Annotated in this window: 106 protein-coding genes, 1 tRNA gene and 1 pseudogene (2 of these 108 cut by a window edge); 28 read left to right on the forward strand and 80 right to left on the reverse strand. The window is 59.6% G+C overall.

From position 1 onward, the window contains the following. Window positions 1-154, reverse strand: partial view of a TIGR03758 family integrating conjugative element protein gene (locus ACQKPS_RS17500; protein ID WP_427605088.1) — the 5' portion only. It extends 80 nt beyond the left edge of the window; only the first 154 of its 234 coding nucleotides appear in the window; the start codon lies at window positions 152-154; the stop codon falls past the left edge of the window. Between the two features lie 2 nt (window positions 155-156). Continuing rightward, window positions 157-474 carry an RAQPRD family integrative conjugative element protein gene (locus tag ACQKPS_RS17505; RefSeq protein ID WP_028690570.1) on the reverse strand — a complete coding sequence of 106 codons (318 nt, stop codon included), beginning with the start codon at window positions 472-474 and terminating at the stop codon, window positions 157-159. A 696-nt stretch (window positions 475-1,170) separates the two neighbouring features. Between ACQKPS_RS17505 and ACQKPS_RS17510 the strand changes: the two genes are divergently transcribed. Next, window positions 1,171-2,097, forward strand: coding sequence for an Abi family protein (locus tag ACQKPS_RS17510; RefSeq protein ID WP_427605090.1), 927 nt, complete (start codon window positions 1,171-1,173; stop codon window positions 2,095-2,097). Between the two features lie 63 nt (window positions 2,098-2,160). Here the strand turns inward: ACQKPS_RS17510 and ACQKPS_RS17515 are convergent, their stop codons facing one another. From ACQKPS_RS17515 to ACQKPS_RS17565, 11 genes are all read right to left on the reverse strand, one after another. Continuing rightward, window positions 2,161-2,466, reverse strand: coding sequence for a hypothetical protein (locus tag ACQKPS_RS17515; protein ID WP_427605092.1), 306 nt, complete (start codon window positions 2,464-2,466; stop codon window positions 2,161-2,163). A gap of 18 nt (window positions 2,467-2,484) precedes the next feature. After that, on the reverse strand, window positions 2,485-3,954 hold the full coding sequence (locus tag ACQKPS_RS17520) for a UvrD-helicase domain-containing protein (RefSeq protein WP_427605093.1): 1,470 nt from the start codon (window positions 3,952-3,954) through the stop codon (window positions 2,485-2,487). Between the two features lie 11 nt (window positions 3,955-3,965). Beyond that, the gene (locus tag ACQKPS_RS17525; protein ID WP_427605095.1) at window positions 3,966-4,715 is read right to left on the reverse strand and encodes a TIGR03747 family integrating conjugative element membrane protein; all 750 of its coding nucleotides are present in this window, start codon (window positions 4,713-4,715) and stop codon (window positions 3,966-3,968) included. A gap of 10 nt (window positions 4,716-4,725) precedes the next feature. Then, window positions 4,726-6,942, reverse strand: coding sequence for a type IV conjugative transfer system coupling protein TraD (traD, locus tag ACQKPS_RS17530; protein WP_427605097.1), 2,217 nt, complete (start codon window positions 6,940-6,942; stop codon window positions 4,726-4,728). Between the two features lies 1 nt (window position 6,943). Further along, window positions 6,944-7,192 (reverse strand): hypothetical protein, encoded by a 249-nt coding sequence (locus tag ACQKPS_RS17535; RefSeq protein ID WP_182337266.1) that lies wholly within the window; start codon window positions 7,190-7,192, stop codon window positions 6,944-6,946. An 8-nt stretch (window positions 7,193-7,200) separates the two neighbouring features. Then, window positions 7,201-7,731, reverse strand: a complete 531-nt coding sequence (locus ACQKPS_RS17540) for an integrating conjugative element protein (RefSeq protein WP_427605099.1) — start codon at window positions 7,729-7,731, stop codon at window positions 7,201-7,203. Further along, on the reverse strand, window positions 7,728-8,288 hold the full coding sequence (locus tag ACQKPS_RS17545; protein WP_427605101.1) for a lytic transglycosylase domain-containing protein: 561 nt from the start codon (window positions 8,286-8,288) through the stop codon (window positions 7,728-7,730). Before ACQKPS_RS17545 ends, ACQKPS_RS17540 begins: the two co-directional genes overlap by 4 nt. Next, window positions 8,273-9,028, reverse strand: a complete 756-nt coding sequence (locus ACQKPS_RS17550; protein ID WP_427605103.1) for a TIGR03759 family integrating conjugative element protein — start codon at window positions 9,026-9,028, stop codon at window positions 8,273-8,275. Before ACQKPS_RS17550 ends, ACQKPS_RS17545 begins: the two co-directional genes overlap by 16 nt. A 10-nt stretch (window positions 9,029-9,038) precedes the next feature. Continuing rightward, window positions 9,039-9,737 (reverse strand): methyl-accepting chemotaxis protein, encoded by a 699-nt coding sequence (locus ACQKPS_RS17555; protein WP_427605105.1) that lies wholly within the window; start codon window positions 9,735-9,737, stop codon window positions 9,039-9,041. Between the two features lie 534 nt (window positions 9,738-10,271). Next, entirely contained in the window at window positions 10,272-11,546 is a 1,275-nt protein-coding gene (locus ACQKPS_RS17560) for a Y-family DNA polymerase (RefSeq protein ID WP_427605107.1), read from the reverse strand. Further along, window positions 11,536-11,964, reverse strand: coding sequence for a LexA family protein (locus ACQKPS_RS17565; RefSeq protein WP_427605109.1), 429 nt, complete (start codon window positions 11,962-11,964; stop codon window positions 11,536-11,538). The genes ACQKPS_RS17560 and ACQKPS_RS17565 overlap by 11 nt, the downstream gene beginning before the upstream one ends. Window positions 11,965-12,066: 102 nt before the next feature. Here ACQKPS_RS17565 and ACQKPS_RS17570 point away from each other — a divergent pair, with 102 nt between their 5' ends. Continuing rightward, window positions 12,067-12,786: an SOS response-associated peptidase family protein gene (locus ACQKPS_RS17570; RefSeq protein ID WP_427605312.1), complete on the forward strand. Its 720-nt coding sequence runs from the start codon at window positions 12,067-12,069 to the stop codon at window positions 12,784-12,786. A 179-nt stretch (window positions 12,787-12,965) separates the two neighbouring features. Beyond that, window positions 12,966-15,059, forward strand: coding sequence for an acyltransferase family protein (locus tag ACQKPS_RS17575; protein ID WP_427605111.1), 2,094 nt, complete (start codon window positions 12,966-12,968; stop codon window positions 15,057-15,059). A gap of 44 nt (window positions 15,060-15,103) precedes the next feature. Here ACQKPS_RS17575 and ACQKPS_RS17580 read toward each other — a convergent pair whose 3' ends face one another. The 10 genes from ACQKPS_RS17580 to ACQKPS_RS17625 form a co-directional block, all read right to left on the reverse strand. Next, entirely contained in the window at window positions 15,104-17,353 is a 2,250-nt protein-coding gene (locus tag ACQKPS_RS17580; RefSeq protein ID WP_427605113.1) for an SNF2-related protein, read from the reverse strand. Window positions 17,354-17,450: 97 nt separating this feature from the next. Next, window positions 17,451-18,890: a DUF6094 domain-containing protein gene (locus tag ACQKPS_RS17585; protein ID WP_427605115.1), complete on the reverse strand. Its 1,440-nt coding sequence runs from the start codon at window positions 18,888-18,890 to the stop codon at window positions 17,451-17,453. Between the two features lie 28 nt (window positions 18,891-18,918). Continuing rightward, window positions 18,919-19,521, reverse strand: a complete 603-nt coding sequence (locus tag ACQKPS_RS17590; RefSeq protein ID WP_427605117.1) for a hypothetical protein — start codon at window positions 19,519-19,521, stop codon at window positions 18,919-18,921. A 64-nt stretch (window positions 19,522-19,585) separates the two neighbouring features. Continuing rightward, window positions 19,586-19,840, reverse strand: a complete 255-nt coding sequence (locus ACQKPS_RS17595) for a hypothetical protein (RefSeq protein WP_427605119.1) — start codon at window positions 19,838-19,840, stop codon at window positions 19,586-19,588. A 93-nt stretch (window positions 19,841-19,933) separates the two neighbouring features. Continuing rightward, a complete protein-coding gene (locus tag ACQKPS_RS17600) occupies window positions 19,934-20,539 on the reverse strand; it encodes a DUF3275 family protein (RefSeq protein WP_427605121.1) in 606 nt (201 codons plus the stop codon). Window positions 20,540-20,601: 62 nt separating this feature from the next. Then, complete coding sequence (locus tag ACQKPS_RS17605) at window positions 20,602-21,012, reverse strand: hypothetical protein (RefSeq protein WP_225789596.1); 411 nt, start codon at window positions 21,010-21,012, stop codon at window positions 20,602-20,604. A gap of 69 nt (window positions 21,013-21,081) precedes the next feature. After that, window positions 21,082-21,402, reverse strand: coding sequence for a hypothetical protein (locus ACQKPS_RS17610; protein ID WP_427605123.1), 321 nt, complete (start codon window positions 21,400-21,402; stop codon window positions 21,082-21,084). Window positions 21,403-21,808: 406 nt separating this feature from the next. Continuing rightward, window positions 21,809-22,351: an STY4534 family ICE replication protein gene (locus ACQKPS_RS17615; protein WP_427605125.1), complete on the reverse strand. Its 543-nt coding sequence runs from the start codon at window positions 22,349-22,351 to the stop codon at window positions 21,809-21,811. Between the two features lie 697 nt (window positions 22,352-23,048). Next, a complete protein-coding gene (locus tag ACQKPS_RS17620) occupies window positions 23,049-23,399 on the reverse strand; it encodes a hypothetical protein (RefSeq protein ID WP_427605127.1) in 351 nt (116 codons plus the stop codon). 292 nt (window positions 23,400-23,691) lie between these two features. Beyond that, window positions 23,692-24,075 (reverse strand): hypothetical protein, encoded by a 384-nt coding sequence (locus tag ACQKPS_RS17625; RefSeq protein ID WP_427605129.1) that lies wholly within the window; start codon window positions 24,073-24,075, stop codon window positions 23,692-23,694. A gap of 257 nt (window positions 24,076-24,332) precedes the next feature. Between ACQKPS_RS17625 and ACQKPS_RS17630 the strand changes: the two genes are divergently transcribed. Next, the gene (locus tag ACQKPS_RS17630; protein WP_427605131.1) at window positions 24,333-24,776 is read left to right on the forward strand and encodes a hypothetical protein; all 444 of its coding nucleotides are present in this window, start codon (window positions 24,333-24,335) and stop codon (window positions 24,774-24,776) included. Between the two features lie 608 nt (window positions 24,777-25,384). Here the strand turns inward: ACQKPS_RS17630 and pilM are convergent. The 10 genes from pilM to ACQKPS_RS17680 form a co-directional block, all read right to left on the reverse strand. Beyond that, window positions 25,385-25,825 carry a type IV pilus biogenesis protein PilM gene (pilM, locus tag ACQKPS_RS17635; protein WP_427605133.1) on the reverse strand — a complete coding sequence of 147 codons (441 nt, stop codon included), beginning with the start codon at window positions 25,823-25,825 and terminating at the stop codon, window positions 25,385-25,387. An 87-nt stretch (window positions 25,826-25,912) separates the two neighbouring features. After that, window positions 25,913-27,178 (reverse strand): shufflon system plasmid conjugative transfer pilus tip adhesin PilV, encoded by a 1,266-nt coding sequence (pilV, locus tag ACQKPS_RS17640; RefSeq protein WP_427605135.1) that lies wholly within the window; start codon window positions 27,176-27,178, stop codon window positions 25,913-25,915. Continuing rightward, window positions 27,168-28,112, reverse strand: coding sequence for an ATPase, T2SS/T4P/T4SS family (locus ACQKPS_RS17645; RefSeq protein WP_427605137.1), 945 nt, complete (start codon window positions 28,110-28,112; stop codon window positions 27,168-27,170). Before ACQKPS_RS17645 ends, pilV begins: the two co-directional genes overlap by 11 nt. A gap of 11 nt (window positions 28,113-28,123) precedes the next feature. Then, window positions 28,124-28,639, reverse strand: a complete 516-nt coding sequence (locus ACQKPS_RS17650; protein WP_427605139.1) for a type 4 pilus major pilin — start codon at window positions 28,637-28,639, stop codon at window positions 28,124-28,126. A gap of 22 nt (window positions 28,640-28,661) precedes the next feature. Then, on the reverse strand, window positions 28,662-29,828 hold the full coding sequence (locus ACQKPS_RS17655) for a type II secretion system F family protein (RefSeq protein ID WP_427605141.1): 1,167 nt from the start codon (window positions 29,826-29,828) through the stop codon (window positions 28,662-28,664). Further along, window positions 29,821-31,359, reverse strand: a complete 1,539-nt coding sequence (locus ACQKPS_RS17660; protein ID WP_427605143.1) for a GspE/PulE family protein — start codon at window positions 31,357-31,359, stop codon at window positions 29,821-29,823. The genes ACQKPS_RS17655 and ACQKPS_RS17660 overlap by 8 nt, the downstream gene beginning before the upstream one ends. Window positions 31,360-31,370: 11 nt before the next feature. Then, window positions 31,371-31,889 (reverse strand): type IV pilus biogenesis protein PilP, encoded by a 519-nt coding sequence (pilP, locus tag ACQKPS_RS17665; RefSeq protein WP_427605145.1) that lies wholly within the window; start codon window positions 31,887-31,889, stop codon window positions 31,371-31,373. Then, window positions 31,879-33,204 carry a type 4b pilus protein PilO2 gene (gene pilO2, locus ACQKPS_RS17670; protein WP_427605147.1) on the reverse strand — a complete coding sequence of 442 codons (1,326 nt, stop codon included), beginning with the start codon at window positions 33,202-33,204 and terminating at the stop codon, window positions 31,879-31,881. Before pilO2 ends, pilP begins: the two co-directional genes overlap by 11 nt. Before the next feature lie 12 nt (window positions 33,205-33,216). After that, window positions 33,217-34,932, reverse strand: coding sequence for a PilN family type IVB pilus formation outer membrane protein (locus ACQKPS_RS17675; RefSeq protein WP_427605149.1), 1,716 nt, complete (start codon window positions 34,930-34,932; stop codon window positions 33,217-33,219). After that, complete coding sequence (locus ACQKPS_RS17680; protein ID WP_427605151.1) at window positions 34,929-36,062, reverse strand: TcpQ domain-containing protein; 1,134 nt, start codon at window positions 36,060-36,062, stop codon at window positions 34,929-34,931. The genes ACQKPS_RS17675 and ACQKPS_RS17680 overlap by 4 nt, the downstream gene beginning before the upstream one ends. 665 nt (window positions 36,063-36,727) lie before the next feature. Here ACQKPS_RS17680 and ACQKPS_RS17685 point away from each other — a divergent pair. Beyond that, window positions 36,728-37,636: an MBL fold metallo-hydrolase gene (locus ACQKPS_RS17685; RefSeq protein ID WP_427605153.1), complete on the forward strand. Its 909-nt coding sequence runs from the start codon at window positions 36,728-36,730 to the stop codon at window positions 37,634-37,636. Here the strand turns inward: ACQKPS_RS17685 and ACQKPS_RS17690 are convergent. The 3 genes from ACQKPS_RS17690 to ACQKPS_RS17700 all read right to left on the reverse strand — a co-directional run bounded on the left by ACQKPS_RS17690 (window position 37,633) and on the right by ACQKPS_RS17700 (window position 41,382). Beyond that, the gene (locus tag ACQKPS_RS17690) at window positions 37,633-38,526 is read right to left on the reverse strand and encodes a LysR substrate-binding domain-containing protein (protein ID WP_427605155.1); all 894 of its coding nucleotides are present in this window, start codon (window positions 38,524-38,526) and stop codon (window positions 37,633-37,635) included. The two genes, ACQKPS_RS17685 and ACQKPS_RS17690, sit on opposite strands and share 4 nt — an antisense overlap. A 629-nt stretch (window positions 38,527-39,155) precedes the next feature. Next, window positions 39,156-40,250 carry a polyamine ABC transporter substrate-binding protein gene (locus ACQKPS_RS17695; protein ID WP_427605157.1) on the reverse strand — a complete coding sequence of 365 codons (1,095 nt, stop codon included), beginning with the start codon at window positions 40,248-40,250 and terminating at the stop codon, window positions 39,156-39,158. Window positions 40,251-40,566: 316 nt separating this feature from the next. Beyond that, window positions 40,567-41,382 (reverse strand): carbon-nitrogen hydrolase family protein, encoded by an 816-nt coding sequence (locus ACQKPS_RS17700; RefSeq protein ID WP_427605159.1) that lies wholly within the window; start codon window positions 41,380-41,382, stop codon window positions 40,567-40,569. Between the two features lie 119 nt (window positions 41,383-41,501). Here ACQKPS_RS17700 and ACQKPS_RS17705 point away from each other — a divergent pair, with 119 nt between their 5' ends. After that, window positions 41,502-42,314 carry a LuxR C-terminal-related transcriptional regulator gene (locus tag ACQKPS_RS17705; protein ID WP_427605161.1) on the forward strand — a complete coding sequence of 271 codons (813 nt, stop codon included), beginning with the start codon at window positions 41,502-41,504 and terminating at the stop codon, window positions 42,312-42,314. A gap of 217 nt (window positions 42,315-42,531) precedes the next feature. Further along, entirely contained in the window at window positions 42,532-43,854 is a 1,323-nt protein-coding gene (locus tag ACQKPS_RS17710) for an APC family permease (RefSeq protein WP_427605163.1), read from the forward strand. A gap of 81 nt (window positions 43,855-43,935) precedes the next feature. Here ACQKPS_RS17710 and ACQKPS_RS17715 read toward each other — a convergent pair whose 3' ends face one another. The 7 genes from ACQKPS_RS17715 to ACQKPS_RS17745 all read right to left on the reverse strand — a co-directional run bounded on the left by ACQKPS_RS17715 (window position 43,936) and on the right by ACQKPS_RS17745 (window position 51,024). Then, window positions 43,936-45,903, reverse strand: a complete 1,968-nt coding sequence (locus ACQKPS_RS17715) for a DEAD/DEAH box helicase (RefSeq protein WP_427605165.1) — start codon at window positions 45,901-45,903, stop codon at window positions 43,936-43,938. Between the two features lie 98 nt (window positions 45,904-46,001). After that, a complete protein-coding gene (locus tag ACQKPS_RS17720) occupies window positions 46,002-47,912 on the reverse strand; it encodes a DNA topoisomerase (RefSeq protein ID WP_427605167.1) in 1,911 nt (636 codons plus the stop codon). Window positions 47,913-48,032: 120 nt separating this feature from the next. Continuing rightward, on the reverse strand, window positions 48,033-48,230 hold the full coding sequence (locus ACQKPS_RS17725; protein ID WP_023660706.1) for a CrpP family ICE-associated protein: 198 nt from the start codon (window positions 48,228-48,230) through the stop codon (window positions 48,033-48,035). A gap of 414 nt (window positions 48,231-48,644) precedes the next feature. Continuing rightward, window positions 48,645-49,031, reverse strand: coding sequence for a hypothetical protein (locus ACQKPS_RS17730; RefSeq protein WP_427605170.1), 387 nt, complete (start codon window positions 49,029-49,031; stop codon window positions 48,645-48,647). Between the two features lie 198 nt (window positions 49,032-49,229). Continuing rightward, window positions 49,230-49,742, reverse strand: coding sequence for a single-stranded DNA-binding protein (locus tag ACQKPS_RS17735; protein ID WP_427605171.1), 513 nt, complete (start codon window positions 49,740-49,742; stop codon window positions 49,230-49,232). A 14-nt stretch (window positions 49,743-49,756) separates the two neighbouring features. Beyond that, window positions 49,757-50,272, reverse strand: a complete 516-nt coding sequence (locus tag ACQKPS_RS17740) for a DUF3158 family protein (RefSeq protein WP_427605173.1) — start codon at window positions 50,270-50,272, stop codon at window positions 49,757-49,759. 26 nt (window positions 50,273-50,298) lie between these two features. Continuing rightward, a complete protein-coding gene (locus tag ACQKPS_RS17745) occupies window positions 50,299-51,024 on the reverse strand; it encodes a PFL_4669 family integrating conjugative element protein (RefSeq protein ID WP_427605175.1) in 726 nt (241 codons plus the stop codon). A gap of 776 nt (window positions 51,025-51,800) precedes the next feature. Here ACQKPS_RS17745 and ACQKPS_RS17750 point away from each other — a divergent pair. Beyond that, window positions 51,801-55,424: a hypothetical protein gene (locus tag ACQKPS_RS17750; RefSeq protein WP_427605177.1), complete on the forward strand. Its 3,624-nt coding sequence runs from the start codon at window positions 51,801-51,803 to the stop codon at window positions 55,422-55,424. Between the two features lie 390 nt (window positions 55,425-55,814). Here ACQKPS_RS17750 and ACQKPS_RS17755 read toward each other — a convergent pair whose 3' ends face one another. From ACQKPS_RS17755 to ACQKPS_RS17820, 14 genes are all read right to left on the reverse strand, one after another. Beyond that, window positions 55,815-56,012 carry a zinc-binding dehydrogenase gene (locus ACQKPS_RS17755; RefSeq protein ID WP_427605179.1) on the reverse strand — a complete coding sequence of 66 codons (198 nt, stop codon included), beginning with the start codon at window positions 56,010-56,012 and terminating at the stop codon, window positions 55,815-55,817. Between the two features lie 47 nt (window positions 56,013-56,059). After that, a complete protein-coding gene (locus ACQKPS_RS17760; RefSeq protein WP_427605181.1) occupies window positions 56,060-56,782 on the reverse strand; it encodes a prepilin peptidase in 723 nt (240 codons plus the stop codon). Then, window positions 56,775-58,076: an STY4528 family pathogenicity island replication protein gene (locus ACQKPS_RS17765; RefSeq protein WP_427605183.1), complete on the reverse strand. Its 1,302-nt coding sequence runs from the start codon at window positions 58,074-58,076 to the stop codon at window positions 56,775-56,777. Before ACQKPS_RS17765 ends, ACQKPS_RS17760 begins: the two co-directional genes overlap by 8 nt. Continuing rightward, a complete protein-coding gene (locus tag ACQKPS_RS17770) occupies window positions 58,073-58,768 on the reverse strand; it encodes a DUF2857 domain-containing protein (protein ID WP_182336770.1) in 696 nt (231 codons plus the stop codon). The genes ACQKPS_RS17765 and ACQKPS_RS17770 overlap by 4 nt, the downstream gene beginning before the upstream one ends. A 32-nt stretch (window positions 58,769-58,800) precedes the next feature. Next, window positions 58,801-60,507: a ParB family protein gene (locus ACQKPS_RS17775; protein WP_427605185.1), complete on the reverse strand. Its 1,707-nt coding sequence runs from the start codon at window positions 60,505-60,507 to the stop codon at window positions 58,801-58,803. 1 nt (window position 60,508) lies between these two features. Then, complete coding sequence (locus ACQKPS_RS17780) at window positions 60,509-60,853, reverse strand: Arc family DNA-binding protein (protein ID WP_225790862.1); 345 nt, start codon at window positions 60,851-60,853, stop codon at window positions 60,509-60,511. Between the two features lie 10 nt (window positions 60,854-60,863). Continuing rightward, complete coding sequence (yejK, locus tag ACQKPS_RS17785) at window positions 60,864-61,868, reverse strand: nucleoid-associated protein YejK (protein WP_427605187.1); 1,005 nt, start codon at window positions 61,866-61,868, stop codon at window positions 60,864-60,866. Further along, window positions 61,868-62,101, reverse strand: coding sequence for a hypothetical protein (locus ACQKPS_RS17790; RefSeq protein ID WP_427605190.1), 234 nt, complete (start codon window positions 62,099-62,101; stop codon window positions 61,868-61,870). Before ACQKPS_RS17790 ends, yejK begins: the two co-directional genes overlap by 1 nt. Next, window positions 62,094-62,621, reverse strand: coding sequence for a hypothetical protein (locus ACQKPS_RS17795; RefSeq protein ID WP_427605192.1), 528 nt, complete (start codon window positions 62,619-62,621; stop codon window positions 62,094-62,096). Before ACQKPS_RS17795 ends, ACQKPS_RS17790 begins: the two co-directional genes overlap by 8 nt. A 174-nt stretch (window positions 62,622-62,795) precedes the next feature. Next, the gene (dnaB, locus tag ACQKPS_RS17800; protein WP_177010823.1) at window positions 62,796-64,142 is read right to left on the reverse strand and encodes a replicative DNA helicase; all 1,347 of its coding nucleotides are present in this window, start codon (window positions 64,140-64,142) and stop codon (window positions 62,796-62,798) included. After that, entirely contained in the window at window positions 64,139-64,837 is a 699-nt protein-coding gene (locus ACQKPS_RS17805) for a DUF2786 domain-containing protein (RefSeq protein WP_427605313.1), read from the reverse strand. Before ACQKPS_RS17805 ends, dnaB begins: the two co-directional genes overlap by 4 nt. A 5-nt stretch (window positions 64,838-64,842) precedes the next feature. Beyond that, the gene (locus ACQKPS_RS17810) at window positions 64,843-65,595 is read right to left on the reverse strand and encodes a hypothetical protein (protein WP_427605195.1); all 753 of its coding nucleotides are present in this window, start codon (window positions 65,593-65,595) and stop codon (window positions 64,843-64,845) included. Beyond that, complete coding sequence (locus tag ACQKPS_RS17815; RefSeq protein ID WP_177010821.1) at window positions 65,588-66,475, reverse strand: ParA family protein; 888 nt, start codon at window positions 66,473-66,475, stop codon at window positions 65,588-65,590. The genes ACQKPS_RS17810 and ACQKPS_RS17815 overlap by 8 nt, the downstream gene beginning before the upstream one ends. 257 nt (window positions 66,476-66,732) lie before the next feature. After that, complete coding sequence (locus ACQKPS_RS17820; RefSeq protein ID WP_099815429.1) at window positions 66,733-66,921, reverse strand: bacteriocin; 189 nt, start codon at window positions 66,919-66,921, stop codon at window positions 66,733-66,735. 260 nt (window positions 66,922-67,181) lie between these two features. Here ACQKPS_RS17820 and ACQKPS_RS17825 point away from each other — a divergent pair, with 260 nt between their 5' ends. The 3 genes from ACQKPS_RS17825 to ACQKPS_RS17835 are packed head-to-tail and all read left to right on the forward strand — an operon-like array spanning window position 67,182 to window position 71,892. Further along, entirely contained in the window at window positions 67,182-68,438 is a 1,257-nt protein-coding gene (locus tag ACQKPS_RS17825) for an HlyD family secretion protein (protein ID WP_427605198.1), read from the forward strand. Beyond that, window positions 68,435-70,537, forward strand: a complete 2,103-nt coding sequence (locus tag ACQKPS_RS17830; RefSeq protein ID WP_427605200.1) for a peptidase domain-containing ABC transporter — start codon at window positions 68,435-68,437, stop codon at window positions 70,535-70,537. The genes ACQKPS_RS17825 and ACQKPS_RS17830 overlap by 4 nt, the downstream gene beginning before the upstream one ends. Then, entirely contained in the window at window positions 70,534-71,892 is a 1,359-nt protein-coding gene (locus tag ACQKPS_RS17835; RefSeq protein ID WP_427605202.1) for a TolC family protein, read from the forward strand. Before ACQKPS_RS17830 ends, ACQKPS_RS17835 begins: the two co-directional genes overlap by 4 nt. Before the next feature lie 9 nt (window positions 71,893-71,901). On the opposite strand, the gene ACQKPS_RS17840 is transcribed toward ACQKPS_RS17835, so the two are convergent. The 4 genes and pseudogenes from ACQKPS_RS17840 to ACQKPS_RS17855 form a co-directional block, all read right to left on the reverse strand. Beyond that, window positions 71,902-72,861 (reverse strand): cation diffusion facilitator family transporter, encoded by a 960-nt coding sequence (locus tag ACQKPS_RS17840; RefSeq protein ID WP_254483730.1) that lies wholly within the window; start codon window positions 72,859-72,861, stop codon window positions 71,902-71,904. Window positions 72,862-72,989: 128 nt separating this feature from the next. Beyond that, window positions 72,990-73,745: a methyl-accepting chemotaxis protein gene (locus ACQKPS_RS17845; RefSeq protein WP_427605314.1), complete on the reverse strand. Its 756-nt coding sequence runs from the start codon at window positions 73,743-73,745 to the stop codon at window positions 72,990-72,992. Between the two features lie 102 nt (window positions 73,746-73,847). Beyond that, window positions 73,848-75,056, reverse strand: a pseudogene (locus tag ACQKPS_RS17850) (HAMP domain-containing protein); the annotation flags it as partial. Window positions 75,057-75,122: 66 nt separating this feature from the next. Further along, complete coding sequence (locus tag ACQKPS_RS17855) at window positions 75,123-76,475, reverse strand: APC family permease (protein ID WP_254483734.1); 1,353 nt, start codon at window positions 76,473-76,475, stop codon at window positions 75,123-75,125. 466 nt (window positions 76,476-76,941) lie between these two features. On the opposite strand from ACQKPS_RS17855, the gene ACQKPS_RS17860 reads away from it, so the two are divergent. Together ACQKPS_RS17860 and nadA are read left to right on the forward strand one after the other, a co-directional pair. Continuing rightward, window positions 76,942-78,450 carry a YdgA family protein gene (locus ACQKPS_RS17860; RefSeq protein WP_427605204.1) on the forward strand — a complete coding sequence of 503 codons (1,509 nt, stop codon included), beginning with the start codon at window positions 76,942-76,944 and terminating at the stop codon, window positions 78,448-78,450. 295 nt (window positions 78,451-78,745) lie between these two features. Beyond that, on the forward strand, window positions 78,746-79,804 hold the full coding sequence (gene nadA, locus ACQKPS_RS17865; RefSeq protein WP_254483738.1) for a quinolinate synthase NadA: 1,059 nt from the start codon (window positions 78,746-78,748) through the stop codon (window positions 79,802-79,804). A 91-nt stretch (window positions 79,805-79,895) separates the two neighbouring features. Here nadA and ACQKPS_RS17870 read toward each other — a convergent pair whose 3' ends face one another. Beyond that, window positions 79,896-81,332, reverse strand: coding sequence for a M48 family metalloprotease (locus ACQKPS_RS17870; protein WP_254483740.1), 1,437 nt, complete (start codon window positions 81,330-81,332; stop codon window positions 79,896-79,898). Window positions 81,333-81,449: 117 nt separating this feature from the next. Between ACQKPS_RS17870 and ACQKPS_RS17875 the strand changes: the two genes are divergently transcribed. Together ACQKPS_RS17875 and ACQKPS_RS17880 are read left to right on the forward strand one after the other, a co-directional pair. Continuing rightward, window positions 81,450-81,689 carry a sulfurtransferase TusA family protein gene (locus ACQKPS_RS17875; protein WP_283723922.1) on the forward strand — a complete coding sequence of 80 codons (240 nt, stop codon included), beginning with the start codon at window positions 81,450-81,452 and terminating at the stop codon, window positions 81,687-81,689. Window positions 81,690-81,708: 19 nt separating this feature from the next. Next, the gene (locus tag ACQKPS_RS17880) at window positions 81,709-82,779 is read left to right on the forward strand and encodes an AI-2E family transporter (protein WP_176507819.1); all 1,071 of its coding nucleotides are present in this window, start codon (window positions 81,709-81,711) and stop codon (window positions 82,777-82,779) included. Between the two features lie 35 nt (window positions 82,780-82,814). Here ACQKPS_RS17880 and ACQKPS_RS17885 read toward each other — a convergent pair whose 3' ends face one another. Next, window positions 82,815-83,288: a peroxiredoxin gene (locus tag ACQKPS_RS17885; protein ID WP_254483743.1), complete on the reverse strand. Its 474-nt coding sequence runs from the start codon at window positions 83,286-83,288 to the stop codon at window positions 82,815-82,817. A gap of 11 nt (window positions 83,289-83,299) precedes the next feature. Beyond that, on the reverse strand, window positions 83,300-83,860 hold the full coding sequence (locus ACQKPS_RS17890; protein WP_013973793.1) for a glycine cleavage system protein R: 561 nt from the start codon (window positions 83,858-83,860) through the stop codon (window positions 83,300-83,302). 260 nt (window positions 83,861-84,120) lie between these two features. Between ACQKPS_RS17890 and dapA the strand changes: the two genes are divergently transcribed. The 5 genes from dapA to ACQKPS_RS17915 all read left to right on the forward strand — a co-directional run bounded on the left by dapA (window position 84,121) and on the right by ACQKPS_RS17915 (window position 87,822). Beyond that, the gene (gene dapA, locus ACQKPS_RS17895) at window positions 84,121-85,008 is read left to right on the forward strand and encodes a 4-hydroxy-tetrahydrodipicolinate synthase (protein WP_254483745.1); all 888 of its coding nucleotides are present in this window, start codon (window positions 84,121-84,123) and stop codon (window positions 85,006-85,008) included. A 15-nt stretch (window positions 85,009-85,023) separates the two neighbouring features. Then, entirely contained in the window at window positions 85,024-86,142 is a 1,119-nt protein-coding gene (gene bamC, locus ACQKPS_RS17900) for an outer membrane protein assembly factor BamC (RefSeq protein WP_283723925.1), read from the forward strand. Continuing rightward, window positions 86,143-86,901: an MBL fold metallo-hydrolase gene (locus tag ACQKPS_RS17905; RefSeq protein WP_283723926.1), complete on the forward strand. Its 759-nt coding sequence runs from the start codon at window positions 86,143-86,145 to the stop codon at window positions 86,899-86,901. A 29-nt stretch (window positions 86,902-86,930) separates the two neighbouring features. Continuing rightward, on the forward strand, window positions 86,931-87,641 hold the full coding sequence (gene purC, locus ACQKPS_RS17910; RefSeq protein WP_427605209.1) for a phosphoribosylaminoimidazolesuccinocarboxamide synthase: 711 nt from the start codon (window positions 86,931-86,933) through the stop codon (window positions 87,639-87,641). 91 nt (window positions 87,642-87,732) lie between these two features. After that, window positions 87,733-87,822: transfer RNA gene (locus ACQKPS_RS17915), tRNA-Ser, on the forward strand. 71 nt (window positions 87,823-87,893) lie between these two features. On the opposite strand, the gene ACQKPS_RS17920 is transcribed toward ACQKPS_RS17915, so the two are convergent. Further along, a complete protein-coding gene (locus ACQKPS_RS17920; RefSeq protein ID WP_427605211.1) occupies window positions 87,894-89,645 on the reverse strand; it encodes a hypothetical protein in 1,752 nt (583 codons plus the stop codon). A 541-nt stretch (window positions 89,646-90,186) separates the two neighbouring features. On the opposite strand from ACQKPS_RS17920, the gene ACQKPS_RS17925 reads away from it, so the two are divergent. Continuing rightward, a complete protein-coding gene (locus ACQKPS_RS17925; protein WP_060510236.1) occupies window positions 90,187-90,378 on the forward strand; it encodes a DUF4223 family protein in 192 nt (63 codons plus the stop codon). 338 nt (window positions 90,379-90,716) lie between these two features. After that, window positions 90,717-92,354, forward strand: coding sequence for a malate dehydrogenase (quinone) (gene mqo, locus ACQKPS_RS17930; RefSeq protein WP_254483841.1), 1,638 nt, complete (start codon window positions 90,717-90,719; stop codon window positions 92,352-92,354). A 52-nt stretch (window positions 92,355-92,406) separates the two neighbouring features. Here the strand turns inward: mqo and ACQKPS_RS17935 are convergent, their stop codons facing one another. Genes ACQKPS_RS17935 through ACQKPS_RS17955 form a run of 5 tightly spaced genes read right to left on the reverse strand, consistent with a single transcriptional unit; the run spans window position 92,407 to window position 95,086 of the window. Further along, complete coding sequence (locus tag ACQKPS_RS17935) at window positions 92,407-92,850, reverse strand: hypothetical protein (RefSeq protein WP_283723639.1); 444 nt, start codon at window positions 92,848-92,850, stop codon at window positions 92,407-92,409. A 26-nt stretch (window positions 92,851-92,876) separates the two neighbouring features. Further along, complete coding sequence (locus tag ACQKPS_RS17940; RefSeq protein WP_254483848.1) at window positions 92,877-93,197, reverse strand: AzlD domain-containing protein; 321 nt, start codon at window positions 93,195-93,197, stop codon at window positions 92,877-92,879. Beyond that, a complete protein-coding gene (locus ACQKPS_RS17945; protein ID WP_283723640.1) occupies window positions 93,176-93,877 on the reverse strand; it encodes an AzlC family ABC transporter permease in 702 nt (233 codons plus the stop codon). Before ACQKPS_RS17945 ends, ACQKPS_RS17940 begins: the two co-directional genes overlap by 22 nt. Continuing rightward, window positions 93,874-94,356: a GNAT family N-acetyltransferase gene (locus ACQKPS_RS17950; RefSeq protein ID WP_254483856.1), complete on the reverse strand. Its 483-nt coding sequence runs from the start codon at window positions 94,354-94,356 to the stop codon at window positions 93,874-93,876. Before ACQKPS_RS17950 ends, ACQKPS_RS17945 begins: the two co-directional genes overlap by 4 nt. Beyond that, on the reverse strand, window positions 94,340-95,086 hold the full coding sequence (locus ACQKPS_RS17955; protein ID WP_254483858.1) for a 2OG-Fe dioxygenase family protein: 747 nt from the start codon (window positions 95,084-95,086) through the stop codon (window positions 94,340-94,342). The genes ACQKPS_RS17950 and ACQKPS_RS17955 overlap by 17 nt, the downstream gene beginning before the upstream one ends. A gap of 203 nt (window positions 95,087-95,289) precedes the next feature. Here ACQKPS_RS17955 and ACQKPS_RS17960 point away from each other — a divergent pair, with 203 nt between their 5' ends. Continuing rightward, window positions 95,290-96,159: a LysR family transcriptional regulator gene (locus ACQKPS_RS17960; RefSeq protein WP_254483860.1), complete on the forward strand. Its 870-nt coding sequence runs from the start codon at window positions 95,290-95,292 to the stop codon at window positions 96,157-96,159. 33 nt (window positions 96,160-96,192) lie between these two features. Here ACQKPS_RS17960 and ACQKPS_RS17965 read toward each other — a convergent pair whose 3' ends face one another. Then, window positions 96,193-96,528: an ArsR/SmtB family transcription factor gene (locus ACQKPS_RS17965; protein WP_254483862.1), complete on the reverse strand. Its 336-nt coding sequence runs from the start codon at window positions 96,526-96,528 to the stop codon at window positions 96,193-96,195. 49 nt (window positions 96,529-96,577) lie between these two features. Between ACQKPS_RS17965 and xenA the strand changes: the two genes are divergently transcribed. Continuing rightward, window positions 96,578-97,669 carry a xenobiotic reductase XenA gene (gene xenA / locus ACQKPS_RS17970; protein WP_054883364.1) on the forward strand — a complete coding sequence of 364 codons (1,092 nt, stop codon included), beginning with the start codon at window positions 96,578-96,580 and terminating at the stop codon, window positions 97,667-97,669. Window positions 97,670-97,760: 91 nt separating this feature from the next. Here xenA and ACQKPS_RS17975 read toward each other — a convergent pair whose 3' ends face one another. From ACQKPS_RS17975 to ACQKPS_RS17995, 5 genes are all read right to left on the reverse strand, one after another. Then, window positions 97,761-99,008, reverse strand: a complete 1,248-nt coding sequence (locus ACQKPS_RS17975; protein ID WP_427605217.1) for an NAD(P)/FAD-dependent oxidoreductase — start codon at window positions 99,006-99,008, stop codon at window positions 97,761-97,763. Window positions 99,009-99,010: 2 nt separating this feature from the next. After that, window positions 99,011-100,588, reverse strand: a complete 1,578-nt coding sequence (locus ACQKPS_RS17980) for an aldehyde dehydrogenase (NADP(+)) (RefSeq protein ID WP_427605218.1) — start codon at window positions 100,586-100,588, stop codon at window positions 99,011-99,013. A 146-nt stretch (window positions 100,589-100,734) separates the two neighbouring features. Beyond that, window positions 100,735-101,682, reverse strand: coding sequence for a dihydrodipicolinate synthase family protein (locus ACQKPS_RS17985; RefSeq protein ID WP_313201464.1), 948 nt, complete (start codon window positions 101,680-101,682; stop codon window positions 100,735-100,737). Window positions 101,683-101,723: 41 nt separating this feature from the next. Then, window positions 101,724-102,650 (reverse strand): 4-hydroxyproline epimerase, encoded by a 927-nt coding sequence (locus tag ACQKPS_RS17990; RefSeq protein ID WP_427605220.1) that lies wholly within the window; start codon window positions 102,648-102,650, stop codon window positions 101,724-101,726. Window positions 102,651-102,673: 23 nt separating this feature from the next. Continuing rightward, window positions 102,674-104,284, reverse strand: coding sequence for an APC family permease (locus ACQKPS_RS17995; RefSeq protein ID WP_427605222.1), 1,611 nt, complete (start codon window positions 104,282-104,284; stop codon window positions 102,674-102,676). 379 nt (window positions 104,285-104,663) lie between these two features. Here ACQKPS_RS17995 and ACQKPS_RS18000 point away from each other — a divergent pair, with 379 nt between their 5' ends. Beyond that, window positions 104,664-105,446 carry a helix-turn-helix domain-containing protein gene (locus ACQKPS_RS18000; protein ID WP_427605224.1) on the forward strand — a complete coding sequence of 261 codons (783 nt, stop codon included), beginning with the start codon at window positions 104,664-104,666 and terminating at the stop codon, window positions 105,444-105,446. On the opposite strand, the gene ACQKPS_RS18005 is transcribed toward ACQKPS_RS18000, so the two are convergent. Continuing rightward, window positions 105,434-106,321, reverse strand: a complete 888-nt coding sequence (locus ACQKPS_RS18005; protein WP_283723646.1) for a LysR family transcriptional regulator — start codon at window positions 106,319-106,321, stop codon at window positions 105,434-105,436. The genes ACQKPS_RS18000 and ACQKPS_RS18005 overlap by 13 nt on opposite strands. A 140-nt stretch (window positions 106,322-106,461) precedes the next feature. On the opposite strand from ACQKPS_RS18005, the gene moaB reads away from it, so the two are divergent. After that, window positions 106,462-107,001: a molybdenum cofactor biosynthesis protein B gene (gene moaB, locus ACQKPS_RS18010; RefSeq protein ID WP_254483883.1), complete on the forward strand. Its 540-nt coding sequence runs from the start codon at window positions 106,462-106,464 to the stop codon at window positions 106,999-107,001. Here moaB and ACQKPS_RS18015 read toward each other — a convergent pair. Both ACQKPS_RS18015 and moaA read right to left on the reverse strand, forming a co-directional pair. Beyond that, the gene (locus ACQKPS_RS18015; protein ID WP_254483885.1) at window positions 106,998-107,897 is read right to left on the reverse strand and encodes a bestrophin family protein; all 900 of its coding nucleotides are present in this window, start codon (window positions 107,895-107,897) and stop codon (window positions 106,998-107,000) included. The genes moaB and ACQKPS_RS18015 overlap by 4 nt on opposite strands. Window positions 107,898-107,917: 20 nt before the next feature. After that, window positions 107,918-108,922: a GTP 3',8-cyclase MoaA gene (gene moaA, locus ACQKPS_RS18020; protein ID WP_283723648.1), complete on the reverse strand. Its 1,005-nt coding sequence runs from the start codon at window positions 108,920-108,922 to the stop codon at window positions 107,918-107,920. A gap of 267 nt (window positions 108,923-109,189) precedes the next feature. On the opposite strand from moaA, the gene ACQKPS_RS18025 reads away from it, so the two are divergent. Further along, on the forward strand, window positions 109,190-111,520 hold the full coding sequence (locus ACQKPS_RS18025; RefSeq protein ID WP_254483889.1) for an FdhF/YdeP family oxidoreductase: 2,331 nt from the start codon (window positions 109,190-109,192) through the stop codon (window positions 111,518-111,520). Window positions 111,521-111,619: 99 nt separating this feature from the next. Here the strand turns inward: ACQKPS_RS18025 and ACQKPS_RS18030 are convergent, their stop codons facing one another. After that, window positions 111,620-112,081 carry an Lrp/AsnC family transcriptional regulator gene (locus ACQKPS_RS18030; protein WP_254483891.1) on the reverse strand — a complete coding sequence of 154 codons (462 nt, stop codon included), beginning with the start codon at window positions 112,079-112,081 and terminating at the stop codon, window positions 111,620-111,622. A gap of 126 nt (window positions 112,082-112,207) precedes the next feature. Between ACQKPS_RS18030 and ACQKPS_RS18035 the strand changes: the two genes are divergently transcribed. Further along, window positions 112,208-112,236, forward strand: partial view of a trans-sulfuration enzyme family protein gene (locus ACQKPS_RS18035; protein ID WP_254483892.1) — the 5' portion only. The gene runs 1,156 nt beyond the window's last position; the window shows 29 of its 1,185 coding nt (coding positions 1-29); it begins with the start codon at window positions 112,208-112,210; its stop codon lies off the right edge, out of view.

The raw sequence follows: 112,236 nt of genomic DNA on the forward strand, positions 1-112,236 counted from the left end.
TGTTTTGGGTTGCCCAGCCCCGGTAGATGCTGTACAGCGCCCAGGCACCCCAGAGGGTCGATAGCGCGATCACGATGCCTACGAACAGCACGGTGCTGGCCTGGGGAGTGATGCCGCTGGCAGCGTTGAAGGCTGCGACTTGAGTGCCGCTCATGCTCATGGCATCCGCCCGCCGGTTAGGGTGTATTTTCCCGCCAGCTCTGCCGGATCTCGCGGCTGTGCGCGACTTGGAGTCAGATATTCTTGCAGGCCCTGGCGAACGCGCTGGATATCGCCGGCCAGACGTTCATAGTCGAAGTAGTACCGCTGGCCAGGTTCGCTGGCGATCGTGGCGCTGCGGCGCGCTGAGTCCTCCAGAGCGTTCAGCTGGCGGATCATCACCTCGATGTTGGCCTGTTCTGATGCACCGGCCGCCTGAGCGCTGGGTATTAGTGAAAAGCCGCCGCTGACGCTGATCAGCGCGCCAAGCAGGATTCGGCGAGGAGATTCAAGGAGGAGGGATGGCTTGTTCACGGCTGGGCTCTGGGGCGACTGACTGTGGGTGTCAGAATGCCGAGACCAAATGGGGTGGCGCCTCAAGAAATACTTATCTGGCTGTCTTAGAATTTTTTGCAGTAGGTAAAGCCTTGCGCGCTTGAGGAGATCAGAGTGCCGCACCGTGAACCACAATCACTGAAATTCCGTCAGTGGATAGCGGATTACCCGGCGTCAATTTCCTGGATGAGGTGTGCTACGACAATGCAATCCAGGCAGCGGAGCAGCTGCATGCTAATGGGGTGTTGACCTCAGCGGAGCTGGTCGAAATGATCAAGCGAGCCAATGTGTTGCTGCTCCGTCTTCACGATTAAGGCAGGTATCGTCCTGGGGTGCTTGAGTAAGCTGCATCTGGACGGGGTGTGATTACGAAACCACTGAAAAATTTGGCCACGAATCCGACTGCTTTTTTGTTCACCGTTTCTGCGTCGGTTCCGACGGGACTTTTCGTCAACCGATTTTGGTTGACGGCGAATGATACGATCGGCATGATGATCTCAATCGCGCCCGATCCTCTGGTGCTGGCTTAGTCCGGCATTACGTTCGGGCCTTCTTATTTCTGGGAAATGGATTTTGCTGGCTCCGAAACCTTTTCGAACCTATCCAGACCTCGTGGCTCTCATCCAGCAGCGCAGGATGCACGTCCCCGATCCGGTTCGAGCCGAGCGCAAGCTGGCTCAGCTGGGCTACTACCGCCTAAGCGGCTACTGGTATCCCGCACGTGAGTTCGATATTGATCCGGTGACCACCCAGGCGAAGACTTGTCCGATCACTAGCAAGCCGCTTCGCCAGGATGTGTTTGCAGCAGGTACCTCTTTCGATGATGTCGTAAGCCTATACAGGTTCGATAAGGACCTTCGACTTCTGATGCTAGATGCGATCGAGCGGTTAGAAGTCAACCTGAAAACGGTTATAGCCCACGTTGTCGGTTACCACGACCCGATGGCGTATACAGACGTCAGCTATATCGGCCCTAAGTACGCTAGAAACTTTACCGATTCGCGCGGAAATCTTCGAAATAGTTGGAGCGAGTGGGGCATGAACCAACAGAAGCTATTGGATAGGAGTACCGAGGACTCCATTCAATGGCACCGCCGCACAGGTAGACCTATTCCTTTCTGGGTTGCTGTGGAGGCGTGGGATTTTGGTGCGCTGTCTCGCTATTTCGAGATGCTCAAGGGCACCTACCAGAATCAAATCCTTTCAAGGTTCGGTTTGACTGATGCCAAGATTTTCGCCCGCTGGTTGCAAGCGATCAACTTGCTGCGAAATCGTTGTGCTCATCACACCCGTATCTGGAACCAGGTTGCGGCTAACCCATTGTCTGCTTTGACTGGAGACCCTTACTTCGCTGCCTTGAATTTGGACGGTAATGCGCTGGCCAGGCTTTACGGCTTGGTATCCATTGTTTGGTTCTTGCTCAAACAAATCGCGCCTAAATCGGACTGGATCATAAAGGTTGCGGATCTGGTTGACAGCAAACCAGGGTTACCAGGATGCACGTTCGGTTCGCTTGGTCTTCCAGCTGAAACTGGTTTTCCCCGTGCCGCTTTTGGAATTTAACGCTCTGGTTGCTTAGCGGCACGGTGGCTGCGGTTCCATGGACGCGTAGTTTCAAGAGTTGGTTCAAGCTATCTCGCGCTTGAGGAAGAGTAGGTACCCGATCGGCATGGGAAAACCATAGGACCAGGCCTGGGCATTTTGATTGCCCACCTTGATCTCCCCTCGGCACACTGGCTGCGTGCTGACGAGTTCCCAGCCATCGGCTCCGAGCTCGAGCATCTTCGTCTGCAGCGGCTCGTCTTCGGACAGGAGAGACACAACATCGGGTTCCAACGTCTGCTCCGTGCTCTTGAAGATCCATGCGCCGCTAGTCGTGTTCTTGAACGGGATAGCGACAAACTCAGCGCGGTGTTCGAATTTCTTGCTCATGGTTCCTCCTTTACTTAATCAGCCGCGCGCTTGACGTGCCCCGGGGGCGAGCGCGTCGACGTAGCGTTCCATAATGGACAGCACCAGACTGTTGATCGCCAGGATCTTCATGGCTCGGGTGACGGCCACATACAGAAGGTTCAGCTCATCATCTCGTCGACCTGGATCGATATCCGGTGAGAGCGGGTCTGACGTGAAGTCGTCGAAGAGCCCGACAAAATCCCACTCCAGGCCTTTCGACTTGTGGGCAGAGGTCAACGTAATAGTTGCGTCAAGCTCCTTATCCACCGTGCATGAGCGTAGAGCCAAGATTCGCTGGGGCAGATCCGGATACATGTTGATGATCTTGATCGAGCGGATCATCTCGCTGTCCTGGCTCACTTCGGCGATTTCTACGAACTGGGCATAGTCCCGGTAGTCACGGAGCAGTTTTTTGTTCTGGACCAGGTCGCGCTGCTGTCGACTGAAATAGAACAGGTCCTCGAGGTCGCGCACTGAGTAGCTGTCGATGCCGCCAACCCAATAGATCTTGGGTTTCTCGGTGACCAGGCACAGAGCGTTTTCAATCACCCCAATGACGGTTCGATGAATGTACGTCCTGTGCGGCAGTCCAGTCGGCAGCGCTTTCTTCACCAATGTCTTCTCGCCCAATCCCTGCAGCTTCCTGGTTTCGCCTTTGTAGGACAGGATGATATTGGCGACATGGGCGACTGCCGGCCCAAACCTGAAGCTCTGGGTCAGGTAGTGCTTCTCAGCCCCGGCCATCCAGCTGGCGTTGAGAGCATCTTCCGCGCCTCGAAAGCGATAGATCTGCTGATGACGATCACCCACTGCCACCTTGCGAATGCTCTGTATGCGCACAATGTCTGCGATCACAGGGTTTACGTCCTGTCCCTCATCGAGCAGAACACAGTCGAAGCGCTGGCTCAGATCGGGTTTGCTCAGCTGGTACAGCTTCAGGTAACCGTCATGCGTGATCTGCACCGCTGTGTCCTGCAGGTCAGTCATTCGCTTCCAGATGCCCATCGCTGTTACGAGCGCTTGCTTCAGGTAGCGCTCCTGGGCGGAGGTAAGCATCTGCCGGTCACGGAACCGCGGAAAGTGGCAGCGTTCGATTAGATCGTCGGCGCTGGCCATGTAGTTGTTGAGGGTGGTCAGCACGTCTCTGACCAACTCCCAGTCCTGCGTATCGATCGCACGGGCGATGTCGGTCAGCCGCAAGTTGTTGGTCTGTTTATGGCTGAACTGTGTGCCATAGACGGCGTAGGCCAGGCCGTGTGCGGTTTTGTTCACCACGTTGCGCGGGAAGCGTCCCCGCGCGGCGATCTCCACCGACTTGTTGTAGCAGAGATACAGAATCCGCAGTCGGGAGTGGTGTTGAGCGTATCCCACCAGTGTGGTGGTCTTTCCACTGCCGGCGCCGGCCTGGATGAGGAGTTTCGGAGCCTCCGACTGGATGATCGGCGACTGTTCGTGGGTCCATTGCATCGTGCTGTTCCTCACAAATACTTCTTGAAGCTCGCGGCCGTGATGCTCACAGACACACCGAGCAGGGCGGCGCAGGGGAGCAGCACCAGCATGGGACTGATGCTGATCGGGAGTGCCAAGTAGAAGGTCCAGGGGAAAATAGCCAACGGTATGATCGTTGCGCGGGCCTTGTGATAGAGGTAGCTGGATTCGCGACCTGCGCCGAATTTGCGCAAATCTCGGCGCACCAGGCCGTCGACCAGACCCGTCAGTGCCGCCATGGCGAACAGCGGTATGGTCATCAGCAGCACGACCAAGCGGACGCAAAACACCAGAACGGTGAAGAGAGCCGCCAGGACATAGTTCTGGACCGTTGTGACGCTTTGCGCGGCCCAGTAGCGCATGTCCAATTCGTTGCGAGGCCCGGCGTGGGCGATCGACTCCATCCCCTGGACCCAACTGAGCATCCCGGTCTTCACGATCAACCAGTCATAAGCTCCGGTGACCAGCCATGTCGCAGTGCGCCCCGGCTCTTGGACGATGGCACTGTGGACCAGGCCTTTGGATAACCAGCTGACCTCGCTCACCAGCATTTGCTGACCGTGTCGCCATCCGGCTTCTGGCCAGAAGAAGTACAGGCATACCCAGTCGACCAAGATGGCGACGAGCAGCGAGCCGAACATCACTCCGAGAAAGTTGAACGGGAACCAGAAGATCTTGCTGAACAGCGATTCCTGTCGCTCCTGCTGCTGTTCGGCCTTCTTTGAAACGTCGTCTGCCATGGCCTACACCTCAAGCTGCGTCATCGGTGGCCACCTGACGGAAATCTTCAACCAGGTCTTCGGGCAACGCAGATTTCAGCTCCTGATAGCCCGGGGCTTCCCACCAGTCGCTTGAGGACGCCGCCGAACGTCGCATGCCTGCGGCCAGGTCTTGCAGATTGCCGGGCATGACCTCGTCGGGGTCGTTCGCGGGAAGCGGCATGCGGACCTTCCAGAGGTTCCCACCCTCAATGAGCGCGAAGGCCTGCCCCTTGGGAAGCCCGACCACGTGGGCGGGCTCAATCATCGGCACGCTCGCCAGCTGCACTTGGTCATGTGAGCTCGAGGTAAATGCTGTTTTCCCGTTGACCGAGTCGTTCGCACTGCTCGCCGGGGTGCTGTTGTAAATCTGCACCTTGGGCAGCTGGTTGGTCAGCAGCTCGGCGGTTGCGGTTTCACGGACGCGCAGCATGAACAAGTTGTTGAAGTTACCGATCACTTGGCCGGCCTTGGCTTTCGAGCCAATCTTCGCCTCGATGTCGCTCATGGTCTGGGTGTAGGCGGTGACCTGCATGCCCGCGCCGCCGGCTTTGTTCACCATGGGGATGAACTCGTCCCCGATCAGTTCGTTGAACTCGTCAGCGTGGAGGTTGATGCGAACCTTGCCACCGGCCATATGGCCCGGCAGACCATCATCGATGCCATGCTTGTAAATGTGGCCGGCGACGGAGACCAGGTCGCTGAACATCGAGTTGCCCACCGCCGCAGCGACCTCAGTGTCGGACAGCGCATCGAGGCCGATGTATACGACCGCGCGTTTCCGAATCACTTGCATCCAGTCGAAAATCGGTCGCTGGTCAGCGAGATCCAGGTAGTCGGGCGCGAGTAGCTCAGCGATACGACCAGTGGTGAGTTTTTCCAGGAGCGGCAGCAGGGATGCGACAATCTTGTCGAAGTAGGTCTTGTCGTAGCGCACGGCACTGCGCAGGCCATCCATGACGGAGTCGTTGATGCGTTTCTGGGTCAAGTACATGTCGATCGCCACGACGCGCAGCGGACGGTCCTTCATGGCGAATGACAGGTTCTTCCGATCGATCTTGCCTTCAACTTCAACGATGGTTTGCCATGCCTTCGGATCATGTTCTGCGAAGTACTTCTGGGCGTATTCGATGAATAGCTCGTCGATGTTGATGACGTGCCGGCGGATCTGTTCGTAGTCAGGGCGGCGGCCGAGGGCGACCAACGACTGCGCGATGATGTTGACGAATCGCCAGGCGAACTCCCGGAACGCAGCAGAGTTGCCTTCGCCGGAGAGCTGGCCAGCGATACGGGTGGCGACCTCGCTGATCCGACCAAAGCGGCCGATGGCGTTGTAGCGCGCGGAAATGTCCGGCCAGCCCAGGTGGAACACATAAAACTCGTCGAGGCGTCCGGCGCGCTTGCATTCGATGTACATGCGTTTGAGCAGATCCGCATCACCTTTCGGGTCGAAGACGATCACAACCTCGTGGTCGGCCTGTGCCTCTGCACGCCGGCGCCGGCTCCAGCGATGGGAAGTTTGGCTCCGGCGCCCCATACGGACTCGCGGCCCGCGTCGATGCGTTCGGCGTATGTCCTGCGTGATGAAGACCTCAGCCAGCCGAGTCTTGCCTACCCGTGTGGTTCCCAGCACCAATGTGTGGCCCACGCGCTCACCGAGAGGCAGGCTAACGTTCTGCTCATCAGGCTCGATTCCATGCAGTCTGGGCAGGCCACCCACGGGGGGGAGGGGTCTGGCGGGATTCCAGTTGGAGTCCCAGCCAGTGACCTTGGTGATTAGCTTCAGCGGAAAGGGCGCGAACTCCAGCCGTTCTTCCAGCCAGCGCGCACGCATATAAAGGTTCGTCGGCTCGACGTAGGCCGCGAACTGGGGAAGGTAGGTGTCGGCCAGGCGTTGCGTGTGCTTCTGTGTCCACCGGAATCCACGACCGATGAACAGGCGCTCGTTGCTGATCGGCATTTCAGCGCTGGTCATGGTGTAGTGGGGAAGCCGCCGTAGATTCGCCTGGTAGCGTAGGACCCTCCGCGCCTGCAGGAGCCGAATGGTACCCAGGTAGAAAAAGCCCAAGGCGGCGACAATCCCGAATAGCGGTGTCAGGGCGAATGCCCAGGGTGCGCCAATGCAGAGTGCAGCCGCTACATAGCAGACGGCAGTTGTGAATAGTTCTACCGGGGGGCGGAGCAGAGATTCAAGGGTGTATGTCGCCATCTCACGTCCTCGATGGGTAGGTCAGGGCCTCGGCTTCAGCGCGCGCTGCCTCGACCTGGTCCGGAGTCAGCCGTTCGGCCAGGCGCTGGGCGAATGCGTGTTCGTTGAACTCGGAGATCCCGGTTAAGCGCGCACCGTAGAGCTCGCTCACGTGGCGGACCTGCTCGATCATTTGCTCCCGGCCAGGTCGGTGCAGGGGATGGCTGATGATCAGCGTAAACACCGGCGATACAGGTCGTGTTGGACGCATACCAGGTCTCATTGCTGAAGGGTTGTGGCTGTGATCAGCACTGGGTAGTGCTGCAGCCCCAAGCGACTAGCAATATCGCTGGCAGGTACGGGCATCACTTGCAACCCGGGAGCCCAGCGGCGGATCTCTTGCAGTCGTGCTGCGTTGCCGACATTCACGGCGAGGCCCACGGCCTGCAGGTCTTGTAGTGCCGGCAGTTTTTGCTTGAGCCAGGCCTGCGACATTGGATCGTCCCCGACGATGAACATCGGCTGCAGACCAGCTGCATTGATGACCCGTCCCTGTACTGGACCCGGGCTCATTTCTGGAGTCGACACCGGGAAAGCCCCTCCTGCCCGGACGCCAGTCTCAACTGGGGGAGCGTGCGCAGGCGCGGGCTCAATGTCCTGGTAGTAGGGCAAAGCGGAAGCTCCGCCGCGATCCTCCACTACTGTCAGGCCCGCTTGCTGTTCAGCATTGGTGGGTAGGGCCAGGCTGCTCACTATCGCGATGGCCAGTGTTTGCAAGACGTGTGACCGCCAGGCGTGGGGATATGTCATGGGGTCCGTACCTCGAAATTGATGCCGGTGACCCGGCTGAGATGTTTCGCGAAGTAGCCACGGTATTTTGCTGCCGGTGCGCCTCCGGCCGGGCGGTGATATCGCCCAGCAGCATCGATCCAGGTTCCTCCTTTGGCCTTTTGCTCAGCCAGGATCTGGGCGGTAACTGCCAAGTTCTTGTAGGGGTCCAGGCCTTCGCAGGGGAAGCTGTAGCGATGCCCGTTCGAGCGAATATTGGTTTGGCCCAGTCCCACATCGACTCGCGCGGGGCCAGCCGTTGCAATTGCGATCATCAACGCTCGGCAAGCTTCTGCGCGGGTAGCGAAGCGATAGCCAGTACCCGCGACATTTAACGTCCACGGCCAGGGCACAAGCTGACCTCGAAGTCGGGTGCCGCTTTCCTGCAGCGCCACTGAATAGAGCACGACCGGTGGAACCCCGTGCCTGATGGCGATCGCCTTGTAAGCTGGTGGCGGATCTTCCACGCCCCACGCATTGCCGGCGAGCAGCAGCACCAGCAGAAGGCAGGGCTGCCACCAACTCATTGTCGGCGCCATGATCCATTCACCTGCGTCACGGCCGCTGGCAGCGAGCCGCCGAGGCCGAGGCGAACCCAGCGGCCTTGGTCATGATTGAGTGTGATCAGTCGGCTTTTAACGCTGGACGGGTCAACACCCGCGAGAATTGCCCAGCGGCGGATCCGCTCATCGTCGTTCTGGCTGCCGACGAAGTAGAGGTCAAACGGCGTCTGGGACGCCTGCAGGCGTTTGACCTGGTCGATGCAGGGCAGGCAGTCGTCTTTGACGAAAAGTGCCATTCGTCCGTTGCCTTCCAGAGCTGGGCCGCTCGACCCGGCCCGGGCCGAAGCGGAGGCCGAAATCTCAATAGCATTGATGCCTGGGAACAGACGCCGGTACGCCTCATCGTAGGCTCGCTGATAGGCGAGCTCCCTGTCGACTCGCTGACGCTCTGCCTGAACCTGGAGCTCGGCAAACCGGCGCCGCTCGCTATCCGATCGGGCTTCGATCCCGAGTGCAGTGAGCGGGTCAAGCCCCGGCGAATACACCCCCCGAGGCCCTTGCATCACCTCTTGATATCGCTCGTATTCTTTGGACGTCAGGCCCCATTCCTGCGCTGCTTTATCACGAAGCTTGTCGTGCGACAGGGTGCTTTCGCTGGTGAGCTGTTGAACGCTGGGGGCGGCTCCTCCTGCAGTGGAAGGAAGCGGCGCGGCTTCAATGCCCGCAGTAGTAAATGCGCAGACGCAGGCGAAGGCTCGAACGATCGGTAGATTCATGATGCTTTTCTCATGGCTGGATGCTCAGGGTTCGGGTTGTGCCGCCGGCGTCGAAGGTTGCAGTTCGTTCATCTACAGCCTTGAGTCGCCAGGTGCTGCCACTGACCACTTCGCCTGGCCGAAGCAAGTAGATCTGGCTCAGTCGCGTGCTACCCGTGGGTGCAACAGACAGAAATCGCTCCCCGCCTCGGTATTCGAGACCGATCATCTGAAATGGCGGAGGCTCTTGCGGGACGAGCGTGGCTTTAACCAGTGTGGGCTTCGCTTTCGGTTTGGAAGGGGAGGCCTTAGGAGCTGGTGAAGTTGCCTGGGCCTGAGGTCTGCTCATTTTCTGCAGTTTGCCGTCAAGCGACTCAAGGTCAGCTTTCAGTACCAGGAGATCGCCCGCAGTTGCGGATGAGCGAGTGGCTTCAGCTGCAGCTTCGTGGGCCTGCTTCGCGGTGGCTTGCACAGCATCGATCCGGCTCGAGAGTGCTTGCTGGCTGACTCGGAAGTCTTCCATCGTGACCAGGGGTTTGCCGGAAACAGTGTCGAGTCGATCATCGATAGCGCTCACCCTGTTCTGCAGTGCATCGATGGAGACTTTTTCCGCTGCCCCACTCACGGTTCGAGACAGAGTCGACAGCTGGTACTGCTGGAACGCAGTGACGGCGCCCAGGATGAGCAGGCCCGTCGCAAGGGGCAGATGTTTTCGGATCGGCAGTTTCATGGGTGTCCTCTCGAAGCCGAGTACACCCTCGCGCAAGCGTGATTCTGTTTCAGCAGAAAATGCTTAGCCCAGCCGCATGGAATTTTTCTGTGGCTGAGGGGCCAGACTGACTAACATCCTTTTCGAACCAAGCTTCCTCACCCACCAAAAGGGCGGTAGAAGTGGGCGGGGATTTCATGCTGCGCTACCCAGCTAGTCGGTTTGCCGTTAACGAAAGGAGCTAGCCGGATCAGGTCCTCGCCGGGAAAGGGGAGGTTAGCAAAGGACGAGATGCATCAGTCGGATCTCTACTCCCATCGTCGTAGGGAAAAAACGATGGGCACAAAAAAGCCCCGGTTTAATCCGAGGCCTTTACTCCCGATGCCGTAACGCTTTGGGAGGAGCAGTTGAGGCGAAACCACGAACCGGCTGTTACGAGCCGCAACATGGAATCCCCCGCGCATCGATGCGAAAAGTAACCCTTCAGTCAGTTCATTGCAACCAATATATGGATCAATTTTAAAGCCTACTCCTCCCGGATGTGTCTTGCCGAGCTCAACATTTGACGGTCCAGAGTTGATCAATTCGAGTCGTATAGGATTGGCTCATCATTTCCCGCCTCATTCCCCAGTCTGGTGCCAATGGCACACTGGCGGCCCGCATTGTCCCTCTGCCCCAGCGCTCGTTGATGTTGTCCATAACCAGCATCAGGCGGTCGCATGCCGCCGACTGCTTGAGGGCGAACAAATCTTCCGAAAATTCACCAGGCTGTCGCAGGTCCACCAGCAGCACCTCTGCCTTGCTGTACCGGAAGCCAGGCCTGAAAATCTTCGCAACCGCATCAGTAGCCAGTCTAGTCATCAACAGCGTGTCGCAGGTTGGATACGGTAGTTCTACCAACGCCCCCTGAGCATGATGAGCCTCGTCCGGATTGAACATCCCGGTGCGGATGCTTACCCGCATCCGCTTGCAAACTGAATTTTGAGCCCGCAGTTTCTCAGCAGCTCGGCCGACGTAGGTTGCAACGGCCTGCTTGATCGGCGTCAGTTCGGTCAGTCGCTTGCCAAACATCCGGCTGCAGCAGATCTCCTGCTTCGGAGGTTCGGCCTCGTCCATCTCAAGACACGGTGTTCCTGCAAGCTCCCGAGCCGTCTTCTCGATCACTACGCTGAACTTCTGACGAAGTGTCCGAGCATCAGCTTTGGCTAGATCCATGGCGGTACGGATGCCCATCGCCTCAAGGTGAGCAGTCATTCGCCGGCCAACGCCCCACACCTCCTTCACTTCAGTGTTGCGCAGTACCCAATCGCGCTTGAAGGGGTCAGTGATGTCGACCACACCGCCCGTCTGTGCTTGCAGTCGTTTGGCCGTATGGTTGGCCAGCTTGGCGAGCGTCTTGGTGCTTGCGATACCCACCCCGACCGGGATGCCCGTGCACTGATAAATCTTCGAACGCATCATTCGTCCGAATTGAGTTAGGTTTTGCTGAATGCCGGACAGATCAGCGAAGCACTCGTCGATGCTGTAGACCTCTGTCGCTGGCACCATCGACTCAATCAGTGACATGACGCGCTCGCTCATGTCGCCGTACAGGGCATAGTTGCTGCTGAAGGCTATGATTCCGTGTCGGCGGAGCCTGTCCTTCACTTGGAAATAGGGTTCCCCCATTTTTACGAATGGCTTCGCGTCGTACGACCTGGCAATGACACAGCCGTCGTTGTTGCTCAACACTACAATCGGGGTTTTGGCCAAGTCGGGCCGGAACACACGCTCACAGCTCGCATAGAACGAATTGCAGTCGATCAGCGCAAACACCTGGTCACTGCGCATGGTCACGAACGCTGTAACGCACAACGCCCCAGATCAATAGTTCGTCACCCTCCATGATGTATCGAGGCGGATACGCTGGATTCTCCGACTTCAGGATCACCACGCCGTCGCGACGGTGGAGGCGCTTACAAACTGGCTCGCTGTTGACCGCGGCAATAACGATATCGCCGTGCTCGGCCTCCCGCCCACGATCTACGATCACAATGTCACCCGAGTAGATCCCTGCACCTTGCATGCTATCGCCCTCGACTTTCACCAGATACACATGCGGCGCGCGGAGGTCGAACAACTCATCGAGGGAAATATGGCCTTCAAGGTGGTCTGCGGCAGGCGATGGGAAACCGGCTGGGACATGAAACGAATACAGTGGGAATGGCTCGATGCCGCCGGTAGGCGTACCTAAAAAAATGATGGTCATGATGGAAGGTCCGAAGCATGCTGTATATATATACAGTAGATCTGGCATTGGCCGCTCGGTCAATCCTGGGCAATGAAATTCTGACAGGCGAGAGGGGTGATTATGTGCGGGCGATACTCGATCTATGAGTCGATGGATCACTATCTGCGACAGCTATCACTGGACCTAGTGGTCATCAACGGCTACAACCAGGAGCCTATCAATCGCTTCAACGTGGCGCCGTCGACACGCGTCGAGGTCATACGCCGAGTTGACCAAGGGCTGAGCGTGGATCGGGTCAAATGGGGTTGGTCTCCATTTTGGGCACAGGGGAAGCGCCAGGACCCGATAAATGCGCGGGCAGAAACGGTGATGACAGGTAAGTTCTTCAAGGCTCTTTGGCCGAACGGCAGAGCCCTGTCGCCGGCCAATGGATGGTTCGAGTGGATTCCCGATCCAGACGATCCGAAGCGCAAGCAGCCGTACTACATCCAAGCGGTGGACGGTGCGCCTTTGTTTTTCGCGGCATTGGCGGAAGTTCACCCAGGCCTTACTCAAAATGAGCGGGACGGTTTCGTGATCATTACAGCCGCTGCAGACCAGGGCCTGGTGGACATTCACGACAGAAAGCCACTGGTGTTATCCCCTGAGGTTGCCCGGGAATGGATCGACCCTAAAACATCAGCTGAGCGTCTGGCGGCAATTGTGGAAACTGGTTGCCGGCCTGCAGGCGATTTCCGATGGTATCCGGTCGGAAAGCAGGTGGGCAACGTACGGAACCAAGGACCTGAGCTGATTGAGCCGATCAGGAAGCCTCCTCAGCAAGCCGATCTTGACTTATGAGTTGGCCGCCAGCCCCGCCCAAGCGTCAAGACTTAATGTAATTCCTGCAAGATTTCATAAGCGCTTGTGCGCGAGCCATTATGTGGCCATCATTGGAGGTCAGAGCTTTTGTAGTTGCTTAAGCGAGCCGCGCCATCGAACGGTGGGTGTTGGCTTAATGAAAATAAGGATTTACCAACGTGTCGCACGATGTAAGTTACTTGCTAAGGGGAAATGGGGGCGTCAGTGATTCCCTTGATATCGAGTCAACCAAACCTCGCACAGATGAGAAGCTCCGAAGTTCGGTAGACTACCGGGCCGATATCGATGGGCTTCGAGCAGTCGCCGTATTACTGGTCATGATTTATCATGCAGGCCTTAGCTTCCTTCCGGGTGGATTTATTGGGGTCGATATTTTCTTCGTGATCTCGGGATATTTGACTTCGCTCATCATTCTGAAAGCGCTGGATGCTGGGAGGTTTAGTCTAGCCGTATTTTATTCGCGAAGAATTTGGAGGCTACAGCCAGCAGTTTTAGCTTTGCTGCTGTGCACCTTGGTTATAGCGGCAGTTCTTTATCTTCCCGAGGATTTTGTCGCGTTTCTGAAAAGCGAGAAGTATACCAGCTTACTTCTCGCGAATCAGTACTTCGCCAAAGCAACTGATGGGTACGCAAGTGCCGATGCGGCGACACTGCTGCTGATGCATACCTGGTCTTTGTCTGTAGAGTGGCAGTGGTACCTGATTTTGCCGATTGGGATCCTCCTGCTTGATAGGGTAGTCTCGCGCCGAAAGCTAGCGATTGTATGTGTCATTCTCACACTTGTGGCTTTGGGGATTTCATTGTATGTCACAAAAATGTCTGAAGGGGCGGGCTATTACTACTTCAGTGGGCGAATTTTTGAGCTGATGCTGGGCTGCTGTGTTGCCGTATTTAGCATCAACAGGACCTTACAACTACCTCGAGCGTTTTCTACAGTCGTGGCGTTGATTAGTTTTGCGGTGATCGCCTATTGCTCTTTGCAAGACATTCCAGTGGCAACCTACCCGGACTACCATGCTGCGGTGGTTTGTCTGGCTGTGGCAGCTCTGATCTATGTAGGCGCTACGAGCTTAACCTCTGTGCTATTGACCTGGGCGCCGTTGGTTTCTATTGGGCTTATCTCATACTCCTTGTACCTATGGCATTGGCCGGTTATCGCGGTAATTAACTATATTGGAATTGATAAAACACCCACCGTCATTGCAGTTTATTTTTTGCTGACGTTTGGGTTGGCAGTGATTTCTTACCTTGCTGTTGAGCGGCCGTTCCGTCACTCCAAACTCAGTTTCTCCAAAACGGTAATTTTCATGATGGTTTTCCCAGCGGTGCTGCTGTCAGCTCTGTATGGGATGGGGAAAAGTCGTGATGGCTGGCCCGCCAGATTTGATTACGGGAACGCTGGTGTTCTTAGTCGTCTGGAGAACGCTGAGAGCCCAAACCGTGGTAAGTGCTTAGACGGTGTGAGCGACGGCTCCGATGCACGCTGCCTTATGGGGGATCGGAGCTCCGAGAGCAAAGCGCTCATGATAGGGGATTCGTTTTCAAACCAAGAGTGGGGCTTTATTGATACTCTTGCCAAAGACGCAGGGTTCTCCGTAATGGCTCAAGCTTTTCCTGCTTGCCTTGCGCTTCCCGATGTCTATTTGTACGACTGGTGGAAGTACAAAGATATTCTGTACACCAAGTGTCATGACGCAGTAGCACAGTATTATGAGCTGGTAAAAAAGGGTGGTTATAAATACGTAATCATCGGGCAGGTCTGGGAGAGCTACGTTGGTACTGACAAGGTGGTTAGCTCAATTGACGACGAGCGTACTGTGGAGCTTTCGAAAGGGCGCTTGCAGGAAGCTCTATTTAATGCGCTGAAGATTATTGCAGATACGGGTGCCACTCCTGTGATCGTGAAGTCTAACTTTGCGATGCCGCCTGGTATTAATGATTGTTTGTATCAGGCTGTAAAATTCAGAGGGCTGTTTGGCTCGGATGAGAAAGCGAAGGGCTGCGAACGCCGGCCTTGGAATGGCGAAGAAGATCAAAATTTGATCCAGCTGATGGCCGCTGCAAAGGCCGCATTCCCTGAACTTATCATCATCGATCCGAAAGATGCTCAGTGCCACGACGGAAGCTGCTTAACCGCAATAGATGGTGTGCCGGTGTATCGTGACATTGGTCACGTAACTGATTTCGCTTCTTACAGCTTCGGGCAGACGTATCTCCGAGAGAAGGGCAACCCGTTCGGGTCGGCCCAGTAGCGGTGCAGTATTCATGAAAAAGGCCACCGTGGGGTGGCCTTGTTTTATGCTGCGATGAGTTGTCGGGCGAGTGCCATTTCAACCGAGTCTCCATCCTGGTTAAGTGAGTCTAGTCCCGATTCGGGTACATCACCCGAAGTGCTCTGTGCCACTGCGATCTTCTTGGCCATTAGCTGCAGGCAGGTGATCTGCGAGCTGCCGGCATAGCCGAAGAAAACCACGCGGACGGGGTGTTTCTGCCCGATCCTCCATGACCGCCGCGCGGCCTGTTGCAGGGTGTACACGTTGTACCCCGTCTGCAGAAACGCGATGGTTGGGAAGTCCAGCAGGTCCAGCCCGGTCTTGACCAGCTCCGGGTTGGTGAGCAGCACGTCGACCCCGCGGTCGACCTGGTCGAGGATCCAATCCTCGCGCCGAGCTGTTTCAACCGTGGCCCGCAGTACTGCAACGCGGAGGCCTGCCTGCTCGAGGACTTTCTTCAGCCTGGACGTGGTGTCGCGCGTCCCGCTGTAGACGGTGTATGCGAGGACCTTGCGGCCTTTCGCTTTCTCCTCGAGGCACAGCTTCAATAGCGCCTGCTCCTTGGGCATCAGCTCATCGTCGCCGAAGAGCGCCGGTACAAAGGCCAGCGTGTCACGGGTGCGCGGATGTTTGACCATCTCCGATCGGAAGCAGCAGTCCGGCCAGGCCAGTAGCACATTGAGCACCACTCCCAGAAGAGTGGTGTCTCTCCGGGCCAGGGCCTGGCGGAGCTCAGCGGTCAACGTGGCCGCCAAGCGCTGGTAGGCCGAGGCCTGCTCCAGCGCCATGGGCACGTCGATGAACTCCTCCTGGTAGCTGGGCAGCACGTTGCCACCGATATCCTTGAGCTTCAGGAACACGGTGAATGGCAGCACGAACCGGTGGATGCCTTTAGGACCGAAGCCTGGTGCCTTCACGGTGCGTACTGATAGCTTCTTGCCCTTGGCGGTCTTGTGCGAATCTCCATCGCGCTCGGTATAGATGTCCTTGAGCACGCCGTGATCGCGCATGAACGACATGGCTGCAGGAGCCATGCTGCCGCGTGCGTTGGGTCGGTAGCCGTCCTCGATCATGCGCTGGGTGAGGATGCGGAACAGGAGGTAGAACAGGTCGTCGGCGTAGCCACCCATCAAGGTCCCGGTGAGAAGCACGGTTTTACGCGCTTTCGCGGCCAATACCCCCATGGCCTGGCCCTGGGCCGAACCGCTGTTCTTGTACTCATGCCCCTCGTCGACCACCAGCAGGTCGAAGAAGCCATCGGGTAGGTAGCGCTTGATGAACTCTGTCGGCTGGTAGCCGCCTTCGCCGAATCCGAACTCGATGTTGGCCATCGCACGTTCCATGCGTTTGGCCTGGCGATCGCTGAAGACGAAGTTGCCTTTCGCGTCCATCAGGTTGATGAACTCTGAAACGTTGTCGACCAGCATCGAGGCCAGGAAGTCCTCACCGAAGTCATTCAGCAGCCGTTCCGCCCGGACCGGGCCGATCGTCGGTATCCGGCACATTGACTTCAGGATTGTCGAGCGCCGGTCCCCACATTCGGCTTTACCTGGGCGCATAAGCGTCCAGAGAGCAGCGTTGCAGGCAGTGCAGTTGCGACGGCGATCACCGCGCTCGAATTCAGCCACGGTGATCAGGTTGCCTTCCAGGTCCTCGAGGACCTGGCCACAATCTGGACATGCAGCCAGCAGCTGGCCACCTGCAGTACGCCGCTTCCAGCAGGCGAGCCGCCAGTGGAAACCCATCCGCATCCTGACGCGGCCGAGAATGAAGAACTCCGGCCGGCCATCGTAGGTTTGCCCGGACTGGTCACGCAGCTTGAGCAGTTTGACCAGCGTGTCCGGGCCGTTGAGCACCCAGACGCGGGCGTCTGGCGTGGTCTCCAGAATCTCGCGCCGCCACTTGTAGACCAGGTGGGGCGGCGAGATGACGAGGGTTCGACGGTAACCGGCCGCGTGAAGCACGGCAGCGACTGCGATGGCCATCATTGTCTTCCCGGTCCCCATCTCAGCGTTGATGATCCCAGCTTGCTCGTTGCGATCGAGCAGAAGCGCGGCGATGGCTTGGACAACCTCAGCTTGCGCCACGAATGGCGTGCGCTTGAGACTGGCCATCACGGCCTGGCGCTGTTCGTTAATGCTGCCGGTATAAACCGGAGGGTTGGAGCGGTTGAGCGACTCCAGGAGCTCGTCGCCGAACTCGTCGATGAAATCGGTCAGGTTGATGTTCAGTGGGGAGTTGGCCGAGGCGGCTACTTGGGTCAGTGCGTTCATGTGCATCTCCTGCAGGGAAAGCAGGGCATGCACAAACCCCGGCGGGTAAGGGCATACCCTGTGGGCTGGTGTGAGGTTGTCGCCGTTGCGGCGTTGGTCAGTAGTCGCTGGGAAGCAGCAGGGTGGTGGAGCTGCGGTCGGCTTCGGTGATGATCCAGAGCCTGGACTCGTCGCCGGCGTCGATGTCGTAGCCTGAGAACAAACGGTCTCCGTGGGTAAGCGCAAGCTGATTGGAGGCACGATCGTCATCGCATAGCTCGCCCCAGTCGCCTGCTAGATGGCGTTTCAGGGCGGGGGTAGGGTTGAGCTGCCCGGTTTCGACCAGGTGGCTTACAGCGGCGCTCATCCTGATCTGCCCCGGGTTGAACAATGAAGTTGCAACTGGCTCATCAGCTGCAGGCGCTTCGTCGATGTCCGCCGGCGAGGAGCTGATGATCATGACCTGTCCGTGATGCGCTGAGGAAGGCGTCATCTCCCAAGCGCGAATGATCGGGATGAAGCGATCTGTGAGGATCCTGACTTCTGAGACGTTGCCCTTCTCGTCCTCGGTGAATTCGGTCTTGCGCACCTTGTCCTTGTAGGTATCACCCTTCACGACCAAGACCCGCCCCGACTTCGAACGCACAACACCGGAGATTGCGCCTGCCGCCAGAGCCAGTGCGAGGTGCCAGCGGGAAAGCTCGCGGACAGGGGGGCGGGGTTGAAGGCCGGCTTGCCCGAAGTGCAAGTTGAAGTCGGGCCAGAGACCTTGCAACCGCAGAATCTCGGCGGCGAATTGCTCCGGCTCCAAGGTAATGCGGTAGAAGTGCTCCAGCTCGCTAGCAACTGACGGGACGAGGTACGGCTCCCATGGCCAGATGGCGGGGATCTCCTCGGCCTGTTCCTGCCCTGCGCCGATCGCCTGTAGAAGAGCCCTCACCTGGTTGGTGGAAGCCCGGGTCAGGTCCTGCCGGCGTACACGGATGCCGATGATCACCACCTGTTTGAAGGTGGGGTCTGCAGCACCGTACACGCGTAGCTCGGCGAAGTGATTGCTCAGCCATCCAGTCAACTCGTCGTCCAGCACATAGTGAGGGACGATGAGCACCATCACGCCGCCGTACTGCAGAAGCGGGAGGCAGCGCTGATAAAAGGCTTTCTCCAGGCGCCGGCGACCGCTGCCTTGGTACTGGGATGCACCGGAGTGATCCGCGACCAGGTCGCCGTAGGGTGGGTTGAGCCAGAGCAAGCCGAACGACTGGCGGCTGATCAGGGTGTCGAAGAGGTCGCTGTGCAGCACCCGATCGAGCAGGCCACGCGCGTGATCCGCGCGTTCGCGATCGTACTCGACGGCGAACGCTTGGACCTGGTGGCGGCCCAGGAGGTGAGCTGCTTCAGCAAGGGCAACACCCTCGCCGGCGCAAGGGTCACAGATTCTCATCCTGCCCGAAGTGGCGGGAGTGAGCGCCTGCAGCGTGCGTTCAAGAGTGATTTCATCGGTGGGGTAGTAGCCGTTGCGGGCAAAGTTGCGCGCCAGGCGCGGAAACATGAGGGCCATAGGTAGTCCATTGAGTTAGTGGATGAGCTCAGGCAGGCGCCTGAACTTCAGTGGTGAGTACGCCCTGGCGAATCAGCTCTCCGAGAGCTGGCTCGAGTACCTCGAGCTTCATGGCGAGTCGCCAGGCGCAAACATTGCCGATCGCTCCTGGGAGACCGATCAGCATCTGGTGCTGGGTAAGGACTTCCATCACGGGCTCGCGCCAGTGGGGGAGAAGGGGCAGCGGGCAGGTCTCGATCACCAGCGGCCAGAGCCGTTGGTGTGGGGCTTCATTGCGCTCAATGAGGGCGTATGCAAAGTGATTGGCCTGGTCGGGCACCGAGGCGCGTCGATCGAACAGCCAAAGGTGCAACATGCTGCCGAATAGGGTGCCTCGGAATTGCCGTGTGGTGCGCTTTTCCAGCAGGTCGTGGTTAGGAAAGACGGGAATGGTCCGTCCGTCGATGAGAATGTGAAACTGCTCAAGCCCATTGTCTTCCCGGCCAAGTGTGAGCCTGGCCAGAAACTCCTGCAGTGCGGTGTCACGACCCCAGGCCGACATGAACACCAGGTTGCGCTGTTCGTCACACACACAGGCGTCGACGTACAGGTCCGGGCATTCCTCGATCTGGAACAAGGGGGATGGGTGCATGATGGCCTCCATTGTGGAGGCGTCCGTCCCAGAGGGCGGAAACGCCCCCTGGGTGGTCTGGTGGTTAACTGAAGGTCTTGGTGAGCGGATCGAAGGCCACACTGTCTTGTTGGTGCAGCGGGCCGTGCCCCTCGAGGAATATTTGGATTCGGTACTGGTCGCGGAGACGTATAGCAGCCTCAGCCTGGTCGAGTGTAAGGTCCAACTCTTCAATGAACAGATCGACGAGCTCCTCGTCAGTCGACACCTCGTTGTTGGACAACTGGTCCTCGATGTTGGCGAGGGTTTTTTTGCTCAAGTTGCTGAAGATGGCGTTCATAGTGGTGCTCCAGGTAGAAAAATGGAGCCCCCTGAGGAGGCCCCTCAGGGTGTGTGAATCAGGTTGACTACTGCGGTGGCTTGGCAGGGCGCTTTAAGGCGAGGCCCTGGTCCAGGTTTGAGTTTTGAAGTCCATGGTGAAACCGAGCTGGTCCAGTCGGGTGCATTGGGCCCGCAGCCGTTGTCGGTCAACGGTGGTGTCGAGCCTCACGGTTTCGCCCAATGGCCACACCGTGCCAAACAGCTCGGCATCGATGTCGTTCGTGCTTGGTGGTGCCGTTGGACTCATCCCGAAGGGCTCATCCGAGGCGAAGGCATCAGTTTTGGGCTGTCGCGCCGGGGCATTTGGGGTCCGACGTGGCGGTAGCGGTGTGGATGGTGGCCCGTCCTCTTCAAGAGGGTCAGGGACGTTTGTTGGCAGGTGTTCTTCGTCCTCGCGACTGAGACCTGTGACATCCTCCAGGGTCATGTCCTCAAGTTCAGCCCTGATCTCAACAACGAGTCGACCGCCGTGCGAGTAGTACGAGGGTCGAATCTGCTTAATTGCGAAGTCACCTCGGTATTTACCTTCCTGGTACTGATCCAGGAGAGCATCCTTGATGGTGAACTCACCGATCGAGGTACTGAGGCGGCCGACGTTGAAGAGCCCGAGTCGACCGGAGATGGTGCGGATGGCCAGCTGGCCGGTGATGGAGATCATGTACGCTCCCCGGAAAGCATGGGGAACTGCCAGCGGGCGTTCCCCGCGAGGGTGGAAGGTGGTCAGCAATCGAACAGCGGCAGACCGTCGAGAACGTTGCTGTTGGGGTCTAGGACCAGGAACCTCACGTGAGCCTGAGCGGCAAGGGTGAGCACTCGGATGGTCTCCTCGCTGAAGCCCTCGGTGGCTTGCAGAGCTTGAAGTGTCGACAGATCGTACCCCCAGTACTGTCCCAGATATTGGTCGGTCCAGGGTGCACTGAGAATTTTGAAGCCGATGGCGTCACTGTCGGGAAGGGTGAAGCACTCGAACTGAAGCAAAGCTGTATCAGCATTCTCAACGAGTGCCTGCAGCTCCTCCCAGTCTTCCTCTGGCAAGTGCGCAGATGCGATTTCGAACGCTCGGCAGCAGCAGGGATGTGCTACAGGGTAATCGCTGGCAGCGATGTCGAAAGGGTTGGCTGATAGTGTCATGTGACGTGCTCCTGGTTGGGAGGAAGCCACCCCCAGAGGGTGACCCCTCTGGGTGATTAATTGGCTGTGTCAGGCTGGGTCTGCAGCGGACTGCAACTGGATCTGGATATAGGCAGGTCCGTTCTCTGGGGTGACTACTCGCAAAGCGAGGGCAACCCAGTCACGGTGGCGGCCAGTATGGTGCTTTGTGTACACACCGAAAGTGAAATACTTGGCCAGAGGCTGCAGCTTCAGTTCTTGCCACGCCGTTTGTACTACGGTGGCGAGGCGTTGGCTCATCTCGGCTACCCGGTCAGGGTTTTCGAGATAGACCACACGCATCCACGCAGCGTTGTCCAGGACAATGGGAAGTGTGAGGTATGCCTCGGACGAGGCGGAGGGTATGGGCATTAGAGGTCTCCAGAATGAGCGAGGCCTCAGTCCGCAGGGGATGAGATCCCCGCGGGTAGGTAAAGAAAAAGGCACTCCATCACTGAGTGATGTGATCGCGCTGCCGAGTGCTAGGCGATCTTGGGTGGGTTGGCGCAATGCGCTGGAGCCTTAAACCCTGGCTCCGGGAGGCACTGTCAACGACAGTGAACCAATACGGAATTCGTTGCCCAGGCTGTAGGCAGAGGCCTCACGGTTGCCCGGTGAATGCTTTGAAACTCCCTTCCAAGGAATACTCTTTGGGGGAAAGGACTGGTGATGCAGGGTGGGTCAGATCATGTCTTTTAGAAGGCTCAGCGCGAACAGAGTTTTCATGACGGCCTCCTCGCAGAAAGTGAAGGCGCTGAAATCAGCGCCTTGATAGGGGTCATGCAGCCTGGTTGGGCTCCTGAGGAAGATCATTACCGAGGTAAGATTCAAGCTGGTCACCGAACTGATCGGCGGCTGGCTGTCCCTGGTTCAGCGCTTGATCCATACCAGGTTGTACCTGATTGTCAGCGGGCGGGGTGGCGTTTTTCGGTTTCGCTTCGTACACCAGCTTGCCGTCAACTTTGATCCAGCCGATGAAGAGCAGGCGGCCTTTAAGGCTTGCGCCGGCTTGACCTTTCTTCTCGCCTTTTTCGTAGGTAAAGGCATCTGCCCAGATGTCGCCGATTCGGAAGGAGACGAGCACCTTCTTTTTGGCTTCAACGGCCTGCTGGCAGCGTTTTACCAGCGATTCTGCCTCGGCACCGACAACGTTGCAGTCGATGTAGGAGTACTCGGCGCTATCAGTAGCGCCGTGCAACGCTGCAACGGTGACACAGGTGAAGGGTTTGCCCTTGCGAGGGGCAACTTCACGGATACGGTTGAGGTAGCCGATGCCAGTGGTGTGCAGGTCAAAGAATTTAGCTTCGTTGGACTGATTCATGGTGTTTCTCCATTTCAATAGCGAAAGCGGAGAAACACTTTGCCCATGGGGGAAAGTATTCCCCGCGTGGGTTGGGATGTAGCGAGTTGGATGGGCTTCCATCAATCGGGTGATTGATCAATCGCGCTTCCGGAAGCTGGGCGATTTTGGGGAGATCGACACCGCCATGGGTGTAGCAGTCTTTCAGATCATGACTGCGAGGGCTTGGGTTGCTGACGACGTCAGCAGCACACGAAGACAAGGATGGAAACGGAGAAACACATTGTCAAGCCCTGAAATTAAAAAACCCTCCAAGTGGAGGGTTTTGGTTGAGAAATCAATGTTTAATGTGCTCGAAGAAGCTTCTGGCAGCGGCGTTTGACGTTAGGCCAATCAGCCCAAACTGCCATACCGACGCAGATGAGGAGCAGAGCGGTGAACATGATGATGCCAAATGCGGTGTGGCTCATGTCATTCCTCCGGAGTGAGGTAGATGCCTGTTATCCAGATTACAACACCTACCATGAGGGCGAAAGCGGTCAGTAGACGGCTAGTGCTCAGGAAGATACCGACGAGGGCGGCGGCGACTGCAGTCGTCCCTATTTTGCGAAGGTCGTCTGCTACAGCTGCGCGTTTTTTTGAGGCCATGGCGTTCCTTATTCACCAGGCCCTCACCTTGCCAGGTGGGGTGCCTGGCATTGGGTGAGGTTGGAGGGAGTTAGATCGCGATTGGAGCTATGAGGTCGTTCAGCGGGCCCATACGCAGCTCTGGAGCTTTGGGTTTGCTCGGCTTGCGCTGACGGGACCGGCGCTTGGTCGGTGGTGCCGCTTTGGTGTTGGTTTCAAACCAATGGTTCAGATCAACGCCTCGGCGTGCGAGAGTTGGAATGCGGCAAAGCTCATCCCAGTCGCTGCGGGTGGGCGCTATGCTCGCGACTTGAACAACAGGCTGGACCTGAGCTAGGACGACTGGGGCTGGGCGTTTCATGGTGCGCAGGAACTCGCGGGTGAGTGTGCCGAGCGCATAGCCAAAACGGAAGCCGGTCGATGGTGCGGACATTGCGGTCATGGTGTTTCTCCTGCGGGTTAAGAATGCGGAGAAAACACTGACCCTGACGGGGAAATGTATTCCCCGCTGGGTTTGCGGAAGGAGCTTCTATCGATAGAGATCGATCGGTCGTGCTACCAGAAGCTAAACGACCTTGGGCTGGTGGATCACACAGACTTCGTGCTGCAGCATTACGGATCCAAGCTGCATGGGGCATGTTGCTGACAACGTCAGCAGATCACGACTTAATCATCGGAGCCGTAGAGGATTGTGTCAAGCTGGCAACACTCGACGACTCACGCGAGCTGAGGGGTTATTCAAGTAACCGCAGCAGGTCGGCAGGGGTTTTGCAATCAGGAGAAAGCAGCGCTTGGCGCACCTTCTCATATGCATGGGCGGCTTCAGCATAGGGCTCATGGCTATCTTTGAAGGTCCAGCCTGCTTTGTGAAGTGCGGCGCACTTGAGTTTCATTCCGGCTCCCCAGCCCTCCCAGCCCTCCCAACTAGGCTGGGACTTCAGCAGCCCAATGTCACGGACGAGCTTCTCCCAAAAACCTTGGTTGTTTTTCATCTCATTTCTGGCAAGGGATGAGATTTCGCCCTCGATAAGCACGTGGGTCGGGATTTCTCCTTCAATTCGGATAAAGTCGAAAGGGACAACTTTGTCGCGAAGACGCAATTTTTCCAGCGATTCCATAAGGTGATCCTTTTACTCAAAGGCAGTTGCACTGCTCTTTTTGGTTGAGTTGGTGTTGGCGAGATGCTGAGGTGAATTGATCTCGTATATCCAATGTACCTTAGAGTTTTTGTTTGTGGAACAACTTTCTTTATGATGGCTGAACTGTTGGTGTTGACGCGAAGGGGAATAAGGGTATATTCGGGCGGAATTTGGTGGGCGGCTCGGTGAAATTGAACCGTGTTGCTGGGCATTTTTACGCGATGGGAGGGCGGTAAATGAAGGACGTTCTGGACTGGTTTGCAAAGATCAATAGTCGATCATTGTTGATCGTGTTCTTGGCATTAACGCTGCTTACGGTGTTCCCTGAGTATTCGCCGCTGGATGATCCGTTCTCAATTGCCGCTCTTTCTGTCCCAGGTGCGATGCTGATGTCATATCCTCTTGTGGTTGGCTGGCTGATTATCATCGGGCGGTTGAACCTAAGCCTTTCCGAGGGGGATCACGCCAATATGGGGATATTCATAGGTGGCTCTGGCCTTGCCTATTGTCTGTGCATTCTGGGCTGGTATATCTCAAATACACCTGACCCCCTGAATGTGAAAGTCTTGGGTGATGTGGGGTTCGTGCGCTTGTTTACGCTGTATCTCTTGTCTGTTGTGACAATGCAAGTGCCACGTTATCCCGGGGCAGCGGAAAGGCATGTGAGCGCTAATCATTAGGAAAGGGGGACTATGCCGGCTGGAGGGTGACTCCAGCCGTTCAGAGAAAATTTGTCTAAGGAGCCACCTGTGAGGGAACCGTCGATCCCTGGGCATTGATCGCTTCGATTCGCAGCACCTGGCCATTCTCGTGGCTTCGGCCAGTAAACATGAGGCACGCATCCGCGCACAAAAGGAGCCCGGCTTATCGCCGGCGGGCCACCGGCAAGGGGGAGATACACCCATTGGGTAGCCTGATGGACCTGGCTACAAGTCCATCAGGCTACCCAAAGGGAGAGAAAAGAGAGGGGTCACATCACCAATGTGACCCTTGGATCAAAGAAGCACCGAACCTCTTGAAACCTATGTGCCTTTGGACTCGATCATCACGAGTTAGACGGCTGCGCGACTAGAGAGAGCAGGGAGACACAGGGAGAATCTCAACCAGATCCACACGCCCTTCCCGGAGCTATAGCGTGTTTAAGGTTTGGTGTTGGGGCGGACCTCAACACCTGGGCGCTACTGATGACCGTCAGTAGCCAGCGGGGTAGAACCTTAACTGATGTCATTATGGGTGGTAGCTGGGCCGCTATGCAAGGGCCGGGGGGCTCATGGCTAAATGATGACCATCAGAAAACAGCAACAGCGGCTCCATTAGGCACCTGCGCAGGGATAGGGATGGCCATGTTGCCATTCGTGGGCGAGTAGAGAAGACCTGAGCGATTCACGCCAACGGTCCCTGATTCGGTAAGGTCGGCGAGAGCGGCCGGCAGACCTGGTGGGACCGTGCCAGTGACGAAGGTGTAGGACACACCTCCAACTAGGTAGGTTGCGATATTGCTTTGCTTTATATACCAGGTGGGCAGGTTTAATGATGACTCCGGCGGGCTGCCGGAGAAGCTTGGATTAGCCCGTGCAAACTCTGCCGCTGCAGAGCGGTACACCAGAAGGCTTCGACTGATCGCATCAACGGTAGCTGCTTCTGCGCTGTTTTCAATCTGATGTTGGAATTGGGAGCTTATCCCGCCAGCGATTAGAAGTAGGGTTAACGCTATCCAATAAATATACATGGCGTTGTCCAGAGGTTATTGCAGATCTCGCGGCACGGCGTGCATACGAATGGGGCAAGCGATCAGGATTTCAGGGTGCTACCAATCCTAATTGCAAGCTATGACGTAACTGCAAGTTCCTCCGATATTGAACGCGCCTTTGTCATAGAATCCGCAGGTCACTACTCGATTTGCATCAGCGTACGCATAGTTGCCACCAGCATAGTCAGGTCTAGAGGCAGGATGTGGGTTAGCAGCATCTGAGGCTGACCAGGTACAGCTTTCCTGGTTACTTCCACTTGGGAGAGGGATCTGTTGACCGTGGGTAATGAAGCCAGTCAATACCTTGCCTCCGCCGCCTGCTGCTCGCCATACACCAGCAGCGCACGCAGAAGTGGTGCACTGACAGGTTAGAGGGGCGCCAACGTTGTTTTTTGATTGAACGCCAATTTTGGGACAAGCTTGCCCTTCCTGGGCGATGCTCTGAATATCCAAGTATTCACTCACAGTCACCCGGCCATCAGATTGTAAGGTCCCTCCGCGAATTGTTCCGCCTGTGTACAGGCCCTTGTTATTGAGGATACGAACCCAATCTGCGTCCGACTGGTACATCCCTCCGCCCCATTTGTCATTGACCCAGCCCGTGTCATTTTGGCTCCTGAACCATCCATCTCTGCTGACGACGTCAGCAGTCGCATTAATCGCCCGGGCGTTGTTGATGTCATTGGAGCCCATGTCGATGGCAGTGTTCATGCGGTTGTACTCAGGGTGACCAGGTACCGCATTGCGGTAGAGGTAGTCGTTGGCTAGCTGTCCGTCCATCAAGAAAAGCGCGCTGGCCGTATGCCCCTGCCCAGGGTTGATGCCGTAATTGCTGAGGGCGATTTCCCATCCTCCACGCACGCCCTGAATCACACTTGGCTTGAGCGCTGAAACGAAGCCCCCCGGCGCGCCAAGGTGCTCAGCGATCGTGCGGATCCCAAGTTCAGGGATGGCCTGGCCGCCTGTGGTCACCACTATAGCTTCCAGCTGGTTTGCGTTGAGGCGCCTGGCAAGGCCAATGATCGTTTGGCCGAAGCTGTTGGTAGAGCTGAAGCCTGCCGGCAGATAATTCGTGTTCTGCATCATGGCCACGGTGACCTGCACGGGTGCGGTCGGGCCAGCGTTGGCGAGCACCACGGAGTAGTTGTCTTTGAGGTACTTGGCAAAGGCGTCCGCGACTGTCCGCTGGTGTTCAGCGGCGACCCGGTAATCCTGCTGGTTGCCGTAATTGAACATCCAGATCCCAGCAAGAGAAAGCATGATGCTCAACACGATCAGGCCGAACAGCCCATCTATGGTAAGAAAGCCAGCTTGCCCGCGTTTACTGGCCATGCCAGAGACTCCTGTTCGATTGGGTAACGATGTCTTGCTCGATCATCTGAAGATGCCCGCTACGGATTTTCTCGCGGATGGAAGGTGCGTCATCTTGGGTGAGCGATAGCGTTTGGAGGGTGAGCCGCGGCTGTCCGTTATCTGGACGGAAGAGGGTTTGATGGATCACAGCAGTCAGTCCTTGTGACAGTACCTCCAGGGCGTTTGGCATGATGGGCTCGGCGAGTACAGCCAGGCGCTGGATGGCGCCCCAGATGTTCCCGCCGTGGCCGGTAGAGAATATGAGGTGACCATTGATGGATGCCTTGATGACCTCAGCGGCGGTAGGCGTGTCTCGAACTTCACCGACTAGGATGAGGTCGGCGCGAGTTCGAAGAGCGCGAATCAAGGTTTCTGAGTAGCCACCCTGCATACGGGAGACCGGCAACTGGATGCAGCGCCCAGGTCCATGTTCACCTTGTAGGAGGGTTTCTGGCGGATCTTCTACGGTGAGCCCAAGGCCTCCGAGCGATGTGAGGCGAGCCTTGACCGCTGAAGCTGCACTGCTGGTCTTGCCGGTGCCCATTTCACCGGCAAAGTACACCAGGCCCCTGGTTTCTCCCGCGAGCAGGCACTCGTAAATATGATCGGGTAATCCGAGATCCTCGAGGGGGATGATGGTTGCTCTTGACCGGTTCAGTACAAAAAAAGGCTTCGTGAAGACATCCAGGTTGTACGTCACTCGCAAGAGCACGCGATCTTCCAACACGACAGCAAATTCAGGCTCATGAGTCGTCTCGTACAGATGCACACACCGAGCCCTGAGTTCCTGGATCTCAGTCAACCACTCCGTAGGAGCCGCAACCTTGCGAGGCTGGCCAGCCAGCCCCTTCACATCAGCAAAATCATGGCCAAGGTAGAGGTCTACAAACTCAGCATCTGCAATCAAGCTCACGCCAGTCGCCTTTAGTAAGTGGTCCAGGTGATGGAGTTCAGGTCGTTGGAGCAGCTTGTAGTTGCCGAGGCAGGAAGTACCTCGCCGGCTGTTGCCGAGCCACCATTGATCGAGGTCGTGGTCTGCTTATCTTTGGCGATCTTGCTGGCCAGCGTGATGCATGCAGCTTTAGGCACATTGCTCTCGCTGAGGGTGAAGGTCATCCCGTTACTCACAAGGGTGACGGCACCGTTCCACTGGTTCGTCAGGGTGGTACCCGAAACCCCCATCGAACCGGTTCCATCAATCGCGATCAGCGAAGGTACGAGGTTGGTCCCTGAAGTGCCGTATCCAGAGGAGCCCTTAAGTTTCTTGGCGTTAGAGATAATGGTGGTGATGTTGCTTTGCTCAACAGCGGCGTCTGAACTACCGAGCATTTTGTAGCCGATCCAGGCGATGAAACCCAAAGCGATAGTGATGAGCATGATCCACATCACGCCGTCGATGGACAGGAAGCCGCGTTGTTTCTTTGGAGTAGAGCGTTTCATGTGTTGCCTCTGGTCTATGTGCTTAGTGTTGGATTGAATCCATCAGGCCTATGGCCAGCTGGAAGATGCCGACCATCACGAAGATCATGAGCAAGCCCATGATGACTGCGGATAGGGCTGTAAGGGACTTCGAAATCGCTTCCACGCGTTTGAGCATTTGCTCGAGCCAACGATTGGCAAATCGCTCCATTGAGGTGGCAAAGCTTTGGCGGGTGGCTAAAACCTGCAGGAAGTGAATGGCCATCTGGTCTGGGAATTGGTGCCCGGCCAGCTTGAGCGCCGTACCGAAGTCTTTACCGGAGCTGACGCCGTAGTTGATGGCGTCGATTCTTTCTCGCAGCCAGGGAGAGGCGCTGCGGCTGAGGATGCTGAGTGCGCTTAACTGGCCTACGCCGGCGCGGAGCATCACCGACATGTTCAGCAGGAAAATCGACCCATGGAGGACCTTGTAGATCGACCAGGGCGGGATGCTCTCGAATCTCATCCTGGTGCTCTGCAGTATCCGGCTGAGCTGTGTTTTCCATACCGGGCTGTTGGGTCGAACTTGTAAGCCACAAAAGTATGGAAGCGTCACGAAAGAAAGGAAGACCAGGGTCAGCACGACTGCCACGATCAAAAGCCCGTAGTTCGTGACCACTTTGGAAATGACATAGAGGAGACCCGGGATGCCGGTCCACAACTCCGGATCTTGTCTCTGAGCCATCGACGGAACCATCCAAGTGGCGATGACATATAGCAGCGTCCCCATGAGGCTCCAGGTGATTGCAGGAAGTGCTACAACCGAGATGACCAAGCGAGCTATGCGTTGACGGGCTTCGATGAGTCGAACGCAATCACGAAACGCTCCTACGAGGTTCCCTGTCTTTTCCCCGGTCTCGACCAGCGAGGCTTCGTCGTATGGCAAATGTCCCCTGCAGGCATCAGCGAGGGATTTCCCTCCTCGCACGAGCATGGCTACTTGACCGCAAATAACTGACACCGGGTGCATTGTTTTTCCATCGCTGCTAAATGCTTTGGCAACGGTCTCCAGCGCCTCTTCGATCGCAATACCGTCCTCAAGCACCCCCATCAGGCTCTCGTAGAACTGAATACGTTCGTTCTTGCCAAACTGCTTGGCGTAGAAAGTGACTACCCAGCCCTGGGCGGCCTCGCGCAGGCCGGTCCAAAACTCCAGGAGCAACTCACTCATCTGTCTGCTCCATTAATTGCCTGTCGAAGTCGAGCGGCCCCGCAAAGAGCTCGGCATCGCGCGGGTCTACGGTGCCTTCGGAAATCTTCATGATTGCGTGCGTGATTTTGGTGATCCCACCCATCTCCTTGACCCAGTACCTGCGGGCCGCGCTCGCGCCGCGCTTGGTGAACGTTTCCATGAGCTTCACGTTGGTCAGCAAGGTTTCAGCAATGACTGTGCGGTCGACAACGCCGAGGTTTTTGCACTGGCTGCAGCCGTCACCGATGAGATTTACCTGGTCGACGATCTGAAGCTGCTCCAATCGGGCGAAAAGATCGCTGCTGATACCGTGTTCGTGTTTCTTCAATGGAACTCGACAGGCAGGGCAGAGGACTGGCACTAGCGACTGGTTTACGATTCCAGTCGTCAGCAGAGGGTCGGTGACCAGGTAATCAGCGACCCCCATATCAATCAGGCGCTGAATGGAGGCGATCGCATTGTTGGTGTGTAGAGTCGACCAGCTCTGGTGACCAGTCATAGCACCGGTATATGCGGCCTGTGCAGACTCCAGGTCGCGCAGTTCGCCGTACATGAGGACATCGGGGTCAAGCCGTACCGCGTTGGTAATACCGTCGCCCCAAGACTCACCGACGTAGATCGGTGACTGGTTAGCCTTGAGCGGATACTCCGGGGGATGCTCGAGCGTGAGAATGTGTCGGGAGCCGCCGGTCTCGTCATACAGCAGATTGAGATTGACTTGGAGGGTCTTCGATTTACCGGAGCCGGTTGGACCAGTGATCAGGTTTAGTCCGTAGGGGAGGCTTCTCAGTCTCCTGAAGTGCTCGGTCTGCTGAGGCAGGAAACCTAGTTCTTCGAAGCTCTGCTTGGACGTGTCGTCGTACAGCAAACGCATCACCATCAACGGGCCATCGACCAGCGGCCGAGTTGCGACCCGAGCACCATACAGACCCAGCTGGTCGACGAATTTGCGGCTCACACGCGCATCTTGGGCGATGTGGGGCTGATAATAATCGCCTGAGACGTCGCACATGCTGTTGTAGAGCGCGGCACAGAATTCACGACCTACGTCGCTTTTTTCCTGACGGACCTCCTGCAGGACGCCGAAGAGCCGGTATTTGATCCGAGTGACATCGTGCGAAACGACAATGTGGATATCACTCGCGCCGCGACGATGGGCGTCCCCCATGAACTCCACCACCTGGGCTTGGCGCTGTGTCTCGACCAGTGCCTTCATGCCCGTCGACGCTGAAGCCTGGTACAGCGCTTTGATCTCCGTCATCGATGCGGAGATGACCTCGAAGTTGATCCCCTTGTGGTCTAACTGATCCATGAAGGACATGACGTATGGGTCGCGGACATGCTGAGGGGAGATGTACAACTTCCCATCGGCGGTCAACGCAAGGACCTGTCGCAGGTCGTCTTTGATTGAGTGAGGCCCGCCTGGTGCAGTCAGCACCGCCACTGGCAAGGGGGCCAATGCCAAGTCGATAGGCTCGAGATCGACGGGCTCTGCGGATAGCTCGGTCATGGTCATGCTCCTCAGCGTTGGCCTGGCATGAGGCCAGGCAGACTCTGTTGTGGTTGAGATACGACTCGGTTTCCGAATCCCAAGGGGAACCGCTTCCCTTCCTTGCTCAATACCACCCCATCGAGCGTGATCTGTTGGACTCGGAAACCGTCGGGTACCTCGCTTCCCGGCCTGGCGTCGACCTCGCTGCCGTCGCTGTAGATAAGGCTTGCCCGCAATTTCTGTCCTGAGCCGCTGATTTCTTTCACTACGGGAAAGGACGACTGGCGCGGTGAAGGAGAGGCCGGCGTCATGGTGGTCGTGAACCCAGGCGCAGCAAACTGCGCCACTGGCTGAGGGGCGTTAGGGAGTGTGCCGTTTGCTTCGAGTTCGGCCTTGCTGCGCTCGGCCTTAGCCTTGAACAGAATGGTTTCGCTCTGCACCTTGCCGAGCTCGCCGACGTTGATGCCCGAGAGGTCCGGGACGGCAGCAATGGCATTGGTGATCGGCAGACAGCAGGCCAGGAACAAAAAGCTGAGGTTATTTCGCATATAGGACTCCTGTGACCGACCAGATCAGGTGGTCAGCCTTGTATTCGGTCTTGATCTCCTGAAGGCGCAGTCCCTGGGTCGGCGCGCCATTGAAGGAGTCGTAAGGCAGAACGCCGGAGGTGTAGGACAGCTGGTACTGCTTCCACTGAGGAGGTGGGGGCGGCGGTGGTGCGGGCTGGCCCGGCAGAGCTGGCTCCTGGGGAATAACCACAGGTATGGATTGCAACTGTGGCTCCTGAGAGAAACTGTGGAACCAGCTGGTTAAATTCTCGAGCGCGTCCTTGGCCTCGACCAATGCGTCGTCACCCGCAGCGTCAATAGCAATGTCGAACCTGAGGATCCCTGACTTTGCCTGGTCGGTGAATTCCGGCTGTATGGAGAAAAGCTGTCTCACAGCTGTCGTGAAATCGTGAGCAGTGCTGTTACCAGCACGGTCGTAGGACGCCACGATTTGAGAACCGTTGCACTCGGCCTTGTTGATGGGCCAGCCCTGAATATTCAGGGGCAACTGGTACATCACATGGCTGCATGCCGCTACGAAGTCGGTGACTGAGGGTTGTTTCGCCCAGGGGTGTTCCAGCGCCTGGAGAGGTTGCTCTGTCCCTGTCTGCCGCTGTAGTTCGGCCAGCTCCTCGAGGCGCCTCTTTTCCGCTTCGATGGCAGCCTGGCGCGCGATCTCTGCCTGGTGGGATTTCCATTGTGACCAGGCCAGCAGGCCGCCGCCAATCAAGAGGACCACCAGAAGCAATTGGGCCAGTTCAGGCTTGGACATACCAAACACGAGGGGACGTAGCCGATACTCACGCTTGAGCCGCGATGGTTGGAGTAGTTCGTCGATGTCGATGAGCTCGCCACCCATGGCAAACTCGATCGGCAAGAACTCTCGCTCGAACTGGATGCCGCGGCTGCGTTGCTGCAACACCCGTTTACGGACCTCTGATGCCGTGGCAATCAGATCGCAACCCGGGATGATCCGGCCTTCATCGACAGCTACAACTGCATAGCGATCTTGATCGGCATCGACGGCCCAGGCAGCAATCCACGAATCACCAAGCTGGCCAGCCAAGGTTGCCGCCAGCGAGTACATGCCTTTGTGCACGTCAGCCGATCGGGAAACAAAGCCCGCCTGGATCATCCGCGACGTTCTTCGGATAGCCACAATGTCTAGGCCGTGCTCATGGCCATACTGCCGGGCTTCCTTCATGTAACTGGTCATGTTGCCCAGGGGCGTCCAAAGCATGCCAGTGACGAAGACGCGCCCACGGTGCTGGATGGTCTGCACCCGGCTCGACGGTTTGGGAGTGTCGCTGTTCATGAGCGCCGCCACTTACAAGTTGTCCGGGAGGACAATTGGGGTCACCAGGACCACGAGGGCGCTGTGGGACGTCAAGCGAGTTCGCCCTCCGCCCAAGCCGAAGAAGCTGGGGCTGCCAACACCGGATTTACGGGCGTCATCCCCGTTTTCGTCGAAGCCAGTGAGAATCAGCGTCTCACCGCTGCGCAGACGGACCTTAGGCGCGACGTTTTTGGTGTCGTAGTCCGTGGTCTGAACTTTGGAGTCGTTGCTCTCGAAATCCTTGAAAACTGGCTTGCTGCTTATGCTGAGGGTGATCATCAGCAGCATGTTTTCTTTGTCCAGGAGCTTGGGCAGCAGCATCATGTTGAAGCCACTGGTAATCGTTGCCGGTGTCAGCGCGGTGCTGGAGCCGACGGATGCAGTGGTGGTGGTCGAGCTGGAGGCGACATAACTTTGGACGTTGCCAATCTGAATCGGTGCCGGCTGCAGGTTCAGCGTGGTCACAGATGGGGACCGCACTTCGGAGACACGCCCTTGTTCTGACAGGGCTTGCACAACGGCCTTGGAGCCTGCCCATGGAGAGCTCGAAGTATCGAGAATGCTGCCGCTGGCAGAGATCGCCTCTGAACTGATACCGGCGACGGTGTTGCTCAGGCCGAAGCCCCATTTTCCAGAGATGGACTTGTAGACAGCGCTCCAGTTTACCGCCGTCTGGTCGCTGTCGCTGAAGTTCACCTCGTAGACCTTCACGTTGAACAGCACCTGGCGCGTGATGCTGCGGTTGGTATCCCTCAGGTAGGCCGAGATTCGATTCAGCACCTCCGGCCGGTCGCTGACGGTGAGCGTTCCGGTGGAGCGAGAAAGATAAAGCCGCCCTGGAGGCTGCATGCTGAGCATGGCCTTAACGTTGCTCTCGATGTCGCTCATCAGCGAGGTCTTGTACGTGGACTTGGTGCTCTGGTTGCTGCCGGATTCACCCGTGGCTCCCCCCGAAGAGGTCGAAGAGCCCGAGTCTCCATTCCCCGTAGAGGTCAGCAGGCCAGATTTGACAGTGCTCTCGATCTCAAGCTCATCGCCAAACGTCCAGACATCGAAGGTGCGGGTGTCGAAGTAGGTAATGCGCGCGGCCTGAACCTCCGGATCGAAGTGCCAGGAGAGTCCGAGGCGTGATGTGGCTTGGTTCAGCAGCCCGGAGGTTTTGCCGTTGTAGTTCAGCCCGGAGATCAGCCCCCCGCTGTTGAGGCCCAAGTCGAATGAGCTTGCGCTGCCAGGCATCCCGCCCGCTATGCCATTTGGCAGAAGGCCGGCTAGGCTATCTGGATCAGGTACAGCCTGAGCGGCGGCGCGTGTGGTAGTCCCGGCAGACTTCGAGGCGAGGATCCCGGGGTTCAATGCGTCAGGCGCGACAATGACCTGCAGACCGGTTTCCTTGGTGATCAGCTGAGCCACGTCGGTGATGGACACTGGGCCTGCAGGCCGATAATAAATGTCACGATCCAGGCTGAACGGAAGCCCGCGCCTGGTCACCAGCGGCTCCGTAGAGACCCACGGCTTATTGCTGAAAACGACCGTGTCGCGGTTCTGCTGTGGCTGCTGGTTGTGCAGGAACTTGTTGTACTGGCTAGCCGTGCGGCCCTGGAACTCTGCTCTGTCGAACGACTCATTGACGCGTTGAACGGCACAACTGCTCAGCAGCGCCAAGGCAATCGGTGTCAATGCCCAGCGGACCCAAGGATACTGGTTCATTTCTTCTTCCTCTCAGCGACGTACAAGACGCTCTGGGAGCCTTCGCTACCGTCGACGACGAAGGATCGCGGGGCATTGTCGTAGAGCGGAAACAGCTGCTTGATGGCTTCCTGGAACGAGCCTTCGAAATGCAGCGGTGCCTCGATCGGATAGTTGAGGTCTTCCTGGGCCCAGATCACGCGCCACCGGGCTTTCTTGGCCCATTCCTCAACGCTCTCGCGCAGGGTTGATCCAACTTCGGCCGTCCATATCTGGGGCAGCGGCCGAGGTGCGGGTTTGACCTCTATGGCCGGGGCGCCGACTGCGGTACTAGAGGCGGCAACCGCTGGCTTGGAAGCTGCCTGTTTGTTCGGCACTGTCGTTGCTTGGAACGCAGGCGTCGAAGATTTAGCCGCGGCGGTTACGGTCGCAGCCGGGATAGAGCCATCCTTGGCGGGTGCCACTGGGGGGAGCACGGTAGCCACTGGCGCTAGGGATGCGACAGCGGGCGTAGTGGTGGAGATGGGAGGGGTACTAGGCACTGCGGCGACGACTACGCCCGGCGTCGAGCCCGGTGTGGCGGAGCTGGTTTCAGGAGACCGCGCTTTGTCGGCGTAGAGCTGGCCTGTCGGCGTCGACGGGGTTGGCAGTTGGTAACCGGGGCGAAGCACGAAGCACACCTGACGGTTCACTTCATCGATCTTTACCTGCCAGGCTGGGCCGGCGAGGATCTGGAGGGTATTGCGGAGCGTCATCGGGCCAAGTTTGTACTGGGCTGCTGGCAAAGGTCGGGTGTACAGGATGTTGACGTGCTGCGAGCTGGGCGGGCAGAGGGCGTACCCTGACCGGTCGACCACATACAGCATGGCATCCCGAACACTTGGGTTCATGCTGGAGGGGATGGTCACATCGATGATCTGTGCCATCAGGTCGCGCTGGCTCGCATCGGGTTGGGTGCTCACCAAGGTGTAGCGGCCATACCGAACGACCGGTTCTTTCTCCGGACTTGCTCCGTTCGGGTAGATGTCCGGAGACAGCCATTCGGGATTACGGCTGTTATCGAGCGCCGGCTTCGGCGGCTGCTCAGCCTTCTGAATCGCACAACCCGCAACAATTGCGGCGAGCGAGAGAGTGGTCAACTGCCTTATCATGAGGCCCCCCTGTAGTCGTTGAGGGCACGGTGACATTTGGCAATTTCCTGTGCAGCAGGAAATCAATAACTCGCAGGATTGGAATTTCAGCGAGCTGTAACAGTGTTCACAGCTATGCAGATTTAGTGGCGACCCACTAGGTATAGAGGTTGGTGCTAAGACCCCATAGCGGCCCGATACGAAGGGAGGGGCGGCCAAAAGCTGCGATTTACTGAACGCTTATAGAAGTCCGCTGAGCAATTCTTGAGCGATTTTGCCGCCTGCGTGGACTTCATTCGTCTCATATTCGGTCAAGACACTAAAGCATCTGGTAGCGCTAGTATATCGGAAGCCGGGTGGTATGGGTCTATCTCCAAGCATTTCTAATGCCTCAACGGTGCGTGCCTACACTAGTATTGTGGCGCCGAACTCTCAATATAGCGTCTTTCTTACCCCATTCGTAGCGTTCTCGAAAAGCGACTTGGAGACCATTCGCGAAGGCAAATGTTCAAATTCGAGCGTCTGGTCAAAGAGCGCTTATAATCCTTTAGTTGCGCTAAAGCTTTTATCCATAAAAAAAATGCATTGAATTCTCGCGTCGCAGACGGTGAGATAATCTTGCAGGTAACGTTCTGCATACCATCCCCTCTCCCTAATCGATCAATATCGAAAAGAGGACGCAATCCGTGCGCAAGCTAATCAAATCCTTAGGGCTGTTATCCGTTGTCATGCTCGCCGCTCCGTTCCTTGTTCACGCAGCAGAGGCCAATGAAATGGATGAATCAGCCTTCGTGGTGCACAAACTGACTGAATTTCTCTACGCTATTGGAGAACCAACCTACTACCAGAGAAATTACTCATACCTGTTAGTAGGAGAGAAGCAGGCTTTAATGTTTGACGCAGGTGCTAACCAAAAGGAGGATATCACAGCGGTGGCCAGGACCATCACTGATAAACCTCTCTCTGTGCTACCCTCGCACTTGCATTTTGACCATCTAGGCGGACTGCATAATTTTCAAAGCGTGTACTTAGTTGATATACCTTTTACTCAAAAATTCAAGCGTGAAGATGGACTTTATCACGTCCCGGAACCTGTATACCTGGGGAACTTCGACCACATGGTTGTGCCGCCTTTCAAGGTTGCACGGCTGGTGAAACCTGAGGAAGTGATCGATCTTGGTGGTTTAAAAGTTCGTGTGCTTAGCGTGCCTGGGCACACCCAGGACGAAGTGGCCCTGTTCGATGAGGCACATGACATCCTGCTGGCAGGAGATCATCTTTACCCATCCTGGCTTCTCGCCGGAAACCTAAAGGATTACTTGTCGTCTCTGGACCGCACTCTAAAGATCATCAGTCCTAAGACCGCTGTCTACGGTGCCCATGCTGATGAAGACCCAACAAGGGTACCGGCCATGACTTATGACCAAATTGTGGCTATCCGCGACAAGATGCTGCAAATTCAGACCGGACGAGCCAAAGCGGAATCTTTCAGTGATCCAGAACTCATTCGGAGCTCCGAACTCTATAAAGTAGAAAATGACATCAGCATACTAACCAAAATACGCTTCACAGATGGTCGGGGATTCGGCTACTAGTTAGAAAGGCAGACTGTCTCAAGAAGCCAATCGATGAACGCCCGGACTTCCGGGCATTCACGCGCACTTTCCGCACATACGACATAGTAATTGTGCAGTGCCGGTACGGAGCTTGGTAAAGGACATACCAATTTTCCTTCGTCAAGATCTCGTTTTGATACGATTTCGTCACTCAGAGCGACACCGAAACCTTCTCGTGCCGCCTGAAGCACTATACCGAAGTCTTCGAAGTACGCATTCTCGAACCCACCCCGCAAACAACCAGCCTCTGCTAGCCAACGCTGCCACTGGCTTCCGTCGTCCTCGTGCAAAAGCCTATGCTTCAATAGGTCCTCTACTTTATGAATGGCCATCGGTCCACGCAAGAACTGCGGGCTGCATACGGGAAGCAAGCGGATACCATGAAGTTCGCGCCACCAATACCCCGGCCACGCGGGGGTACCGTATACCACAGCAACATCGGCTCTACGCCAATCCACGTGAGCCATTTTTGCTGCCGTTATCACGGAAACCTTTAGTGATTGCGATTTGCACATCAAGCGTAACAGAGGCGAGACCAGCCATTCGGTTCCCACAGCTGGCGGAATAGACAGTGTGATACTGACGAACTCCTGCTTTTGCTCATTGTCTATTACTAGTTCGCCTACAGCATCATTGATTTCGCGAAGAGCGGCAGCGACACGCGTATGGAGCTGGCGGCCGTTTGAAGTAAGAACCAATTGACGCCCCCGCTTGGAGAAAAGCTCCACGCCGAGACTAGATTGCAGAGCTTTGAGCTGCTGGCTAATGGCACCCGTAGTGACATGGAGTTCAACCGCTGCGGCAGCAAGACTGCCTAGCCGGGCGACGCATTCGAAAACTTTAAAGCTATGCAATGGGGGAAGTGCCATCGGGGATCCGGTTTAATTCTTGCTAACAAACGGGAGCAATTGCCTACTAGAATTCTGCCAGTGGTGTCCTGAACAACGACTTTTGGTACAAAAATGCGTCGGTTCCGTAATAGGATGGCTGCTTTCAGCTGATCTAGCAAGCTCGAACGACGTATGGTTCCCTCGCATTGCGTTCGAAACGATGTGAGCAGGTATGGATAATATATCATCGGACCGATAGTCTGACTGAGAAAGGCCGCACCTATCAATGGCGCAGATGATTCATGAAAGAACGTTGTTTAATCTTAATTTGTAGCAACCGCTATCGCTTTACAATGCGTTTTCTTTTTGTTTCATATCAGTTTATGGCCGAAGAAAAGATGGATAAAACGCCATTGCCGAGAACGCAGCGATTCCGACGGGGTTCTAATAACAGAGTTTAGCGCGTGAAAAAATGAATATGCCTCCGAAACAATGAAACAGAGGATCACTCGCAGCGTCGCAAAGTAGTAGGAGAAGGAAGCAAAGAGAGTCAAATGGAACAAGACCGGGTAAGCACTGAGATTGAGCCGGTTACGGCTCGGCTTCTGGCCTATCCCTGCCGGAATCTACCAGCAGGGATCGACCTCTTTGGCTGTAATTCCGAGCCTTCAGGTGCCAGTTTTGATTTTGGTCCAACTCCGCGTGCGCAGTCGCTCAAGACGCAGCGGTAGGGTTTCAAGCGGATACAGGGTGCTCATGACCTCGGTGGTCGGGTAGAGTGCGGGGTTGTTGCGCAAGGACGCGTTGATCATGGGGGTAGCATCCTTGTTGCCGTTAGGGTAGCCCACGTAGTTAGAGTTTTGTGCTGTGACTCGAGGCTGCAATATGTAGTTCATAAAGGCGTAACCCTGCTGCGGGTGAGGGGCATCCTTAAGTAGGACCATATTCTCTATCCACACCGGCGCACCCTCACGCGGTATGCTGTAGGCGATATTAATGCCGCTGTGGGCCCTCTCGGCATTCTGCTGGGCGCTATAGACCGAACCGCCCCAGCCGACTACCGCGCAAATGTTACCGTTGGCAAGGTCTGAGGGGTATTTCGAGGAGTCGAAGTACATGACGTACGGACGGATGCTGCGCAGAAGCGCTTCGGCTTTTTGATAATCGTCCGGGTTCTTGCTGTTCGGTGGTAGGCCCAAATAGTGCAGTGCGATAGGGATAATCTCCACCGGCGCGTCTAGCATGGCCACGCCGCAAGTGCTCAGCTTGCTGATGTTCTCCTTCTTAAAAATCAGGTCCCAGGAATCGACTGGTGCATTAGCCCCCAGCGCCTGGGTGACCTTGTCAACGTTGTAGCCAATGCCCGTGGTACCCCACATGTAGGGCACCGCGTAGCGGTTCCCAGGGTCGTTCACCTGAAGTTTCTTCAGCACTTCCGGGTCCAAGTGTGACCAGTTGGTTAACTGAGTGCGGTCTAGCTCCTCCAGCACTCCGGCCTTTACGAAGTTTGGCAAGAGGTCGTCCGGAACCATGACCACATCGTAGCCGCTGCGGCCGGCCATTAGCTTGCTTTGCATCGCCTCAGCATCATCGAAGACGTCCTGCACAAGAGCGATCCCGGCGGCGGTGCTGAGCTCCTTGGCGGTCTCCGGAGCGAGGAAATCGGACCAGTTATACAGGTGCACGGTTGGCTGCTCGGCCTGAACGATGCCGAATGAGAGTAATGAGGCCAGGCCAATCGAAATGAAGATAGGACGTTTCATGCAGGGCTCCTGGCCGGCCTGACCCGCATGGGTGGCCGGCAGTGTGTTATGGCAGGTAGCGAATGGCGCTTGGGTAATGGGATTATCAAATGGTCGCCCAATTGCGTGTTCGACGCGCGCGCGGGGCAAACGTAAACGCTTTATTCAACTGTTAATCGCAGAGCTCGCGGGTGTGTGCGATTTGCGCGAAGTATCGACAAAGTGCCGGCACTCGCGATTGAAGGCTACCTGCTATGAGCTTACGCAAAATCATCTGGGGCTTTCTGTTCTTGTTTTTGTGTGTTTTGGTGGATCTGACTGAGTTTGAGTTATTGCCTCATCCGACTATCAGCTCACGCAGCCCACTGGCGTGTTCGATCCTTTCACCCGGCAGAGCGATGCGCTGGTTGGCGCGGTAGTCGTGGTAGGCACGAGCCTTGCCTATCAGCGTAAGGTCCAAAGTCACGGTATGGCGCGACTCGCCTCGGCCTGCGTTGAACAACGTTCGACCAAAAGGATCGACCGCCAGGCTGTTGCCCACAAACACGCAACCGTCTGGCCCTTCGCCAACTCGGTTGGCTACCACCGCAAAAATTTGGTTCTCCATCGCACGCGCCATCACCGACACGCGATGTACGTTGTCCTCCGGTTCGCACAAGCCATCGGTTATTAGCACCACCTGTGCATCGAGCGCTGTTAGCGCCCTCGCGGTCTCGGGGAATTCGCTGTCGTAACAAATCAGCAGGCCAATACGCACGCCTCGCCATTGGACGGTCGCGAAGCGATCCCCCGGTACCACGATGCCGTGCTCAGGCACCCACAGGTGTGTCTTGCGGTAGGTGAGCAGGATTCCCTCCGGAGCGATAAACAGCGTGGTGTTGTAGAACGTGCCGTTGGCGTTTTCGTACAACCCTAGTACCACCGCCACATTGTACCGACGCGCGGCCTCAACCACCGTCTGCACGGCTTCGCCATTGATGGCTTCTGACAGCATGCCCACGTCTTCTTGGGTGAGAAATCCGGTCAGATGCGACTCAGGAAACAGCACGATGTCGGTGTCTGAGGCACATTGGGCAATTGCGTCCAGGATGCACCTAAGGTTGTAGGGAGTGTCGCCGTCACGTGTCGTCGTTTGCACCACTTCGATCTTCATGGGTTTCCATCTCGCTTTGTCCGCCGATTTGGGGCGGATGACTTTTACTAAGGGTGATGCAAGTATGAAAACAACGACTATTAAAGCAATTACGCCGATTGGTTAACCTGGGGGTAGGTATGGGCCTGAGTCTGCAAGATCTTTCATGGCATCAGGGCATAGGCCAGTGTATTGAGCACCTTGATCGGCCCAGTTTCTGGCGCACGCTGGCCACGCTGCTGGGCGACTTCATCGAGGTGGACACTTGGGTTGCCTTGCTATTCAGTCATGACAAACCCCTGATCTTCGACCAGAGTCCCTATGACCGGGAGGGGCCCGACCCACTGGTAAGCGAGTACGCTAACGGCCTGTACCTGCTGGACCCGTTCTACATCAATAGCCGGGAGCATCCCTCGACCGCTCTGGTGCGGCTGGCTGACATTGCCCCGGAGCATTTCCAGCAGACCGATTACTACCGCTTGTATTTCACTCAAAACGTAGTCACCGACGAGGTGCAGTTCAATGTGGTGTTAGGTGAGGGACGCATACTATGCCTGTCTCTGGGCGGTTGCCGGCGCTTCAATGCCGAGCAGCTTGCCCTGTTGGAGCTTGTACGCCCCTGGTTGATTGGCCTGATGCGTCAACGCCTGCGGTTCGAGGGCCTGCCGGAGCGGGCGCCCGCGAAACCAGCCGTGAACTGCGTTCAGGGCCGCGACGAGGCGCGCCGGCAACTGGAGTCGGTGCTCACCGCACGAGAGTTGGATGTGGTACGGCTGATTCTTTCAGGGCACTCCAACAAAGAAGCGGCGATCAAACTCGATCTCTCCGTCGAGACGGTGAAAGTCCACCGGCGAAACGTTTACCGCAAGCTGGACGTGAATTCGCAGAGTGAGCTTTTCTCATTGTTGTTCTTGCCTGGTGAGCGCTTCGGCAGCCCGCGCTCCATCTCTTGATAACCCCCACGGGTTAATCATTCGGCGTTATAGGAATCTACGTCGAGATCCGCATACTTGAATGGCTGGCGTCTGAGCGAGCACCCATAGCCTTTCGTGGCGCACGCTGCGAAGCCTGTTCTCAGCCTCCGATAAGAACACAAGAGAGGATGACCGATGGCCCATACCATTCCTGACCAGCCCCCTGGATGTATTGCTGTTAGCTGGGAGGTCGGCGATGCATGAGTCGACTTCCACTCCCTTCAAACTGTCGCTCACTTCGCTGGTGGTTTTTGGCCTAGCGTATATGTGCCCAAGTCTGGTAATAGTGATTTTCGGGGTGATTGCCGAAAGCAGCCAAGGCATTGCACCCACGGCCTTCCTGCTTGCCTCGGGTGCTATGCTGCTGTCGGCTCTGAGCTACGCCAAGCTCTCGAGCATGTTTCCTGCGTCAGGCTCGGCCTACTATTACGCCAAGCGCCTGCTAGGCCCGTGTTGCGGGTTCTTTGTGGGCTGGACGGTGCTTCTGGCGTATTTGTTCATGCCAATGGTGGCCTGGCTGTTGCAGTCGGTTTTCCTCAACGCGCAATTCCCTACGATCCCCACCTGGGGTTGGCTGTTGATAAATATCGCCCTGACCACTGCCGTGAACATTAGAGGCATGGCGTTGACTGACCGCTTGAACAAGTTGCTCACCGCACTAAGCGTGCTGCTCGTGCTGTTGTTCGTGGGCTATTGCCTGAAGTATCTAGCGGGTCAGTCGCAGGTGGGCTTCACCCAAGCGGTGTGGAATGACAATAGCAGCATCGTCGGGCTGACCGCCGCCGCCGCTATCGCAGCATATTCCTTCCTAGGGTTCGACGCGGTGACCACCCTTGCCGAAGAGGCCGAGCGACCGCAGCGCGACATCCCTCGTGCGGTTATCCTGGTGATCAGCCTGGGTGGTCTGTTGTTCACCGCCGTGGCCTACATTCTGCAGTTGAGCCACCCCGGTGGCCAGTTCAATGATCCTGAAACTGCCACGTATTCGATCTCGATTGCTGTGGGCGGACAGTTTTTTGCGGATTTCATCAACCTGGGCGGAATCATCGGCGGTTTTGCATCATGTCTGGCGGTTCAAGTCAGTGCTAGCCGCTTGTTGTTTTTCATGGGGCGTGAAGATGTGTTGCCTCGACGTTACTTTGCGCGCTTGCAAGGCCGGAGCCAGACACCGAGATTCAACTTGCTTTTGATCGCTGGACTTGGGTGTATCGGTCTGGTCGCGGATGTCAGTTCGGGCGCCTCGCTGATCAACTTCGGTGCCTTTTTGGCTTTCGCCGCGGTTAATGTCTGTGTAATCGTCTGTTATTTGCGCGAGCGGCACAAGCAACGCTTGAGTGCGCTAGGGTTCGTAGTGTTCCCGCTGCTAGCTATTGGGGCGAACCTCTATCTACTATGGTTGTTGAGTGCTGAGGTGATTCTAATTGGCGTCGTATGGTTGGTGTGCGGTGGATTTTACCTGATGTGGCTCACAGCAGGGTTTTGCAAGCCTACGCCCGGGTTGATCGAGGTGGAGTCCTGAACGTGTTTTATTACAATGCCCAAGAGTGTCGGCGAGACCTGCGATTTACCCATTCTTAGTGTACCAACCATTCCGGGGAGTTTACTGGGCTATAGTCTCGGCCAGCATGGCCTTAGCCAACGCGTCCTGCTGCTCTTCTGGCTCAATGAGCTCCAAGCTGACCTGACGCTTCGCTAAGAGCATTTGCCACAATTCCTGATCGATACTGTTCTCGACGAGGGGGATCTTAACGATCACGGTTCGAAGTTGGCCATTCCTGTACGCTCGGTCTTCGGCCTGGTCCTGTTGTCCTGGGGTCCAAGGCAAACCCAGGAAGAAAACGTAGTTGGCGGCAGTGAGGTTGTTCCCGGTACCGGCGGCTTGGGTGGTGCAGATGAAGGCCCTGGACTCGGGATCACCCTGGAACTTGTCTATCGCCTTCTGGCGTTTGGGTAGCGAGTCGCTACCGACCAGGGTGACGTTCCCGATACCGGCTGCATCGCACAGTTGCTTGAGGCGCGCTACGGTAGGCTTGAACTCGCAGAAGAGGATCATCTTGTCTTCGGGGTCCAACTCGCTAACAAGGTCCATAGCGACCCTGACCTTCAGCTGTTCGAGGTAATGGCGAAGCGCGCCGAGCCTGGCAAAGATAGGCCTGTCCTCGAGGCGAATGCTGTCGTACTTCTTCCGTTCCCCCACCCCCATCGCCACGGGCAGCAACTGCCGGTGCTTACCCTTGAGTCCGGGGAGAACGTCTTTCCGCCGGCGAAGCATCCAGTCGCCCAGTTCTGCCCGGAGGTTTTGCCGGAACTCTGGGCTGCCGGCGAAGCGCTCGCAGAAATCGCTGAGGGGCAACTGGCCGATCGGGTGCCCCGATAGACGTAGCAGAGTGTGCAGCTCCGTCTCGCGATTAAGTACAGGCGTGCCTGTCAGCAGATAGCGATTCGGCACCTTGGCGGCAATATCGAAACCATGGCGTGTACGCTCGGCCGTGGGCTCCTTCAGCTGGTGTGCCTCGTCGACCACTAGAACGTGGTAATGCTCAGCCAGCAGCACGTAGTCGCCGAGGCGCTCGTAGTTGATCAGCATCCATTGGACCAGCGGGTCGTGCTTCTGCACAGCGACTGCCGCGTCGGGGTAGACCGCCAGGATTTCGCGCTGCCAGTTGATCAGCAATGAGGAAAGGGTCACCACGAGGATAGGGCGACCGGCTGCACTGATATGCGCCGCGATGATGGCCTGGCGCGTCTTGCCGAGGCCCATATCATCAGCCAGCAGTGCGCTGGTGCGCTGGAGCAGGTGAGCGATGCCAGCAGGCTGGTGATCGAGCAGGGAATAGCCGACCAGGGCCTGAGCGATCGTTGCATCTGAAAACTCGGTGCGTTCAATCGGGGAGACGGCAGCTAGGTAGATGTCGTTGGAGCTCTCCTCACCGGTGGCGGCTGTCGAGGGTTCCTGAGCAGCACCGCCCAGGGTGATGCGCGGGATGTCCGCTGACGGCACGACGGAGCCATCGCCCAGCAGCTCCTGCACCACGTCCAGGATCTCGAACTGTTCCTCGACTAGGCCAAGCTCCAAGATCAAGTTGCTGCGCAGGATCTCCGCGGTTGCATTGATGCGCCAGGAGCTTGATCGGCCCAGGAATACGCCCCTCATCCGGCGGGCCACTGCTACGACTCCAGGATGATAATCTCCAGACAGCAGCACACCGCCGTCGGCTAACGGGGCAATCCGCAGCAGCATTCCATAGATGAAAGCGTCTCGGCGTGGGTTGGCCAGTGCGCTCTCGATCTTCTGGCGGAAGGCTTGCCATGATTCCGTGACCTTGCCACCGGCCAGATCGATCAACTGGTGGTAAATAAGGTCCAGCTCGTCGAGTAACTTGGCCTTGGGCACGCGCCAATAACGGCAGAGTGGGTGGTCGCCGCGGCGAATGAAGAATCCGCTACGTGCGAACATGACCTTGTTGGCGCCTTCAATGTAGGGCATGAGGATGCCCATGTCGTAGCCGTCAAACACGGCGTTTTCGAGCAACACTGGCTGGCTGTTGAGGAGGCGTGGTCGTTTCAATTGGCGTCCGCTGACTGCACCCGTAAGAGCGAGCAGATTGGCAGCTGGGGGAGAGCGGCTACAGGAGAAATGGATTATCGCCCCCCGAAGCATTTTGGCTATAAGCCCTTGGGCTTGGACATATCCGGCTTGCCGCTCACCGTGGGGTAGCTCACACGACAGTTGTTCACCTTGTACCCTGTGCATCCCCAGAAGTCGTAACCCCCATCACCGCGCTTCTGACGGCGCGCCAGTGGCATCCCGCATTTGCCGCAGGAATGGCCGCCTTGGGTGCCTGCTGAAGCTTCTGGTGACCGAGCCTTCATCGCCCCTGTGGGCGCCTGGCGGAGGGCTGCGAGCTCAGTCTGGAGATGCTGAAAAAACTTGGCGACCACCGACCCATATTGCTCCTCCCCTCGTGCGATTCGGTCCAGGTCCTTCTCCAGCGTGCTGGTGAACGCCAGTTCGACGAAGCTGAAGCGGCCCTCCAACTGGTCGATGGTGCTCACCCCCAACGGACCTGGGACCAATTTGCGCTTCTCCTCAACGACCAGGCCTTTGCCGGTGATGTTCTTGATGATCGATGCAAACGTGCTGGGGCGTCCGATCCCCAGTCGCTCCAGCTCTTTGATCAGGCTTGCCTTGGTGAAGCGTGCCGGCGCCTTCGTCTTCTGGTTCAGCACCTCACCCTGAAGCACGCTGAGGATCTGTTTGGGCTCGAGCACCGGTACCGGATTCTTGGGGAGGTCGGTGGACTCTTCATCCGTCTCGTCCTTCTGCAAAAGCTTCATCCAGCCGAGATAGGCGACAGTGCTGCCGGTCGCGGCGAAGCGCAGAGGCCTCTGATCCGGCCCCTTGGCCAGCAGTTTGGCCATGCGCACGTCGTAGATGGCGTCTGCGAGCTGGCTGGCCAGCGCCCTGACCCGGATGAGCTTGTACAGCGCTTGCTCATCAGCAGACTCGCCTGCGACTTCATCCTCCCATGCGGTTGGCGCAATTGCGGGGTGACCTTCCTGGGCGCTATCTGCAGCCTTGAACGTCCGGCGCTCGTCAACAACGTCGAGGCCTTCTCGGCGAGCCGCTGCCTGGATATCTGGCATCGCTTCATCGGCCAAGTTGGGGTTATCCGTCCGGTGATATGTGATCACCCCCTGCTCGTACAGGCGCTGCGCGACCTGCATAGTTTTGTCCGGGTCCCATTTCAGCGCTACGCTGGCCGCCTGCTGCAGGGTGGATGAAATGAACGGTGGGGGTGGGGGGCGCCGCTTCTTGCCGTCTTCACATGACTCGACAATAACCGCGCGCGTTGCGGCAACCCTTGCCGCGAGTGTGCCGTCCTGAATATATGGGTTCTGTTTGCTCGCGAAGTCGGGGATCGGTTGCCATACTGCAGTCCAGTCCATACTGGTGGTTTCGTCCTTGAAGGTCAGCTCTACCCCGAAGTGGTGGACTACCTTGAAGTTCCTGATCTCTCGCTCGCGCAACACCACCAGGTAAAGGGCAGGTGACTGAACTCGACCAGCGGAGGTAGGTTGGCCCAGGACTCTGCGAAGCTCCTGCGTGACTAGGTAGCCCACCAGGCGGTCCAGCACTCGCCGGCACTCTTGTGATGCAACGAGTTGCCCATCGATTCTCCGTGCATTGGCCAGGCCCTCCCGTACTCTGGCTTGGGTGATCTCATTGAACGTGACTCGCTTGTACTCGCGGATCCCCAGCACCTGCTGTATGTGCCAGGCGATACTTTCCCCCTCCCGGTCCGGGTCGGTGGCGATGTACACCTCCGTGGCGTCCTTGAGCGCATTTCGAATGGTGCTGACGTTGCGGGCACTCTTGGGCAGGATCTCGTAGACCGGACGAAGGGTCTTCAAGACGCCGGTTGTGATCATCGTGTGGTCCTGACCCGACTGGGGGAGATCTCGGATGTGGCCACCAGATGCCAGCACCACCCAGTGCTCGCCAGGGCGGATCTTCTTCATCATGGGCCCAAGCTTCTTCAGCTTGCCCGGTGCCTCGATGATCATGAGTTTCATAGCGTGCCCCTGCACAGATAAATCAGGGAGCACTCTTGCCGCCGACCCAGGACGGCACAACGCGAAATGGTCAACTGGAAGGAAGGGAATTCGGTAGGGCTCAGGCGCACTGAGGAATGGTCAAAAATTGAGGGTGAGCTGCTGGGCGCGCTTGTACCCTTTCAGCCAGGAGGCAAGCATGGCAGGGTGCTTGTAGGGGCAGGCATATATGGGCAGCCCTTTCTCGGCGGCTTCAACCCCAGCAGCTTCCACCGCAGGATGGGGGTTATTGAACTGGCGCCTGTCCGCTTTTCGCTCCTGGGCATCTTCGTTCTGCATCGATTGTTCCTCATCAGCGCCACTGCTAACGCCGGGCAAGTCACGCCTCAAACGACCTGGCCACCAGCAATTCCTCGATAAGGGCGTTTTTCGCGACCCTGTGCCTCACTTCGAGACAAGTTAGCAGCCGTATAGCGGAGATGCCTTCAGTAAATGGTAATTTGCCAACGCTGGCATTTCAAATGTGCCCCTGACCTGGGCAAGCGCTGCCTGCAGCGCCCCTTCGGCTACGATTTTGCGTCCTCGCCGTAGGAGCTTCACGAGCTGCGGCCGCAACAGAAGGTCCTTGTCGCCGGTAATGTGAAGCATCAGACGCCAGGTTCAGAGGAAGGTCGCGACGGTCCGTCCTTGTTTCCGGAAACTTCACGAGTGGCGTGCCTGAAAATAGCTCCCACGCCAATGCCCGTGCCAAAGCTAGTGGGGAATCATGCTCGAGCGGTAGGGTGCCGACCATGCCAGCAGCGTCGCGCTGGGGTCCTCCAGTGCGGCACGAACCATCACCTCAGCGTGTTGACCTGTGATGTCGCAAACTTCCTGCCCAAGTCGAAGGAGCTCAGCAATCACTCCTGCATCCCGGGCCTTGGTCGCAAACTCATACTCCTCGGCCCGCCCATACTCAAAGGTGGCATTGAACTGTAGGCGAAGCATTTCGATGGCCTTCACCTCGGCCTCGGGCAGTAGGATGGTTTCGCCGTCACAAAAGACTTGGCGAACGCCTTCGAGAGCTTGTACAGCTTCCATGTAGCGCGAGGAGTTTACCGTCGCTTTGACGGATGGATACCCCGGGTAGTCGTGGTGCATGGAGCGATACCTCGAAGCGGAATGAGGTGGCGATGATCCTTCCTTGCCCCCCAGTGACTTCACGAGAGGCGCCTGAAAAATCGCCTGCCAGGCTGTAGATAGAATGCCGTGGCGATGTCTCATCGAAGGGAGGGGAAACTCGAAGTGACGTCCTTGTCACCATGAGCTTCGCGATGTGGCGCGCCAAATTAAGGGGGGCTACACGGGGATGTCGTCGTCAAAGCCATCGCTGTAGTGGCGCAGGTCGTCGGGGCTCGGCTGAGGAACGTTTTGAGCGTGGCCGCCGCTGGTCTGACTGCGCCCCTGACCTTGCTGGTGAATGGGCGGACGTTGACCATTGCCGTTCGATGCCAGGGTGATCTTTTCGATACGATGTGGGAGGATCGCGATGCGGCTTGCCTCGACCTTCAGCGCCGACACGTCTTCACCCGTTTGTTTGTCTTTCCAAGTGTCCATGATCGCCCGGCCAATGACCAGGACCCGCATACCTTTCTGGAAAAGTTCAGCAAAGCGCTCGGCGTCCTGATGCCACCACTCAACGTTGCTCCAGAACCCTCCACGATCCTTGTAGCCGCCCTGGCCATCAGGGATTGAGTTGTCGAACATGACATTGAGTCGCAGCATGTGCCGCGGATCTTTATTGCCGTTGGCGAACGACCGGTGCTCAGCAGCGTTGCCGACGTTGCCTTCCCAAACTACTGGTGTACCCATGTGTGTATCTCCGTTCAGTGTTGAGGTGGGTTCATGACCTGCTGCAGTCGAGCCTGATACTCGGCCTCGGCCTGCCCCATCTTTTCTGCGCACTCGGCGGCCTGTTTGCCGATGGAGTGGATGAGGCTGATCTGCATGTTCAGAGTGATTCGGTGTTGCTCCAGGGCAAACAGGTCCTGCAGCAAGTGGATTGGTGTTTTGGGGGCGTGGACCATCTGAGCCCATACGCCGACACCCATGCGCCGCTCTTGCACGCTTTGCCAGCGAAGAAAGGTTGTGCCAGCTGCTGTGTTTTGCTCGATTAGCCTGACGGGCAGCAGAGCGAATGGATGTTGGCGAACCTGGGCCAGCACTTCCTGGGTAAGGGTGCGCAGCCCCGCCTCTAGCGAAGCGCAATGCTCCGCCAACTGGACCAGCTCCCCCTTACCTTTAAAGGGCTTTAAAAGGCCTTTTAGTGAGGCACTCTGTTGCAGCCCCTGATAGGCACCCTGTTGCAGCGGTTTGAAGGCACCCTGTTGCAGTGCATCCATTGGTCGGGTGTCCGATCGCATGAGCGTCATGCCTCGCCTTCGAAGTCGTTATCCACATCCTCGACCGGGCCTGCGGAGCCACGGCGGATGGGCGGGGCGAAGTTCGAGCGACGGGTGCCTTCCAGGATGTCCTGGGGGATATCCCCGTAGCGCTTGTACATTTCGCGCGCATTTTCAGCTCGAGCATTGTTGGCGGCGAAGTCGTCACGCGACGCGCCGGAGAAGCGATGGAGCTGGGCCAGCCCAAAAAGACTGCGCAGCAGGTGAGCGCCTTCATCGATCCAGATCTCGCCATCTCGGCGACCGATCATGGCGACATGCTGAGCCAGCAGGATGCGACGGACGACTTCGTCATATTGAGTCAGTAGATGGACGCCCTTGAAGCCCAGCGGATTGGAGATGAAGAGCGGTAGCTTCAGCGGCTGGATGGAGAGGTTTTCACCAATTTCGAGTGCCTTCGGCAATTGGGCCATCACTCCATCCAGGCGGCTGTCGATTGCCTTGAGCGCATCATCTACCTCTTGGATTTTCTCCTCGATCCTGATCATCCACCAGTCGGAGTACGGGTCGTCCTGGGCCGCACCACGGTCGATCTGGTTGATCTTGAGGCAGAAGCCAGCCAGCCCAAGAATGCTGTGTTTGTCATCGGTCTTCTGGCGACCTAGCCAGATTCGGGCGGCATGGTGAGTGTGGAGAGTCAGCTGGACCTGGCTCCTGAGGGAGCCGATGTTGAGCTGATAGTTGTCAGCCATGGACATGGTTTCCTTATATAAGGTGGGTGAGCGATGTCCATGCTGTTGTCGGGCCGTTTGTGGCGCAGTAATAAATGAAGAACCCGGGGTGCTGGATTTGTCATGGTTTAACGGAGCCTTGGTGATGTGTCCTGTACCACTGTGAAGTGTGGCCAGTGGCAACAGGGACAGCCGTCTGCGCCAGTGAAGCCCCCCTGGCAGTTGGTGCTGCTTGGTGTTGCCAGTGGCAACAGGCGGTCTCCAACTCCCCGGTTAAGACCGTGTGTTCGTTGGCGGTGTGCAGTGTTGCCAGTGGCAACATGGGTAAACCGTCGGCGCCAATGAAGGCTACCTGGTGAACGGGGGCAAAGTGTTGCCACTGGCAACACTTTAAATGGCACTCAGTGGTGACCACCTGTTTGCCTTGAGCGTTAGGGCTGCTTGGACGTGTTGCCAGTGGCAACAGTGGAGAAGTTTGTCCCGGCCGATGATGAGAAAATGCACCTGACTTGGCCAAGCGTTTGCGCCATTTGCATCGAATGTGGCCGGTACACGGGTACGTCTTGACCGGCAGGAATCGACCCGAAGCTGCCGTTCGGCAAGGGCTGCAATCGGCCAAAAGCAGCTGATGGTTTCTGGCTGTGCGATTCATTCTCTATAGGCCTAGTCACATGGCTTCAAACTCTCTAGGGAAACAAGGCCTATTCAGCCAGGCGTGCGTTTGGCCACGCCATTTTTCGTGAAACCACGGCTTCGTACAGTACCATTCATGGCAGGGACAACATGGAGGAAGAGGTGTGACCGGATTCGAAGAGGTGCATCCGCCGGAAGGTATGCGGGCGCCGCTGCAGATGCGCCTTGAGCTGAGGCAGATGTTCGAGCGCTGGTTGCCCAGGTTGGGTTATCAACGCCCCGTTGCCAGGCTGGACGACATAGTCGACGAGCTGAGTATTCTCGACTTATGTCAGTACTACCGGTTGGAGTATCGGGGGGGCGCTGAGGATGTTGCCAAGTCCTGGGACGAATCGGAGCGTCGCACTGCAGACAGCGGTCCGACGTTCGACGATCTCAAGAATAACGGTTGGGTGTCTTTCGACGGCGGCCGCTGGATTATGCAGAGCGCGCCTCCCGGCACGAGTTCGTACATCACCTATCCGAGCCCAAGCACGAAGACCTTTCTGGCGGGGCTCGGCGAACTCAAGCTTGTTGCGAGGGCTGATACACCCCCTCCCCATGCTAAAACGCTTGCAGACAGAATATTGGCTGAGCGCTGGCTTGAAGTGCACATACCAACCAAAGATCCGGACTGGCTTGCCGGCCGGCTGTGGGAGCTACTGTGCCCGAAGCCCCAGCAGCATTCCACGGACGGTAGCGTCAGCACAGTTGACGCAGCGCCTCCTGTCGAACGCGAGGCTTGCGATGCGCTGGCTTTGCTAGATGCGGATGCCGAGACTGTCGATAGAGCCTTCTTGGAGTGGTCTGTATGGTGTGACGCCCTTGGCAGTTACGGTAGATGGTACAGTGGCTGGGGACCCACTGAGATGCGGTACTGCCGTGAGGCAGCTCACCGCGTATTGGAACGCCAGACCCTTTGGGGGACATGGGAGAACGATGCCGCACGCTACACAGCGGTGCTCGAAAATACGTTTGCGATTCCGCTGGATCAAATGCGGTATGCCGGAGCTCCGGAGATAGCACCGCCCCAGACTCTAGTGTCTAGAGTTGACTGGATGATGCGCCCCGACGTCGAACATCTGATGATGGAACGACTCGGCTCTAATACGGCCAGCTTTGCGTTTGTTCTGCTCTGCTCCGAGCTTGAGAAAACTGACATCGGACCTAACATCATGGCTGCAGCGACGACGGTCCTATTGTTCGCTGCCGCCCATCCGATGGCATTGCAGCACTTGCTATTCCGAGTCAGGTCCGCACCAGTGCTGTTAGTAGACATGCTGATGCATCAGCGCACGGCCTGCCTAGCAGCCAAACTGGCTATTGAGTGGCGTGCGGAATCCATACGGAATAGCGATCGCAACCTGAGTCGTGAAGCCCAAACTAAGGCATTTGCGGTTCAAGACGCGCTATCTCTTTTGGCTTATCACTTGCTTGAGGGCACGCTTGATCTCGCGGAATACGCATCTTTGGTGACTTGGTGCTATGCCAGCGACACTTACAGCAAAAGAGCAATTGCAGATGCGAGGAGACCCGTTGGGCGGCAGCTTCTCAAGGTGGTTTCAAGGGAAAGCAAAGACCTCCAGTCTGCAGTGCTGCAGCACCTCGTAGATCAGGCCGCCTACAAGGACAACGTGCCCAGAGCATGCTTTGCAGGAGTACTCGATGGACTGAACTACCTTTTGATCGCGCCGATTGCCGACGCTTTCCCAATCGTGGGGCTTTATTCAAAGTTTGTGCGCGACATGCACTTGGAATGGACCGACGCAGCCAGTCTCTCCGCAAATCTGGCCGCTCATCTCGTCACGACTGCATTTGCCTACACCGCGTCTGATAGAGATGCACTGCTAACCCCATTCGATAGCGCACAGCTACTGCGAAACACGCCGGACGATCAAAAGCCATCCTTGCGTTATTCCATTGCCAAAACTCTAAGAGTGCACGTGCGGTTGCTCGCACGCGCCGTTGCCGGTTGGAACGGCGAAACGGTACCGCCGGAGCTCTGCGACGCGCTCCAAGTGCTCATTTCGCGCACTGTTATTGAGCATGACGAGAAAGGGCGCGTCGGAGCCCTCACAGACAGGTATAGCCCCGGCCCTTTACTTCAACGGGAAGAGGCCTCTCCGGCAGAAGATCTCGCTGCCGCATGGCGACGGCTAAACGGCAATCACCAGGAAGCTATGCTGCAGGCGCTTGCTCAGTCAGACGATCCGGTGCTACTTGCCGAACTTTGCCAGCACCTACCTGCGGCGGCAAAGCCCGGCATCCGGGCGAGATTACGGCAGCTGAAGCCAGAGGAGGCATCCGCCATTTGGACTTGGCCCGAGCTGCAGCACCGCATTGAGTCCTTGTTGGTCGCTGGCGAATATGCGCTTGCCCGTGAGCACTTGGATGAGGCAGAGGAGGACTTAGATCGCGCACCACCTCAGTTCCGGCTTGAGCTTTTTGTCCTCGAGCTTCGACTGTTTCTAAAGGAGAAGAACTGGGCTGCACTTGATGGAGCTGTTGTCCCGCCGGCACTGGATCGGCTCACGACACAGCAGGCACAAGACAAACTTGAATTTTACAGGGCAACCTCCCAACTGCTGCGCCCGAGCGGCAATTTGGCAGTTGCTCGAGTCGCTCTACAGCGCCTGGCGGCGCTTCCTGGAGCGGCCCCCGCATATAAGGAGAACGTCTTTGCAGTTGCTATTCAGCAGCTTCTGGGGCCCACCCTGCATCCGTTGAGTGGTGCAGATCGTGTGACGGGCGAAGGCCTGCTAGCGGAAATCAATGCTGAGGTCGCTGTGGGCGAGAGTTCAGTCAGCAGCAGTCTGCTAGCCAACCGCGCGCTGCTCATGTTGGCATTGCAAAAGCCGGAGGATGCTTTAGTGAGCGTGGCGGCTCGTCGTCGGAAGAGCCGAAGCCCAGAACTTGAACTCATAGCCGTACTTTCAAAGTACGAGCTGGGCTTCCGGGACGAGGCAATGGCGATTTTAGACGCAGCCATCTCAGAGTTCGGAAATGATGACCGACTTATCGCGCTCAAGAACGACCTTCAAGCTGGAGACTCCGCGCCCAGTATCGCTTCGGCATCGGTCGTCGTCGATTCGATTTCCTCAATCCGGGCCGCCTTGCAACAGCTGACCGTACTTCAGCCTTCCCAGATTGGAAACATACTCGGTCCCCCTGGCGGCGGGTTTCGAGGCTATCTTATAGGGCAAGTTTCACGTGCCGTTGCCGCGCTTCAACATATGGCGGCGATGCTCCGCGAGCGGAAAGACTCAATGAACTTGGCAAGGTTTGAGGATGACCTCAACACCGCCATGCGAGAGGTGCTAGGGGCTTTGCTCGCAGTGACTAAATGGGATGTGGCTGACCAATCGCTCGGAGGAGCAACCGCAAACGGCAATCCCGGCGAAAGAGATGCAGTGATCCGAGTGTCCGGTCAGGAAATATCGATAATCGAAGCGCTCGTCTGCACGGGACTTGATCGAACCAACATCAAAAAGCACTTCGACAAGCTGGTGTCATACGGAGTCTGTGACCTCTATTTCCACGTTATTTACTCGTACGCGAAGGAGCTAAATCCTCTCTTCAAGTATGTTGGGGAAATGCTCGAGCACGAGGTTCCTTCAGGTCTCATATACCTTGACTGCGCGCCTCTGGGACCTCCGGATTACGAGGCGAGCGGGTATGTCGCAACCTATCGCGTCGACCACAGAGAAGTCGCAGTGGCGTTCTTGATTGTTAACCTGAATCGGCCCTAGTTTCGTAGGCACATCCGAGCGGCTGCTTCTGGTCGTAAGGGCCCGGACTCGACCGGCAGCTCCTGGCCGTTAGCTGTCATCCACGTAGGGCAGCTCTGGGTCGATTTCTGCCCTTCGCCAATGGTTCGGGTTCAGAGCGCTCATCCACGACCGGCACCTATCGACCCCTGTCGTAAGCGAGCGTATGCGGTTCATCCCTGCCTCTGGAAAGCCCCGCATCTCGCTGAGCTTCCTGACTGGGCGCATAGGGCACGTTTCAAAAATTGTCGTGTCTGCGTGAGTCCATCCATCACCGCTTGGAGTCCCTGTCGGATCCCAGCCCATCATAGTGCCTAAAGTTTCCCTAGGGCCTGCGTTAAACGTCGAAAACAGTCTTGGGGGAAGTCAACACTAGGTAAGAAGAATGATTTTTCCGATGTGTTGCCCAGCTTCCATCAATTCGTGTGCTGCACGTGCTTCAGTCAAACTAAACGCTTTGCAAAGCCGGGGCTTAATTTGACCATTAATGATATGCGGCCAAAAGTCGGGATTAAGTGCAATCACCAGATGGGTGGCGGGCCGTTTTCCAGCAGGGCTGGATTGTGGCACCGCTCAGATGGGGGCATCGGTGGAGGTGTTGCCAGTGGCAACACTCCCTACCATTGATGTGACAGCAGCAGGCCTGCCCAGCCAGACATCGCCAGGAACGGCCCCAAAGGAATTTTTGAGGGGCTGGCCAGAGCTTTTTGCAGCTTGAGGTATCCACAGGCAAGGGCTGCAAGTAATAAGGTACAACCGACTGTCCAGGGAAGTGCCTGCCAGCCAGTCCATGCCCCGATTAGGGCCAACATCTTGAAGTCGCCAGCGCCCAGGCTTTCTATGCCGGTAATGAATTTCACTATGTTGAAAACTGACCAAAGGCTCAGATAGCCCATGGCGCAGCCCCAAAGTGCCTCGTGCAGCGTCGTGAAAACTCCAAATGAGTTGAGCACGAGACCGATCCATAGCATGGGTATTATCAGCGCATCCGGCAGCATATGGTGCTTACTGTCGATCAAGCTCAAAGCCAGAAGAGACCAAGTGAACAGCAGGGCAAAGAATGCCTGTATGGTTGGCCCATAATGCACCGTAACCACGAACGATAAGACAGCGCAGCCGATTTGCGCGGCCCAGGTTCCACGCACCGTAGATCCGGCCGTTTGAAGCTTGCAAGGCTCATCGAGATCCAACCCGAGTAATTCCCGAGCATCCCGCTGCCATTGTTGCTCGAGGATTGCAGGCAGCCAACAGGCAACCCAAGTACTCAGGCGACCGGCCAGAATACCCAAAACGATGGAGCCAAGCCCTAGGGTGATCTCAAGCTCCATCCAATCACTCATCGGTGGAATCCTCGCGACGACGTGGGTCAAGCAGGGCTTGGAGCGAAGTAAGGGCGGAGTTCGCTGTCTGCATCGCGGTCGCCGTCGGTGCCGGCTTCTGGGCGGGGGGCTGGGCAGCGCGGGCAACCGTCCGTGCCGGCGGAGGCGTTTGCGGCGGAGTTGCAGCGGGCGCTGAAGGGTTCCACTCGGCGTTGAAGTCGCCCCGGATGGCCTTGCCAGCAAGGGTTGTCAGGTATGCAAGCGGCTTGGCTACGCTCCCAGTGGTGCATCGATGTTTCCACTGGTTGATCACGGCCTCTCGGACATGCTCCGGAACAGGCCCCATGATCTCTCGTGCCTTCACACGGTCTTCTGGCTTGAGAAGATCCAGGGCAAGCAGCCAATTCACGCCTGCACTCTCGCGCAATTGTACAAAGCTTTTAGATACAGACTTGTCTGTATTTGTATACGTACTAGCAGAGTTCGGATTCCGAACTGAGGGTGTACTCAGTGGTTTTAGGCTGAGTTCGGATTCCGAACTGAGGGGGAGATCCCCCTGTTTTCCTGAGTTCGCACTGAGTGCGGATTCCGAACTCAGTCCTTCCGGAGCGAGATCCTGCTGAGTTCGGATTCCGAACTCAGGTGCGGGCAGCGCGTTTTGCTTCGTCTCTACAGCCCAGGTCTGGGCATTCAGCCGATCGCTAATCGTGTCAATGCGCGAGGGAAGGCGTCGGCCTACGTCGGGATCGCTGGTGAATTCGCGCCAGGTGATCGCTGCGATGTCCTTGATCGCTTTGTTCTGATGCTCCATGGATTGCATCAGCAAGGTCATGTAGTCCTTGTCGAACTCCAGGGCCTCTGCCGGTGTTACCGGCTCGTCGTGGAGTAGATAGACATTACCCTGCACTTGTCCGTTAATCTCATTGCGGACGGTCCTACCCAAGCTCAACCATCGAGTTAGACGGAGCACGGTCAGAGCTTTTGCCACGGTCTCTCGAGAGGCATGTTTCCCTGGGTTCATACCCAGGTATGGCCGTAGCTGGTCATAGGTGGGGAAGGCAGTGATGCCATCTTCATTGACAAGTAATCGGAATACTTGCCAGCAATTGCGTTCCAAGGGGGTGAGCCGATTGTCGAGCAGGAGCTTACGCGGGACCGTTTCATGCGGATTACCGCTGAATATGATCCCGGAGTAGGGTGTAGCAGGTGCAGCAGTAGGGGCGGTGTCCTCAGCTCTCTTCTTCTGTACATGGGCCTCGAGTTGCCCCGAGGCCGAATCTAGGAGCGCGGAAATCGGGAACCGTGCGAGCTTCATTTTCTATGTTCGCCTTCTCCAAGGTGGGCAGAGGCGGGGCAGCTCTCTTCGACACGGCGTATGCCACCCTCGTCCAGCAGAGTGAGTTGTCGACGCTCGGATACTCGGGACTTTTCCTTGCTGCTGGGATACAAGCCTTGTTCGATCCACTGAGTGATGCGAGACCAGATCTGCGCAAGCGTTAAGCCATCTGTGCTCAGTTCTTCAGCAACCAGCATGGCAACGTCGAGCATGGCCAGGCTGTCCTCGAGCTCCACTCGGTTTTCATCCATCAACTTGGTCCAGCGGTGCCAAATATGATGATCTTGATCCTCGGAAAGCTCGGGCCAGCGTCCGCGCGGGGCTCTAACCCCGATGACGGTACGCTGAAGGGCGATCTCTTGAGGGGTGAGCCCGAAGAACTTGTTGAGCAAGCTGGTGGTAGCCCCCAATCGGATTGCCCGCTCAATGAGGCGGGTTTCCTCTTCTGAGCGCGCAGCCCCGGTCAGAAGCTTGAGGATCATCGAGCTGTTGATAGACACGTTGACCCAACTGACCGGTGTGTTGCGGAGCAAACTGAGGACTGTTGGATGCTGGATCTGGCCCAGCACCTCAGGTTCAACCCCCATCTCCACGCAGCGCTGGAGTTGGCCATTGCGCATCAGGTCAAGAAGCTGCGACAGAACTGCTTCGTTAAGTGTTGACTTGGACATTGAGACTCCCTCCCATTCATCTCATCGAGTGTTCAGTTGCCCTGGGCTTCCGAGGACCGTTTGAACTCTTCAATTTCCAAGTCGATCAACCGGCGAGCCAGTCGAATGATGCGGAACAGTTTGACCAGCGCGCCGTCGCTCAAACGGCCGACATCTCTTGGAGACTGTTCAGCACTCATGGGCTGGCCCAGCAGCAGTTGGCCTAATCCGGCTGCAAATTCAAATTCAGCTAATGCGTTGGCAGGGTCCGGTTGCTCGTTCAGCATTTTCAGAGCGATAGCCATGGCCCCGCTCAATGCCTGAAGCAGGGTCATGGTATGTTGAGCTGTTGCAGTGACTTCGACATCGGTGTCGGGCTGTTTGTATTTAAAGCCGATCCCGCCATCGATTGCCTGGATATCGCCTGGGCCGTTTACGGACTCGAGAATCTCCACAGCCAGCTGGGCTATCTGGTTACGCAATTCTGCAGCTTGATCGATCTGCCGCTCGATGTACCAAAGGTCTGTGATCGGGTGGAGTCCGCCAGCCTGTACGGGGATGGCGATCAGGCAGTTCGCGTTGAAATCGGGCAAGGTTTCCCCACTGAGGGCGGCAACCTTCGCTTTGGTTTCGATCACCCGCTGGCTGAGGTTCGCGGGGGACGCAATATGCCCTGCAATTCGTGCCTGCTGTTCCTCTGGGGTGAGCGAAGCTCCCTGCGCTGGAGCAACTGGCTGTGGTGATGTCTGCAGAGGCTGCTGCGGGCTCCCAGAACCTTCAGGTGGTTGTTGCGATGGCGGAAGGGTGGAGCCTGGCACAGTGCCTGGCGCAGGCGCAGGTGGGGTAGACGTCGAACTGGCTATCGGCAATTCAACCACCGGTGTCGAGCGACGAAGCTTGTCCTGCTGTTGAGTGATTTCCAGCAGAATGTCCTCATAGCCCAACTGCAGCGATTTTTTCATCGTGCCGATGAGCTCGTCTTGAAAACGCTGGAACAGGAACTCTTCTGCCTCACCTTCGAACTGGGCAAGGACGTCCTGGAACAACATTTCGAAGTCGACGCCTTCATTGCGGTAGTGCTTATCCCAGCATGCCAGCGCCGACTTTCTTAGCGACAGAATTTTCTCAATCTGTGGTTTGCCGAGGCCGTTATAGAGGAGAGCTGGGACGGCAGGCAGCAGGTACTGAACCGTGTCTAGCATCCTGCTGATATGAGACGGGGAGATTGGATATCCGTCCTTTGTCAGACGGCGAGAGAGTTCTCGAATCCCAATCACTTCACCACTCTCGGATTCATAAAGCGCTTTTGCGTTCCCCACACCTACAGCGCGCTCGATGAACTTGAGTTCACCTTTGAGATCCTCAGCGAGGTGCCCGGTGAGCATGATGATCTCACCGCGGGATTGGTCCCAGGGGCGGAACAAGAAGTCGATGATCTGGAATTTTGGATCTCCAGTCTCCTGGTAGAGCTCCTTCAGGATCGTGAGACGTGTATTTCCACCATTCCGGATTCGAAACTTCTCTTCACCTGGGCGACGTGTAATTGGCGGAGGAGTATCGAGACCTCGATTACGAATCGATTCCTTTAACTGGTCATACAAGGGGTTGCGTGTGGTTCGAGGGTTATCCTCCCAAGGGAGGACAACGTCGATATTCAGCCTCATTGGCGTATCAGCGATAGGGTCGCTCATGGCGGCGGTGGAGCCTGTAGGGCTGAAGCCTGGAGCCAGGAGCTTCGATTTGAGGTCAGTAGCGGCCATATCAAGCTCCTACCGCAGCGATGTGGGACTGAGCCAGTGGGCTTTGCTTACGGACCAGGTACAACACCTCTTGGATATCCACCTGTGTAGGGTCGGCGTTCTGCAGCAGGCGATCGATGATTTTGTAAGCGCGAGCCAGCTCTGACTTGAGATTGTCGTCTGCTGAGCCGGCCTGGGCCTGAGCACCAATGCGTTGGTCATTGAGCAACGATTGCTCGAGGCGCTCGATGATCTCGCTGTTCATGGAGCGATGGTTGTCGCGGGCGACTTGAGCGACACGTTCACGCATGCCATCAGGCAGGCGAACCACAAATTTGTCAGCGGTGCGGGAGTTGGTTGCGTTCATGGTGTTCTCCTTACTGGCGGCGTTTGAGTTGGTCTGCGAGCTGAGTAGGCAAGTTCTTAATCGTCAGCGAGCCGGTATCGGCGTCGTAGGTGACGTTGGAACCGAGCAGGTGCGCCTCAAAACTGATCGACAGACCTTCGGCGCGGCCGGTGAAGCGGCGGAACTGGTTGAGCGTGCGCTTATCGGCCGGGATCTCCAGGGATAGGCCGTAGTCGCTATTGCAGATATGGTCGTAAAACGCCTGAGGGCGATCTTCATCGAGAGTCTGAGACAGCTCTTGAAGAGAGAGGGGCTGCCCCAGCTTCGTTTGGGTGGTGGCATAGTCGAGCAGCGCGTGGGTTTTCTCCCGGGCGCTTTCTTCTGGGAGATCTTCTTTCTCGACGTAGTCAGTGAATGCCTTGAGAAGCGTGCGGGTTTCGGCTGGGCCGTCGACGCCTTCTTGGCATCCGATGAAGTCGCGGAAGTAGTCCGAACTCTTCCTGCCGTTTTTGCCTTTGAACAAGGAAATGTATTGCTTCGAGTTTGGGTTGTTGCGCCACTCGCTCAGGTTGATCCGAGCCGCGCAGGAGAAGTTGCTGGTGTCCAGGTAGCGAGAGGCTACAACATTAAGTTCACCGTCCAGTCCGACGGTTTCGACCTGCTGGAGGACAGCGATCATCAGGTACTCAGTCAGGCCTTGTTGGTAGTGGCTGAAGAGCACGTGTCCACCGGTGGATAGGTTGACCTCTTCACTCAGCTGCTGCAGGTGCTCGACGGACACACGGCTGAAGTTGGTGAAGTCTTGCTCCTCCGCCAGGTACTGTTTCAGCCAGCCGCTGAATGGGTACGCCCCCGACTCCCCATGGAAGAAGCCCCACGCTTTGCCTTGCTTGGCGTTGTAGCTGTCGTTCAGGTCGGCCTGGAGGTTCTCGACGGCATCCGTAACAGGGAGCTCTGTGTCACGTGCGTGCAGGACGGCCGGGTTGCCGTCGGGCTGCTTTTCGAGCTGGTGAACGATCGCGTGTCGGACTGGCATTATTGAATCTCCCGAGAGGTCATGTTTTGGGCCTCGGCACGGCGGAGCAGCGCCCGCGTGTTGCGCTCGGTACGGCGGTCGCTGGGCGTGCAGGATGTGAAGATCGGCGTAAAGCCGGACTTGCTGAATTTCAGATGCCCGCTGTTGGAGCGAGAGAGAGTCCAGCCTTCGGAGAGGGCGAATTCGGCAAGCCGGCGAACACTGTCGTGCGCGCCGCGAAGGAGGTTACGCATTGGAGCCGGCCTCCTTCGGGCAAAGGGCATCACCGGCTTGGATGGCCACGATTTCTGGGGTGCAGCCCGGGTAATGGGTGGCCAGGTCAGTGAGGAACTCACGTGCAGTTTCGCGTGTTCCAGGAATGCGGAAGACCACGGTGCAGTGATGAGCATCGTCCACGGAGCTGGTCAGATGGGGTGTTACTGCAACCTTCAGACCGCAGCTCAGAAGGTGCCTTGGTACCCATACAGACCAGAAGTAATTGGTCAGCAGGGCTGGTTGGCCAAGAAGGGTCGCTGCCAGCGTTCCTCCTTCATTTCTTTCGAGCTCGATGTACTGCAGCTGTGCAAGCTCTTGCAGCGCTTCATTCAGCTCAACAGGCACCGTGGTTTCACCGAACTGGGTGAGCCGTGAGACAACTTGGCCGAGCGCATCCAGCCAAACCGCGTTTACGCCCGACTGGTGCGCGAAGGCCAATACCGATTGGTCGGTGTTTCCGATCGCAGGGATTGAAGGGTAGGTCAGCTCAGTCTGCATTTGGGTCCTCCAGAAGAGGAACGAGGTCGTAGCTGCCGCAGAGAGGGCATACCAGAATCTCTGCCTCACCTTCAGGGGTGTGCTCAGCAGGATGCACCTGCCGTACTTGATGCAGCGAGAAGTGCCGGTCACAGCTACGGCAGGCATGCGTGATCGGATGGGGTTGCATGGACTTCATGCGGCAGCTCCTTGCCAATGATCGGCAGTGAGGTTTGCGAATCGGGTTTGGTTGGCGATGAAGGCTGCACGGACATAGCCGACGGGGCCGTTGCGGTGTTTACCTATGATCAGTTCGGCGACGCCTTTGAGTTCGGTGTCCTCGTTGTACACCTCGTCTCGATAGACAAAGACGATGAGGTCCGCGTCCTGCTCGATAGCCCCGCTGTCCCGTAGATCAGCATTCACTGGGCGCTTATTGGGCCGGCGCTCAAGGTCCCGATTGAGCTGCGAGAGAGCCATGAAGGGGCAGTTGAACTCCTTCGCGATACCCTTGAGTGATCGGGAGATTTCGCTGATTTCGTTGACCCTGTTTTCCTGGCCTGGGCTCCGCATGAGCTGCAGGTAATCCGCCATGATCAAGCAAGGCTTCCCGAAGCGCCGGCTAGCACGTCGGACCTTGGCCCGCATAGCGGCAGGGGTCAGGTTCGCGCTGTCATCGATGACCAGTCGGTTGCCATAGGCGTTCATGCGATGGACGGCGGCGGATAGCTTGGGCCAGTCGTCATCCTGCAGCTGACCGGATAGCAGTCTGCTCAGATCGATGTGGCCAAGAATGGCCAGCATCCGATAGATCAGGGCCTCGGTAGGCATCTCCATGCTGAAAACCAGCACGATTTCGTCAGGCGAATTGGTCAGCGCCGCATCGACGATGCTCAAGCAGAACGAGGTTTTTCCCATTGAGGGGCGTGCACCGACGATGATCAAGTCCGCTGGCTGCAGGCCGCGCGTCATCTCATCAAGCTCAGTGATACCGGTTGGCACGCCTGTCACGGTTACATGGCCGTTGAAGTTGGCGTCAATCTTGTCGACGACCGAGAGCAGGGCCTGGTTCATGTCTGCGAATTCGCTTACGACTCGACCTTCGCCGAGCTTAAATAGCCTCTGCTCGAGCGTATCCTGGACCTCTGTCGCGTCGGCAGCTAGTTCAGCCGCATCTCTGGTTCCTTGGAAGCACAGCGACATGATGCGGCGAAGGTGAGCCCGGTTGCGCACGATTTCTGCGTACGATTGGATATTCGCAACAGATGGCGTGTTCTTCGCCAGCTCGGCGAGATACGAAAGGCCTCCAACCTCCTCGGGGACGGCCATCGCCTCGAAAATGGTGACTACGTCGAATGGGCTGTTTTTTTCGGACAATTCTCTGATCGCAGTGAAAATCAGCCGGTGTTCGGAGCGGAAAAAGTCGTCCGCTTGTAGCTGATCTCCGACTAGATCCCACGCTTCGTTATCCAGCATCAGCCCGCCCAGGACACCTTGCTCAGCCTCGATAGAATGAGGGGGGGAGAGAGTCAGATCGGTCATCTGGCACCTCCTTGGGAAATCGCTGTTTGCTGAGTTCGGCCGACTCCACGGTGGAGCTGAGCCTGCTGGCCCTGATGAATGCCTGCTTGCAGCGAGCTACGGTCATTGCCTTTAGCTTCACTCGGTGTGATGTTGAAGCGTCTCAACTGCGGGTGATGCAAGCTCAAGTAAGCAGTGATATCAGCCTGTGTCTCCGGATCCATATCACCGGCAAACTCTCTGACTTTCGAAGCCACTGCGCCGATCCAGCCCTCGGCGAAGAGCTGACCACGACGACGTTTGGTTTTCAGCTGGCAGCGCTTCTGCTGAGCCACATGCTCGCGACGGGCTTTCTGCAGTTGAAGAATCAAACTGCTGTAGGCATAGGCGGATAAATCCGGACCAATACCCTTGCCCAGAAACTTAAAGCAGTACCCTCTCTCGGGGTGGTAGTAGGACAGGTGGCTGCAGTCAAAGGCGGCAGCGCACGTCGCCGCAAGCGAGTGCTGCCAATCCGAAGGCGAGCGCCGTGTCTGTGTGGGAACGCTTGCTTCCTCTACCTGGCAGGCACGTACCTCTTCAGTCTCGATGTTGTATTTAGACATGAGGGTGCGGGCCTGGCGCAATGCGGTCGCGGCCTCGTTCGTGTTTGCTCCTGGGCTGTTGGCTAAGGCCATCAGCTTGGTGACTTTGTCCAGGACCTTCTGCTTGTCCATCGTGCTCATGCCCGGCCCTCCTGCCTATTCGCTGCAGGCACCAGGGCTTCTTGCCAGAGGCGCAGTGTCTCGCGTTCGTCTGCTGTCAGGACTGCCAGGGAAACAGCTTCGGCCACTTTCTCCTGCAGGAGTCGCAGGCGTTCCTCCACCGATGAACCATCGTCATAAGCTAGGTGGCTGGTCAGGTCGCTGATCATGAAGTAGCGGAGTGATCTGATATTCCCGGCTCGGTGCTGCTCCACTGAATGCCCATGCAGCCGAGCAGGTGTCTTCAGCTCGTTTCTGACGTAAACGTTGAATTCAGAAGGGTTGTAGGAGGTGTAGAACTGCCGTGCACGATTCAGGATGAGTGCGGCTTTGATGGTTTCCAGGAGTTCTTCGTGAGTGTCGGTTGGCAAAGGGAATGTACGAGCTACCAGCTGTTTCGATTGAGCATCACGCGCATCTTGGCGGCGTTTCGTTTCTTTTTCGGAACGAACGCGTTTTTCCTTCGCATGGGTCACGTTGTGACCGATCGAATCAATGAGTTGTGCGGTACTACGCAGTAACTCGCGCTGTTCACTGCTCAGAAGGTCACCGAGCGAACCGAGCAAGCCGGCACCCACCTTCCAGCCGTTGGCTAGCTTGTGCAGGTCTCCAGACGCAGATGTCAGCTTTTTCTGAATGCTGCGTAACTCATTGGAGCTGTAGAGTTTCCCAATCCTGAGGACTTCATCGGCCGTAATCCCGGCAGCCTCGGTAATCGTGTGCTTACTCATCGCGGCGTGCCTCCCTGGCGATCTGGGCTACACGCTCTTCAGTCATTGCCTCGAAGCGGTCTTTCCATTCTGGAAACGCCTCGATAGCCAGGTTGCGGATGACGCTCAGCGCCGACGGCGACTTACGGTTCGACGGTTGACGATATTCAAGCCGATGGGCAGGCACGCCTTGGCTCGCGGCTTTCTTGAAGATGACGGCATCTGGAATGATCGATTGCAGGACGGTGTAGTCAGGGTTCCCGTCGAAGATTTCACGGACGGTGCGGTGGATCTCGCGCGCGTCAGCAGTTTCATCCAGGCCGTTGATGATGATGTTGATGTGGGGAATGGTGAGGCCGAGGCGTGCGTAACTGCGCAGGCCATCCATCATATGGATGGTCCCACGGCTGAATTCGCGCGCGGCCAACATGTTCGGGGGGAGGGGAGAGAGGATGATGTCGGATGCAAGAACGACCATCTCCAGCATCGCAGAGCGGGCGCCCTGGGTGTCAAAGAGGATCAGGTCGTAATCGGCATCGAAAGCCGACATAAGGTTGGCTAGTCGCAGTCTGCCATCAGGCGCCTGCAGTATGAGGTTGTTGAGCTGGTTGTTGGCGTCGTTCGAGATGATGACGTCGAGATTCTTGATCGACGTGCGGGAGATGATCTTGGCCGGGTCGGTCTCGTTGTACGACAGCAGCTCGAAAATGCCGCCCGGGGCGGTGTACTCCAGGGGGAAGTAGGAGGATGCGGAGGGCTGGACGGGGTCCAGATCGATGAGGAGGGTGCGCAGCCCAGCGTCTGCAGTGAATGCCCCCAAATTGGTGGACCCAGTGGACTTACCGGTGCCGCCTTTGGTGGAAACCTTACCAGCTCGTTTTGCTTTCTTCGGGTGTGTCATTGCCATGCCTCTAATGTGGATTTCATTAGAGGCTGCGTGCCTAGGCGCTGGAATGGTGCTTAAAACCCCTCCCTAGGTGGAAATTTCTGCCTAGATCCCAATTGTCTTTTAACCAATTGGTCGTAGGTTCGAATCCTACACGACCCACCATATGCAGTAACACAAAGCCCGCAACCAGCAATGGTCGCGGGCTTTGTCGTTCCGGGCCTGCCAGAACGGCGAAGGCCCACATCCTCAAAGGCTGCGGGCCTGGCCAATCAGCACAGCTTCAGTTCGAAGAAGTTGTACTTGCCGCCGTTACTGCCCCAGCTCACATGCAAGATCGAGCCTTGGCCATAGTTAACGACGCTGGCATCGGCGTGGTAGCCAAAAGCTGAAATGCCACCACTGACCTGTTCCAGTTCGTCATCGTCGAGTGTGCGCAGGTTTTCAAGTTCGGTATTCACGGATGAGTCCTCTTCAAGTTGTGTTGTTCCGTCACCGGCAAAGCGTTACCGGACCTGGCAAATGATGTGAAGGGGCTGCCGCTTGAAGCAATAGCACGGGTGACCTAATGTCCTAGTGCCACAATGTGATGCCGTTCTCGCTGCGTCGCGCACTAGTGCATCTGTACTAGTGCCCGTTGTGACTGGCTTGATTAGTCTGGCCTGGCCCGAAGCCGGACTTGCTACGGGCGATTTCGCAACTGCCAGTAGTAGGCCAGGGAATGCTATTTCGTAAGGAAGCACTGCAATCAGGGGCACGCAACGACCTGGGCAGCGTCATCTTGGTATCGCCACCGTCCTTGCGCATCGCCAGCGCCTGTGCGCTGCTGTTCTGCATCGCCGTAAGCCTGTTCATCACCTTTGCCAGCTATACGCGGCGTGAAGCCGTGAGCGGCGTGCTGGTGCCCGAAGCCGGGGTGGTCAAGGTCTTCGCCCCGCAGATTGGGGTGGTGCAGGACCTTCAGATCAGCGATGGCGAGCACGTCAAGGCGGGACAGGTGCTGTTGACCCTGGCCAGTGACACCCGCAACGGTGAGGCCGCTGCCAACCAGGATGCCATCAGCCGCCTGCTTGCCCGGCGCAACAACAGCCTGGCCGACGAAATCGACGAAACCCGCGTGCTTCACCAGCAAGAACGTGAGGGCAAGACCCGTCGCCTCGGCATGCTGGAAGGCGAACAGGAAAAAGTCGCCGCGCAGATTGCCCTGACTCGCCAGCGCCTGGCCCTGGCCCAGGGAATCGCCGAACGCTACGCCGAGCTGCAACGTCAGGACTTCGTTTCCCGTGACCTGCTCCAGGCCCGTCAGGATGCCGTGCTGGAAATGCGCCTTCGCGCCGAAGAACTGAACCGCTCGCTGCTGGCCCTGCGCAACGAAAGCGCCGGGTTGCGCGCCGAACTTGCCGAATTGCCGTACAAGCAGACCAAGCAGATGGCAGAGCTGCAGCGCCGGTTGCTGGAGAGCCAGAGCAGCCTGCTGGAAAGCGAGGTCAAGCGCCAGGTGATGATCACCGCCCCGGTGGCCGGGGAGGTGGCGGCGCTAGGCGTGGTCAACGGGGCGCGCGCCGATACCGGTCGCCCGCTGCTTAGCCTGGTACCGCAGGACAGCAGGCTGTACGCCGAGCTGCATGTGCCCAGTCGCTCGGCCGGCTTCGTACGGCCAGGGAATATCGTGCTGCTGCGCTACCAGGCCTTCCCCTACCAGCATTTTGGCCTGGCCCGCGGCACCGTGGCCTCGGTTTCCCGCAGCGCCATGCCGGCTGACGAGGTCATGAGCGTTGGCGTGCCCTCCGAGGCGTTGCGCGAACAAGGGCCGCTGTATCGGGTCAAGGTCACGCTGGAGCGGCAAAGCCTGTTCGCCCGCGGCAGTGAAGAACCCCTGCGCTCCGGCATGCAGCTGGACGCGGACATCATGCTGGAGGAGCTGCCGCTCTACGAGTGGTTGCTCGAGCCCCTGCGCGGCATAGGAAAACGCTTGTGAGCCTGTACCATTCCCTGAGCTTCGGCATTGGCCGCAAGCTGCCTGTGATGCTGCAGGTCGAGGCTGCCGAATGTGGCCAGGCCTGCCTGGCCATGGTTGCCGCCTATCATGGCCAGGTGCACGACATGCAGGGCCTGCGCCAGAAGCTCGCGCCTTCCATGAAGGGGGCCACGCTCAAGCAACTGATGGCCATGGCCGGTCACCTGGGCCTGGCCACGCGACCGCTGCGTCTGGAGCTGGAGGCCCTGCCGCAATTGCGTCTGCCGTGCATACTGCACTGGGAATTCAATCACTTCGTGGTGCTCAAGGAGGTCGGCCCGCGTGGCGTGGTCATCCATGACCCGGCGCGCGGAGTTTGCAAGCTTGGCCTTGAAGAGGTCTCCAGGGCCTTCACCGGCGTCGCCCTGGAGCTATGGCCTCACAGCGATTTCCAGCCGGGCGAGGTGAAGACGCGGCTGTCCCTGCGGCGCTTGCTGGGCAAGGTCGAGGGATTTGGCGGCGTGTTCACCCAGGTACTGGCGCTGGGCCTGGCGTTGGAGCTGTGCACGGTGCTGGCGCCGTTCTTCATGCAGACGGTGATCGACAAAGTGCTGGTCAGCGCCGATCGCGACCTGCTGGCAGTACTGGCCATCGGCTTCGGCCTGATGTTGCTGGCCCAGCAGGTGCTGTCGCTGGGGCGTTCGTGGGCCCTGATGTACCTGGGTACGCTGCTTGGCAGCCAGTGGCAGATCAATGTCTTCAACCACTTGGTGCGCCTGCCGGTGGCGTTCTTCGAGCGGCGCCATCTGGGCGATATCATTTCTCGCTTCGGTTCGCTCAAGGCGATCCAGCGCACCCTCACCACCTCGTTCATCGAAGCCCTGCTCGATGGCCTGATGACCGTGGTCACGCTGGTCCTGATGTTTCTCTACAGCCCGCCATTGGCGTTCATTGCGGTGTTTGCCATGGTGCTTTACGGGTTGGCGCGCTGGGCCTGGTTCGGGCCGCTGCGGCGGGCCAGTGAAGATGAACTGGTACATGCAGCCAGGCAGCAGAGCCATTTTCTCGAAACCATGCGCGGCGTGCGTACGCTGAAGCTGTTCGCTCATCAGGAGCAGCGCGCGACGACCTGGAGTGGCCTGCTGATCGACGAGATCAATGCCGGGTTGCGCCCGCAGAAGCTGCAACTGCTGTACCGCGCCTTCAACGGTTTGCTGTTCGGCCTGGTGACCCTGCTGGTGATCTGGCTGGGCGCCCGGCAGGTGATGGACGGTGCTTTCAGCGCCGGCATGCTGATCGCCTTCAGTGCCTACAAGGACCAGTTCAACAGCCGCGTGTCCGGGCTGATCGACAAGCTGGTCGACGTGGTAATGCTGCGCCTGCATGGTGAGCGCCTGTCCGACATTGTGCTGGAGGCCGCCGAACCGCAGTCGCCGCCATTGCCGGAGGCAGACGCAGGGCCTGTGCCGCGCCTGGAAGTGCGTCAGCTGAGGTTCCGCTATAACGCCTACGAGCCGTGGGTACTGGACGGCGTTTCGCTGGTCATCGAACCGGGTGAGTCGCTGGCCATCGTCGGCCCTTCAGGTTGCGGCAAAAGTACGTTGCTGAACGTGATGCTGGGCATCCTCGCACCGGTGGAAGGGCAGGTACTGCTCGATGGCGAGCCCGTCGACGCCCGCTCGATAGGCCGGCTGCGCCGGATCAGCGCCACGGTGCTGCAGGACGACGTGCTGTTCGCCGGCTCGATCGCCGACAACATCAGCTTCTTCGCCACTGACGCCGACCCGGCCTGGGTCGAACAGTGTGCACGCCTGGCTGCCGTGCATGACGACATCGCGCGCATGCCGATGGCCTACAACACGCTGGTCGGCGACATGGGCGCAGTGCTCTCCGGCGGGCAGAAGCAGCGTATCCTGCTGGCCCGCGCACTGTACCGGCGCCCGAAGCTGCTGTTCCTCGACGAAGCCACCAGCCACCTGGACATCCAGCGCGAGGCGGCAGTCAACCAGGCGCTGGAAGCGCTGCACATAACCCGCGTGATCGTCGCCCATCGGCCGGATACCATCCGCTCGGCCCAGCGCGTGGTGGCGCTGCTCGACGGGCGGGTGACGAGCGCATGATGAAGCGCCGCGCAATGCTGGCCCTGGTGCTTTGTCTGTGCGGCCTTCAGGGCCAGGCCGCGCAGCCCTTGCAAGCCTGCCCCGGGCCATGGCCTGGCGACCAGCCGCTGTCCTTGTCCCGCGCCGTGGCCATGGCCTTGTGCGCCGACCCCGAGCTGCAGGCCGCCTGGCGAACGGAGTTGAGCAGCCAGGCCAGCATGGAGGCCGAACGCTCGGCCTACTGGCCGACCTTGCAGGGGCAGGCGAACACTGGCCGGGCCAACCGCAAAACGCGTTATGACGGTTTCCCCGAAGCTAACTCCAGCCTCGATGCCCGGACCAGCGGCTACGGGCTGAGCCTCAACTGGGTGCTGTACGACTTCGGCCTGCGCGACGCCAGGGTGGAAAGCGCCCGCCAGTTGCTCAATGCGGCCAGCAGCAGTCGGGTGGAAAAGATCCAGCAGGTGGTACTCGGCACCAGCAAGGCGTTCTACCAGGTGCAGGCCAGCAGCGCCTTGCTCGAGGCCCGGCGCAGTATCGAGGCGCTGGCAGCCGACAGCTTGCGGGTGACCACCGCCAAGCACCAGGCCGGGGCAGGGGAGCGCGCTGATCGCCTGCAGGCGCAGACCACCTTCGAGCAGGCGCAACTGGAGCGGGTGTTGGCCGAAGGTGACCTGGCCATTGCCCACGGTGCGCTGGCCAGCGCCTTGAACCTGTCGCCTTCCGCGCCGCTGCGCCTGGAAGCACTGGACGAGCCCCAAGGCCAGGAAGCGCGCTTCATGCAAAGTGTCGATGCGTTGATGGAGCAGGCCCGGCAGACCCACCCGTCAGTGGACAGCGCTCGCGCCCAATGGGCCTCCAGCCTGGCCAAGGCCGAGGCGGAGCGGGCCCAGGGGCGGCCGACGATCTCGCTGTACAGCGACTACCGGCATGAGGATACTCCGGTCGAACAAGTGGCCTCGCGGCAGCAGATCGAAACCTGGACCGTGGGCGTACAGGTCAGCGTGCCGATCTTCGATGGCTTTCTGGCCCGCCGCCGGGCGCGGGCGGCCGAGGCGGAAGCGGCAGCGCGGGAGCAGGACCTGTATGGTGCCCAGCGGGCCATCGCCCTGAGCGTCTGGCGCAGCCGCCAGTCGCTGGAGGCGCGTACCCAGGCGCTGGTCATCAGCCGTCGGCTGGTCGCCAGCGCCCAACAGTCGCACCGGGTGGCGCTGGGGCGGTACAAGGCCGGAGTCGGCAGCATCATCGAGCTGCTGAATGCCCAGAACGATCTGGCCAGCGCGCAGCAACGGCGGGTCGCGTCGGTGGTCGACTGGTACACCGCGCGCCTGCAACTGGCTGCTGACCTCGGCCAGCTGGACGGCCGCGAGTACTGACGCGGGGGGTTATTCCGCCCAGGCCGGGTCGCCGGTGAACACCACGGTGATCCAGCGATCCGGGCCTTCGCCGCCGACGGCCTCGCCGACTTCGTCACGCAAGGCATCCCACTCGGCGATCGAGCGCGGCGGCATGTCTGCCGGCACGATGAAATAGAGTTCAATTTCGCGTGAGCGCCCGACCTTGGCCACGTAGGCCTTGTAGGACTTCAGCCCGTGCCTGGCGACGAACTGCCGGGCGACGGTGTCGACATGCAGCTTGAGGTCGCCCGGTGTCACCAGGAAAATCTCTGACAGCGCCTGACGCACCACCGACAGCGGCAGCGGAATGATCACCAGGCAGACCAGTGCCAATACCGCCGGGTCGATGTACGGCGATACCCATTCCCATTGTGTGCCCTGCACGGCGTAACCGAAGCAGAAGGCGATCAGCAGGGCGGCGGTAATGCTGGCCGACATCACCCAGCCTTTGACGTCCATGCGCACGAAGTCCGACTTCAGCTTGCCGTTGGCGCGATGCTCCACCACAGCGATGGTCGCGCAGGCGACCACGGTCAGCAGCGCATAGACCATGGCGATGCCGAACTCCAGGTGGCGGCCACCTTGCAGCAGGCTGCTGACAGCGTTGATCAGCGCGTAGATGGCAACGCCGCTGAGCAGGATGCCATTGAGTGCCAGGACCATCGGCTCCAGGTGCCAGAAGCCCATGGTGAAGCGCTCGCGCAGCTTGCGCGAGAGTTGCAGGCTGGTGGCGTGCGAGGTGATCAGTTTGACCACCACCAGCGACAGGCCGCTCATGCTGGCGTCGACCAGCGAATAGACGCCGTCGAAGACGATCGAGAACGAGCCGGAGGCCAGGCCGAAGCCGATACCGATGGTGGCGATGAACAAGGTGACGGCGATCGAGGTGCGTAACAGGCCCTGTTCGCTGGTTAGGTCGAAGAAGGAAGAACGGGTTGCGGTTTGCATGGGGTGTGCTCGGTAAATAGCGATGTTTCTATGTTGGCTGTGCTGGCCTCTTCGCGGGTGAACCCGCTCACACAGGGATATCACGGGTCTTGAGAGCTGCGCTGTACCCGCGAAGAGGCCCTTACAGGCTAGACGCGAAACTGTTCCATCATTGCCTGCTGTTGGTTGGCCAGTCGATTGAGCGCCTGGCTGATGCGTGCCGATTCATCCGCCTGGCCCGACAGCGATTCGGTCACGTCGCGAATCCCGGCCACATTGCGGTTCACTTCCTCGGCCACCGCGCTCTGCTCCTCGGCCGCCGAGGCAATCTGCAGGTTCATGTCGCTGATCACTGCCACGGCCTCGCCGATGCGCTCCAGTGCGGGCAGCGCCTGCTCCATGCGCGTGGCGCTGGCCTGGGCCTGGCGCTGGCCTTCATGCATGGCGCCAACCACGTCCTGGGTGCCTTGCTGCAGCCCTTCGATCACTTGGCGAATCTCTTCCACCGACACCTGGGTGCGCTGGGCCAGGCTGCGCACTTCATCGGCGACCACGGCAAAGCCACGCCCGGCCTCGCCTGCGCGAGCGGCCTCGATGGCGGCGTTGAGGGCCAGCAGATTGGTCTGCTCGGCAATTGCGCGGATCACCTCAAGCACCGAGCCGATCTGCTCGCTGCGCTGCTCCAGCGCTCGGGCTTCGCCCATCGCGGTGTCCATGCCGGTGGCCAGCTGGTCGATGGTCTGGCGGGTGCTGGCGATCAACTGCAAGCCTTCACGGCTGGCCTGATCGGCGCCGCGTGCGGCCTGCGCTGCCTGGGCCGCGTTGTGGGCGACATCCTGGGCGGTGGCGCTCATTTCGTTGGCGGCGGTGGCGACCTGTTCGATCTCCCGCTGCTGTTGCTGCATGCCATTGCTGGTCTGGCTGGCGATGGCGGCGGATTGGTCGGCGGTGCCGCGGGCTTCGAGCAGGGAGCCTTTGACCTGGGCGATCACCGGCTGCAGCTTGTCGAGGAAGCGGTTGAACCAAGCTGTCAGCTGGCCCAGTTCGTCCTGACGGGCGTAGTCCAGGCGACGGGTCAGGTCGCCTTCGCCACTGGCGATGTCTTTCAGCCGGGCGGCCACGGCGAGGATCGGCCGGGTCACGCCCCGCGCCGTCAGCCAGACCAGCAACAGGCCGATGATGGCGGCGGCCAGGCCGATCAGCAGGCTGGTCAGGTTGGCGCTCTGGTTATGGGCGTCCAGGCGCTGGTTGAGGGCCAGGGCCGGCGCTTGCAGCACTCCCTCAGGCAGTTCCAGTTGCACCTGCCACGGGGTGGCGTCAGGGATTGGCGCGAACGGCCGGGTGACGCGCAGCAGGCCCTGATCCACTTCTTTGTCCAGCGGCTGGCCCAGCTTGCCGGCGTCACGGCTATGCCCGGCGAGCAGGCCGGCAGCGCTGACGATGCTGACCTGGCCCTGGCCATCGAACAGCTCCTGGCGGCCATCCAGGCTCAGTTGCTGGAGGTTGTCCAGGCCGATGTCCAGGCCGACCACGCCCACCACCTTGCCATTTTCCAGCAGGGGCAGGGCGATGCTGGTCATCAGCACCTGGTGGCCGTTGACCTCGTCGAGGTAGGGTTCAAGCACGCAGGCCCGGGTGGTTTCCTGCGGGCAGGTCAGCCAGCGGTTCTTGGCCAGGCCATTGCTGCCGGGGCTGTTGTCGCCCAGCATGGACTCGGGCATCGCTTCCAGTTCCAGGGTGCCAGGGCGGGGTTGCGACCAGTACAGCGAGAAACGTCCGCTTTCGTTGCTGCCGCTGGCCTCCTGGCCGATGAACTGATGATCCAGGTGGTCCAGCGCATTGGGCTGGAACACCAGGTACAGGCCGATCACGTCCGGGTTGCCGGCCAGGCTGGCGTGGGCCTGGCGGGTCAGCTCGGTGCGCAGTTCGCTGCCACCCCGAGCCTTGAGCACCTGGACCAGGCGAGCGAAGCCGTTACCGTACTGGTAGGCGTCCATGAAATAGCGCTGGATGCGCAGCGCCTGGGTTTCGGCGTGGGCCTGCAGGCGCAGGCGCGCACTGTGTTCGAGCATTTCGGTGTTGGCCTGGTTGACCAGCGCCGCGCTGCGCCGCGACTGGGTCAGTGAGCTGGCGACCAGCAAGGCGACGATGACCAGCAGGCAGAGGCCGGCAAGCAGGGTGATTTTCCACTGGATGGACAGGCGACGCAGCAGCATGAGGACTTTCCTTATCGGGCAACAACAACGCCCGCGTTCAGGCGCGGGCGTTGTCGGTGGCTTGAGTCAATCAGCGACGTAGTTCGGTGGCGAGACCCGGAAGGCCTTGGTCAGCCAGGCCAGGTGCAGCAGCCCGGCCAGTGCCCAGAGGCCGCCGAAGATCAACGAATGCTCGTTGAGGTCGAGCCAGAGCTTGGCGATGATGCAGAAGCCGATGGTTGGCAGCACCAGGTACTTCATCTTGTTGGCCAGCCCCTGGCGATTGCCCTCGCGCAGGTAGCAGTGGCTGATCACCGACAGGTTGACGAAGCTGAATGCGACCAGGGCGCCGAAGTTGATGATTGAGGTAGCGGTGACCAGGTCGAAGAAGATGGCCGAGAGGGCGATCACGCCGACCACGGCGATGTTCACGATCGGCGTCTTGTAGCGCGAGTGCAGGCGGGCGAACACGCCGCTCGGGATCACATTGTCGCGGCCCATCACGTACAGCAGGCGCGATACGCTGGTCTGCGAAGCCAGGCCCGAGGCGATGGTGTTGATCACCGTGCAGGCGATGAAAACCGACTGGAACAGCTTGCCACCGACATACAAGGCGATTTCCGGCAGTGCTGCTTCCGGGTCGTGGAAGCGTGCGTTGGTCGGGAAGTAGGCCTGCATGAAGTACGACACCGCGATGAACACCACGCCACCGATCAGGGCGGTGAGGAAGATCGCGCGCGGGATGATCTTGCCTGGCTCCTTGGTTTCTTCGGACAGGCAGGTCACTGCGTCGAAGCCCAGGAACGAGAAGCACAGGATGGTTGCGCCGGCAGCCAGGGCGCTGAGTTGCGTCTGCGAGTCGGCGAACGGGATCAGGCTCCAGGTGCTCCCCAGCCCTTCGCCCTGACCCAGGCCGCGAATGCACAGGTATATGAACACCGACATGATCATCAGCTGTACCACCACGAACAACAGGTTGAAGTGCGCGACCAGGTTGATACTGCGCATGTTGATCAGGCTGATCAGGGTGACGAAGCCGGCCACCCACATCCACGCCGGCACTTCAGGGAACATCGCCGAAAGGTAGAGCTTGGCCAGCAGGGCGTTGACCATGGGCAGCAAGAGGTAATCCAGCAGCGAAGACCAGCCGACCAGGAAGCCCACGTGCGGGTTGATGGCGCGTTGGGCGTAGGTATAGGCGGAGCCGGACTGCGGGAAACGGCGAACCAGTGTGCCGTAGCTCACAGCGGTGAACAGAACGCCGGCCAGGGCCAGCAGATAGGCACTGGGAACGTGGCCGTTGGTAACGCCGGACACGATGCCGAATGTGTCGAACACGGTCATCGGCGTAAGGTACGCCAGACCGATGATGACTACGTGCCAGAGGCGCAGGGATTTACGGAATTGGCCGTTGCCGGTGGCGTTGTGGTCATGCTGCATGCTGGTGTGGCTCCATGTTGTTCACCTTTTTGTTTGGAGCAGAGATAGGCGCGGGCTAGGCGCCGACGTCAGGCTTGCAGTGCCGTGGCGAGGAGGTTGAAGCGTGCGGGCAGGGGCATCCGAGCATCATGACGGCGCGACTTTTTCTTCTTCGTGGATCGGGCGCTGAGCGAGGTGGTGAAAATAAAAAACGATTGGTAGGGGGGCGTCAAGTTAAACATGACAAGATGTTGCGAAATTGAAATATTTCTTAGGTAAACACCCTGAATGTTCAATTTTTGCGCGTTTTTTTGCGGTTTCGAGCGAGTTAAATGTTCGTAAAAATTAACGATCGTCGGACGTTTCCCAAATTGATCCTTTCGGCTTTGGGGGCGTCACGGGGCTGGCGTGGCAATGATATCCTTTTGCACCCCTCGCAGCCGATTGGCTGCGAATCTGCCCATATGGACATCGATCGGTTCTATTCATGAAGAAATCAGTAGGCATCCTTTGCGGCCTGGCTTTCGCCATTGCCGTCGTGACCACCGCTGGCGCCTGGTACACCGGCAAGCAACTGCCAGGGGAGCTGGAAAACGCTGTCGGCCGCAGCAACGAACAGCTCAGGAAAGCCCTGGTCAACTATGGCGGCAGCATGACTGTCGAGCTGGTATCCCTCGATCAGCATTTGTTCAGCAGCACGGCGCAGTATCGGCTCAAGGCCAACGACATCAATCTCGGCCATGGCGAAGTGCTCAGCTTCGACCTGGGCGTGACCGACCAGATCGAACACGGCCCGTTCCCTTGGTCGCGGGTCAGGGCGCTGCAACTGATGCCCGTGCTGGCCGCCAGCACCAGCAGCTTGCAAAAGGATGACCTGACTGCGCCCTGGTTCGCTGCGGCAGGCGAGCAATCGCCGATCCGCGCGCATACCAGCCTGGGCTTTTCCGGCAACGTCGACAGCAATATCACGGTGGCACCGCTCAAGCACACCGAGGCCAATGGCAGCAGCCTGGACTTCTCCGGCATGACCCTGGAGGTCAGCGGGGATCAGCAAGGCAAGGCGTCGAAGTTCCACGGCAGCGCCGATCGCTTCGAGATGAAGCTGGTCGGCGACGACCAGCCGCCGACCACCCTCGAGCTTTCGGGCCTGAAGGTTGGCGGCAACCTCGCGGCCAGCAAGCACGACGCCGTGTACGTTGGCGATGTCGACATGCTGTTGGCGCAGGCCAAGGCGACCTTAGGTGACAAGCAGCAGGTACTGGTGCTCAAGGGGCTGCAACAGACTGTTCAGCAGACTCTGGATGGTCCGGACACCGTGGCGGGGCGCGTGGATTATCGGGTGGCTGATATCACCTGGGATGGCCGTGCGGTCGGCAATGTGCAGATGGGCGTGAGCATCAAGTCGCTCAATGCGCCGGCCTTGCAGTCGTTGTCGAAGTGGTACCAGGCCCACCTGCCGGAGTTCGAAGCCGCCCAGGCTGCCGGTCAACCGGTGCCGGAAATCCAGATGGACGAGGCGGAGAAAGCCCGGTTCCACAGCGATCTGCAACAGTTGCTGGCCTCCAGGCCCAAGCTGGCGATCGACAACCTGGCGTTGCGCACTGCCAACGGCGAGAGCCGCTTCGAACTGTCGATGGACTTTTCCAACCCGACCTCGTTCGACCTGCCACCTGACCAGTTGAGCAAGCAGTTGATCACCGAGGTGAAGAGCAAGCTGACGTTGTCCAAGCCGATGATCGGCGACCTGGCGACCTTGCAGGCGCTGCTGGAAGGGCAGACCGATGCCCAGGCGATTGCCATGCAGTCCGGCCAGGCCGGGGAGATGGTCGGCATGATGGCGCTGCAGAGCGGCCTGGCCACTGTGCAGGGCAACGATGTGGTGTCGAGCCTGCACTATGCCGATGGCATGGTCGATTTCAACGGCAAGAAGATGACGGTCGAAGCGTTCGCCATGTTGCTGGCGGCGCATTTTGCCGCCATGCAACCGCAGGGTTGAGGGGTTGACCTGAACCGGCCTCTTCACGGCTAAAGCCGAACACACAGGAACACCTCAGGCCTGAGACCTGCGCAGTACCTGTGGGAGCGGCTTCAGCCGCGAAGAGGCCGGTTCAGGCGCCACAAAAACCACTTTAGAATTCCCCTGATTGTCTGTAGCCTTCGGCGTCCGATAACAATCCGCGCCCGCAGAGGGCCGTGGCGGCGTGCATGCCGTCCGGCACCCTTAGCCGATCTGCCAGGGCCGGGTGATACACTCGATTTGACGCGCACGCGCGCCTGCAGGTCCAGCGATCATGACCCAGATTTCCGAACGCCTGTTGGTTCAGGCCCATCTTGACGCCAAGCAGCCCAACCCGCTGACCGCCGGGCAGGAGGCCGAATACCGTGCGGCCATCGCTGCCGAGCTGAAAGCGCAGAATGCCGTGCTGGTAGCCCACTATTACTGCGACCCGGTCATCCAGGCCCTGGCTGAAGAGACGGGCGGTTGCGTGTCCGACTCGCTGGAAATGGCCCGCTTCGGCAAGAACCACCCTGCCGAGACGGTGATCGTCGCGGGTGTGCGCTTCATGGGCGAAACCGCCAAGATCCTTACCCCGGAAAAACGCGTGTTGATGCCGACCCTGGAGGCCACCTGTTCGCTTGACCTGGGCTGCCCGGTCGAAGAGTTCTCGGCCTTCTGCGACCAGCACCCCGAGCGTACCGTGGTGGTTTATGCGAACACCTCTGCTGCGGTGAAGGCACGGGCTGACTGGGTGGTGACCTCCAGCTGCGCGCTGGAGATCGTCGAAAGCCTGATGGATAACGGTGAGACCATTATCTGGGGCCCGGACCAGCACCTGGGCCGTTACATCCAGAAGCAGACCGGTGCCGACATGCTGCTGTGGGACGGTGCCTGCATCGTTCACGAAGAGTTCAAGTCGCGCCAGCTGGCCGACATGAAGGCGCTGTACCCGGATGCCGCCATCCTGGTCCACCCGGAGTCGCCGGAAGCCGTCATCGAGCTGGCCGACGCGGTAGGCTCTACCAGTCAGCTGATCAAGGCAGCACAGACCCTGCCGAACAAGACCTTCATCGTCGCCACTGACCGCGGCATCTTCTACAAGATGCAGCAGCTATGCCCTGACAAGGTGTTCGTCGAAGCGCCGACGGCCGGCAACGGCGCGGCCTGCCGCAGCTGTGCGCATTGCCCGTGGATGGCGATGAATACCCTGGAGCGGGTGCTGGACTGCCTGCGTCACGGGAGCAACGAGATCTTCGTTGACCCGGCGCTGGTGCCGAAGGCCATCAAGCCGCTGAACCGCATGCTCGACTTTACCCAGGCGGCTCGCCTGAAGCTCTCCGGTAACGCCTGACGCTAGACCGCGTCGCCTTCTTCGCGGGTTAACCCGCTCCTACAGGGGAATGCGATCCCTTGTGGGGGCGGGTTTACCCGCAAAGAGGCCATCAGCGCCCCATCATCTCCTGAACCATGCGTTTCTGTTCCATGATCTCGCGCTGGCGCTGGTCGATCTGCGATGCCAGCGGGAAGTTGCTGCCCGCCCGGCGCTTGGCGTAGTCCAGCTGCTGTACCGCCTGGTCGAAATCCCCCACCAGCGTGAAGTATTCGGCACGTGCGCGGTGCAAGCCGATGGTGTTGCCCGACAATCCGCGCACTTCCGCCATGTCGTACCAGACGTCAGGGTCATCCGGCCGGCTCTTGAGCAGGTCTTCCAGCACCTTCTCGGCCTCGGCCGGCTTGTTCTGCTTCACCAGCAGGTCGGCACGTACCTGTTTAAGCGGGTAGTTGCCCGGGTACAGCCCCTGCATGCGCTCGGCACGTTGCTGGGCGTCGGCCAGGCGATTGTTGGTGATATCCAGGTCGATCTGCGCCAGGTTGTAGGTAATGTCGTTAGGCGCTTTGGCCAGCAATGGCTTGAGGTTTTCTCGCGCTTCGTTGAGCTGGCCGCCCTTGATCTGCGCCAGGGCCAGGCCATAGCGGGCGGCATCGAGTTTTGGATCTTCATCGAGCTGGGCGCGGAAGCGCTTGGCTGCCAGACCTGGAGTACCCTCATAAGTGAGTGCCACGCGGGCGCGGATCAGCTGGTAGCGTTGGCTGTCCTCGACGCCGCCTTTGGGCGCCTGTTCGGCGCGGTTGCGGGTGTCGGCGATACGCGATTCGGTTACCGGGTGAGTCAACAGGAATTCTGGTGGCTTGGCATCGTAGCGGTACTGGCGCGCCAGGCGTTCGAACATGGTCGGCATGTTGCGCGGATCGTAGCCGGCCCTTTCCAGGTTCTGGATGCCCACGCGGTCGGCTTCCTGCTCGTTCTGCCGCGAGAAGCGCCGTTGTTCCTGAAGAGCCGCCGCCTGGGTGCCAGCGATCATGCCGATGCCGGCATCGCCGGCGCCGCCTGCTGCCAGCACGATACCGGCGAGCAAGGCAGCCATCATCGGCAATTGCATGCGCTGCTGGGCCTCGACGCCGCGGGCGAAGTGGCGTTGCGACAAGTGCGCGAGTTCGTGCGCCAGTACCGAGGCATATTCGCCTTCGGTCTGGGCATTGAGGAACAAACCGCCGTTGACGCCGACGATGCCGCCGGGCGCGGCAAAGGCGTTGAGCTCGCGGCTGTCGATGAGGATGAATTCCAGGCGCCGGTCCTGCAGCTGGCTGGTTTCAGCCAGGCGGTAGACGGTGGTTTCGACGTAGTCCTTGAGCTGTGGGTCGTTGAGCTGGTTGACCTGGCCGCGCAGCAGGCTCAGCCAGGCGCGGCCAAGGTCGTGCTCCTGCTTGGGTGAAACGATGGCGGAACTGGCGTCGCCCAGTGACGGCAGGTCGTCGGCGTGGCCGGGAAGGGCCATGAGGCAGGCCAGCGCCAGCAGGGTAGGGCGCAGTAGATTCATGCAGAAGCTCGCGTCGATGAAAAGCCTTACTGTAGCCGGGTCGCGCTGAGCCGACCAGTGGCGGTATGCTACCGAGCTTTACCCAAGACTTTCTGCCCCGCCCTGGAGACGCGCCCGATGAGTGACCCCCTGACCTGCGACGCCGAACTCGACGCCAGCGGGCTGAACTGCCCGTTGCCGCTTCTCAAGGCGAAGATGGAACTCAATCGCCTGGCCAGCGGTGCGATCCTCAAAGTGGTCGCCACCGATGCAGGTTCGCAGCGCGACTTCCGCACTTTCGCCCAGCTTTCCGGTCATACCCTGCTGCACGAAACGGCCGAGGCCGGTACCTATACCTATTGGCTGCGCAAGGCCTGAGCCACCCCAAGGATCGTCAATGTTCAAAGTGCTTCGCGACTGGATAGAGCGCTACTTCTCCGATGAGGAAGCGGTGGTGCTGGCGGTCCTGCTGTTCCTGGCCTTCACCGCAGTGCTCACCCTCGGCGGCATGCTGGCGCCCGTGCTGGCCGGTATGGTCCTGGCGTTCCTGATGCAGGGCCTGGTCAATGCCCTGGAGCGCATGCGGGTGCCGACCCGGTTCGCGGTGATGCTGGTGTTCGCCCTGTTCATGGGGGCGCTGGCGGTGTTCATGCTGGTGCTGGTGCCGCTGCTCTGGCATCAGCTGATTACGCTGTTCAACGAATTGCCGGGGATGCTCGGCAAATGGCAGTCGCTGCTGCTATTGCTGCCGGAACGTTATCCGCACCTGGTGTCGGACGAGCAGGTGTTGCATGCGATCGAGTCGGTGCGCGGCGAAATCGGCAAGTTCGGCCAATGGGCGCTGACCTTCTCGCTGTCGAGCCTGCCGCTGCTGGTCAACGCGATGATCTACCTGGTGCTGGTGCCGATCCTGGTGTTCTTCTTCCTCAAGGACCGCGAGCTGATCGGGCGCTGGGTCAGTGGCTACCTGCCGCGTCAGCGCACCCTGCTGAACCGCGTGGGTAGCGAGATGAACCGGCAGATCGCCAATTACATTCGCGGCAAGGGCATCGAAATCCTGATCTGCGGGATTGCCACCTACATTGCCTTCATCAGCCTGGGGCTCAATTACGCCGCGTTGCTGGCGCTGCTGGTGGGGCTGTCGGTGGTGGTGCCCTACGTGGGCGCGGTGGTCGTGACCGTGCCAGTGACGTTGATCGCGCTGTTCCAGTGGGGCTGGGGCGACCAGTTCATCTTCCTGATGACGGTGTATGCGATCATCCAGGCACTGGATGGCAACGTGCTGGTGCCGCTGCTGTTCTCCGAGGCGGTGAGCCTGCACCCGGTGGCGATCATCTGCGCGGTGCTGCTGTTTGGCGGGCTGTGGGGCTTCTGGGGAATCTTCTTTGCGATCCCGCTGGCGACCTTGATCAAGGCCGTGCTGGATGCCTGGCCGCGGCAGGAGCCGAGCGTCTCGCCGATGCTGTGAATGTAATTGGGGCTGCAAAGCAGCCCCAATCAAAATCAGCCTTTACTCAAGGCCTGGGCCGCTGCCAACACGGCATCCACATGCCCGGGCACCTTCACCCCACGCCATTCCTGGCGCAGCACACCGTCCTTGTCGATCAGGAAGGTGCTGCGGTCGACGCCCAGGTATTCCTTGCCATAAAGCTTTTTCAGCTTGATCACGTCGAACAGTTGGCACAGGGCCTCGTCCTTGTCGCTGATCAGCTCGAACGGGAAGCCTTGCTTGGCCTTGAAGTTTTCATGCGACTTGATGCCATCGCGTGAAACGCCGAACACCACGGTGTTGGCGGCGGCAAAGGCATCATGCTGGTCGCGGAAACCCTGGCCTTCGGTGGTGCAGCCCGGGGTGCTGTCCTTTGGATAGAAGTACACCACAACCTGCCGGCCCTTGAGCTCGGCAAGGCTGACGGTCTGGCCGCTGGTGGCCTGGGCCTGGAAGTCGGCTACGGGTTGGTCGAGGGCTACTGCCATGGTCGGTTTCCTTACATGGGGTTCTGTGGACGCCATGGCTCGATCAGCGCATCGAGGTTCAGGGCATCGGCGAAGTCCAGGAACTGGTCGCGCAGCCAGCTGATCTGCGTGCCAGCCGGCAGGATCACGGTGAACTGGGCGTTGAGCATGCTGCTGCCAGTCTGCGGCGCCAGGTAGGTGTCGCAGGTCATGGCTTCGAGCTCGACGCGGTGGTCGAGGAAGAACTGGCACAGCTCGTTGATGATGTCCGGGCGATAGGCGGCGCTGACGTAGGCCACATAGGGCAGGGCCTGCGGGCGCACTTCCTGGTCGGCGCTGCGCACCACGTCGAGGGTCAGGCCGTGTTTCTTGCCCAGGCCCGGGAGCATGGCTTCGAGGCGTGCCAGGGCATCCCAGCTGCCGCCTACCTGCAGCACCAGGGCGCTGGTCTCGCCGTGGCGGCTCAGGCGCGATGTGACCACCGCGCAGCGGTTTTCGAAGGCGGCGCGGCTGAGGACGTTGGCCAGCTCCATGGGGTTGGGGCCCAAGGCGCTGATGACAAGGAATTGTTCGCGGACGGTGGGGGTGGACATGCAGCATTCCTAAAGCGATGAGCGGTCGGTGCAGGACGGGCGAAAGCCTCCTGTCGGCAGGGCCCGGGGCTCGCATGCGAGGACGTGGACGCTGGCCGGGGAGCAGGGTCGGCGGCCCGGCGGGCCGCGCTGCACCGATCAAAGGATCAAGGGTAGCGAAATAAGGCGCCGAGGGGAATGCTCCGCCCGCCTGCTTCGCTTGTGCAAGGCCGATGCCCCCAGTACCATTACCGCTCTCTTTTTCCGGCAGGAGCAGTTACATGATTGCGGGCAGTATGGTGGCGTTGGTCACACCCATGGATGCACAAGGGCGTCTGGACTGGGTCAGCCTCGACAAACTTGTAGACTTCCACCTGGAAAACGGCACCCACGCGATCGTCGCAGTCGGCACCACCGGTGAGTCGGCCACGCTCGATGTCGAAGAGCACATCCTGGTCATCAAGCACGTGGTCGAGCGCGTCAAGCGCAGCAACAAGCCGATCCCGGTGATCGCCGGCACCGGTGCGAACTCCACCACCGAAGCCGTGCACCTGACCCAGAACGCCAAGAATGCCGGCGCCGACGCCTGCCTGCTGGTCGTGCCGTACTACAACAAGCCGACCCAGGAAGGCCTGTACCAGCACTTCAAGCACATTGCCGAAGCCGTCGACATTCCGCAGATCCTCTACAACGTGCCCGGTCGCACCTCCTGCGACATGCAGGCCGAGACCGTGATCCGCCTGTCGAAGATCAAGAACATCATCGGCATCAAGGAAGCCACGGGCGACCTGGCCCGTGCCAAGGCCATCCTCGAAGGTGTCGACAAGGATTTCATCGTCCTGTCCGGCGATGACCCGACTGCCGTCGAGCTGATCCTGATGGGCGGCAAAGGCAACATTTCCGTCACCGCCAACGTCGCCCCACGCGCCATGGCCGACCTGTGCGAGGCCGCCCTTGAGGGCAATGCCGAGAAGGCCCGCGCTATCAACGAAAAACTCATGCCGCTGCACAAAGACCTGTTCTGCGAAGCCAACCCGATCCCTGTCAAGTGGGCGCTGGTGGAAATGGGCCTGATGCACAAGGGCATTCGCCTGCCGCTGACCTGGCTGAGCGAAGGCTGCCACGAAAAAGTCCGTACTGCCTTGCGCCAGTCCGGCGTACTGGTTTAAGAGGAAGTACACCGCATGAAGCGACTGGCTGGTCTTTCCGCGCTCGCCCTGATTATTTCCAGCACCAGTGGGTGTGGCTGGCTGTGGGGCGAGGATGGCTATTTCCGCGACCGCGGCAGCGATTACCTGCAGGCGCACCCGACCGCGCCGATGCAGTTGCCGCCAGACGCCGGCAACGTCAAGCGCCTCGATCCGTTGCTGCCGATCCCGCGCAACGTCGCTGACGATCACGCCACTGGCGAGTTCGAAGTGCCCCGCCCGCAACCGCTCACCGCTGGCGCCGAAGCCAGCGACTACACCCTGCAACGCAGTGGCAGCAGCCGCTGGGTGCTGGCCCAGCATTCGCCGGCCGAAGTATGGCCGGTGGCGCACCAGTTCTTCGAGGACAATGGCTTCCGCATTGCTGAAGAGCGCCCGCAGACCGGTGAATTCAGCACCACCTGGCAGCGTTTCGACGAACTCTCAGCCTCGCTCGGTCAGCGTCTGTCGAGCACTGCCAGCAGTGGCGACAGCGAAGTGCGTGTGCGTGTGCGTATCGAACCCGGCGTGCAGCGCAACACCTCCGAGGTGTACATCGTCAGCGTCGAGCGCCCGGCCGGCAGCACCGCCGACACTGCGTTCCCGTCCACTTCGGCCAATACCGGCGCCGACGCGCTATTGGTCGACGAAATGCTTGCCAGCATGAGCCGCAGCGCCGAGAAGGGCGGTTCGGTATCGCTGCTGGCTGCGCGTGACTTCGACGCACCTAGCCGTGTCACCCTGAGCGAAGACGGCAGCGGCAACCCGGTGCTGTTCCTGGGCTCGGACCTGGACCGTGCCTGGTCTGGCGTGGGCCGGGCCCTGGAGCAGGGTGGCCAGTGGCGTGTCGAGGACATCAACCGCAGCCTGGGCCTGTACTACATCAACCTGTCGGAAAAGCCTGACGACAAGCAGAACGAGCCTGGCTTCTTCAGCCGTATGTTCGGCAGTGCTCCGACCAAGGAAGAGCGTGAAGCCCGCGCCGAGCGTTATCAGGTACGCCTGAGCAAGGTGGGCGAGAGCGTGCAGGTCACCGTCGAGAAGAACATCAACACCGTGGCCCCGGCCGATGTCGCCCGCCGCGTGCTGAGCGCCATTCAGGATCACCTGGGCTAAGTGCGCTTCGCGGTACTCGGAAGCGGCAGCCAGGGAAATGGCACGCTGATCGCCAGTGGTGACACCTTCATCCTGGTCGATTGCGGCTTTTCTCTGCGTGAAACCGAGCGGCGCCTGGCGCTGCTCGGGGTGTCGGCGGCGCAACTGAGCGCTGTGCTGGTCACCCATGAACATGCCGACCACGTGCATGGGGTGGGGTTGCTGTCGCGGCGCTACAATGTACCGGTCTACCTCAGCCAAGGCACATTGCGCGGCATGCGCAAGCCGGTGGAGGTAGCCGGTTTTCTCGCTTGTGGCGAGCGGCTGCAGATTGGTGACCTGGAAGTGAGCCCGGCGCGGGTCGAGCACGACGCCTACGAGCCGCTGCAGTACGTGTTCAGCGACGGTCGCCGGCGTTTCGGCATGCTCACCGACCTGGGGTCGTACGATGCGCTGCTGCTCGAACGCTACCAGGGCCTGGACGCGCTGCTGATCGAAGCCAATCACTGCCGCGAGCTGCTCGCGCGCGGTCACTACCCGGCCTTCCTGAAGCAGCGGGTGGGTGGCATGCAAGGACATTTGAACAATCACCAGGCTGCGCGCCTGGTGCAAGAGTTGGGCTGGAACAACCTGCAGCACCTGGTGCTGGCCCATCTCAGCAGCAAGAACAACCTGCCACACTTGGCCCGTCAGTGCTTCGTCGACACCCTTGGGTGCGACCCGGACTGGCTCCAGGTGGCGAATCAGGAACACGGGCTCGACTGGCGCGAAATCGCCTAGCCCAACACCTCAGCAAGCGGAGCCCAATCATGGAAAAACGCGACGAACTCTACCGCGGCAAGGCCAAATCGGTTTACAAGACCGACGACGCCGACCGCTTGATCCTGTTGTTCCGTAACGACACTTCGGCGTTCGACGGCAAGCGCATCGAGCAGCTCGACCGCAAAGGCATGGTGAACAACAAGTTCAACGCCTTCATCATGCAGAAGCTCGAAGAAGCCGGCGTGCCGACCCAGTTCGACAAGCTGCTGGGCGACAACGAGTGCCTAGTGAAGAAGCTGGACATGATCCCGGTCGAGTGCGTGGTGCGCAACTACGCTGCCGGCAGCCTGGTCAAGCGCCTGGGCGTGGAGGAGGGCATCAAGCTGGAGCCGTCCACCTTCGAACTGTTCCTGAAGAACGACGAGAAGGGTGACCCGTTCATCAACGAATCGCACGTTGTCGCTTTCGGCTGGGGCACCGCCGAGCAACTGGTCGAGATGAAGAAGCTGTCGCTGAAGGTCAACGAAGTGCTGAGCAAGCTGTTCGATGACGCCGGCCTGCTGCTGGTCGACTTCAAGCTGGAATTCGGCATATTCCACGGCCAGATCGTTCTCGGCGACGAGTTCAGCCCGGACGGCTGCCGCCTGTGGGACAAGGAAACCCGCAAGAAGATGGACAAGGACCGCTTCCGTCAGGGGCTGGGCGACGTGATCGAGGCCTACGAAGAAGTTGCCAAGCGCCTGGGCGTGCCGCTGTAAGCCGCACGTTCACGCAAGCGCCTGATACCACGCGATTTTTTTGGAAAAAAGATTTGCGTTTCAAGAAAACGCTGGTATGATGCGCGGCATTGGAGAGATGCCGGAGTGGTCGAACGGGACGGATTCGAAATCCGTTGTACTGGCAACAGTACCTAGGGTTCAAATCCCTATCTCTCCGCCATACAAGATGAAGCCCCGCAGATTAACGTCTGCGGGGCTTTTTCGTTTCTGGCGTTCTTGTTTTCGTTCAATTCACCAAGGCGTTGGCTCCAGTGCGCCAACCCCCGTTGGGGTAGTACTGCCCTCACCATTACGCAGGAACGGCAAGTGCCAGAAGTCGTTGGGCACGATCTCGTCCCCAGGCTTGACGTTCTCCGGGAAGATGAACTCGAACACCGGTGCCACGTACTGCCCGGCAGTCAGGCCGTTGGCGACGGTCAGCCGGCTGGCGTTCTGCAGGCAGCTATCGACACCCGGTTGTGCAAGGGTGTTGGTGGGGACACACAGTGAACGAGCGAGCACCCGCAAGGTACGGGTTGGCTGGCTGAGCAGGCCTGTCGGTGCCTTGGACGCACGCAACCGAGCGCGTTGTGGCTGTGGGCCTACGTTTTGCGTGGTGATCCCGCCCGAGGCGCCGGCGCAGGTCGGCGCCAGAACGGCGGCAGGGTCGCATTCCCCGGTCATTTCAAACGGCGTGATCCAGCGGTTGCGCTGTACGCCAGTGGCTGGGTCGACATCGATCAGATAGATGTCCACCGGGGTCTTGACGTCGGTGGTCTCGGCTTCCAGGAAGATGCGGTCCTGGGTTTCCTGGGCTGCACCGTTGACTGCTACCGCAGCCGGGTCAGCCGTGCCGACGCCGAATTCGCCAATGGCCAGGTAGCTGGGCTGAGAGCCCGGCTGGGTATAGATACCGAGGTTGGCCTCGATGGTATGAGCGGAAATGAAGTCCGGCACACCCGCGGTGGTCGATTTGAACAGCGTGCCGGAGTAGGTAATGAAGTCGCCGACTTCAAAGGGTACTTGTTGCGTCGGGTCCGGGTCGGTTGCGGTCCGTGTCGGGTCACTGAATCGCTTCATGACGAACTGGCTGCAATACAGCTGGCCTGCCTTCGGTGGTGTCAATTCACCTGACGCAGGCAGCGCTACGCCGGCCTGGGCAAAGTTACGGCAGTTGTTGGTTGTGGTTGGAGTGACCACTTTCGGGCGGTTTTTCTGTGGGCACAGCGGGTCATCACCGGTACGCGGCACGCACATCGGGTAACCCGTGGCCGAGTGAATGGTCGGGTTGGCATCATCCACCGAGAAGCGCGCATCGGGGCTTTGGGCCCGACCGAAGCGCCCATTAGGGTCATTGATCTGCAAGATGGTCGGTTGCGGCGAGTTGGTACTCGTCACTTCTATGTTGCCGGTAGTCTGGTCAATCTTGCTGATATAACCACTGCCGACCTGGGCCGATTGCTGGGAGACAAAGATCAGCCCGGCAATTTGTTTGCCGGCGACGGTGTTGCCGACAACATGCACTTCAAACGATGGGTAAGTGGCCGGTAGTTGTTTAAGGCCCAGTGGGCCGCCGTGTACGAAGTCCGCCCAGGTGAGTGTATTGGCGGGCATCTGGATGACCGAGTTGCAGGGCACGGTAATAGTTGTGCCGTTGACCACAACCGTACCGCCCAACCGGTCCGGGCTGCTGGTATTCGGGCAGTTGCTGTTGCTGCTGTCGACGGTCATGTCCTGAATGAAACCGGTGATATCGAAGCCATGAATGGCCAGCGGGTCAGCAAAGATCGGGTCAGGAAGGGTGGGCGTTGTGAAAGGTGATGTCGTGCCCTTGACCGGTTTGTCGGTCCCGCCCTTGGCCAAGGCATCGCCGGGTGAGGCAACGGTCAATGCCAGTGCGGCGACTAGCGCACCTGCAAGCAGTGCCGGTTGAGCGAACCGCGTATTGAGCCGCGCGTGAGCGAGGGCTGCGGCCGAAGTCTTGAGTCCTGCAGATATGCTCATGATGGTCTCCGAAATGCTGCCAGCCTCTTTGCAAGCATTCGACCTACCGACTTTCAGGCTCGTATTGCACGGCTTGTGCAACCACTACGGAGCGATACGGATATCGAATAGACAGCTCGACTTGAAATACCGGGTACGGCACTTCCGACGATCTCGAGGGGCGATGTTCTGGCCGGTTCCGGACATGCACGCAAGAGGTCGTTCCTTGAGCCGTAGTGACCAAAGCACGTGTTGTGCCATAGCTGAGTTGGCGTAGAGAGCCCTGAAAAACTGTTTCTAATTGTAAAAAAAATATTGAGATCCTAATTGCTGGTGAAAAGGGCAACCCAGTTTTGGGGTGCTTGACGCCAGAATTGGGGAAGCTGTGGCCCGCTTGAGTGATTCTTTTCTTTTCAGGCATACAGTGCGTGTGGGACATTGCTCTGTGAGGCACTTAACGGGCACGAATTGCCTTTTGCAACTTGGATCCAATGTCTGAGTTCTGTATCATCCCGCCGCCATCAGAATGATGGCCGAAGATGAAGTATTTAAAGGACTTAGTATGAAAAAGCTGTTCAAGGCCACTGTCGCCGTTGCTGTCGTATCCGGCGTTGCCCTGCTGTCGGGCTGCACTGGCCAAGTCTACAACGCGCAGAAAAACTGCTCGTACGACTACCTGTTCCACCCTTCGGTTTCCATCTCCAAGGTCATCGGTGGCTGCGGCCCTATCGATAAACTGCCTCAGCCGCAGTAAGCCTGATGGTCCCCAGATCTCGCCGCTAGTGGCCTGATCCGAAGCCCCCGGTCATGCAGATGGCCGGGGGTTTTTGTTGCCCGAACGCTTTTGCTGTGGGCGAATTTCACTGAGACAACCCGTCGCGTTGACCCCCCAGCGGCAATTTGTTTGTGCTGGCATTTCGGTTACAATCGGCGAAACGATTCAGCCTGGTCGGTCAATTCGACAAAAGCCTGAGTCGTTTTCTGGTTCTCTGGCTGCTGAACAATCATTAACAACAAGCCTGCGCTGAAGAACAAGGAACACTCTGGGCCAGCCACAGGTCCACCCTCCGTTCTACTGACTGGAATTGATCAATGTTCAAGAAAGCTGGCAAGACCTTGCTGGGTCTGGCTGTCGCTGCGAGCTTCATGCAAGCGCACGCCGCAGAAACCAAGAAAGTCGATGTGCTGCTGGTCGGCGGCGGCATCATGAGCTCCACCCTGGCCGTGTGGCTGCACGAGCTGGAGCCAAGCTGGTCGATGGAAATGGTCGAGCGCCTGGACGGCGTCGCCGAAGAAAGCTCCAACGGCTGGAACAACGCCGGTACCGGCCACTCCGCGCTGGCCGAGCTGAACTACACCCCGGAAGACAAAGACGGCAACGTCAACATCTCCAAGGCCATCGAAATCAACGAAGCCTTCCAGATCTCCCGCCAGTTCTGGTCGTGGCAGGTTCGCCAGGGCGTGCTGAAGAACCCGCACTCGTTCATCAACACCACCCCGCACATGAGCTTCGTCTGGGGTGATGACAACATCAAGTTCCTCAAGAAACGTTACGACGCGCTGCAGGCCAGCCCGCTGTTCCGCCCGATGCAATACTCCGAGGACCACGCGCAGATCGCCAAGTGGGTCCCGCTGATGATGGAAGGCCGTGACCCGAACCAGAAGCTGGCGGTCACCTGGACGCCAATCGGCACCGACGTCAACTTCGGCGAAATCACCCGCCAGTTCGTTGGCCACCTGCAGACCCAGAAAGGCTTCGACCTGAAACTGTCCAGCGAAGTGCAGGACATCACCCGCAACGAAGACGGCTCCTGGCACGTCGAGTACAAGAACCTCAAGGACGGTACCGAATCGGCTACCGACGCCAAGTTCCTGTTCATCGGCGCCGGCGGCGGCGCACTGAAGCTGCTGCAGAAGTCGGGTATTCCAGAAGCCAAGGAGTACGCAGGCTTCCCGGTGGGCGGTTCGTTCCTGGTGACCGAGAACCCGACCGTGGCCATGCAGCACATGGCCAAGGCCTACGGCATTGCCTCGACCGGCGCGCCACCCATGTCGGTACCGCACCTGGATACCCGCGTGCTGGACGGCAAGCGCGTGATCCTGTTTGGCCCATTCGCCACCTTCTCGACCAAGTTCCTGAAGAACGGCTCGTACCTGGACCTGCTGAGCAGCACCACCACCCACAACGTGTGGCCGATGACCAAGGTCGGTATCGACCAGTACCCGTTGGTCGAGTACCTCGCTGGCCAGCTGATGCTGTCGGATGACGACCGCTTCGAAGCGCTGCGCACCTACTTCCCGAACGCCAAGAAGGAAGACTGGAAACTGTGGCAGGCCGGTCAGCGCGTGCAGATCATCAAGCGTGACGAAGAGAAGGGCGGTGTACTGAAGCTGGGTACCGAAGTGGTGGCTTCCCAGGACCGCACCATTGCCGGCCTGCTGGGCGCCTCGCCAGGTGCGTCGACTGCTGCGCCAATCATGCTGAACGTGCTGGAAACCGTGTTCAAGGAAAAGGTCGCCACCCCCGAGTGGCAGGCCAAGATCAAGCAGATCGTTCCGAGCTACGGTACCAAGCTGAACGATTCGGCAGCGGCTACCCAGAAAGAGTGGAACTACACCGCTGAAGTGCTGCAACTGGAGAAGCCACCGGTGATCGACGAGAGCGTCGGCACCAGCGTTGCGCCGAGCCAACCGGTTGAAAGCAAGCCGGCAAACGACATGGCGCTCTGACCGGGCGGCAATGTGGGTTCGCGAAAGCCACGGGTGACCCCCGTGGCTTTTTTCATGGGCGTGTCGGCAGGTCGCTGTCGGCGACGAGGTCCTGCAGCACCTCGGTCAGGTTGAGGTCGACGGCCAACGCCAGGAAACTCACATCACCTTCGTCACTGACGGGAAAGACCTTCGCCTCGGTGGCCGCCCTGAGTACCACCTGATCGCCGCGCATGACGTGCATGTGCGAGCCATCGGCCAGCTCCAGCTTCAAGCCCCCCGAGGTGGCGAAAAGCAGCAGGTCGGTGCACGGGCTCAAGTGCGCGGCCGCATGCAGATGGCGATACTCCGCAATCCAGCCATCGCGCAGGAACGTCTTGCCCAAGGCGTAGGCCAACGAGCATTCCAGCGACAGGTCAGCCATTTCCTCGATCACCCGGTCACGTGGAACCTTGGGCATCAGGCGGGAAAATTCACTCAAGTTGGTCAGGGTGACTTTCCGGCGTGCAAGGCTCATAACAGCTTCCTTTTCAGATCCGCACCTCACGCCAGGAGCGTGATCGCCACATGCCCGGCGACCCCGGCGCACACGCTGTAGATCAGGCTGCGCGACCAGTAGGCGACGATCACCACCGGGATCGCTGCCAGCAGGTCGGTATTCAGGCCCAGCAGTGAGCCATCCTTGGCCACCAGCAGGGCGGGTACGGTGATGCTGGCGATGATTGCCACTGGCAAGTATTCAATGACGTCATTGAACAGCTTGGGGGATTTCTCCATCTTCAGCAGAAAGGGCGTCGCACGGGTGAGATAGGTGATGGCAGCCATCAGCATCACCGCTGCGATCAGGTAGTTCTCTTCAGGCATAACCCTGCTCCACAGCCTACGGCGGTTGCGATGAATACGTTCAACGGCGACGGTGCGTACATGTTCAACAGGCAGGTGGTGACGATCACCACCAGGGCGATGAGCGCTTTGGTGAAGTTGCTGCACAGCGATATCAGCACGAAGATCATCATTGCCGTCAGGGCATAGTCCAGCTTGAACTGGGAGAACCGGTTCAATGCATCCGAGGCCACCGCGCCAAACACCGCGCCGGCGATCCAGCTGGCATGGCAGTAGGTATTGAACTGCAGCAGATAGCCCGGCGAGGTCGGCCTGCCGTTCTCCAGGCGCTGGCTATGAAAGGCAAAGGACTCATCGGTCAGGCCAAAAGCGTACAGCAGCTTCTGTGGCTTGCTGATCGGCAGTTGTGCGCTGCGTTTGGACATGTACATTGCCATCAGCATGTGCCGCGAATTGATCAGCAAGGTCGACAGTGCAATGGTGATCAGCGGCGCGCTGGTGGTCATCAGGGCCAGTGCGGCGAACTGCGCCGCCCCGGCATAGACGAACAGGCACATGGCAGCCGGCAGCCACAAGGGCAGGCCGGCATTGATGCACATGACACCAAACACGAAGCTGACGACGAAATAGCCGGTAACGATCGGCAGGGCGTCGACCAGGCTTTCCTTGCGCGTGGCGGATAGCAGCACCGACGAGGTCACAGGTCGACCTCGCAGGTGATTTCACCACGTGTCTGCAGGAAGCCTTGTTTCTGCCAGAAGCTCAGTGCCTGGGTGTTGTCATTCTCAACGAACAGGAACACCCGGCGAATGCCGTGCTGGCGGAAATCACTCAGAATCGAGTTGGCCAATGAAGTGCCGATCCTGCTCTGGCGATAGTCCGGCTCCACGGCCATGTGATTGATGGTGCCTCGTGTTCCCATCAGCCCCCCCGCGACCGCCCCGACGATGGCCCCGGTCTGGTTCTCTGCCACATAGCAATAGGTGTGCTCGGTGCCGAGCAAACCTTTGAGCAGCCCTTCGTCCTGCCAGTCGCAGAATGAGGTCTCTTCGAAGCGGCGGAAGAAGTCGACGATCTTGCGCGCATGGAAGGGCGTGGCTTTCTTGATGCTCAGGCCATTGATGTGCTCTGCCGGGAACAGCTTTGGCACCGTGCCGATGCAACTAGTCGATAATGTCATGCTCGCTACCCGGTCGAGAGAAGGAAATGGCAATGATTTGCCGGTAGCCCATTTCGGAAGTGCTCGGGTTGATGGCCGGCGTTACATAGTGCTGAAGTTCGCGATCAAGGAAGTAGGTGGTATCGAGAATATTCAGGTAGGTGCCGGAATCGATAACATTGGACTGTTTATCGTAAATCTTGCTGGTAGCACCCTCGACATTATGACGGCCCCAGAAATGCACGCCGCTGAACGGGTAACCGTCACAGTGAATACCTTCAGGGGTGATTTCGATCTGCGCCCCGGGTTTGATCTCGATACGGATCTGGTGCACCTGGCACTGCCAGTTGACGGTATGCAGTTCTTCCGGCAATACGGCCTTGTACACGTCAAAATCCAGCCGAATCAGTGCCCGCAGGATCGGTGAGTTGAATACATCGGCGCCGATGTCATCGAAATGACGCGCCATGCCGCCGACGTAGGCGTTGTGGGCCTCGGATTGTTCGTAGGCGCGGTGGCTGAGTTGGTTCAGTTCGCCGGTGACCGGGTTGAAGTCGAAATCACTGTAACGGCGGTAGCGCGTGCCCTTGTCGGCTTGACCGTAATAACGGTCGACCCCCATGGTTTCCCAACTTTTGGAAAACTCGACAAACTCCTTGAAGCCGCCGGTCAAGGCATAATCGCTGCCCATGACATTGACCGTCTTGTTTTGTCGCAGGGCAGTTTCGATGTTTTTGTTCAGTGTCAGCATGGCCATCTCTTCTTATTCAAAAGCTGGCAAAAATCTAACAGTTGGTTTGCGCGGTGAAACTTCACATTTTTTTCAGGCGCCTCAACCGTTGCTTGCTACCCGGGCCGCGTGCACCATAAGCGGGCAGACAGTGCAAGGCCTTGTGCGTTATCCTCTTGGCCTTTGTTGCCGGACTGCGTCAACAAATCGGGGAGGGAGATTGAATGGACATCAAGGTGCTCAAGAACATCGTGAACGTGGCCCGAACGGGGTCGATCACCGATGCGGCCGAACAGGTTCACGTTACGGTCCAGGCCTTGGCCGCTCAGTTGAAAAAGCTCGAGGATCATTGCGGCTTCAAGTTGTTCGACCGCACCAACAAAGGGGTATCGCTGACCCAGGAGGGCGTGGGCATCCTGCCGCACGTGCTGGAAATCGTCCGCTCTTCCGAGCGCATGCAACTGAAGATCAATCAGTTGCGCCAGAGCCGCAACCAGCGGCTGCCGCTACGCGTTGCCTTGAACAGCACGTTGTCCATGGAGATCAACCAACAGATCATGGGCGGGGTGGTCAGCAAGCTTGCGGGCTACAACCCGATCTTCAGCTGCTCGGAATCGCCCGACAACCTGACCAAGCTGGCCAAGGACGAAGCCGACATGGTGGTGGTGCTGGGCGACAGTGTGCCTGAGAACTACCATTCGCTGCCGCTCAAGGGGTTGCGCATCGAAGTCGTCGCCTCGTCATCCAGTAATGACCGTGCACCTGCCTGCGCGGTGATCAAGCCGTTGCCCGAGTGCCCTTATTCCTCGATCTTTTCGCGTTTCGCCGAGCGCCGGCCCGGCATGCTGGAAGCCGCCACCGTGTTCCATTCCGGCAGCGAGATCGTCAGTGTTTCCATGATCAAGAGCTTTGGCGGCGTGGGCGTGCTGTCGCGTGCCGTTGCCGAAGCCAATGATCTGTTCATCTGGCCCGGCTTCTCTGATTTTCTCGATGTGTACCTGGTGATGAAAGAGCCGTGGATCATCGAAGAAGAGTTTCCGCTGTTCTGTGCAGCACCCACTCCCATACGCAGCTTTGACGCCATCAGCGCCTGACCTTGCAGGCGTGCCGGGGCGGCACGTTAGCGATCAGGTCTGCCGCAGGATGCAGTCCAGCAACCCGGGAAAGCGCTCGGCCAGCATCTGGCTGCGCAACGAATTCATGTGGGTGGTCCCGACGTTGCGGGTATGCACCAACCCCGCATCACGCAACACGCGAAAATGGTGCGACATGCTCGACTTCGGCCGCCCGCCATCAAGCTCGCCACAGCTGGCCTCGGCCACGCCAGCCAGGTGGCGGACGATGCCCAGGCGCACCGGGTCGCTCAGCGCATAGAGCACACGCTCGAGAGTCAGGTCTTCAGAATTGGGGTGTTGGTAGGCTCGCATGGCCGACATGATAACGGGGGTTTCATTAATTGCCATAGTTCGATTATGATCGAACTATCGTATTCAGACGACCCGGAGTTTGCCCATGTCTGCCCTGTTCCAACCCTACACCCTGAAAGATGTCACGCTGCGCAACCGCATCGCCATCCCGCCGATGTGCCAGTACATGGCCGAGGACGGCATGATCAACGACTGGCACCACGTGCACCTGGCCGGCCTGGCCCGTGGCGGTGCCGGCCTGCTGGTGGTGGAGGCCACCGCCGTGGCACCGGAAGGGCGTATCACCCCCGGTTGCGCCGGGATCTGGAGCGACGCCCATGCCCAGGCCTTCGTGCCAGTGGTGCAGGCGATCAAGGCGGCAGGTTCGGTACCCGGTATCCAGATTGCCCACGCCGGGCGCAAGGCCAGCGCTAACCGCCCGTGGGAAGGCGATGACCACATTGCTGCCGACGATGCCCGTGGCTGGGACACTATCGCGCCGTCGGCCATCGCCTTTGGCGCGCACCTGCCGAAAGTCCCGCGCGAAATGACCCTGGACGACATCGCCCGGGTCAAACAGGATTTCGTCGACGCCGCGCGCCGTGCCCGCGACGCCGGCTTCGAGTGGATCGAGCTGCACTTCGCCCACGGCTATCTGGGGCAGAGCTTTTTCTCCGAGCATTCCAACCAGCGCACCGATGCCTACGGTGGCAGCTTCGAAAACCGCAGTCGCTTTCTGCTGGAAACCCTGGCCGCGGTGCGTGAGGTATGGCCGGAGAACCTGCCACTGACCGCTCGCTTTGGTGTGCTGGAGTATGACGGCCGCGATGAGCAGACCCTGGAAGAGTCGATCGAACTGGCGCGCCGGTTCAAGGCTGGCGGGCTGGACCTGCTGAGCGTCAGCGTCGGCTTCACCATCCCAGACACCAACATTCCATGGGGCCCGGCATTCATGGGGCCGATCGCCGAACGTGTGCGTCGTGAAGCTGGGCTGCCAGTGACCTCGGCGTGGGGCTTTGGCACGCCGCAACTGGCTGAAGAGGCTGTGCAGGCCAAGCAGTTGGACCTGGTGTCGGTGGGGCGTGCGCACCTGGCCGATCCGCACTGGGCATACTTCGCGGCCAAGGAGTTGGGTGTGGACAAGGCCTCCTGGACCTTGCCGGCACCGTATGCCCACTGGCTCGAGCGTTATCGCTGAGTATTGCAGGGGGCTGCTTTGCAGCCCTTCGCGGGCGCGCCCGCTCCCACAACTGTGGGAGCGGGTTTACCCGCGAAGAGGCCGCTCCAGGCTAGAACCGATCCAACCGGTAAGCCGCTGTCTCAGGCCCTGCCGCCTGCCCCGCCAACCGCCCCACCCATTCCGCCGTCACCGCCGCCTGGGTCAACCCCAGATGCTGATGCCCGAAGGCAAGCAGCACCTGCCCGTCGCACACGCGGTCGATCACCGGCAACGAGTCCGGCAACGATGGCCTGAAGCCCATCCACGGCGTCGCCCCTTCAGTGCTCAGGTCCTGTTGAAACAACCCCTTGCTCAACCGGTGCAACTGCCACGCCCGCTGCATGCTGGGCGGCGCATCGAGCCCGGCGAACTCCACCGTGCCAGCCAGGCGCAGCCCCTCAGCCATGGGCGTCATGATGAACTTGCGCTCCAGCGAAGTGACTGCGAACGGCAGGCGTTGCTGTTCCTGCGGCAGCATAAGGTGATAGCCGCGCTCGGTGTCCAGCGGAACGCGCTTGCCGGTCAGCGCCAGCGTCAATGGCGCTGAATGGGCGCCGCAGCTGAGCAGGACCTGGCGCGCCTTGAACGTCCCCCGGTCACTGGCCAGGCTGACCCCGTCGCTGTGCAGCTGCCCCCCCGTAACCCGCGCCTGGACGAAGCGCACGCCGTGGGCCTTGGCGGCCTCGAACAGTGCGCAGACCACCCGGTACGGGTCGATGAAGTGCCCGGTACGCGGGAAGAACAGCCCGCCGAGGAGCGATGGGTTCAATTGCGGCGCGGCCTCGCGCAGGTGATCGGCCGACCACAGATCCACCTGCACGTCCTGCTGCTGCATACGCGCGCGCAAGGCCTCCAGCGCGACACGCGACTCGGGCCGCTCGTACACCAGCAGCGAGCCGTCCTCCTTGAACAACTCGCTACGCCCGATCGAGCCCAGCAAACGCTGCCAGGCCCCCAGGCTACCTTCGTTCAGCGCCCGGATGCAGGCCACGCTGCGCTGGAACGGCGCCGGGCGCAGGTTCAGCAGCAGGCGGGTGAACCATGGCATGGCCTTGGGCAGGTACTTCCAGTCCAGGCGCAGCGGGCCCATCGGGTCGAGCAGCATACGTGGCAGGCGCTTGAGGATCGACAGGTCGGCGATCGGGAACACCTGCTCGGTGGCCAGGTGCCCGGCGTTGCCATAGGAGGCACCGTGGCCGGGCGCCTGGTGATCGAGTAGCAGCACCCGACGGCCCTGGCGGGCCAGTTGCAGGGCGCAGGCGACGCCGACGATGCCGGCACCCACCACGGCGATATCGTTTTCGGGGGTGTCGACCATGCTCAACCTTCCCGTTTGCCGTCGAGCAAGCGCCGCAATTGCAGCGGGTTGCCGTGCTTGAGCGCCTGCGGCAGCAGGGCATCGGGGAAGTCCTGGTAGCACACCGGGCGCAAGAAGCGCAGGATCGCCGCCGTACCCACCGAGGTGGTGCGGGCATCGGAGGTGGCCGGGAACGGCCCGCCGTGGACCATCGCGTCGCACACCTCTACACCGGTCGGCCAGCCGTTGACCAGGATGCGCCCGGCCTTGCGCTCCAGGGTCGGTAGCAGGGCGCGGGCACTGTCGATGTCGGCATCGTCCAGGTGCAGCGTGGCGGTCAGCTGGCCTTCAAGCTGTTCGGCCACCTGGCGCACCTGCGCGTCGCTGGTGCAGGCCACTACCAGCGATGCGGCGCCGAACACTTCGGCCTGCAATGCCGGGTCGTCGAGAAACGCTTCGGCCGGGGTCACGAACAAATGCGCCTGGCACTGGTTCGGCCCTTGTTGCTTCAGGCCGCTGGCGGCAAGCGTAGCGTTGACGTTGCTGGCCAGGGCGTCGACGCCAGTGGCGAACGCGCTGGAAATGCCTGGGGTGAGCATGGTCTGCGCGGCGGCCTGGCGAACATGCGCGCTGGCCGCCTCGATGAAGCGCTGCAGGGCCGGCCCCTGGCGGGCGATCACCAGCCCGGGGTTGGTGCAGAACTGCCCGGCACCTTGGGTCAGCGAGGCAACGAAGCCTTGCGCCAGCGCTTCGCCACGGGCCTGCAACGCCGCATCGAACAGAAATACCGGGTTGATCGAACTCATCTCGGCGTACACCGGAATCGGCTCCGGGCGCGCCTGGGCTGCCTTGCACAGAGCTATGCCACCGCTGCGCGACCCGGTGAAGCCGACCGCCTTGATGTGCGGGTCGCTGACCAGGGCGATGCCGACTTCATGACCGGCGCCATACAGCAACGAGAACACTCCCTCAGGCAGGCCGCAGTGCTGGACCGCACGGGCCACGGCCTGGCCGACCAGTTCGCTGGTGCCGGGGTGTGCGGCGTGGGCCTTGACCACCACCGGGCAGCCAGCGGCCAGGGCCGATGCGGTGTCGCCGCCGGCTACCGAGAAGGCCAAGGGGAAGTTGCTGGCGCCAAACACCGCCACCGGGCCCAGCGCCACCTGGCGTTGGCGCAGGTCGGCGCGGGGCAGCGGCTGGCGTTCGGGCAGGGCGTTGTCGACCCGTATATCGAGCCATTCGCCGCTGCGGACCACCCGGGCGAAGGTGCGCAGTTGCGTGCAAGTGCGGCCACGCTCGCCCTGGATGCGCGCCTTGGGCAGGCCGCTTTCGGCCACGGCGCGGTCAATCAACCCATCACCCAGCGCTTCGATTTCGCTGGCGATGGTTTCGAGGAAATGGGCGCGTTGCTCCAGCGCGGTTTCGCGGTAGGCGTCGAACGCCGCCCAGGCCAGTGCGCAGGCCTGGGCCACGTGTTCGCTGGTGCCGCCGGCGTAGGCGGGTTCGAGGACCTGGTTGGTCGCCGGGTCGATGGCGCGGATCGCGTTGCCGCTGCCGGGCACGGCGCGTTGGCCGATCAGCAGGTTGCCTGTCAGGGTCATGGGGCGTCCTTTGGGAATCAAAGTCAGAGTCGTATCGCGTACTTTGTGGGAGCGGGCTTGCCCGCGAACACCGGCGAAGCCGGTGCCATGCACCGCGGTGCCTGCTTCGCGGGGCAAGCCCGCTCCCACAGGGAATGTGTAACCCCTTAGGCCAGGTTCTGCTCGGCCGACCAGCTGGCGTACCAGTTGCGGAACAGCGCGTACTGCTGCTCGGCATAGTTGCGCTGGGCATCGGTGAGCACGTCGGTTTCGTTGAAGTGCAAGCTGTACTCGGTGTCGCCGTTGAGCACCATCAGGTGCTTGTAGTACAGCACCAGGTCGCAGCCTTCATCGAACGACGACAGCACCGCCAGCGCCGCTTCCAGTTCACGCGCCAGGCGGCGGGCCTTGGCGTCGCCTTTGGCGGCCTGCTTGCTCAGGCTCACCAGCTGCAGCACTTCACGCGGCAGGGCGTTGCCGATGCCGGTGATGGCACCGGTGGCGGCGCAGTTGACGAAGCCATGCACCACCTGGGTATCGACACCGACCATCAGGGTCACATCGTCATCCTTCGAGGTGATGTGCTCGGCGGCGTAGCGCAGGTCGGCGCCGCCGCCGAACTCCTTGAAACCAATCAGGTTGGGGAATTCCCGGCGCAGTTCGAAGAACAGGTCGGCGCGGGTGGCGAAGCCATAGTAGGGGCTGTTGTAGATCACTGCCGGCAGCTTCGGCGCCGCAGCGAGAATGGCCGAGAAGTGGTGTTTCTGGGCGATCAGCGAAGCACCGCGGCTGAGTACGCGAGGGATCACCATCAGGCCGGCGGCACCGACCTTGGCCGCGTGCGCCGCGTGGGCCACGGCTTCGCGCGTGTTGACCGCACCGGTGCCGACAATGGTCGGAATGCCGGCGGCCACCAGGCGGGCTACGCCTTCCTGGCGCTCGGCTTCGGTCAGCAACGGCCAGTCCCCCATCGAGCCGCAGTACACCACCGCGCTCATGCCAGCCTCGATCAGTTCGCGGCCCTTGCGCACCAGGGCGTCGAAGTCCGGCTTGCGCTCGGCGGTGCACGGGGTCATCAGGGCAGGCATGGTGCCGGTGAAGATGTTGTCAGTCATTGTTGTACTCCTGGCGATATTCAGTTGTTTGAAAAGCCGGGTCAGATGCCCCAGGCGAATGGATCCTGTTCGTCGATCAGCAGGGTGCTGTCGGCGGTCATGTAGGCGCGGCCGGTGATGAACGGGCGAATGCGTTCGCCGTCGCGCTCATAGCGGCCGTGGAACTGGCTGCCGGTGATGCTGGCCTGGACCCAGGTCTGGCCTGCTTCGAGCTTGCCGTCGGCGGCCAGGCACGCCAGCTTGGCGCTTGTGCCGGTGCCGCAAGGGGAGCGGTCGTAGGCCTTGCCGGGGCACATGACGAAGTTGCGGCTGTCGGCATTGGCGTCGTCGGCGAACAGCTCGGCATGGTCGATCAGCGCGCCGTTTTCGCCGGTGATGCCCTGGGCCTCGAGGGCCTTGAGCATGGCCCAGGTGTACTCGGTGAGGGCCTCGCGGTTGTCCAGTTCGATGCGCTGGCCGTGCTCGGACACCAGGAAGAACCAGTTGCCGCCCCAGGCGACGTCGCCGCGCACCACGCCATGCCCGGGTACATCCACTGCCACCTGCTGGCGGTAGCGATAGGACGGCACGTTGCCGACGGTGACAGCGCCATCGGCGTGCAGGGTGGCGCTGACCTGGCCGACCGGGGTGTCGATCTTGTGCACGCCGGGCTCGATCAGGCCCAGGTGCTGCAGCGAGGCGACCAGGCCGATGGTGCCGTGGCCACACATGTTCAGGTAGCCGGCGTTGTTGAAGAAGATCACCCCGCAGGTGGCGTCGGCCGACACCGCTGGGCAATACAGCGCGCCGACCAGCACATCGTTGCCGCGTGGCTCCAGCAGGCAGGCACGGCGCCATTGATCATGCAGCTCGCGCAGTTCGTCGCGCTGCTCGGCCATGCTGCGCCCCTGCAGTTGGGGGAAGCCTTTCATCACCAGGCGGGTCGGTTCGCCGCCGGTATGCGAGTCGATGACGTGAATCTGTTTCATGGGCTTGTCCATTGCTAGGAGGATCAGGAGGCGACGGCGGGGTGGGCGCTGTAGGTTTCAGCCGAGGCTTCGCTTTCGTCTTCGCCTTCCAGGCGTACCAGGTGAGCCGGTACGCCAGTGGCCGCGCCCCAGTAGTAGATGCCCAGGGCGCAGGCGGCCACGGCCAGGGTGTCGAATGGGTGGCCGAGCACGCCCAGGCCGCCAAAGCTGCCCAGCCAGGACAGCAGGATGGTCACGGCGTAGAAGCCGATCAGCCAGGCCGACGAACGCACTTGCTGGGCCAGCGACAGGTGCTGGGTCGGCACGAAGCGGCTGCACAGCAGGTACAGCACGAACATCGCGATCTGCAGGGCCAGCAACCAGGACACGGTGCTCCAGCCCGACCAGTAGACGATCAGCGCGGCGATGATGAACGACATCGGGCCGAGCACGCCCATGCCCTTGACCCGGAACGGGCGCGGCATGTCCGGCGCATTGCGGCGCAGGGCGGCGACGGTGACCGGCGCCACGGCGTAGCTCAGCACCAGCGCGGCGGACACCACGTTGATCAGTGCTTCCCAGGACGGGAACGGCAGGGTCCAGAACACCGACAGGCCGAAGGTCAGCCACAGCGCCGGGCGCGGGATACCGGACTGGGCATCGATGCGGGTGAAGTACTTGAAGAAGGTGCCGGTCTGCGCCCAGCCATAGACCACGCGCGGGGTGGCGTTCATGTAGATGTTGCCGCAGCCGCTGGGCGAGATCACCGCGTCGGCCACCACCAGGTAGGCCAGCCAGCCCACACCCAGGGCCAGGGCGATGTCACGGTAGGGCAAGGCCAGTTCCTTGGTCACGCCGGCCCAGCCGTTGGCCAGCATCTCGGTCGGCACGCTGCCGAGGAAGGCCAGTTGCAACAGGGCGTAAATCGCGGTGGACAGCAGCACCGAGAGGATCAGCGCGATCGGGATGGTGCGTTGTGGGTTCTTCACTTCGCTGGCCACCGAGATGATCGGCGTCAGCCCCAGGTAGGCGAAGATGATGCCACCCGCCGACACCGCCATTTCAACGCCAGACAGGCCGAACGGCGCGAAGCCCTGGACCTCGAAGTTTTCCGGTCTGAAGAAGGTGAACAGCACGCCGATCACCAGCAGCGGCACGATGAACTTGAACACGCTGACCAGGTTGTTGGCCTTGGCGAAGGTCTTCACGCTGCGGTAGTTGAGGAAGAAAAACAGCCCCAGCAAGGCGAACTGCACCAGCCAGCCAAGCACCGTGGGGTCGCTGGAGCCGGCCTTGGTCAGCCCGGGGAACCAGGCAGCGGCGTACTGGCGCGAGGCGACCACTTCGATGGCGATCAGGCTGGAGAACGCGATCAAGGTGATGAAGCCCATCAGGTAGCCGAGCAGCGGGCCGTGCGAGTACACCGGGTAGCGCACCACGCCACCGGCCCGCGGCAGGGCGGCGCCAAGTTCGCAGTAGACGATGCCCAGCAGCAGCACGGCGAAACCGCCGAGGAACCAGGAGAGGATACCGGCCGGGCCGGCGATGGCCGAAACATGGCTGGCGGCGAACAGCCAGCCGGAGCCGAAGATGGCGCCGAGGCCGATGAAGGTGAGGTCGAGCAATGACAGCTGTTTCTTGAATTTGCCTGACATGGGTGCGCCTTTTTGTAGGTTTTGGATAGGCAGGTCTGATGTCACGTGATGCGGCTTTCTACGGCCGCGCTGTTGTAGGTCTTGGGCGGCTTGCGTGGGGCATAGAGTGGACCCGATCGGGGCGGGGGTTCTTGATGGTTTTCTGCAGGAGGGATGACGAAATCGGCACAGTTGCAGAAAATACTGGTGGCTTTGCAGACTGGATAGGTAGGCTGCAGGGCTTGCTGTATAAGGGTTTTAGAGGTTCATGGGCATTGTTGGCCCATTCGCGGGGCAAGCCCGCTCCCACAGATACGCCATAACCTTTCATCTTGTGCGGTACTTGTGGGAGCGGGCTGGCCCCGCGAAAGGGCCGGTAGCCTCAACCAAGAGCATGCAGATGACACAAGACTCCCTGACAACCCTGTACCAGTCCTTCGACCAGCACCGCCCGGCCACCCTGGAAGCGCTGCTGGCCGGTGTCTCTTTACTGCTACCAATCCTCGACGCCATCCCCAACGCCGCGATCTTCATCAAGGACCCGGCCGCGCGATATGTGCTGGCCAATACCACGCTGGTCCAGCGCTGCGGCCTCAAGCGCCTGCAGCCGCTGCTGGGCAAGACCAGTGCCGAAGTGTTCCCGGCGCAACTGGGCCCCGGCTACACCGAGCAGGACCGCCGGGTGCTCAAGGATGGGCTGGTGCTGGAAGACCAGCTCGAACTGCACCTGTACGGCAGCCGAGAACCGGGCTGGTGCCTGACCCACAAGCGCCCGCTGCGCAACCCGGCCGGGGAAATCATCGGTTTGGTGGGCATCTCCGTCGACTTGCAGTCAGCCGCCGATACCCACCCCGCCTACCAGCGCCTGGCTGCCGTGGACGAGCACATCCGCCAGCATTTCCACCAGCCGATCAGCATGAGCGAGTTGACCCGCATCGCCGGGATTTCCGTGGCGCAGCTGGAGCGCTACTGCAAGCGGGTGTTCCACCTTACGCCGCGGCAGATGATCCACAAGGCACGCCTGGAGCAAGCCCACCGGCTGCTGCATTCCGATTTGCCGATCACCGAAGTAGCGCTGCGCTGCGGCTACACCGACCACAGCGCCTTCAGCCGTCAGTTCAAGCAACTGACGGGCTTCACGCCGCGGCAGTATCGCCAGGCAACCGCGGATCAGCTGGGTTGAAACAGCAGCTTCGCTTCGGCGAAGCACTGCTCGGCAATCGCCGAACGCGGTTCGCTGCGGCGCAGCAGCAGGCCGACCGGGCTGTGGATGCTGGCGTCGGCGATGGGGATGATGCGCATGTGTTCGCTGAGGTCTTCCAGGCCGCAGCCCAGCGGCATGATCGCGCAGCACACGCCGGTGTTGATGGCCTGCACCAGCTGGAAGGTCGAGTCGCTTTCCAGCACGGCATTGGGTTCGAGGCCGCGGCTGCGCAGGCTCAGGTCCAGTGACTGGCGGTAGTGCATGCCCTTGCTCAGCAGGCCCAGGGGCGTGTCGCCGAGTTCGTCCCAGCGCAGGCCGTCGGCGTCGAACTGGAAGTGCCGGGTGTCGAACAGCAGGCCCATGGTGGTGGTCCCCAGTTCGATCACTTCGAAGAAATTGGCGTTGACCTGGTCGAGGTAGCAGATCCCCAGGTCGAGCTGGTTGCGACTCAGGCCGTCCATGATCTGCTCGGTGCTGTGCGAGCTGAGCTGGAATTGCAGCTCGGGGTACTTCTCGCGCAGCGGCAGCAGCAGGTGCATGGGGTTGAAGCTGGCCAGCGGCACGGTGCCCAGGCGCAGGCTGCCGACCACCTGGCCGCGGCAACTGGCGGCCTCGGCTTGCAGGCCGTCATGGGCGGCGAGCAGGGTGCGGGCCCAGGCCAGGATGCGCTCGCCAGCCTCGGTGAAGCCTTCGAAGCGCTGGCCGCGCTTGACCAGCACCAGGTCCAGTTCGTCCTCCAGGTTGCGCAGGCGCATCGACAGGGTCGGCTGGGTGATATGGCACAGCGCCGCGGCCTGGCCGAAGTGGCGGGTCTGGTCGAGGGCGATGAGGAACTTGAGCTGCTTGATGTCCATGGGAGTGCCTGGCGTCTGGTTGTGCAGACCTTAACCCACGTCTGCGATAGATGTCATTGATCGGTCGTTTCGCCATTTCGATTGGACGCTGTTCTGGCTTGCCTCTAGCGTGACGACACTGCCATTCGAGGAGCTTCAACGTGCGCGTCCAACCCGATGCGGTTTTCGTACCGCTGAATATCGCCGTGCTGACCGTCAGCGACACCCGTACCTATGACAACGACACCTCTGGCCAGCTGCTGGCGAGCCGCTCGGTCGAAGTCGGCCATCGCCTGGTGGCACGGGCGCTGCTCAAGGATGACCTGTACAAGATCCGCGCCCAGGTGGCGAACTGGATCGCCGACGACGACGTGCAGGTGGTGCTGATCACCGGCGGCACTGGCTTTACCGGACGTGACAGCACACCGGAGGCGGTACAGTGCCTGCTGGAGCGGACCGTCGATGGCTTTGGCGAACTGTTCCGCGCCTTGTCCATTCTCGATATCGGCAGCTCGACCGTACAGAGCAGGGCACTGGCGGGGATTTCCAACGGCACCCTGGTATGCTGCCTGCCCGGCTCGACCGGCGCTTGCCGCACGGCCTGGGAAGGCATCCTGGTGGAGCAGCTGGATGCGCGGCACCGGCCCTGTAATTTTGTGAAGCATCTGAAGCCTGTCGAAGCCTGCGAAAGCCGCGGTTAGCTCAGTACATAATCCACCGGCAGCAATACCGGTGGCAGCGGCTCGACGCCCAAAGCCCCCAACACATCCCGCTCCACGGTCCTGACCATGGCATCCATCGGCAGGTCGTTCTCATCCCGCCCGAACGGGTCCTCCAGCTCGTTGCCGATCGCATCCAGGCCGAAGAAGGTGTAGCCGACGATGGTGGTGAACAGCGGTGCCAGCCAGCCCAGCGGCTCGGCCAGGGCGAACGGCAGCAACAGGCAGAAGATGTAGATGGTGCGGTGCAGCAGCAAGGTATAGGGGAATGGCAAAGGCGAGCCCTTGATCCGTTCACAGGTGGCCTGCACCTCGGTCAGCCCGGCCAGGCGTTGCTCCAGCAGGGTGTAGCGCCATTCGCTGATCTGCCCTTGCGCTGCCAGCCGTGAACAGTGCAGGCCGATATCGCGCAGGATGCCATCGCACACGTTGTGCCCGGCCACCGGGGTAGCCTGGTTGAGCCATGGCCGGCTGGCGTTCACTTCGTTTTCGTTGCGCAACCGCGCATTCAGACCATGGGCAAAGCCGCACAGGCTGCGCAACAGCTCGGCGCGCAGTGGCGCATCGGCGATCGCCACGCTCTCGCGCACGAACGAACGGGTTTCGATGATCAACCTGCCCCAGGCCTTGCGCCCCTCCCACCAACGGTCGTAGCAGGCGTTGTTGCGAAAACTCATGAAGATCGACAGCGACAGGCCCAGCAGGGTGAACGGCGTGGCGCTGACCGGGTAGAAAAACGCCGGGAAGTGCCGTTCGACCAGCACGATCAGCGCAGCCAGCAAGGTGACCATCAGGCAGCGCGGGGCGATGCGCTTGACGATCGAGCCTTTGAGGGTGAACAGCACGCGCAGCACATCGGGGCGGGGGTGGACGATCATGGCAATCCAGAGGCGGCCGATCAGCCGCCGGTCATGTTCATGAAGCGCAGGATCTGCACCTCGCCACCGACTTCGAAATGATGGCGGTAGGGCTTGAGGTGCAGCGAGTCGCGGATGGCCTTCTCCAGCCGCGCCGCGTCGCCGGGGTGAGCGCGCAGCACCTGCTTGAGGTCCATCGAGTGTTCGTTGCCCAGGCACAGCAGCAGGCGGCCTTCGACGGTCAGGCGCACACGGTTGCAGGTGGCGCAGAAGTTGTGGCTGTGCGGTGAAATGAAGCCGACCCGGGTATGGGCGGCTTCGGCGAGGCGCCAGTAGCGCGCCGGGCCCTGGGAGGACTCGGTGGATTCGATCAGGCTGAAGTGCTCGGCCAGGCGATCGCGCACTTCATCGCTGGAGCAGAACGACTCGCCGCGTTCGTGTTCGTTTATCACCCCCAGTGGCATCTCTTCGATGAAGGTGATGTCCAGCTCGCGGTCGATGGCGAAGCGCACCAGGTCGACCAGTTCGTGGTCGTTGCGGCCCTTGAGCACCACGCAGTTGAGCTTGGTGCGCTGGAAGCCGGCCTGGCGTGCGGCATCGATGCCGGCGATCACCTGGTGAAGATCGCCGGTGCGGGTCAGCTGCTTGAAGCGCGCGGCGTCGAGGCTGTCGAGGCTGATGTTCAGGCGGGTGAGCCCGGCGTCGAACAGCGGCTGGGCCAGGCGCCCGAGCTGCGAGCCGTTGCTGGTCATGCACAGTTCACGCAGGCCGGGCAGGGCGGCGATGCGCCCGCACAGGTCGACGATGCCTTGGCGCACCAGCGGTTCGCCACCGGTCAGGCGAATCTTTCGGGTGCCGAGGGCGACGAAGCGCTCGGCCACCTGGAACAGTTCTTCAAGGCTGAGGATCTGCTGGCGTGGCAGGAACTGCATGTCTTCGGCCATGCAGTACACGCAACGGAAGTCGCAGCGGTCTGTGACCGACATCCGCAGGTAGTCGATTTTCCGGTTGAAGCCGTCGATCAGGGGCCGGCTGTTCTGTTCCACGTTGGCGCTCGAAAGGAAATGGGGCTACACGACTCAAGCTATAGCCTGTGGCCAGCCCCGTCAAATCGCTTTCCCCGACTGTTTGATCAATGCCCTCTATCACCGCTGCAGGCCATGTGCGACAAGGGCTACAGGGCTTGATCGAGAGCGCTTATCGTGCTGTAAGGTATTTCGATTGGACGGCTCTGGGCCGGGCTCCATAGGCTGGAAAAAACATCGGGCAGATCGACCCGGTGAACATTTCCATGCCGCGTGAGGATTGACCGCATGAGCCAGGACCAACACATCAGGGACTACAAAGGCCCCGCCGCCGGCTGGGGCGCGCTGAAGAGCGTGACCAAGAGCTGGCTGGGCAGCGACAACGCCTTCAAGAACCTGCGGGCCATGCTCAAGACCAACCAGAATGGTGGCTTCGACTGCCCGGGCTGCGCCTGGGGCGAGTCGCCGGAAAGCGACATGGTCAAGTTCTGCGAAAACGGCGCCAAGGCAGTGAACTGGGAAGCCACCGGCCGCTCGGTGGACCCTGCGTTCTTTGCCCGCTACAGCGTCAGTGCGTTGCTCGAACAGACCGACTACTGGCTTGAATATCAGGGCCGCCTGACCCATCCGATGCGCTACGACGCGACGACCGACCACTACGTGGAAACCACCTGGCAAGAAGCCTTCGAGCTGATCGCCCGGCACCTGCGCGCGCTCGACTCGCCCGATCAGGCAGAGTTCTATACCTCGGGCCGGGCGAGTAACGAGGCCGCATTCCTTTACCAGCTGTTCGTCCGCGCCTACGGTACCAACAACTTCCCCGACTGCTCGAACATGTGCCACGAAGCCAGCGGCGCTGGCATGGCGGAAACCCTCGGGGTGGGCAAGGGCACCGTGGTGTTTCACGACCTGGAGCTGGCCGACGCGATCTTCGTCATCGGCCAGAACCCCGGCACCAACCACCCGCGCATGCTCGAACCGCTGCGCGAAGCCGTCAAGCGAGGTGCCCAGGTGGTGTGCTTCAACCCGCTCAAGGAGCGCGGCCTGGAGCGCTTCCAGCACCCGCAGCACCCGTTCGAAATGCTCAGCAACGGCTCCGAGCCGACCACCAGTGCCTACTTCCGCCCGGCCCTGGGCGGCGACATGGCAGCCATGCGCGGTATCGCCAAGTTCCTTTTGCAATGGGAGCGCGAAGCCCAGGCCAAGGGCGAGCCCGCGGTGTTCGACCATGCCTTCATCGCCGAGCACACCAGTGGCCTCGACGACTATCTGGCGGCGGTGGATGCCACCTCCTGGGAGCACATCGTCAAGCAATCGGGGCTGACCCTGGCCGAGATCGAACTCGCTGCGCGCATATACCGCAAGGCCGAGCGAGTGATCATGTGCTGGGCCATGGGTGTTACCCAGCATCGTCATTCGGTGCCGACCGTGCAAGAAATCGTCAACCTGCAACTGCTGCGCGGCAACGTCGGCAAGCCCGGTGCCGGCTTGTCGCCGGTGCGCGGCCACAGCAACGTGCAGGGCGACCGCACCATGGGCATCGACGAAAAGCCCAAGGCGGCGCTGCTCGATGCCATCGAAAAACGCTTCAAGTTCCGTGTGCCCCGGGCCCACGGGCACAACGCGGTGTTGGCGATCAAGGCCATGGAAGAGGGGATGGCCAAGGTGTTCATCGCCCTGGGCGGCAACTTTGCCCAAGCCACGCCGGATACTCCGCGCACCCACGCGGCGCTGCGCAACTGCGCGCTGACCGTGCAGATCTCCACCAAGCTCAACCGCTCGCACCTGGTGACCGGGCGCGATGCGCTGATTCTGCCGTGCCTGGGCCGGACCGAGATCGACATGCAGGCCGAGGGACCCCAAGGCGTGACCGTGGAGGATACGTTCAGCATGGTGCACCTCTCCAACGGCCAGTTGCGCGCGCGCTCGCCGCACTTGCGTTCGGAGCCGTGGATCATCGCTGGCATGGCCAAGGCCACCTTGGGTAACCAGCCGATCGACTGGGAATACGCGGTCGCCGATTACAACCGCATTCGCAGCATGATCGCCGACGTGATTCCGGGCTTCGCCAATTTCAACCAGCGGCTGCAGCACCCGGGTGGTTTCCACCTGGGCAACAACGCGGCCGATCGCAACTTCCGCACGGCCACCGGCAAGGCACGCTTCATGCCCCACGCGCTGCCCGAGGAACTGGTCAATGCCAAGGTGCTGGCGCGGGGGGACACGCCGGACCTGATCCTGCAGACCCTGCGCTCGCATGACCAGTACAACACCACGTTGTATGGGCTGGATGACCGTTATCGCGGGGTATTCGGCCTGCGTGAAGTGGTGTTCGTCAGCGAAGCGGACATCCGCCGACTGGGCTTCGAACCGGGCGAGCACGTGGACCTGGTGTCGCTGTGGGAGGATGGCGTCGAGCGGCGAGTGTCGGGCTTCCGCCTGGTGCCTTATGACATTCCGGATGGGCAGGCGGCGGCCTACTATCCCGAGACCAATCCGCTGGTGCCGCTGGAGAGTTATGGCGACGGGACTTATACGCCGACTTCCAAGTTTGTCGCGATCAAGCTGGAAAAAGCCAAGGCGGGGAACCGGATAGAGGCGGTGCTCGCTTCGGATTGATGGGCTGCCTGGGCCGGCCTCTTCGCGGCTGAAGCCGCTCCTACAGGGATCTCGATACCCTGTGGGAGCGGCTTCAGCCGCGAAGCATCCAGCGCCGATTCAGGAGCGGTGCACCGGCAAGGCCGTGGTGTACTTCATCTGCTCCATGGCAAAACTGGAGGTGATGTTCGACAACCCGTCGGTGCTGGTAATCAGCTTCTTGTAGAAGCGGTCATACGCCGCGATGTCGCCGACCACCACCCGCAGCATGTAGTCCCAGTCCCCGGACATCCGGTAGAACTCCATCACTTCCTCGAACCCCTTCACCGTCGCTGCGAACTGCTCCAGCCAGGCGCTGTCGTGGCGCTGGGTCTTGAGCTGGACGAACACGGTCAGCCCCAGCCCAAGGCGCACGGGGTCCAGCAGGGCGACACGGCCGAGGATGTAGCCGTCTTCCTCAAGGCGTTTGACCCGCTTCCAGCACGGTGTGGTCGACAGGTTGACCGCCTCAGCCAAGTCCTTGAGCGAGATCGAGGCGTCGCGCTGCAACAGGGTGAGAATGTGCTGGTCGAAGGTGTCCATGGCAGGGAAAAATTCACCGAGAAAATTTTTCCCCAGATTACCCCAGGCCTGGGAAAATTTCCTGCACCGAGCGGGCATTGCCGCCGCGCCAGGTAATTGCCATAGTTGCAGGCTTGAATCCTGCCAATGGGCCTGACCATGTCTGACAAGCCGCG

Origin of the sequence: Pseudomonas sp. NPDC086566 (assembly GCF_050280885.1) — a bacterium.
Taxonomy (GTDB): Bacteria; Pseudomonadota; Gammaproteobacteria; order Pseudomonadales; family Pseudomonadaceae; genus Aquipseudomonas; species Aquipseudomonas vlassakiae.

What these genes read in the sequence shown, in the direction of transcription:
- ACQKPS_RS17790 (WP_427605190.1), bottom strand. Translation starts at nt 62,101, where the DNA reads ATGCGTAACCTCCTTCGCGGCGCGCACGACAGTGTTCGCCGGCTTGCC.
- ACQKPS_RS17545 (WP_427605101.1), bottom strand. Translation starts at nt 8,288, where the DNA reads ATGGCGCCGACAATGAGTTGGTGGCAGCCCTGCCTTCTGCTGGTGCTG.
- xenA (WP_054883364.1), top strand. Translation starts at nt 96,578, where the DNA reads ATGTCTGCCCTGTTCCAACCCTACACCCTGAAAGATGTCACGCTGCGC.
- ACQKPS_RS18025 (WP_254483889.1), top strand. Translation starts at nt 109,190, where the DNA reads ATGAGCCAGGACCAACACATCAGGGACTACAAAGGCCCCGCCGCCGGC.
- ACQKPS_RS17650 (WP_427605139.1), bottom strand. Translation starts at nt 28,639, where the DNA reads ATGAAACGCTCTACTCCAAAGAAACAACGCGGCTTCCTGTCCATCGAC.
- ACQKPS_RS17690 (WP_427605155.1), bottom strand. Translation starts at nt 38,526, where the DNA reads ATGGCACTTCCCCCATTGCATAGCTTTAAAGTTTTCGAATGCGTCGCC.
- ACQKPS_RS17520 (WP_427605093.1), bottom strand. Translation starts at nt 3,954, where the DNA reads ATGCAATGGACCCACGAACAGTCGCCGATCATCCAGTCGGAGGCTCCG.
- ACQKPS_RS17605 (WP_225789596.1), bottom strand. Translation starts at nt 21,012, where the DNA reads ATGACACTATCAGCCAACCCTTTCGACATCGCTGCCAGCGATTACCCT.
- ACQKPS_RS17570 (WP_427605312.1), top strand. Translation starts at nt 12,067, where the DNA reads ATGTGCGGGCGATACTCGATCTATGAGTCGATGGATCACTATCTGCGA.
- ACQKPS_RS18000 (WP_427605224.1), top strand. Translation starts at nt 104,664, where the DNA reads ATGACACAAGACTCCCTGACAACCCTGTACCAGTCCTTCGACCAGCAC.
- dnaB (WP_177010823.1), bottom strand. Translation starts at nt 64,142, where the DNA reads ATGACCGATCTGACTCTCTCCCCCCCTCATTCTATCGAGGCTGAGCAA.
- ACQKPS_RS17740 (WP_427605173.1), bottom strand. Translation starts at nt 50,272, where the DNA reads ATGGATGCACTGCAACAGGGTGCCTTCAAACCGCTGCAACAGGGTGCC.
- ACQKPS_RS17920 (WP_427605211.1), bottom strand. Translation starts at nt 89,645, where the DNA reads ATGAGCATATCTGCAGGACTCAAGACTTCGGCCGCAGCCCTCGCTCAC.
- ACQKPS_RS17630 (WP_427605131.1), top strand. Translation starts at nt 24,333, where the DNA reads ATGAAGGACGTTCTGGACTGGTTTGCAAAGATCAATAGTCGATCATTG.
- ACQKPS_RS17590 (WP_427605117.1), bottom strand. Translation starts at nt 19,521, where the DNA reads ATGCACCCATCCCCCTTGTTCCAGATCGAGGAATGCCCGGACCTGTAC.
- purC (WP_427605209.1), top strand. Translation starts at nt 86,931, where the DNA reads ATGGAAAAACGCGACGAACTCTACCGCGGCAAGGCCAAATCGGTTTAC.
- ACQKPS_RS17765 (WP_427605183.1), bottom strand. Translation starts at nt 58,076, where the DNA reads ATGAAGCTCGCACGGTTCCCGATTTCCGCGCTCCTAGATTCGGCCTCG.
- ACQKPS_RS17980 (WP_427605218.1), bottom strand. Translation starts at nt 100,588, where the DNA reads ATGACCCTGACAGGCAACCTGCTGATCGGCCAACGCGCCGTGCCCGGC.
- ACQKPS_RS17660 (WP_427605143.1), bottom strand. Translation starts at nt 31,359, where the DNA reads ATGACCGAGCTATCCGCAGAGCCCGTCGATCTCGAGCCTATCGACTTG.
- ACQKPS_RS17625 (WP_427605129.1), bottom strand. Translation starts at nt 24,075, where the DNA reads ATGGAATCGCTGGAAAAATTGCGTCTTCGCGACAAAGTTGTCCCTTTC.
- ACQKPS_RS17515 (WP_427605092.1), bottom strand. Translation starts at nt 2,466, where the DNA reads ATGAGCAAGAAATTCGAACACCGCGCTGAGTTTGTCGCTATCCCGTTC.
- ACQKPS_RS17795 (WP_427605192.1), bottom strand. Translation starts at nt 62,621, where the DNA reads ATGCAGACTGAGCTGACCTACCCTTCAATCCCTGCGATCGGAAACACC.
- pilV (WP_427605135.1), bottom strand. Translation starts at nt 27,178, where the DNA reads ATGGCCAGTAAACGCGGGCAAGCTGGCTTTCTTACCATAGATGGGCTG.
- traD (WP_427605097.1), bottom strand. Translation starts at nt 6,942, where the DNA reads ATGGCGACATACACCCTTGAATCTCTGCTCCGCCCCCCGGTAGAACTA.
- nadA (WP_254483738.1), top strand. Translation starts at nt 78,746, where the DNA reads ATGACCCAGATTTCCGAACGCCTGTTGGTTCAGGCCCATCTTGACGCC.
- dapA (WP_254483745.1), top strand. Translation starts at nt 84,121, where the DNA reads ATGATTGCGGGCAGTATGGTGGCGTTGGTCACACCCATGGATGCACAA.
- ACQKPS_RS17525 (WP_427605095.1), bottom strand. Translation starts at nt 4,715, where the DNA reads ATGGCAGACGACGTTTCAAAGAAGGCCGAACAGCAGCAGGAGCGACAG.
- ACQKPS_RS17995 (WP_427605222.1), bottom strand. Translation starts at nt 104,284, where the DNA reads ATGTCAGGCAAATTCAAGAAACAGCTGTCATTGCTCGACCTCACCTTC.
- ACQKPS_RS18015 (WP_254483885.1), bottom strand. Translation starts at nt 107,897, where the DNA reads ATGATCGTCCACCCCCGCCCCGATGTGCTGCGCGTGCTGTTCACCCTC.
- ACQKPS_RS17600 (WP_427605121.1), bottom strand. Translation starts at nt 20,539, where the DNA reads ATGATCTCCATCACCGGCCAGCTGGCCATCCGCACCATCTCCGGTCGA.
- mqo (WP_254483841.1), top strand. Translation starts at nt 90,717, where the DNA reads ATGTTCAAGAAAGCTGGCAAGACCTTGCTGGGTCTGGCTGTCGCTGCG.
- ACQKPS_RS17835 (WP_427605202.1), top strand. Translation starts at nt 70,534, where the DNA reads ATGATGAAGCGCCGCGCAATGCTGGCCCTGGTGCTTTGTCTGTGCGGC.
- ACQKPS_RS17585 (WP_427605115.1), bottom strand. Translation starts at nt 18,890, where the DNA reads ATGGCCCTCATGTTTCCGCGCCTGGCGCGCAACTTTGCCCGCAACGGC.
- ACQKPS_RS17730 (WP_427605170.1), bottom strand. Translation starts at nt 49,031, where the DNA reads ATGCACCACGACTACCCGGGGTATCCATCCGTCAAAGCGACGGTAAAC.
- ACQKPS_RS17615 (WP_427605125.1), bottom strand. Translation starts at nt 22,351, where the DNA reads ATGAATCAGTCCAACGAAGCTAAATTCTTTGACCTGCACACCACTGGC.
- ACQKPS_RS17760 (WP_427605181.1), bottom strand. Translation starts at nt 56,782, where the DNA reads ATGAGTGATTGGATGGAGCTTGAGATCACCCTAGGGCTTGGCTCCATC.
- pilO2 (WP_427605147.1), bottom strand. Translation starts at nt 33,204, where the DNA reads ATGAACAGCGACACTCCCAAACCGTCGAGCCGGGTGCAGACCATCCAG.
- ACQKPS_RS17680 (WP_427605151.1), bottom strand. Translation starts at nt 36,062, where the DNA reads ATGATAAGGCAGTTGACCACTCTCTCGCTCGCCGCAATTGTTGCGGGT.
- ACQKPS_RS17960 (WP_254483860.1), top strand. Translation starts at nt 95,290, where the DNA reads ATGGACATCAAGGTGCTCAAGAACATCGTGAACGTGGCCCGAACGGGG.
- ACQKPS_RS17720 (WP_427605167.1), bottom strand. Translation starts at nt 47,912, where the DNA reads ATGAAACTCATGATCATCGAGGCACCGGGCAAGCTGAAGAAGCTTGGG.
- bamC (WP_283723925.1), top strand. Translation starts at nt 85,024, where the DNA reads ATGAAGCGACTGGCTGGTCTTTCCGCGCTCGCCCTGATTATTTCCAGC.
- ACQKPS_RS17705 (WP_427605161.1), top strand. Translation starts at nt 41,502, where the DNA reads ATGGGCCTGAGTCTGCAAGATCTTTCATGGCATCAGGGCATAGGCCAG.
- ACQKPS_RS17925 (WP_060510236.1), top strand. Translation starts at nt 90,187, where the DNA reads ATGAAAAAGCTGTTCAAGGCCACTGTCGCCGTTGCTGTCGTATCCGGC.
- ACQKPS_RS17565 (WP_427605109.1), bottom strand. Translation starts at nt 11,964, where the DNA reads ATGACCATCATTTTTTTAGGTACGCCTACCGGCGGCATCGAGCCATTC.
- ACQKPS_RS17775 (WP_427605185.1), bottom strand. Translation starts at nt 60,507, where the DNA reads ATGGCCGCTACTGACCTCAAATCGAAGCTCCTGGCTCCAGGCTTCAGC.
- ACQKPS_RS17700 (WP_427605159.1), bottom strand. Translation starts at nt 41,382, where the DNA reads ATGAAGATCGAAGTGGTGCAAACGACGACACGTGACGGCGACACTCCC.
- ACQKPS_RS17825 (WP_427605198.1), top strand. Translation starts at nt 67,182, where the DNA reads ATGCTATTTCGTAAGGAAGCACTGCAATCAGGGGCACGCAACGACCTG.
- ACQKPS_RS17870 (WP_254483740.1), bottom strand. Translation starts at nt 81,332, where the DNA reads ATGAATCTACTGCGCCCTACCCTGCTGGCGCTGGCCTGCCTCATGGCC.
- ACQKPS_RS17990 (WP_427605220.1), bottom strand. Translation starts at nt 102,650, where the DNA reads ATGAAACAGATTCACGTCATCGACTCGCATACCGGCGGCGAACCGACC.
- ACQKPS_RS17885 (WP_254483743.1), bottom strand. Translation starts at nt 83,288, where the DNA reads ATGGCAGTAGCCCTCGACCAACCCGTAGCCGACTTCCAGGCCCAGGCC.
- ACQKPS_RS17550 (WP_427605103.1), bottom strand. Translation starts at nt 9,028, where the DNA reads ATGAATCTACCGATCGTTCGAGCCTTCGCCTGCGTCTGCGCATTTACT.
- yejK (WP_427605187.1), bottom strand. Translation starts at nt 61,868, where the DNA reads ATGCCAGTCCGACACGCGATCGTTCACCAGCTCGAAAAGCAGCCCGAC.
- ACQKPS_RS17950 (WP_254483856.1), bottom strand. Translation starts at nt 94,356, where the DNA reads ATGACATTATCGACTAGTTGCATCGGCACGGTGCCAAAGCTGTTCCCG.
- ACQKPS_RS17965 (WP_254483862.1), bottom strand. Translation starts at nt 96,528, where the DNA reads ATGGCAATTAATGAAACCCCCGTTATCATGTCGGCCATGCGAGCCTAC.
- ACQKPS_RS17580 (WP_427605113.1), bottom strand. Translation starts at nt 17,353, where the DNA reads ATGAACGCACTGACCCAAGTAGCCGCCTCGGCCAACTCCCCACTGAAC.
- ACQKPS_RS17735 (WP_427605171.1), bottom strand. Translation starts at nt 49,742, where the DNA reads ATGGGTACACCAGTAGTTTGGGAAGGCAACGTCGGCAACGCTGCTGAG.
- ACQKPS_RS17845 (WP_427605314.1), bottom strand. Translation starts at nt 73,745, where the DNA reads ATGCAGCAACAGCAGCGGGAGATCGAACAGGTCGCCACCGCCGCCAAC.
- ACQKPS_RS17745 (WP_427605175.1), bottom strand. Translation starts at nt 51,024, where the DNA reads ATGGCTGACAACTATCAGCTCAACATCGGCTCCCTCAGGAGCCAGGTC.
- ACQKPS_RS17985 (WP_313201464.1), bottom strand. Translation starts at nt 101,682, where the DNA reads ATGACTGACAACATCTTCACCGGCACCATGCCTGCCCTGATGACCCCG.
- ACQKPS_RS17510 (WP_427605090.1), top strand. Translation starts at nt 1,171, where the DNA reads ATGCACGTCCCCGATCCGGTTCGAGCCGAGCGCAAGCTGGCTCAGCTG.
- ACQKPS_RS17560 (WP_427605107.1), bottom strand. Translation starts at nt 11,546, where the DNA reads ATGCGCAGTGACCAGGTGTTTGCGCTGATCGACTGCAATTCGTTCTAT.
- ACQKPS_RS17710 (WP_427605163.1), top strand. Translation starts at nt 42,532, where the DNA reads ATGCATGAGTCGACTTCCACTCCCTTCAAACTGTCGCTCACTTCGCTG.
- ACQKPS_RS17595 (WP_427605119.1), bottom strand. Translation starts at nt 19,840, where the DNA reads ATGAACGCCATCTTCAGCAACTTGAGCAAAAAAACCCTCGCCAACATC.
- ACQKPS_RS17890 (WP_013973793.1), bottom strand. Translation starts at nt 83,860, where the DNA reads ATGTCCACCCCCACCGTCCGCGAACAATTCCTTGTCATCAGCGCCTTG.
- ACQKPS_RS17725 (WP_023660706.1), bottom strand. Translation starts at nt 48,230, where the DNA reads ATGCAGAACGAAGATGCCCAGGAGCGAAAAGCGGACAGGCGCCAGTTC.
- ACQKPS_RS17815 (WP_177010821.1), bottom strand. Translation starts at nt 66,475, where the DNA reads ATGACACACCCGAAGAAAGCAAAACGAGCTGGTAAGGTTTCCACCAAA.
- ACQKPS_RS17620 (WP_427605127.1), bottom strand. Translation starts at nt 23,399, where the DNA reads ATGACCGCAATGTCCGCACCATCGACCGGCTTCCGTTTTGGCTATGCG.
- ACQKPS_RS17955 (WP_254483858.1), bottom strand. Translation starts at nt 95,086, where the DNA reads ATGCTGACACTGAACAAAAACATCGAAACTGCCCTGCGACAAAACAAG.
- ACQKPS_RS17555 (WP_427605105.1), bottom strand. Translation starts at nt 9,737, where the DNA reads ATGAAACTGCCGATCCGAAAACATCTGCCCCTTGCGACGGGCCTGCTC.
- ACQKPS_RS18030 (WP_254483891.1), bottom strand. Translation starts at nt 112,081, where the DNA reads ATGGACACCTTCGACCAGCACATTCTCACCCTGTTGCAGCGCGACGCC.
- ACQKPS_RS17780 (WP_225790862.1), bottom strand. Translation starts at nt 60,853, where the DNA reads ATGAACGCAACCAACTCCCGCACCGCTGACAAATTTGTGGTTCGCCTG.
- ACQKPS_RS17875 (WP_283723922.1), top strand. Translation starts at nt 81,450, where the DNA reads ATGAGTGACCCCCTGACCTGCGACGCCGAACTCGACGCCAGCGGGCTG.
- pilM (WP_427605133.1), bottom strand. Translation starts at nt 25,825, where the DNA reads ATGTATATTTATTGGATAGCGTTAACCCTACTTCTAATCGCTGGCGGG.
- ACQKPS_RS17840 (WP_254483730.1), bottom strand. Translation starts at nt 72,861, where the DNA reads ATGCAAACCGCAACCCGTTCTTCCTTCTTCGACCTAACCAGCGAACAG.
- ACQKPS_RS17880 (WP_176507819.1), top strand. Translation starts at nt 81,709, where the DNA reads ATGTTCAAAGTGCTTCGCGACTGGATAGAGCGCTACTTCTCCGATGAG.
- ACQKPS_RS17535 (WP_182337266.1), bottom strand. Translation starts at nt 7,192, where the DNA reads ATGCGTCCAACACGACCTGTATCGCCGGTGTTTACGCTGATCATCAGC.
- ACQKPS_RS17975 (WP_427605217.1), bottom strand. Translation starts at nt 99,008, where the DNA reads ATGGTCGACACCCCCGAAAACGATATCGCCGTGGTGGGTGCCGGCATC.
- ACQKPS_RS17675 (WP_427605149.1), bottom strand. Translation starts at nt 34,932, where the DNA reads ATGAACCAGTATCCTTGGGTCCGCTGGGCATTGACACCGATTGCCTTG.
- ACQKPS_RS17935 (WP_283723639.1), bottom strand. Translation starts at nt 92,850, where the DNA reads ATGAGCCTTGCACGCCGGAAAGTCACCCTGACCAACTTGAGTGAATTT.
- ACQKPS_RS17810 (WP_427605195.1), bottom strand. Translation starts at nt 65,595, where the DNA reads ATGAGTAAGCACACGATTACCGAGGCTGCCGGGATTACGGCCGATGAA.
- ACQKPS_RS17655 (WP_427605141.1), bottom strand. Translation starts at nt 29,828, where the DNA reads ATGAGTGAGTTGCTCCTGGAGTTTTGGACCGGCCTGCGCGAGGCCGCC.
- ACQKPS_RS18005 (WP_283723646.1), bottom strand. Translation starts at nt 106,321, where the DNA reads ATGGACATCAAGCAGCTCAAGTTCCTCATCGCCCTCGACCAGACCCGC.
- ACQKPS_RS17540 (WP_427605099.1), bottom strand. Translation starts at nt 7,731, where the DNA reads ATGACATATCCCCACGCCTGGCGGTCACACGTCTTGCAAACACTGGCC.
- ACQKPS_RS17695 (WP_427605157.1), bottom strand. Translation starts at nt 40,250, where the DNA reads ATGAAACGTCCTATCTTCATTTCGATTGGCCTGGCCTCATTACTCTCA.
- ACQKPS_RS17610 (WP_427605123.1), bottom strand. Translation starts at nt 21,402, where the DNA reads ATGCCCATACCCTCCGCCTCGTCCGAGGCATACCTCACACTTCCCATT.
- ACQKPS_RS17805 (WP_427605313.1), bottom strand. Translation starts at nt 64,837, where the DNA reads ATGGACAAGCAGAAGGTCCTGGACAAAGTCACCAAGCTGATGGCCTTA.
- ACQKPS_RS17860 (WP_427605204.1), top strand. Translation starts at nt 76,942, where the DNA reads ATGAAGAAATCAGTAGGCATCCTTTGCGGCCTGGCTTTCGCCATTGCC.
- ACQKPS_RS17940 (WP_254483848.1), bottom strand. Translation starts at nt 93,197, where the DNA reads ATGCCTGAAGAGAACTACCTGATCGCAGCGGTGATGCTGATGGCTGCC.
- ACQKPS_RS17770 (WP_182336770.1), bottom strand. Translation starts at nt 58,768, where the DNA reads ATGTCCAAGTCAACACTTAACGAAGCAGTTCTGTCGCAGCTTCTTGAC.
- pilP (WP_427605145.1), bottom strand. Translation starts at nt 31,889, where the DNA reads ATGCGAAATAACCTCAGCTTTTTGTTCCTGGCCTGCTGTCTGCCGATC.
- ACQKPS_RS17855 (WP_254483734.1), bottom strand. Translation starts at nt 76,475, where the DNA reads ATGCAGCATGACCACAACGCCACCGGCAACGGCCAATTCCGTAAATCC.